A 108,745-nucleotide genomic window follows, 5' to 3' on the forward strand; every position below is an offset into this window, starting at 1 on the left:
ACGAGATCGATCACCTCCTTTCGACGACTGATCCGGACGAGATTCGCTGCGTTACCATCGAGGGCACCGGAGAGCGCGCGTTCTCGGCGGGCGCGGACGTCACCGGGTTCGCCGACACCGAGCCCGCCGACGTGCTCCGCGCGACGCCGACCTACGAGACCGTCGCGGAGTTTCCCCGACCCGTGGTCGCGAAGATCGAGGGGTACTGCCTCGGCGGCGGCCACGAACTCGCCTTGGCATGTGACATGCGGATCGCGACCGAAGGTTCGACGTTCGGCCAGCCCGAGATCGGGCTCGGCCTGATCCCCGGCGGCGGCGCGACCCAGCGACTCACCCGCCTCGTGGGGGCCGCGCGCGCAAAGGAACTCGTCTTCCGCGGCCACCAGATCGACGCCGCGACCGCAGCCGACTGGGGGATGATCAATCGTGCGGTGCCAGGCGACGAACTCGACGACGCCGTAGAAGAAGTCGTCTCGGACATCGTGAACGGCCCGCCCGTGGGCCTCGAAGTCGCGAAGAAAGTGATGAACGAGGGCGCGGACGCCGATCTCGACGCCGCCCTCACGCTCGAACGCCAGGGGTTCTCGATCCTGATGGGGACCGACGACGTGGCCGAGGGCACCGCCGCGTTCCGCGAGGACCGCGACCCCGAGTTCGAAGGACGCTGACCGTTCGAACCAGATCGAAATCCCTTTGATCGCTGTCTCAGGCCCGTTTCTGGATCTCTTCGCGCAGGAGTTCGCTCACGGTGTCGCCCTCCGCGCGGCCGCCGAGCGCACCCATGCACTCGCCCATCAGTCCGGAGAACGCGCCCATTCCCTCCGTTTCGACCTGGTCCGCGTTCCGCTCGACGACCTCGACGACGACCTCGCGGACCTCCTCGCTCCCCGCACTTCCGAGTCCCTCGCGTTCCGCCGCCTCGGTCGGCGAGAGTTCCGGATTCTCGGCGAGCGCCGTGAGGAGATCGGGCAGCCCCTCGGTCGTGACCTCGCCAGCGGTAAGTAGTGAGAAAGCATCGAGAAACCGCTCGTCGTCGAGTTGCTCGACCGGAACGCCGTCGCGCCGGAGTTCGGTGACGGTGCTCTCGACCGTTTGAGCCGCGAGCGTGGGGTCGACGCCCTGCCCGACCGCCGCCTCGAACAGACTCATCCGGCGGCCGTACGCGACCTGTTCGGCGAGACCGGCATCGAGACCGTGTTCGGATTCGTACCGCTCGACTTTCTCGGTCAGGAGTTCCGGGGGTTCGACGTTCTCGATGTCGAGTTCTACAGGGGGAACGTCGGTCTCGGGGTACATCCGCGCCGCGCCAGGCAGCGGGCGGAGATACTCCGAAGTGGTCTCCTGGACTCCGCGAGTCTCCTCCGGCACGCCCGTGATCGCCGCGCGGGCGCGCTCCGCGACCGCCTCGATCGCCGCCGCGGCCGGTTCGGGGGCGGCGGCGACCATCGCCACCGCGTCGTCCTCGTCCGCGTCGACCGCGTTCCGGAGCGCGTCGACCTCGCTTTCGGTCACGCCGTACGCCGGGAGCTCGTCGGTGTGGAAGATCCCGCCGACACCGTGGCGCTTGGCGTGATCGGCGAACTCGGTGCCGAGCCGGCGATCGGGCTGGATTTCGCGACCCACGAGCCCTGCGAACCCCTCCAGTCGAACGGCCATCGCGCGGCCGTCGCCAGAAAGCGCGCCACCGATCACGCCGCTCTCCGTCTCGGCGAAGACGTCGGTCACGTCCTCGGGATCACCGACGCTCGCATCCCGATCGGAGAGTGCGTCACGGATCGCGAGGAGTTCGACCTGTCTGTGGACCTCTTCGGCCACAATCTCGTCGATATCGTCAAGGCTCTGGACTCCCTTGAGTTCGACGCGCGCACCCGCCGCGATCGAGACGTTGACGTCCTGGCGGATGGTGCCGAGGCCGCGCTTCACGGTGCCAGTCGAGCGTAACAACATCCCGATTCGTTCGGCGGCCTCCTTCGCCTGTGCGGGCGAGGTGATGTCGGGTCGAGTGCCGATCTCGACGAGCGGGATTCCCAACCGATCGAGGGCATATCGAACGCCCGAGTCAGTCTCGTCGACGCGACCGGCGCTCTCCTCTTCGAGCATGAGATCCTCGATTTCAACTGTGCCCGCCGAGGTCTCGATCGCGCCGTCGTCCGCGACGAGCGCCGAGCGTTGAAAGCCCGCCGTGTTCGAGCCGTCGATCACGAGCTTGCGCATGACGTGGGCCTGGTCGATCGGCGTCATGTCGAGCAGGGCGGCGATTTCGAGCGCCACCTCGACCGCCTCGCCGTCGATTCGCCCCGGCGGCTCGTCGTCGGCCTCGACCAGACAGGTGGAGTCAAAGGCGAGGTACTCGAACTCGCGCTCGACGCTCGCCTCCTCCAGCGCGGCGACGTCGATCTCGCCGAGTTCGCTCCGTGTGGGGTGGAGGTATCGGCGGAACCGATGGGTCGAGTTGCCGGGCTCACGTCGATCGGTCGGACAGCCACAGAACAGTTTGGTCTCGGTGTCGAGCTGTTGGTGAATTTCGAGACCCGCGACGAGGCCCAGCTCCTCGTAGTCGTGGTCGTGACCCGGATCATCGTCGGGATCGTGGTCTGACTCCGCGCTCATTGAGGCGACCTGCGGCGCGGAGCGACAAAAACCCGTCCAGTCGTCGCGGCGCGATACCGGCCATCGGATGCGACGGCGTCTCGGCGTTCACGCGGGCCAGTCAATGACAGATGTGGGGTTGATCACACGGAACGTATGCGTTTTTATTCCACATATCGTGGGAATTGTCGCACAATATCCAAGTCACACATCCATCAGTAGCAGCGCTCGAAACAGTTGGAGCAACCACACCAACGATTGGCGACGTGTTGATGTCGGCGGAAAAGACGGGCAGTGATCGCCACCGCATCGATCACTCACCCGGAACAGTACGGTGGCTGGTGTGGTATGTGGAAGACCCACAACTTTAGTCGTGGGTCGCCTGACAATCGAATCAATGGACGCCGACGACGCGATCGATCCGCCACCCGCGTTCCGCAAACGGGCCACCCTGACGAGTGACCCACGTGAGCACTTCAGCGATGAGTGGCCCGAAGCGTGGGATGCCGCCGGCGACCTCCTCGATTGGTTCGAATCGTACGACGCGGTTCTCGACGACGAAACACCGCCGTTCGAATGGTTCGGTGGTGGGACGCTCAACGCCAGCCACGAGTGTCTCGACCGCCATCTCGACGAGCGGAAAAATCGCCTCGCGATCCGGTGGGAGGGACAGCTCGGCGAGACACGCACCTACACCTACCTCGATCTCCATCGCGAGGTCAACGAGTTCGCGGCGGCCCTCCGCGAACGCGGTGTCGGGGAAGACGACGTCGTCACGCTCTATCTGCCGGTGGTCCCCGAACTGGTGGTGGGAATGCTCGCCTGTGCGCGCCTCGGTGCACCGCACAACGTCGTTTCCGCGGGCTTTTCGGCTGACGCGCTGGCGGCACGGATGGAGCGTGCCGATTCGTGCTTTCTCGTGACCTGTGATGGGTACTACCGACGCGGTGACGCGGTCAACCAGAAGCGCCGTGCGGACAACGCTCGATTGGCCATCGACCACGATCTCGAAGCCACCGTCGTCGTCGAACGACTCGGCGACACCCAACTCGGGGCCAACCAGTACGAGTACAGTCAGTTGCTCGCTGCCAACGCTGGGCGCGAAATCGAACCGGTCGCCCGCGACTCGACGGAGACGCTGTTTTTGATCTACACATCCGGGACAACCGGAGAGCCGAAGTCCGTCACGCACACCACCGGTGGCTATCTCGCTCACGTCGCGTGGACCGCACGCAACGTGCTCGATATCACGTCCACGGACACCTACTGGTGTTCGGCCGATATCGGTTGGATCACCGGCCACTCCTACATCGTCTACGGTCCGCTGAGTTTAGGAACGACGACCATGCTCTACGAGGGGACCGCCGATCATCTTCGAAAGGATCGACTCTTCTCGATCATCGAACGCAACGCTGTCGACATCCTTTATACGGCACCGACAGCGATTCGATCGTTCATGAAGTGGGGCGAGGAGTACCCCGCCCGCCACGATTTATCGAGCCTCCGGCTACTCGGCACCGTCGGCAAACCCATCGACCCGCGAGCGTGGAAGTGGTACTACACCCACGTTGGGGGCGAGTCGTGTCCTGTCGTCGACACGTGGTGGCAGACCGAAACAGGGGCCATCCTCGTCTCGACGCTGCCCGGTATCGATACGATGAAACCCGGCTCCGCCGGGCCGCCGTTACCGGGTATCGACGCCGCCATCGTCGGCCCGGACGGCAGCGAGCAGCCAGTCGGCGAGAGAGGTATGCTCGCGGTCAGGACGCCGTGGCCGGGAATGCCCCGAGAACTCGCAGAGGCGACCGACTGGGGGGCGAGTGCCGTTGCGGGCGATGAGTGGCGGTACATCGCGGGCGACGAGGCGATCGCCGACGATGACGGATACATTCGTGTTCTCGGTCGGCGGGACGACGCCATCACCGTCGCCAACCAGCGAATCGGGATCGCGGAAATAGAGAGCGCCGTCGTCAGCGTTGAGGGTATCGCCGAGGCCGCAGTCGTCGGCGTCGATCACTCGACGCGGGAAACGGCGGTGTACGCCTACGTCAACCCGGCGACACAGCAGGCTGCCGACGATGCACTCCACGAGGCGGTTATCGCTGCCGTCGAGGAGGCGATCGGACCAATGGCCAGTCCCGAACGAGTCATCTTCACGCCAGAACTCCCGAAGACCCGTTCGGGAAAGATCATGCGCCGGCTGTTGGAATCCGTCGCCAACGATGAAGACTACGGCGACCTCAGCGCGCTACGCAACCCCGAAGTCGTCGGCGAACTCCGCTCGAATGACGATGAGATTTCGAATGAATAGATTGTTCCGAAACTTCACTACCGTTTTGGAGAACCATGCGGGAGCCAACAGCGGCGAGCGGGCGTAGCGACCGTAGCACCTATTTCGCTTCTCAAAATAGAATCGAAACAGAATGGATGGGCTAGCCCAGTTCCTCTGTACGGGTGGCTACGAGCGTCTTCGTCGGGCGACCCGGACCCACCGTGGCGATCTCGTTGTCCGACTGTGTGGAGAGGTCGGACTTCAGCCGAGTGAAGTGGTTGCCATCAGCCCCGCCGACGTTCGCCAAACAGGCACAACACGGCTGCTCGACGTTGGAGACCGCGAAGCATTCGTTCCAGCAGCGGTGGCCCATTCGATACAGAAGTACGCCCAGTCGGTCGACGATACCGACCCACTCGTGGACGTCTCGGAGCGTCGTATCCAGATGTTGGTCAGCGAGAGCGGCACGCGAGCCGCTGACGCGACCGGCGACAACCGATTCCGGGACGTCTCGACACGGAACCTCCGGGCCGCCCACGCCCGTCAACTGTTACACGACGGTGTTGATGCACGAATCGTCCTCGCAGTGACTGCCTACGAACGGGTGGCCGCGCTGGAACCCTACCTCCCGACTCCGGATCGTGAGACGGTCGCGGCGGCTCTCTCGGGGAAAAGTGCACTGACAGCTGACGGCCTACCCGCCTGGCTCCGGCGAGCAGTGCGTGTCGTGGCCGATGTGGGGGAGGAGCTCATGGTCGCCACTAGCGCATCGGACATCCACGAGACGGTCTGTGGCCGACTGGCTGATACGGACGGCTATCGCTTCGCATGGATCGCGGAGACGACTGGCGATGGTCTCACGGTTCGGGCACACGCCGGCGTCGCAGCCAACAGTGTCGACCAAATGCTTGCCGACCGGAGCGACCTCGTCACCGACGTGGTCGAGGAGCAGACAATCCGAACCGTAGATGTCGGGGACACCACGCTACTTGCTGTTCCACTCGCCGGGGAGATGACCCGTGGCCTGCTCGGAATTGGAACGCTTCGGGAAGACGTCGACGCTATCGAGCGTGACTTACTCGGTGCGCTCGGTGCACAGGTCGGTCACGCACTCGCCGTGATCGAGCATCGACGGCTGTTGCTCGCCGATACAGTGACCGAACTGACGTTCGATATCGGGCGCGAGGCAGCGTTCCTGCCCGAAACCGCGGCTACACTCGACTGTGAGTTCGAACTCGTCGGCATCGTCCCCGCCGACGAGGGGGTGCTCTGTTATGTCACCACCCGAGCGGTCACACCGGATGCGGTCTTCGAACGCGCGAGCACTACCGATGAGGTGAGTGACGTTCGGTTCGTCAGCGACGACGAGACGGGCATGCTGCTCGAGCTCATGCTTCGGCGTTCCCCGATTCGGACGTTCGCGAAGCTCGGTGGCCAGATTCGATCCTACGAGGTTGGGTCGCAGGGTGGGCAGTTGGTCGGAGAAACACCGACCGACGCAAACGTTCGGAGTATCGTCGAGACCATGACAGATACGTTTCCCACGGCCCATCTGACGGCGAAACGGGAAACCGAACCCGAGACCGCAACCGACGGCCGGTTTCGAGAGACACTAACCGATGACCTTACCGAACGACAGACTGCAGCGCTCCGATCAGCCTACTTTGGCGGGTACTTCGAGTGGCCACGTGACTCCACGGCCGAGGAACTGGCCGACTCCCTCAGCGTCTCGTCGCCGACTCTCCACCACCACCTTCGGATTGCGCAAAAGAAACTCCTCCAGTCGTTCTTCCACGACAGCGGATAGTGCAAGACCACGAAGCAGCTATGGACATCTCACTCTAACTGTCTAGCCATACCCAGTGCTACGAGTACGATACTCATGTGAGACGATAGCGAATGCTTTGACAGCCACAGACCCAGTAGAGGTTTCGTAGCCGACGAACCACCGGAGTTTGGGGTCCTAACGAGGTCATTGGAATAATTAGCAGGTTTCTTTATGATAGACGCATCGGGAGAGCTACTCGCCTATGCCGAAACAAAACGTCGAACTGGAAGCCCTGGTGGCTGACCAGGATGAGTTCGAGCCATCGGGATCGTTCGTCGAACAGGCAACCGTGTCCGCTCCGTCGATCTGCGACGAGTTCGGTGGCTGGATACGCGGACAATCACGGCAACAATGGTAACACAATGACCGACAGCCGCCCACAGACGACGAACGAATCGAGAACGACGGAAGCTGACGGTGGGGTGACGACGAACCACCGTTCCACCGACTATCTCGACGCAGAAGTGAACATCTTCAATCCGGATACCGCGTTCATGCGCGATCACCTGAAACTGATCTGGACGACGTTTCTGGCTTGGTCGGTTGCGGTCTTCGGGCCGGTAACGGCTGCACTCGTCTTTCCCGAACTGATGACCGGGACCATCGTCCTCGGCTTCCAGTTGCACGTTCTTCTGACGGGTATCGGCGCGCCGTTCGGCGCGCTCGTTCTGTCGGCGGTGTACGCCTACCGACCCGACCGAACCCGAGACGCTCGCCGATCTNGCGCCATCAGAGATGTGTATAAGAGACAGAGATGGCGGTGAGAACGCATGAGCATGGATGTTCTGTTGCAAGTCGTGCCCGAGGGACTCAATATCGGCTTCAAGCTCATCCCGGCGCTCACGACTATCGGGATGTTGGTCGCGTTCCTCGCAGTCGGCTTTTTCTTCCGCGTGGCCGATACGGACAATCTCTGGGTCGCCGGTCGGTCGATCGGAAACATCGAGAACGGGATGGCGATCGGTGCCAACTGGATGTCGGCGGCGTCGTATCTCGGCGTCGCAGCGACCATCGCCACGCTCGGGTACTTCGGCCTGGCGTATCTCGTCGGCTGGACGGCGGGCTATTTCATCCTCCTCATCTTCCTTGCCTCGCAGTTCCGTCGGTTCGGTAAGTACACGGCACCGGATTTCGTCGCGGACCGGTTTTACTCCGACACTGGCCGTGCCATCGCGGCGGTGACGACGTTGTTCATCGCGTACGTGTACGCCGTCAGTCAGGGACGCGGCATGGGGCTGATGTCAATGTATCTCTTCGGGACGAGCTACACCCAGGGAGTGATCCTCCTCATGGGCGTCACCATCGGTTACGTTGCCCTCTCGGGAATGTTAGGAACGACCAAGAACATGGCGCTGCAGTACGTGATCCTCATCATCGCCTTCCTCGGTGGACTGTACGCTGTCGGCTGGACGCAGGGCTACTCGACGGTGCTGCCGTATCTCGAGTTCGGTGACGAAGCGACACTCGTCGCCGAAGAGATCGCGCGCGAATTCACGGCTCCCTTCGCCAACGCCGGCTACTACGAATGGGTGGCGCTGTGTTTCACCCTGATCGTCGGTACCTGTGGGCTACCACACGTGCTGGTGCGTTTCTACACGGTCGACAACGAGCGGACGGCTCGGTGGTCCTGCGTCTGGGGGCTGTTTTTCATCTGCCTGCTGTACTGGGGTACCGCTGCATACGCCGCATTCGGCACGCTGCTGTTCGACCAGAGCCAAGCGCTGTCGTTCCCCTTCACGTCGGACCAGGGTGATGTCGTGGTCGTTCTCACGGCACAGCTCGCCAACCTCCCCGAATGGCTCGTCGGTCTCGTCGCCGCCGGGGCGGTCTCAGCGGCGTTGGCGACGGTTGCAGGGCTGTTCATCTCCGGCTCGTCGGCTGCCGCACACGACATCTACACGAACCTCTACAAACCCGAGGCATCCCAGCGCGAGCAGCTCATCGTGGGCCGGTTGACGATACTCGGACTCGGGATTTTGGTAGCGGCGACAGCGATTGCCGACATCGGGGTCATTGCCTCTCTCGTCGCTGTGGCGTTCGCGATCGCTGGTGTCGTGATGTTTCCCGTGTTCTTCCTCGGTCTTTGGTGGGAGCGCACCACTCGAGAGGGCGCTCTCGCCGGGATGCTCGTCGGACTGACGATCTCCATCGTGACCATCATCAACGACTACGCTGCACAGGTGATCGGCGGTGAGGGCCCGCTTGTACCAGCGCTCAATGCGGTGCTGCCGGCGACATCGACGGCGCTCATCGGTGTCCCGGTCGTGATGGCCGTCATCATCGCGATCTCACTGGTCACTGACGATCCACCAGAAGAGGTCAAACGTCTGGTTCGGCAGTGTCACAGCCCCGAACCAATGAGTCGGATGGAAAGTGCCGAAGAGGTTGCCACCGACGGTGGTGAGCCATCCACGGAATCGCGAGCCACGTCAGCACGAGGCGCTCCAGATGAGGGGGACGATGGCCGTTCTCGTTGAAAACGGTCGAAGCGTCGGGGCGCTTCGGTTCCCTGCAAGCAGCGATGTCGGCACGAGCGGCCGTCACCGGTGGCACACTCCGTCGGCCTCGACGGGAGCGATTGCCGCGCTTGGAGGCCGATGAGATGAGTTTCCGTGAAGCCGTCGGAGACCACATCAGCGAACACCGCTCCGGCATGCTCGTCGACCTGGTGTTCGCGTGCAGTTGGGTGACGATGGTCACCGTTCTGTTCAGGGTGCTCGATGGTCCAGAGTGGGCCTACTACCTGTGTATGCTCGCGGGTGTGATTGCCTACTACGGGTTTTTCGCGTCCGTTGCGATCGCACGAGAGAACGAGACGATCTCGTAAGTGTCGGAATCCTTCGTCGATACGGCCGAGAAGATCTTTGCTACAGTTGATTAGATCTGGTGGCGAGGTGATTTTTCGACAAATCATCGATCCATGATGTGAGAGTTCTGGAAGGGTTCCGCTGTCCATACACGAGAGTCACGATTGGAACAAGACTTATTTGCTAACGAGTGACAGTCACGGGGCGTGAACCGTTCGCAGGCCCTCCTCATCGCTGTCGCCGTGGTGGTCGTGCTCTCGGGCTGTAACGCTCTCACCGGCAGCGACACCGAAACGGACACACCAACCGTTACCCCGGCCGCCGTACCGACCGACGAGCCGACACCCACGCCGGTGCCAATGCTCGCGCCGGGACTCACACGGGCAGGCGTCGTGAGTGCGAGCGATCTGGCGGACGCTCACGACACGAATCTCGCCGATGGATCGTTCAGATTGTATACGAACCAAAGTGTAAGATACGACAACGGAACGCTCCGGGTCCGGCTAAATCAAACAGCGCGAATAGCGAACGGTTCTGGCTCGTTTTACTCCGTCGGTGAGTACAAAGGGTTAATCACACAGCCGCCAGTGAACTTCCCAGAGCGGTTCAAAACGTGGTCGGACGGCGAACAGGTATTCACCGCGTCTATTCAGGAAAACAACACAAGCTACCGGCGAACCAGACAGAGTCGCGCCGACTACGACTTCCGAAGAAGTAGTCGATTTTTCACTCTGTTCAACGCACTCGAAACGCGTGTCGTCGGCCAGGAGACGCGAAACGACACGAAACTCTACATAGTCCGGGCGACGAACCTCACAAACCCCGAATACCTCCCAGGCATCTATCCAGTAGGCGCTACCGAAAATCCACGAAACATCTCATTCCGGGCGCTCATCGACTCACAGGGCATCGTTCGGTCGCACTATCTCGCCTACACTACGACCGACATCCAGCGGGGCGTCAACACCACGAACCGCATCACTCAGTCGGTTCGCTACACCGATATCGGATCGACGACCGTCGATCGACCTGATTGGTACGAGGCAGCGAACCGAACGATCACGGTGGCAGAATGATCGGTGGGGATTTCGAGCGAGTGAATCGGTGACTATCCGCTGTCGTCACGGTCCTCGTTCGTCGAGACTCGTCCGAGCGGTGCGTTGCCGGAGGGGTTGCTCGTCGGGTGCGGATTTCGGCGCGCGGTGAGGCTCGCTTGCAGCCCGCGTCGGACCCGTTCGCGGAGTTCGGTGGCCTCGCTCGCGTCGAAATCCACCGCGCGTGCGCCCCGGTCGGTGACCGAGAGCGACCCGGCGGTATCGATCGCGACCGTGGCGAGCGACCGCCACCGCTGGAACGGCGTCGCGGTCTGGATCACGGTTTGCACGCGGTAGGCGGGCACGACCGCGATCGAGCGCCGCCAGAACCCGTTGCGCGTCTGGACGTGTCTGCTACCCACGTCGTACCCGCGATGGAGCCATTTGTAGTGGCCGGCGACCGGCATGAGGACGATCGCCGCGAGCGGGGCGTACCAGTAGCGGAGGAGCGATACGTCGAGGAAGGTGTTCGCGATCCAGAGCACACCCGCGAGCAGGCCAAACGCGAGCGCGTACCGGACCGCGTAGCGCCGCCTGGCACGGCGTGGCGGACGAGTGAAGTCCGGCTCCTCGAAATCGAACCCCTCGATCGAGCGTGCGAGTTCGAGTACGCGAGCGCGACCCGCGAGCGGGATCGCTGCCTCCGAACCGCCGGATGGCCCCTCGCCCGGCGTGTAGCCCGCAGTCTCGATCGCGAGCGACGCGTAGCCGACCTGGCGCATCAGAACGTTCTCGCGCACGTCGATCTGCTGGATCTTCTCGATCGGGATCGAGCCGTCGTATCGGCTGAGCAGTCCGCGCTCGTACCGGAGTTCGTCACCGATGCGGGTGAGACGGAAGTCGTAGTACCGTGCGGCGGTCACCGCGGCGGTGCCGACCCACGAGACGATCGCCAGCGCCGCCCCACGCGGCCCGACGGTGAACGCGCCGGTCTCGGCGAGGAGATCGGGAATCGAGATCCCGACCGTGGGAACGGCGAAGAAGAGTACGGGCAGGAGCGCCCGGAGGTCGGGAGCCACCAACCCCAACACCACGAGGTTCCGTGGTGAGAGTGCGAACAGCAACTCCTCCGGCTCGTCGTGGTGTCGAGGTTCGGCTGCGTTCTCGCCGGCTGGGGTCTTGGTAGTCCCGTCCTCGGTGCTTGCCTCCCCGCCGGTCTCGCCCCGTTCCTCGCGTGCGCCGCGCCGCAGGTCGCGCTGGAGGCGTTTCGCCTCGTCGTACCCCACGTACCGAAGGCTCGCTTCGGTCTCGCCACCACCGGCGGTCTCGACATCGACGACTGCGATCGAGAGGGCGCGCTGGACGATTCCTCGAGAGATATCGACGTTCTGGATCCGGCGGAGTGGGATCTCGCGCTCACGACGTGAGATTACACCCGAACCGATGTCGAACGTGTCCGCCGTCACCTCGTAGTCGAACCGACGGTAGTAGACGAACTCGTACGCCACACCGACGAGCGCACCGAGGAGAACCGAACCGAAGATGAGGACTGGGCCCGTGAGCGGCGTGACCGATCCGACGACGAGACTCCCACCGAATAACATCGAGCCAGTCTGTATGGCGCGTGAGACCGCCCGGAGCGGGAGCGAGAGCGGGTGGAGTTTCACACCGCGTCCTCCGGCTCGCCGGGTTCGCTCTCGGTGGCGAGCCGACGGAGCTCGGCCTGGATCGTCTCGGCGCGTTCGGGCCGGAGCCCGGGAATCGTGACGTCAGCTCCCCGCGAGCCCGCGGTGTAGACGACCACGCTCGACAGGCCGGCGAGCCGTTCGATCGGTCCCCGTTGTGAATCTACGTGCTGGACCCGAACGAACGGGACGACCGAGTTCACACGGGTGAGAACCCCGCGTTCGAGCGTGACCGCGTCCGTCTCGATGTCGAATCCCCAGACCCGGTATCGCTGTAGCGTGTAGGCAACACCGACGATGGCGAGGACGACAAAGACGACGGGACCGACCCAGACGCCGATCTCGAACCATCGTCGGTCGGCGAGCGCGACCGCCACAGCCACTACCAGCGCCGTGAAGAGCGAACCCCCGAGCCAGATGATCCGCACACGAGGATCGAGCCGTTCCATACCGCGGGCTACCGTCCCACCCCACATAAACCCATCCGCGTCAGGCGGTTAGGAGGATGGGTTGTGCCCGTTTGACAGTGGCGGACCGGTCGAGCGCACTCGATCAGACGACGACGTACACGAGCGCGCCACCGAGCACCGCGAGGCTCCCGAGTCCGACACAGATGCCCCAGAACGCGACCCGTTCGACGACCCGCATCAGCGCATCGATCGTCAGATAGCCCACGATCGCACTCGTGGCGAGCGCGATCGCCGCCATCGCCGGCGGGATTGCGGGGATGCCACTGTCGAGCAGCGGGAGCAGGCCGCCACCGATCGACGCCGGGATCGAGAGGAGGAAGGAAAGTTGGAACGACGACGGGCCGTCGTGGCCCCGGAGGAGCAGCGCGCTCGCGGTCGTTCCCGATCGTGAGATGCCGGGGAGGATCGCAAGTCCCTGAAGTCCGCCAACCAGCACTGCGTCCACGAGATCGGGTGTGTCCCGCCGGCCGCCCCGCCCCTCGACCCCCCGCTGGACGAGTCCAGTGACGATCAACAGCGCGCCGATCAGTGCGACGAACACGCCGCCGGCGAGTTCGCTCACGAACTGCTCCAGCAGCACCAACGACGGGATGCCGACGATCCCGGTCATGAACGTGGCAACCACGAGAAAGGTGAGCTCCGAGCGTTCGCGGTCGAACGCGCGCTCGGGTCGCCACGATGGAAGCGTACGAACGAGCGAGGCGACCTCGTCGCGATAGTACGCGAGCGCCGACAGCGCGGTCCCCGCGTGCAGGAACAGCGAGAGCTGGATCGCGACGCTCGGCTCGATGTTCGCAACGAGATTCAAAAAGAGCGTGATGTTTCCCTCGCTAGAGATGGGGAGCCACTCGAAGACCCCCTGGAGGATACCGATGACAACCGCCAGAACGACCGACTCCTGCATGCGAGAGGAGGGTCGCGCACCGGATAAAGGCAGTTCGGTTGCGCGCTCGTTGGACGCCGCCTCGGCCCCAGCCTCGTTCGTCGTCGGCCGGGACGGCTGACACCACGAAAACCGACACATGTATGTCGGGCTGTGTTGTAGCTTGTCAGAGAACGGACGTGAGCGAGATCACCACCGAGCGCTTCGGCACGCTCGACGACACCGTTCTCGCCGACGACAGCGACGCATTGACGTACGCGTGGACGGCCGCGTTGTTGACCGCCCTCCTTGCGGTCGTGGTGCCGGTGGTCGGACTCGCGAGCGATGCCCCGACACCCGTCCTCGTCGGGGCCGCCGCTGTCCTCTACGTCGCGACCATCCTCGCGGCCGGCGTGACGTTCGAGGGGGTTGCCGCATCGGTGTTCGTCCTCGGACTGTTCGACATCGCAGTGACGGTGATCGACGGCCCGGGGATCGCCACTCTCGACCTCGTGGCGGTCGATGTGGTCGCGATCCCGCTGGGGTTCGTGCTCGTCTACGACTGGCTTACCGAGCGTCCCCAGCTCCGACCGACCGTTCGTGGCGTCGCAGTGGCGGCGTTCGCGGGCTTCGTGGGTTGGTCGTTTCTCGCCACGTTCTTCGGCAGCGGCCCTTCGGAGCTGGCCGCTGGATTGTTCGCGATCGAACAGCTCCGGTATTTCGTGGTGTTCGTCGTGGCCGCCCTGATCGTCCGCCGGACGAACCCGTGGTGTGCGATCTACCCGTTCGTGATCGCCGCGCTCGGCAACCTTCTCGTCTCGCTCGCCCAGATCGCGAACGGTGGTCGGCTCGGCTTCCCATTGCTCGGCGAGCCACCCGACCGATATCTCGGTGCGTTCACGCTCGGCGCGGTCGAGATCCCGACCGGCTTCTACGCCGGAGGATTTGTCGGCCACGGTCGGGAGTTGGCGATGGTGCTCTTTCTGTTCGTTCCGCTGGTGATCGCGGTCGCGCTGCGGCGGTCGTGGGGCGAACTCGGGCTGGCGGGCGTCGCGGTCGCCGCGTCAGTGTTTTCGATCCGGGTGGCCGACACCGACGCCGGCTGGGCGACGCTGCTGCTGCTCGGTGCGGTGTTCGGCACCTACCTGCTCGGGGTGGCGTTCGTCCGGATTCGACGACGCTACTCGGCGCTCGCGCTAGTGCCGGCGGCGGCCACCGTCGTTGGGTTCGTGTACGTCCTCGTTCGCGGTGTTCTGGCCATTCTCGCGTCGAGTGCGGGCGACGGTAACATACTGGTGTTCGAGACAGACACGCTCGCCGTGCGGATCGACCAGTACGTCGCGGCGGTCGGGATCGCACTCGACCAGCCGCTGTTCGGACTCGGCGGAGAGAACTTTGTACTCGTCTCGGAGCGCTACGTCGGTCAGGCGGACCTCGGCATCCACAACACCCTCCTCGCGAACCTCGCTGCAACCGGGTTCGTTGGGTTCGGGCTCTACCTACTCGCCATCGCAGCAGTGTTCTGGGTCGCGCTTCGCCTCATGCTCGACACAAGCGGTGACGAACGCGTTCTCTGGGTCGCAGTGGCTTGTGCAATGTGTGCCTATCACGCCTACTCGTCGTGGATGTGGTCGTACCCCTGGACCGTCGGCAACAGTGCGTTCTGGCTGCTCGCCGGGATCGTAGTCGGCGGTGCGGCGTCGCGGTGGAACGATACGGTACGGCCGATCAGCGGTCGCATCGTTTAGGAGCTACGATGTCGTGATCGCGGTATATGCGACGTCTATCTCGTCGGCGCGGGCCAGTCGCCGTTCGAGTCGTTTCCCGACGAAACGTACCGCTCGCTGTTCGCGACCGCCGACGACCGTGCGCCCGACAGCGTCGACGGCGAGTTCGAGCCGAATCGGATCGACAAGGCGTTCCTCGGCACGCTCGGCGTCGGTGACCGCCAGATCGGTCTCAGCGCGCCAGCCGTGACCGAACACGTCGGTCTCCACGGTATCCCGACCACCCACGTCGAGAACGCGTACGCGGCGGGTGGGTACGCCGACCGGTCGGCCGTCACCGCAGTCAGGTCCGGACGGGACGACGCCGACCCCGAAGCGGTGGCGGTCGGCGACGAAGTTCGAGCTGCCGTGCGCCGGATCTACGAGCAGGAGGGTGTGGTACGCTACGGGTCGAAGTCCGTTCCCATCGAGTGAAGATCGGGGACGGAAACCGGATCGTGGGTGGCTCTGACACTCAGTCAGAACGATTTTATAACCATCGAAGCAACGGTTGAACGTCATGGTCGAAGCAACGACGGGTACCGACTCACGGCACGAACTCACCGCCCTCCAAGACGAACGACTCGTCGAGACCGTTCGCCACGCCTACGAGAACGTCCCGTTCTATCGTGAAGCGATGGACGACGCGGGTGTCGCTCCCGACGACATCGAGGGGATCGCAGATATCCAAAAGCTCCCGATGACGACGAAGGAGGACTTCCGCACGGAGTACCCCGACGGGCTGTTCGCGGTCGACGACAGCGAGGTCCGCCGGATCCACGCCTCCTCTGGCACGACCGGCAAGCCGAAGATCGTCGCGTACACCGAGAGCGACCTCGGTCGATGGGCGGACGTAATGGCACGCTCGCTCGCCACCGCCGGCGTCGAGCCGGGTGACACGGTTCAGAACGCCTACGGCTACGGCCTCTTTACTGGGGGGCTCGGCTTTCACGACGGGATCGAGGAGTTGGGGGCGACCGTGATTCCGATGGGTGGCGGTGACTCCGCCCGTCAGCTTTCGATGCTCGAAGACCTCGAAAGCGACGCGCTCGCCTGCACCCCATCGTACTGCCTCTATCTCGCTGATTTCGCCGCCGACCGCGGTGTCGACCCGCACGAGCTGCCGGTTTCGACGGTCGTGATCGGTGCGGAGCCGTTCACCGACCCGATGCGCGAGGAGATCGAGACGGCGCTGGACGTCACCGCGATCGATATCTACGGGCTTTCGGAGATCATCGGTCCCGGCGTCGCGGTCGAGTGCGCCGAGGTCCAGGAGGGCCTCCACGTCTGGGAGGATCACTTCTATCCCGAGATCGTCGATCCCGCGACCGGCGAACCGCTCCCGCCGGACGAGGAGGGCGAGCTGGTGTTGACCTCGCTCACGAAGGAAGCCCTCCCCGTCTTCCGCTACCGAACCGGCGACATCACCACACTCTACGAGGACGAGTGTGATTGCGGGCGGACCGCGGTCCGGATGGGGAACGTCACGGGTCGGACCGACGACCTCCTAATCGTCCGAGGTGTCAACGTCTACGCCAGCCAGATCGAGGAAGTAATGCTCGACATCGACGGGATCGCACCCCACTACCGGCTCGATCTCCGCCGCGACGGATCGCTCGACACGATGGACGTGACTGCCGAGCGCCACGCCGAAGCCGACGCGAGCGCGGACGAGCTTCGGGCCGAGATCGAAGGCCGACTCGGCGAGCAGTTGGACGTCTCACCCGACGAAATCGACGTGGTCGAACCCGGCGAGATCGAGCGGACCGAAGTCGGGAAAGTCAAGCGCGTCTTCGATCACCGCTGACTGGCCGTCGAGATCGACCCGCGACACGGCTACGGACGGCTGATCTACTCTCCGGCACGTTACGATCGGTGCTGATCTCCAATTTTCACTTTCGGATCGTAAGTTTGTGCGGGCCTCGATGCAGACGGTCGAAAGAACAACCGCATTGAACGAGGATCCCGTAGATACAGACAATGAGTCAACGAAGAACCCAGCTCGATATTCTAGGGATGAGCTGTGCGAACTGTTCGCAGACGATAACAGAGGCGCTGCAGGACCTCGACGGGGTGGGAACGGCGACCATCAACTACGCAACCGACGAGGGCACCGTCGAATACGATCCAGAAACGACCTCGCTCGCGGACATCTACGCTGCGATCGACGCCGCCGGCTACGAGGCGGTCAGCACTGCGACCTCGATCGCAATCACCGACATGACGTGTTCGAACTGCGCCGAAACCAATCAGGAGGCGCTCGAAGGCGTTCCCGGCGTGCTCTCGGCAGAAGTCAACTACGCGACCGACGAAGCGACCGTCGAGTACAACCCTGCCGCAACCGACCGTGAGCAGCTCTACGCCGCGATCGAGGACGCGGGGTACTCGCCCGTCCGCGACGACAGAAGTGAAGAATCCGAACAGGACCAGCGCGACGCCGCGCGCAGCGAGGAGATCCGCCGGCAGCTTCGACTCACGCTGTTCGGCGCAGTGCTCTCGCTCCCGCTGATCGCGTTCATGGTTGAGAAGCTCGTGCTCGGCGGCGGGGCGCTCCCCGAGACGATCTTCGGTGTGGAGTTCGGCTGGGTCGAGTTCCTGCTCGCGACCCCGGTCCAAATCGTGCTCGGTCGACCGTTCTACAGGAACGCCTACACGGCGCTCGTCAAGAACCGGACGGCGAACATGGACGTGCTGATCGCGCTCGGTTCTTCGACCGCATATCTCTACTCGGTCGTCGTCCTCCTGGGGCTCCTCGCGGGAAGTCTGTACTTTGACACCGCCGCGTTGATCCTCGTGTTCATCACGCTCGGGAACTACCTCGAAGCCCGCTCGAAGGGACAGGCCGGCGAGGCACTCCAGCAGCTCCTCGAAATGGAGGCCGACACCGCGACTGTCGTGGACGAGGATGGCAACGAAGAGGAGGTTCCGCTGGAAGAGGTCGACGTCGGTGATCGGATGAAGGTCCGTCCCGGCGAACAGATCCCGACCGACGGCGTCGTAGTCGACGGCCAGTCGGCGGTCGACGAGTCGATGGTCACCGGCGAGTCGGTGCCCGTCGAGAAGGAGGCGGGCGACGAGGTCGTCGGATCGACGATCAACGAGAACGGCGTCCTGGTGGTCGAAGCCACCAAGGTCGGTGCCGACACGGCGCTCCAGCAGATCGTTCAAACTGTCAAGGAGGCCCAATCGCGCCAGCCCGACATCCAGAACCTCGCCGATCGTATCTCGGCGTACTTCGTGCCGATCGTGATCGCGAACGCGCTCCTCTGGGGACTCGTCTGGTATCTGTTCCCCGCAGCGCTCGCGGGATTCGTCGACACGCTGCCGCTGTTGGGGCTCGTCGCGGGCGGTCCGGCAGCCGCCGGCGGCACGGTCTCGGCGTTCGAGTTCGCGGTGGTCGTGTTCGCCTCCGCCGTCCTGATCGCGTGTCCGTGCGCGCTCGGGCTCGCAACTCCGGCGGCGACGATGGTGGGGACCTCGATCGGTGCGAAAAACGGCGTCCTGTTCAAGGGTGGTGATGTCCTCGAACGCGCGAAGGACGTCGATACGGTCGTGTTTGACAAGACGGGGACGCTCACGACGGGCGAGATGGAACTTACCGACGTGGTTCCGCTCGATGGTACTCGGACCGCCACCGACGGCGGGAGTGGAACGGTCGCCGACGGTGGGATGCAGGCGTTCGAAGGTCGATCCGAAAGCGACGACGAGATCGGCGAGGAAACCGTCCTCCGGACCGCAGCGAGCGCCGAATCCGGTAGCGAGCACCCGCTCGCGCAGGCTATCGTCGCCGGGGCCGAGGAGCACGGCATCGACCTCGCCGACCCGACCGAGTTCGAGAACGTGCCGGGACAGGGCGTGCGCGCGACAATTGACGGCGAGGAGGTGCTCGTCGGCAACCGCAAACTCATACGGGACAGCGACATCGATCCCGCACCCGCCGAGGACGAACTCGAACGGCTGGAGGCCGAGGGCAAGACCGCGATGCTGGTCGCACGCGGGGGGGCGCTGCTCGGGCTCGTGGCCGACGCGGATACGGTGAAAGAGAGCGCGAAGGAGGCCGTTGGGGCGCTCCACGACCGCGACCTCGCGATCCACATGATCACCGGCGATAACGAGCGGACGGCCGAAGCGGTCGCCGAGGAAGTCGACATCGACCCCGCGAACGTGCGTGCGGAGGTGCTCCCCGAGGACAAGGCCGCCGCAGTCGAGGAGATCCAGTCGGCGGGCAGTCGTGCGATGATGGTCGGTGACGGTGTGAACGACGCCCCCGCGCTCGCGACCGCCTACGTGGGAACCGCGATCGGCTCGGGGACCGACGTCGCGATCGAGGCCGCCGACGTCACCCTGATGCGCGACGATCCGCTTGACGTGGTGAAAGCGATCCGCATCAGCGACGGCACGCTCCAGAAGATCAAGCAGAATCTCTTCTGGGCGCTCGGGTACAACACCGCGATGATCCCGCTCGCGTCGCTCGGTCTGCTCCAGCCCGCGCTCGCCGCCGCGGCGATGGCGTTCTCGTCGGTCTCGGTGCTGTCGAACAGCCTCTTGTTCCGGCGGTACACGCCGGACGAGGACTATCGCCTGCTGTACCGCTGGCGATAGTTCGAGGAGGCGTGTACCTCGAAGTGCCAGCGGCACTTCGGCGGTACGTGCCGGACCACGACTACGAGCTACTCGGCTTCCTCCGATAGCTGCATCGGCGACTTCCGTCGCTTCTGTGACGGACGAACAGGTGGTTTCTTGTATCTCTCATGCGATCGATGCGGTAGAATGCCCTACAGCTACGAACCGCACTACTTCGAGGACTTGGACGTGGGCCAGACCTTCGAGAGCGCCGGGCGAACAGTAACAGAGACCGATTTTGCGATGCACTCGATGTTCACCGGCGACTGGACCGAACTCCACACCAACAAGGAGTACTCCGAGGATGGCCCGTTCGGCGCGCGGATCGCCCAGGGACCGATGACGTTCATCCTCTCGACAGGATTATTCCAGCGGACGGGAATCGTCGAGCGCACAGTCGTGGCCTTCCTTGGGATGAACTACATGGATATTCCAAATCCAGTGTTTATCGGCGACACCGTGAGTGCCGACTTCGAAGTGACCGAGAAACGCGACCTCGACAGCCGGGACGACGCCGGCCTAGTCGTGATCGATAGCGAGATGACCAATCAGGACGGCGAATCGGTGTTCGCTGGCGATATGAAGTTCCTCTTTAAACTGAAATCCGACGCCGAATAGCGACGACAATCGAACATCAGGGCGTCGAACCTGACTTTCCACTGCGGTGAATCCGAACCGTGAAAGATCCCTCGACGGTTTGCACCAGTAGTGGCAGTTCTGGCTCGATTGCTGGCGATGCTCGCCGTGGTGTTGGCCGGGACCGGGCTGCGCGCGGTCGGGGTTCTCGATGATGGTCGAACCGGCCGATTGAACGCGCTCGCGTACTACGTCGCGCTCCCGGCGCTGATCTTCACCGCGACGTACGGATCAGTCGGTCGGCGACCTCCTCTCACCGGCGCTGCTCGCGGGGCTGTTGGTCGTGCTCTTCGCCACGGCGGCGCTCGCGTGGGTCGTCTTCTCGACGCTCGCCGTCGATCCCGCGGCGCTGACAGCGGGCGTCGTGATGTTCGGGACGCCGACCTCGGTCTCGACGTTCGTCTACACCACCGAACTCGGTGGCGACGAGGGGTTCGCATCGCTCAACGTCTTCGTCACGACGGTCGCCTCGATCGGGAGTCTGTTCGTTCTCATCCACCTGATCGGGTAGCCCGGGACCCCAACCCTTAGTATTCGATCGCGCCACCTCCCGATCGAATGTCCGCAACCGACTCCCGCCGGGAGTTCTTCGTCCGGGTATCGGTCGTCGTGGCCGTCGCAACCCTGTTCCTCACTGCGAGCTTCGTCGGTTTGCTCGCCCTTCTCAACGGTGATCTGCGGGGGAGTTCCTCCCGGATCGCGTGGTATCTGACGATCGCTGCCGTCGCGTTCGTCGGCGTCATCATCCTCCTCGAAACGCAGGATGCTGCGGGAACGTCGATCATCACGACGGCTGCGATCGTGGCCGCGATCGTCTTCGTGCTCGTCTCGCTCGGTGTCGAAGGACTCCTCTACACTCTCCGAAACCCGGCTGCAGTGTTCGTCTCACAGACCATCCTCTACTTCTTCGCGGCGGCGCTCATCGGTAGTGGGCTCGGCTACTGGGCGCTGCGCCACTGGCGGGAAGTCGTCGGCTAACGGCGCGACGCTATCGATAGTCCGGACGGCGAGTGAGACGTTCACCGCGGCAGCAAATCACGTCCTCAACGATCGTCGCCGGCGAGTCGCCGGCGGAGCAGGTACGAACCCAGCCGAAGACGATAGCCGAGCGAACGAAGCAGGAACAACGAGAGATCGCCGACTTCGGCGACGACTCCGCCGACACCGGTGCGGTCCTCGGCGGTGGCCGGTGGGGTCGGCGGCGTCGGGCGCTGGCGCGGCGACGACACGATGTCGTTCGGGATGTCGATCACGCGCCTGGCCCGCGATCCCGCGTCCGTGCTGGTGGAATCGGTACTGGTGTCGCCGGCCGCGGGGTGCTCATTCTGGCTGGCCCGAAGCTCGGCGACCTCGTTTTCGAGCGCGCGATTTCGCTGTTGCTCGCGCTCGACCGCGGCTTCGAGTTCTGTCGAGTCCATGCTGTCGAGTGCTCGTCCGCCGTCGGAATCGGGTGCTGTGGCGTCGGCCACCGCCTCGTCAAGATCGGGGTTCGACGTCACCGTCATCTGCTCGTCTGCCGTCGATCCAGTGCCCCAGTCCGAGTCGGCACAGCTCGGGGCATCGTGATCCGAATCGACGTGTGCCGTCTCGGAGCCAGTGTCGAGCGGCGACTCCTCGGTGAGGAGCGCGTCGGCTGCGCCGTTGCCAGCCGACGAGTCGTACGAGTCGAGACCCGGAGTCGCACCGGCATCGTGTGTGGCTTTTCGTCGGAACTGGACACGATCCACCGAATCGTCCCAGTCCGTCAGCAAGAACCCCTCGCCCGCGTCGAAGTCCTGGATCAAGTCGGCGCGTTCCGAGCCGAGCACGTCGCCCGCGATCGAGACGTCGTTCTTCCACGTCAGCCGGTGCCAGACCAGCCAATCGCACTGGGTAATGAAGTCCTTGTCGACCGACGATGGGCGCTGTGACATCCCGCAGATCCCGAACCCGCGCTTCCGGCCGCGCTTGCCGATCCGTTTCAGGAGCTTCGCGAGATCGGTCCCGCCGCCGGACTGAGGGAGATACTCCTGCATCTCCTCGATCAGGAGCAAGAACGGCTTGCGCTCGCGCTTTTCCTTTCTGAACAGGTGGGCGACGACGTCGTGGATCAGCGTCTCGGCCTCCTCACCGTCGAAGTAGCCCGACACGTCGAGGATCACGGGCACGTTCTCGACGAGGGCGGCCTCGGCGATCGACTCCGCGTCGTCGGGGGCGACTTCGACGTCACAGAACTCGTCGGCACCGACGTGCAGCACCTCGAATCGTTCTTTCAGGCCGTAGTACTCGCCCTCGGTGTCGACGATCAGGAGATTGAACCCGTCGGTGAGCAGTTGTTCGGTGATCACGCTTGCGGTGTTCGACTTCCCGCTTCCTGATTTCCCAGTGATAAATCCACGCCCTGTGAGAATTTCGACGGTCGGGAGCGCCCTGCCGTCCTCGGTCACGACGATGTGCTGTTCGCGCTCCTCTTGGGCCATTCGTGAGGACTGGTTCACGCCACCACGATAAAGATCCTGTGTCGACGGCGCGCCACCACGCCGATTGTCGGGTCGACCCCCGTAGCGGCGCGGGACGTGGGGTTCCGTAGCGTTCATACTGACTGGACAGTTAGCCACGCCGAGGAGTCATCCTATCGAAATGCTCGGAGCGCTACGGGATCGGCTGTACGCTGCCGTGCTCCGCTTCCCCGCGTTGCTGGCGCGGCTCGGCCTCGTCGACCGCGATAAGGGGACCGAAGCGTTCGATCTCGCTGTCCCGGTGATGGTCTCGGGGGGCTTTCGGACGCTGCTCCGGGTCACGGACTTCTTCATGGTGAGTCTCGCACTCGGAAGCGCGGCGGTCGCCGGACTCGAACTCGGCTTTCAGTACTACTTCATCGGCTTCGGGCTCGCGCTCGGACTGTCGAGCGGAACGATCAGTATCGTCTCGCGGTTCGTCGGAGCCGGCGAGGACGCGCAAGCGGACCTCGCGATCAAACAGTCGCTCTGGCTCGCGCTTTCGATCACGATTCCGCTCACGCTCGTGACGTGGTTCGAGGCCGAGGCGATGATCGGACTGCTCACCGACGCCCCTCAGACGATCGCGCTCGGTGGCACGTACCTCCGGATCGTGATGCTCTCGGTTTCGTTCCGGTTCTGGAGCATGATCGCCGCGCGGGCGCTCCAGGGCGCGGGCGACACGCGGACCCCGATGTACGTCCGCCTACTCACGATCCCGGTCAACATCGTCCTGAACGCCGTCCTCATCTTCGGAATCGGTGTGTTCCCCGCGCTTGGCGTCGCTGGCGCGGCGTGGGGTACGACGATCGCGAACACCCTCGCGGGTGTGATCTTCTTCGTGCTGCTCACCTCCGGCCGGTACTCCGTTCGACTCCGGCTCGGTGGCACGCAGTGGTCGACCGACATCGCTCGGGAACTGATCCGGGTCGGCTACCCGCTCGCGGGCCTCCAGCTGATCCGGACGTTCGGTCGCTTCCCGTTCCTGTTTGTCCTCGCGAGCCTCGGCACAGGGGTAGTCGCCGCGTACGCGATCGCGCGGCGGGTCATGCTGCTCGCGATGATGCCGGCCTGGGGGTACTCCACCGCGTCGAGCACGCTCGTGGGTCAGCACGTCGGCGCGGGCGACGCGGACGAAGCCGACGACTACGCCTGGCAGACCCTCCGGATCGCCCTGCCGACACAGCTCCTGATCGCAGGCGTGCTCGTGCTGTTTGCGCGCCCGATCGCGCTGCTGTTCGCGACCGATACGCCCGGGTTGACGGTCGCGTTCATCCGGGTGTTCGGGCTCGGCGTGATCGCGTTCAGCGTCTCGCGGACGATGCGGGGCGGGCTGCGTGGCGCGGGCGACACCCGCTGGCCACTCTACGGGACGCTGCTCGGTACCTTAGTGCGGCTGCCGATCGCGGCGCTCGCGCTCCCGACGACGCTCACGCTCACGGTCGCTGGTGTGTCGTTCGCGCCCGGTCTCGGCCTCGGCCTCGGTGCTGTCTACGTCGCGATGCTCGCGGACCTCTACCTCCGTGCGGGCGTCAACCTGTTCCGGTTTTGGACCGGGAAGTGGAAGGCGATCGCGGCGCGCTCCGGCGTCGGTGCCGGCGGTGACTGACGACTGAGCTCTCGTGACAGTGCTCGCATTCCGTACTCAGTGATCGAAAGCTCACGGCGTGTGGCCGCAGTCACCGACGATCAGTCGGCCGTGTGATCGGTCACCTCGTATCCGAGGTCGGCGACGACCTGCTCGATGTAGCTCCCGGTCGTCGGGCGCGGCGTGGCGAACGCGACCACGCCCGCCTCGTGATCGGCCGTCACGTCCGTGACGTCGCCGACCGCACCGACCTTGTCTTCGATGATCGCTTCACATCCCGTACACGTCATTCCGTCGACGTCGATTCGGTGACGCATAGTCTATGATACCCGCGGAGACGGCTTAAGATACCAAGAATCTGAGGAAAAATGGATCGTGACGATCACACGTCGGCGGTGGTCGATCGACGGTTCAATCGTGCGTTTCGACCGATGCTTCACCGGCGTTCCGTTTGACGCTCCGAATGCCGTTCCGTGCCGCCCGTTTCGAGCTGTAGCCCTCGCCGCCGTCGGCGATGATCTCGGTGTTCAGGTGGCGGAGCCGCCATCGCCACTCGCCCGCGCTGTCCACGTAGAGTTCGAATGTCGCCTGGCTCATGATGCACGCGGGTTTGGCGACCCCGGGTAATCAGTTCGGGACACCCTGCGATTCGACGGTTCGTTCGACCACAGCGATCCTCAATCCGCATCCGATCGCCGGACGCGCGGAGGTCGAGTTCGAACGTCCAGCCGCACCGAACCTGCTCGACGAGGTGGCAGTAGGCGTCCGCCATCGCGGTCGGCGAGATGAGTTCGTCGTCCTGGATGACTCTAAGTGAACTCAATCGAGTTCGCGACCGCAGTGGGGACACCGATCAGGATCGGCGTCGTCCGCGATGAATCCCGAGGCGAGGATGCTGGCGGGGAGCGCGACCAGACCAGTGCCGAGCACTGCGACCGTCGCGCCGAGGAGTTTTCCGAGCGGTGTCACCGGATAGACGTCGCCGTAGCCGACCGTCGTGAGGGTCACGACGCCCCACCACAGCGCCGCCGGAATGCTCGAAAACGCCTCGGGCTGGGCGTCGTGCTCGACGAAGTACATCAGGCTCGACGCCAGCGTGAGGAGGAGACTCGTTCCGGCGATCGCGACGGTCAGATCGCCGGTTTTCCGCTTCGCCACCCGCTTGAACCGTGCAACCGACTGAGAGTACCGCGCGAGCTTGAACAGCCGGAGGAACCGAAAGAGCCTGAGCGCGCGGAGCACCCGGAGATCCGAGGCGAACACGACCGTGCCGAGATAGAACGGCGCAACGGCGAGCAGGTCGATCACGACCGCTGGCCGCGTCATGAATCGCAGGCGGCCGAAAACCGGATGATCGTACTCCTCGGCCGCCGTCGCTGACCAGACTCGGAGGACGTACTCGGCGGTGAACACCGCGACCGAGAGGAGTTCGAAGGTATAGAAAACAGCCTGGTAGCGGGTGAACAGCGGATCGACCGTGCCGAAAACGACGGCAACGACGTTACAGACGATGAGCCCCGCGATCAGCCAATCGACGGCCCGCGCAGCCGATCCCCCCTTACCGACCGTCAACAAGAGATGTGTCGAGCGCTTCGCGTCTCGATACCGCGCTCGAAGAGGACGTAGCATCGATGGTACTGAAAACTCGGCGGGCGGTGGCGTCACCGTGTGTTTCCGGGTGTTCCTGGCGCGTTCTCGTTGCCGGCGAGGCGGATGCTACGGACCGAACTCTTCCTTGTGCTCCTGGTAGAGGATCCCCGTGAACAGGGCGAAAGGGACCAGTCCGAGCACGGCCAACCCCAGTCCAGCCCCGAGAAGCGACGGGACGTTCGCATACCGGATGAAGTACACCAACACGCTGATCCCGGCCCCGATGAACGCGACGACGCTCGTGATCGCCAGCCCGAAGCTCCACTTCCGCATCCGCCATCCGAGGTTCTCCGAGCGTCGGAGCATCTGGATCAGGACCGCGATCGGCGGGATCGTCAGCGCCACCAGCTGGAGGAGGTTCAGCGCGACGTCCTCACTCATCGGTTGCCTCCGAAACTGGTGGTCGGCCGCCGTTCGATCGTGCATCGTCGTTCTCGGACCGTCTGGGAGTGGTTCGTTCGTGCATATGTCGTGTTTCGTGTTCGAGTATCGTTCCGTCCTCGCCGACCGCGACATCGGTGGCTCCGAGCGCGATCCCCCAGAGATCGGCATCAGTCGGGGAGTCGACGCCGTGCCAGCCTCGGTCGGGCGTTCGTTCGATGATCGCTCCACTCTCGCCGACCGCGACCGCGCGCACTCCGTCATCGTCACCTGCAGCGTGTTCGTCGGTGGCGATCGCGTAAACCGCCGCCTCGCCGACCGAGAGTGGCGTCCAGTTCCCGCACGCACGGTCGTAGCGGTAGAGCATACCGTCACCACCGCCGACGAGCAGCGACCCGTCCGTGGCGCACACGCCGTGGAAGTTGACCTGCGCACAGTCGACCCCGATCTGGACCCACTCCTCGTCAGCAGTTGCGAAAACGCCGCCGCTGGTATCGGCGGCATAGCAGGCGCTCGCGTCGGCGGCGAGCGCCGTGATCGTCGACCCACCACCGGGTTCGGTGACCGCACCGTACTGCGGACAGCCGCGGTCGTCGAACCCGATCGGGAGGAGCTCGCCCGACCCGTTCGCGACGCAGAGACGCTCGTCGTCCGGCGTGCCGGCGACCGCGATCGCCTCCCAGGTGCTCGTTTTCTCCATCGGGGCGGTGTAGTCGTACTTCCGCCCCGACGTGGTGTCGTACATCCCGAGCGCGCCGCTGTCGCCAGCGAACCAACACCGTTCGCGGTCTGGCGTGACCGCGACGCAGGTGAGCCGGTTGCGATCGGTCGCCGGCCCGGCCCCGATCACCGTCGTCCATCCCGTCTCGTCGCGCGCGAGAACCACCCCGTCCTCGCCGACCGCGTACGGGCCGCGGACGGTTTCGACGACGCCGAGAAGCGTCTTGTCGGTCGGTGAATCGATCGCTCGCCACTCGGCTCGGTCCCGGTGATTCGTCGTTTCGGTCATACTGTGCAGTGGTCGGTGTAACTCTGACGAGCGGTACCGCCGGCGTCACTGGTACCCACCGAGAAGGAGGACGGAGAGTCCGTTCGTCATCACGAGTGCGATCGCCCACGCGACGATGCCGACACCGACTGCCGTCGGGGGCCGTGCGTCGGTCCGATGACCGACGACGCCGACCCACGCCGCGGCCGGCAGGACCGCCCCGAGAAGGGGGACCCAGCCGAGCAGTAGCGCGACGACGACGGCGAGCACCGCGCCGACCGCCGCGGTGGCGAACGACGCTTCCACAGTGGGCGTCGCCCCGCCTGCCCCCAGCGGGACGCCGACGTAGATCGTGAGCCCGCCAACGATGATGCCGACGACGAGGTTCACCACCGCTCCGAGCAGTCCGGCGATCATCGGTCGAGGAGCTGCGCGTGGGCCGTAGTCGTTTCGAGGTCGTCGACGTCGAACGTCGCGGCGTGAAACAGTTCGCCCTCGGTCGAGAGCAGCATGACGAGGTGGACCTGGCTCTCGGGGTCGGGATCGGGAAGGACGTACAACTCGTAGAAGTTCTCCGTGTCGCGCTCGCCGACGGTGGCTTCGAGGTTGCCGGCAAGCAGGTCGTTCAGGTCGGCCAGTAGACCGTCGTCGCACGTGATGTCGGGCGATTCGCTCGACTCCACACCCACATCCGTTCCCTCTTCCGTACTCGAGTCGGTGTGATTACTGCTCATGGTTCGTTCACCAGTCAGGCTGCCTCGCCGGGACCGTCGAGGAGACACCACTCGCTCCACGCGGCGTGGGCTTCGAGGTACTCCCGCGCCGCCGCGCTCGCACGGTAGGCGTTCGTCCGGCCGTCGACCGGACGCTTCTCGACCAGGCCCTCCTCGACGAGTTCACGGAGGTTCTGGTAGAGCCGACCGTGGTTGATCTCCTCGTCGTACGCCTCACGGAGCTCACGCTTGATCTCCACGCCATTCGGATTCGTCCCATCGAGGCTGACGACGACGAACAGCACGTCGCGCTGGAACCCCGTCAGGTCCGCGAGTGGCTGTGGTTCGTCCGGGAGGTCGGGAGTCGGTTCGCCGGTGTCGTTAGTGGTGTCGTACACGGACATGGCAATCACGACGGCGCGAGCCGTCGACGCCGCGGCCGGGACTCGAACCCGGTGGTCGGCCTGGCTACCGAACGCGGTGAATCACCGCTACGCACGCTCGTCGTCCGCCGATGTCGCCGCTGAACCGTCGTGAGAACCGGCCCGCTCCAGACGTCGCTCGAACCGCTGCCACTCCCGGGTGAACGCCCCGCTTTCCTTCAGATCCCAGACGTCAGCAGTCTCGACGATCTGTCCAGAGTGCCACGAGACCAGCACGTTCCAGAGCCAGAGCAGTTGGGCGAGCCCGATCAGGTAGGCCCCGAGGGTGGCGAGCTGTTGGACGGTGGCGAACTGCGCGGGGTAGGTCGCCATCCGGCGCGGCAGCCCCCCCATCCCGACGACCAGCATGGCGAGGAAGGCGATCACGACCCCGATCGCCGTCAGCCAGAAATGTGCGCGAGCGAGTCCGGGATCGAACAGCCGCCCAGTGAAGAGCGGGAACCAGTAGTACGACGCCGCGAACAGCGCGAACACCACCGTCCCGACGAGCACGAAGTGAAAGTGACCGACGACGTAGTACGTGCCGTGATACAGCAGGTCCACCGGGATGGAAGCGAGGAACACGCCGGTGACGCCGCCGACGACGAAGTTCCCGATCGCGCCGACGCAGAACAACATCGGTGCGGTCAGCCGAACCCTGCCGCCCCACATCGTGGCGATCCAGTTGAACGTCTTGACCGCGCTCGGCAGCGCGATCGCGAGCGAGACCGCCATGAAGCTCGCCCGAATCCGGGGATCGATCCCGGTCGTGAACATATGGTGAGCCCAGACGCCGAAGGCGAGCACCCCGATCGCCAGCGTCGAGTAGACCACGAACTGGAAACCGAACAGCTCGCGGCCCGCGAACTTCGGGATGATATGGCTGAGTAATCCCATCGGCGGCAGCACGAGGATATAGACTTCGGGATGGCCGAAGAACCAGAACAGGTGCTGCCAGAGCAGCGGGCCGCCCGCTTCGACCGCGAAGAAGGTCGTCCCGAGATTGCGATCGAGGAGGAGCATGACGACCGCGCTCCCGAGCACCGGAAACGCGAACAGCACGAGTCCGCTCGTGGCGAGTACCGTCCACGAGAAAACGTCCAACCGATGCCACCCGACCGCTTCGGCGCGCTCGGCGACGATCGTCACGACGAAGTTACCAGCACTCAGGAGCGTGCTGACGCCGCTCAGATGGAGTCCGAGCAACACGAGGTCGAGATCGACGTTCGGAGCGCGCCTCGACAGCGGCGGATAGAGTGTCCAGCCGGTCGCCGGAGGGTTCATCCCGGGAACGCCGAGCAAGTCCGCAAAGATACCGGCACGCATGAGGACGAACGCCGCCGGGAGCAGCCAGAACGCGGTCGCGTTCACCCGCGGGAACGCCATGTCATCCGCGCCGATCAGCGACGGCACCACGTAGTTCGCGAGCCCAAACGCAACCGGCGTCGCGAAGAGAAAGAGCATCGTCAGGCCGTGGGTCGTGAACAGCTCGTTGTAGGTCTCGGGGCTCCAGACGTCGGCTGGGGGAGTGAGGAGCCCAGTTCTGAGCAACATTGCGTCGAGTCCACCGAGCAGACCGGCTCCGGTTCCGAAAACGAGGTACAGCAGGCCGATGTCCTCGTGATCGACGGTGGTGACCCACCTGAGCGCACCGCGGAGTTTCTCGCGGTCGTCGACTGCTCGTCCGGTGGGTGGTCCTGCCATGCTGAACGCTCGTTATCCGGCGTCGAGGGGATCGCCGCCGAGACGTGTCGTGCCCACGAGGAACTCGCGGACGCCAACCGCACCGACGACTGCTGCGAGTCCGAACGCGAGGGTCGGGCTCACGGCGTACAGCACGCCGCCGACGAGAGCGCTCGGAACGCGCAACGCGGCCCGTGCCGTTCGATACCCGCGACGATCGTCCGAGATGTCGTTCGCGTCGTCAGTCTCCGTCGTAGTGTCATCTCCCGTCATGATCCCATCGACGAACGCATGGCGGGTCGGGAGGCCTGCGCGATACAGCCCGAACGCCGCGAACAGGCCGGCGACGATGGCCGCGTTCGCGGGCGCGCTGACCAGCGTGATCGGGAACAGCGCCGCGACGAGAAGGGTGCCGGCGACGACGCGCTCGCGGCCGATTCGGTTGGCGAGCCGCGTCAGCGGTTCGGTTGCGATGAGCGCGACGCCCATCTCGGCGACCAGACACACCCCGAAGAACGCGTCGGGCCGGAGCCGCTGGCCGAGCAGCGTGACGTCGATCCGGAGCACGCTCGTCACGGTGATGACGAGGAACACCGAGACCATCCCGACCGCGAACTCCACGAGCGCGTCGCCGAAGAGGGGCTGTCTCACCGATCGCGGCAACGAGCGCAGCGAATCGAGCGTGGATCGGATCGGCTCGTCGGGGGTGGTGATCCAGCCGTCAGCCGCCGTCTCGTCGTCGGTCGCATCGTTGGAGCGAGCGCTCCCTGTTACCAAGTCTGCACTCGCAGCCGGTATCTCGTCCTCGTCGAGCACCGCGAGGAGAACGGTCGTCGTCACCCCGATCGCGGCTGCGAGCCCGAGCACGACCTGGAGCGCCGTGATCGCTGGCGAGATCAGGGTCAGAAGGCCGACCACGACCGGCAGGCCGGCGAGCAGCGCGACGTACCGTGGCGTCCGTGCGTGGCGAATCACCTGCGGGACGCGGTCGCGGATCCGCTGTGGAACCACGCCGATCGCGGCGGCGGTCTCCGGCCCGACGGCCTGCCACGACTCGATCAACGCGAGGCCAACGAACACCAGCGCCACAGTGCGCACACCGTCGGTCGGGCCGAGCTGCGGCGCGGCCAACCAGCAGACCATCCCGAGCGAGGCGAGCGCCCCGACGACGGGGGCCGCACTCGATCTCAGCCGATCGGCCACGAAGCCGAGACGGGGGACGGCCACCGCGAGCAGGGTCGCGATGCTCCCAAACAGACCGATGACGACCGGTCCGTTGCCGAGCAGCCGAAGATATTCGGGAGCGTACCGGACCGCAGTGTAGAGCGCGACGTTGAATGCGACGACCGTCACCGACGCCGCAGCGTCGCTGGCCACGCTTCCCTCGAAAACGCCGGCGGCGTTCCGGGGTGCGGTGGTACTGTCGCTCGTCATCGGTGGTTCGGACGGGAGTGAGAGAGCATGCTGTGAGAATCGGTCGGGATGATTGGAGTACCGTTCGAGGCCGTGAGGTCGTCGGGGATGTCCGGCTGATCAGTCGGTCTGTTCGAACGCGGTTTTGAGGCGCTCGATCGCGTCGTGGACGGTTTCGCGGAGCTGTGCAAGCGATGGATAGTCGGTGTCGTTCGTCATCGTCGTGTGTCGAGAAGTGGGTGATCGATGTTCGATACATCCGGTTCAGGTCGGTCGGCAGGGTCGTCTTATCGAAGGTTTCGACCCTCCGTGTAGAGTTTCGAGCAGGCGGCGCGCACGGCCCCGAGGACCATCCGGAACGCGCCGCCGATGGTTACGATCCCCGCGCCGACCGATCGTACGCCCGTTCCGAGCGTTCGGCCCGCGTCGCCGAGGTCGGCGAGAAACGCGGCGGCCGTCTGCACGAGAAGGTCGGTCGCGTCGAGGACTGTTTCGCACCCGCGCCACGCCGCCTGAGGCAGTTCCCGAATCGCTGCCTCCATCCGTTCGGGACCGTAGGTGACGTACACCTGAGCGAGGAACACCGGCGTGAGCACGAGGTTCAACGTCGTGGTGTACCCACCCGAGAGCGTGCCGCCGACTTCTGTCCGTGGCGGCACAATGCCAAGCCCACCGAGGAGGTAGTGGGCGGCTACGCCCGCGACGACCGCCGCGACGAACAGCGAGCCGAACAGCACGGCCGCCATCCGGATGCCGTAGTATCGCCGGTAGGTCCGCACCAGCGGCGGGATGATGAGATCGGCGTAGATGAACGCCAGCACGCTGCCGAACGGGAGGCCGTTGGTCCAGAGCACGAGCGCGAACGGCACGTTGCCGACCGAGCACATGAACGTCACCACGCCGATGACGACCGCGATCACCGTGTCGAACACGACGGACTGAAGGCCAGTCTCGACGCCGAACAGCGCCGCCCACCACGCCTCGGGGACGAACGCACCGATCAACCCCGCGAGGACGAACCCGAGCGCGATGTCCTCCCAAAGCATCTCCCAGTCTTTCACCGTCTTCTTGCAGGCGGCGTCCCAGCCGTCGACGGTGAGCAGTTTGTCGGCCCACGCGACCTCCCCTGTACTACTCGTCTCACCGTGCTGGCTCTCGTAGGCGCGCCGACACCCGCCACAGCAGAAGTACTTCGTTCCGCCGGTGGTTTCGGCGGCGATCGTCTCCTCGTCGGTCGGGTCGGCCTCCATCCCACAGGCATCACAGTTCGTCTCCTCGACGTCGTGGAGGTGCTCGCGCGCGGCGTCGAACCAACTCTGGGGGACGACGTTGCGGAAAATGAGGGCGAGCACGCAAATCGCGATCACGCCGCCGAGATACTCGCCGACCACGAACTCCCAGCCGAGCAGCACCCACATCACGAGCCCGAGCTCGATCACGAGGTCGGTGCTCGCGAACAGGAAGGCTCCGAGGCTCGCGACGCCCGACGCGCCCTTCTTGAACAACGATTTGCTCGTCCCGACCGCGGAGTACGAACAGCTCGACGAGGCCGCCCCGAACGCCGAGCCGAGCGCGACCTCGCGCCAGCCGTCATCGCCGAGCACCTCGGTCATCCGCTGTTCGCTCACGAACACCTCGACCACCCCCGAGAGGGTGAACCCGAGCACGAGCGCCCACCACGTCTCCCACGTCATGCTGGCGACGAGGCGGATCGCGTCGGCAAACGAAGCAGTGACTGACATGATCGAGTCTATGATTCGATGAGTCGCAAGTCGCCGCAGTGTCGGATCGGTGTTCGCAGCGGTTGGACCGAGGCTGCGAGAGGCTGGACCGAGACACGCCCGTGGCTCGGCGAAATCGGTCGACAAAAACGAGCCGAAGCCGCTCGAAGCGGCTCCGGATCGCCGTAGGAACTGCTGGCCGTCACCCCGGAGCTCATCCGCATCCGGTTCCCGGACGCGTCACCCCAGGTGGGCGTGCATGCTTCCGTATATTCTTCGATGTAATAAATCATTCCCTTTGTGAGATTATCTGTTCTATCGCGTCGATTCGCGATCGGACCGCGGCGACCGCGCGGTTCAATCGGTTCGGCCGTCGCCATCACTGGAAGTTCTCGAGGATCGTCCCGTCGGCACCCACGGCGACGTCCGAATACTCGACCGTGCCGAGCGCGACGCCGTGGAGCGTCTTCGACACGGAGGTGTCGGCCACCGACCATTCGTTGCCGTCGACGGTGACGACCGTCCCGCCTGGACCGACGGCGGTTCCGCGGCCGTCCCGCCGGTCGACCGCGTGGAGCGCGTTCTCGACCGACGCGACCGAGATCCAGTTGAACCCGTTGTAGAGGAAGATCGAGCCGTCGTCGGCGACGACAGTAACGGTGTCGGGATCGAGGGTCGCGACGTCGTGGAGACTCGTGCTCACGTCGTCGATCCCGATCGAGCGCCACCCGCCGTCGGATCGCTTCCGGGAGACGTTGCCAGTGGTGTCACAGAGATAGCCAGCCGCTCCCCGCGTGGCGATGGCGTTGACGCTGTCGCCGTCGGTGGGTTTCGTGACCTCGCCCCACTGGATAGTCCCCTGCTGGTTGCGGCCGACGAGGAGTTCGCCGGAGCCATTTATAAGGGAGATGCGCTCGCCGCCGGCCTGGCCGACGACCGCGACGTCTTCCCACGAACTCGTTTTCTCCTTCGGGGCCGAGCGGTCGGTCAGTTCGTCGTCCGCGACGTCGTAAAATCCCGCCGCACCGCTGTCGCCGCACATCCATACGCGCTCGCTGTCGTTCGTGACGGCCGCGCCGGTGAGACCGTTGCTCGCTCCACCTGGTCCGCTCTCGACGACGATCTCCCAGTCGTCGTCGGTTCGGGCGAGCACACGGCCGCTCTCGCCGGCTGCGACCGGACCGTCCGCCGCAAGCACCACGTCGCGGAGTGCCTTTCCGGTCGGCGAGTCGACGCGCTGCCAGCCGTGGGTCGCGGTCGGGCTACTCGTCAGACAGCCCGCGAGACCGACTGTAACCACGCTTCCTGCGAGCGCGAGCACGTCCCGTCTGGAGCAGCGGCGCGTCCGTTCCGGTGTGGTCGAGTCGTCGTGCGTCATTGCTGCACCCCGAATCACCACTCCTCCTGGCGATAGTCCGGCGTCTCGCCGCGGGGCGTGAACGCACCGGGCGACGCCGTGCGTTTCGCGATGGTGGCGATCCGGAGAATGAAGGAGAACAACACGGCGAACGGGGCGAACGCGAGCGCGAGCGCGGCGCTCACGAACACCACCATCCCGGGACCGTGACCGCCTGGCGGCGCACCGTCGGCGAAGATCAGAATCAGGAACGCCGAGACGAGGAACGCACCGAGCCCGGAGTAGACGATGAGCCGCGAGAGCCGCGCGAGCTCCTGTTGGATGTACAGCGCCTTGTAGTACTGCCGGATGATCGACAGCCCGACGTACAGCTCGCGGAGATCGTCGAGCAGTTCGTCCGCGTGCGCGGTGAGGGCCTCGGCAGTCTCGGCCTGGATGCGCCGTGCGGCGTTGATGTTCTCGGCGTAGCCGTCGCCCATCATCGGCAGCAGGACCTCGATGAGCGGTCGGTTCTCGTCGCCGGTTTGCGCTTTGAGCCGCTCGGTCTGTTCGGTGACGTCGTCGGCGTACGTCTCGATACGATCGCGGAGTGCCGTATCGCCGCTTTCGGTGCTCGCTTCGCGAAGCGACGCTGCCCGACGCGACAGCACCCGGGCGGCGACCGCGAGGAAGGCACCCGGATCGGTCGGACTCACGGCCACGTCGGGGAGGCGTTCCTCGATCGTCCCCCGGAACGCCCGGACACTCTCGATGCGCTCGCGCAGCCGATTGGGCGTGCCGAACAGTTCGGAGATCGTGAGCTGGTTGACCGCGACCACTATCGGCACGAACGAGAACAGCCCCGAGATGATCCCACCGAACAGACTCGTGACGAACCCCGCCTTGGCGATCCCGACGACATCGGTGAGGCCGCCGATCAGCGCCACGACGAACACGCTCGCCACGAGACCGCCGACGATCGCCCAGCGGTTGCCTTCGAGCAGGAGCCACCGCCGTGCGCCGATCCGGCGTTCGCGGTCGGTGAGATACGCGGTCGCGATCCGGCCGCCGGCGACCAGCAGCCGGCCGACGATCCAGACGAACCGCACGACGAACGCCACCACCGGCCGGAGTGCCGGCACGATGGCTCCGAGGACGCCGTCGGTCTCGGCGGGCGGTTCGTCGGTCGGTTCGGTTTCAATGCCGATCGGTTCGTTGCCGTCGCTTGGTTCGGCGTCGGTCGATTCGTTGCCGTCGCTGTCGTCGGTCTCGTCAGATACAGTGTCGTCAGTCATGGTTGCAGGAGCATTCCGGCGAGGCCATCGAGCGTGCCGGTCGCGAGATGGGCGAGGAAGGTCGCGAGCACGATCACCAAGGTCGCGAGCACGATCACCCGCCGGAGCATCGTGCTCCGGGCTTTCCGGAGCTCAGACCAGCTCTGTGGGTGGTATCCGAGATACCACAGACAGATGATCGCGGCGAGGTTGATCGAGAGGATGTTGAGGAGCACGACCGCGCCGGAGCCGAGAACGGCGGTCGGTCGCCCCCACGCGATCCCGACGCCAACGACGCCGAGCGGCGGGATCACGGCGGCGGCGATCATCACCCCCACGAGTCCGATGGTCGCGCTGGTCGAGAGGCTGATCGCGCCCGCAAAGCCCGCGCTCAGCGCGATCACCACCAGCAGGAAGCTCGGTGCGGTGTGGTTGCTGAGCTGGAGCACCTGATCGACGTTCAATCCCGTCGGAATGAACTGGGTCGAACGGATCAGCAGGGCAAAGCCGACCGCGCTGGTGATCGCCACCAGCCCGCCGATCGCCTGGAACTTCAGGCTCCGGGCGAAGAGCTTCTGATCGTCGATGACCGTCGCCACGCTGGTCGCCATCGGCGGGCCGATCAGCGGCGCGATCACCATCGACCCCACCAACACGGCGGTCGATTCGAGCATCACCCCCGCGGTGGCGACCACCGCGCTGATCGCGGTCATCAGCGAATAGATCACGAGATCGGGGATGAGATCCGCCGCCTTCGAGTGGAGTTCGCTCCGAGAGATCCCCTGGTGGCCGAGCCCCTCGACCTGCTCGTAGAGGTCGTCGGACTCGCCGAGCCGGTCCGAGGTGATCGTTTCGGGCTCGACCACGACCGTGTACATGTCCGCACCAAGATCGAGCTCCGCGAGCTCGTTTTGGATGGGTTCGACGGTGTGAGACGGCAGCGGGAACGAGATCGTCGCCGACGTGTCGGGATCGTCGGTGTGATCGGAGACCGTGTAGTCGAGATCGTTCGCATCGAGCACGTCGAGCACCGTCTCGCGGGTGCTCTCGGACATCGTGATGATCTCGACCAGCCGCATGTCTTTGCGAGCCATCTCAGCCCACACACCGCGATCGGTGCTTCGAGACGAGTTCGATAGCGATCCAACCTGTCAGGGACGTCGGTTGACGATCGACGTCCGTTCGAGCGTATCGGTGGGTCGTTTCCATTTCAGCGAGAGCTATCGGTGATGAGTCGAGGAGTCGAGAACGTCGAAACGATGGCCGCTATCGAACGGCGGGCGGCCCATCGCTCTCGTGGTCGTCGCGGTCACAGGCAGTTCGTCGTCGATACCACCAGAGTAGCAGAAGTAGCGTCGTGATCATCGGTAGCGAGACGGGACGCCGGCCGGGCCATGCCCGCGAGTGGCGGTCGCGCTCGGACCGGACCGTCGGTCGATCGACGGTTTGCCGTGAGCGAAACCGGCGGCTGCGAGGCTTTTGACCACCGAGGTCATCCACGCCCGCCGCGGGCGTGTCGTCCGGCGTCGCTCCGTGACCGACGATCGATCGCCGGCGGACAAAAGGACACCAGATCGTACAGCACGGTACTCTGTGCTATCGGAGAGAGCTGTCGTCGCTCCCGAGGCGAGCGTGCCCCGTCACCGACCACTACACCGGTGTACGATCGCTGCGCTCAGTTGACCTCGGGTTCGTGTCGCGGCGCTGGTTCGGATTCGGGTCCGACGCCGCCGATGAGCGATTTCGCGGCTTCGAGCGCCTCCAGCCGGTCGCCGATCTCCGCGAGGAGATCCGCGCGTCGGGCGCGGAGCCGAGCTTCACTGTATCCCGCCCCCGACTCGGCCGACTCGTCGAGGAGTTCGACGAATTCGGCGAACAGTTCGCGCTCGGCGAGATCTTCCGGTGGTGTTTCGCGGATTCCCATCGGTAGCTATCACCGCGTCCGCCGACAACTTCGGTTTTTCTAGTCATAGACTAGAAAAATAGCGTGTTATGACACGTGATCGCCGAGGCGATGGGAGCGCTTCAAACGATCGATAGCGTCACGAGGGCGGGTCAACGGCAGGGATGGCGCTGTGAGCGGGCCGGGAAGTAAGCGAGGACGAACGTCAAAACAGGAGGAACTCGGCGGGCGCAACGGTCTCGTCGAACGCACGGGTGTACAGATCGGCGATCGTTTGCCTGATCGCGGACAGCTGATCGATACCGTTGGCGCAGTCGGTCACACAGCGAGCGGTCACGTCGTCGCCGTACTCCTCGTAGCGAAGCCGGCCGTGGCAGTGTGGACACCGCGGTTCGACGTGAGCGTGCATCCATTCGACGTCGTAGCCGGCCGCAGCCAGCCGTTTACGGAGGGCGTACCAGACGTGAACGTCCCACGATTCGGTGCCCTCGGCGGTTCGTTTGAGTCGGGCGAGTGCGAGCGCCGCCTTCCGGTAGAGCGCGTCGTCGGTCGGGTGATGGTTGGCGTGACACCGACGGAACCGGTTGAACAGCGCAGCTTTCGACGACCGAGTCGCACCAGTGGTGAGCTCGCCGGCCGTCGCGGACGCCAGCGACTGCTCGTCGGCGGTGACGACACGCCGTGGCCGTCCCTGGTCGTCGTACTGTTGCTCGTCGGAAAGCGATGCCCCGGTCTTCGGACAGAACGCGTCTTCCCCAATCATGGTTGTACTCACTACCGGTCGAAAGAGACCGCTGCAGCCCGGCGGGACGCAGCATCCCAGCCGTGTTCACAGCGAAAAGTCGAGGCCTGAGCTTGTATCGAGCCGCGGCGATCGTCCGCCCCCGATGGCTCGTCTGACGTCCCTCGCAACGCCGTGTTGCGCCCGACGAATCCACGCACGACCCCGTGCTGGTCGGCGGGACGTCATCCGCGCCCCAGCGGGAGCGCGTCGTCCGGTTCGGGCATGCGATAAATCCGTACAATACTCCAGGCAAAAAACGTTTCGTCGGTGGCGTCTACTGGAGTATTGCACCAAACAGCCGGTTCGTACGGGTCGAAACCAGTCCGTTGATGAGTGATAGCGGGAGACCCACGGACGAAAATCTTTGACGTCCCATCGGTAGATGTCTTCGATCATACCCACGAACGGGGGTGGAGCCAGCGGTACGTCGGAACCGTCCGCCGATACGTCGGAGCCATCGGTGTCAAGATTTGATCGTCTATCTCAGGATTCGATGGTCTATCGAACGATGGCCGGAATCCGCGATCACTACTGTAGAACGATGGACAATCTTCCCGGAATGTGTCGACTCGTTAAGTCGTTGGTGGACATCTCGCCGAGTGCGCATGGTGGAATACACCTTCGAAGTGTCCGACATGAACTGCCGAAGCTGTGAAAACATGCTCCGAGAAGGGGTTACCAGTCTTCAAGGGATCGCGACCGTCGAGACCGACTCGCCCACGAACACGCTCGTCGCACGCGGCGAGTCGGGGATGGAAGACCGGGTTCGGCAGGCGATTTCGGAGACCGGCTACAGCGTTCGAGAGTAGTCAGCGTCCCGCTATCCAAACAGAGCGTAGCAGCTTCTTTGACACACAAAATGAGTTTCAGCACCGAAATCGCGGACAGGATGCGACACGGCGTCGGTAGCTTCGGGATCGATTTCGACCGCACGACCACCGCCGTAGTCGCCATGATCGGCCTCGACGTGCTCTGGTGGGTCATGCTGTACAACGGGAACGTCCCGATGCCGGGGATGATGTGGCTGATGGATCAGGGGGTTCCGATGGCCGCGCCGGGAGCGATGGAACTCGGCGTGTTCCACGTCGGAACGTTCGGTGCGGTCGTGGGGTACGTCTCGATGTGGGGCGTGATGATGTGGGCGATGATGCACCCCGCAATGATCCGGTTCACTCGGGAGTACGTCGCTGCATACGAGGGAACGGCCGTGGGAGCGACGACGGCGGTGACGGCGTTTCTCACGAGTTATCACCTCGTCTGGGCGCTCTCGGGCGTGATTCCGCTCGGATTCCACGCGATACTGCCGGGTGGCATCTACGGGTTCACGCAAGCACACACCCACCTCGTCATCGGTGGCGTCCTCGTGCTCACGGGCCTCTACCAGCTCTCGTCGTTCAAACGGTGCCGACTTCGCGCGTGCTGTGCCCGTATCGACCCGCACAGTCAGGACGTCGTAGCGGCGCTCAAGAAGGGGTTCGATCACGGGATCAGCTGCGTGCTGATCTGTTTCGGCCCCTTCTTCCTGCTCATGCCGTTTTTCGGCGAGATGAACTTCTTCTGGATGATCGCACTCACTGGTGTCGTCACCATCGAACGCCTACCCGACTGGGGGCGTGAACTGGCGATTGCGACGGGGATCGTTGCCCTAGTGGCCGGGTTGGGCGTGCTCGTCTTCCAACCCGACCTCCCGATCGCATTCACCATGTTGATGTGAGATGAGCGGGATTCACGAACGGCCGGTCGTGCGGATCGTCGTTGGTGGGATCGCCACGGGACTGTTCGTCCTGTTCGGGCTCGCTGCGGTCGGCTATCTGCTCTCGGACGGCGAAGCGTTCGGAACAGTGACGCTGAACGTCGGTCTCGCGATGGCCGCTGGCGCTCTTGCTTGCTACGAGTTTCACGCGTTCGATCGGTGTTGCAACCGGTAGCGCCAGTCGTCACTCCGTTTCGCTGTCGATCGATTTTGCGACCGCCGAAACGGCGCTACTGCGAGCAGCGGTCGCCGGCAGCGGTCCGATGTCGGGAGCGCCGAATCCATCGTGGCGAACCCGAAGGGACAAGGCGCTGGCTACCGTCCCGTCGGCCATGTTCGGAGGAGGCGGCGGGATGAACCCGCGCAAGCTGAACCAGATGATGGAACAGATGGGCATCGACATCGAGGAGCTCGATGCCGAAGAGATCGTGATCCGTACCGGTGACGAGGAGCTCGTCTTCGATCAACCCGACGTCCAGCGGATGGACGCCCAGGGCCAGGCGACTTACACCATCACCGGCGAACCCGAAACGCGCGAAGCGGGCGGCGGGGAGGAGGCAACCCCGCTCGGGGCCGGCGACGACGGTGCGGGCGACGCCGAGAGCGGTGGCGGCGACGGGATCCCGGAAGCGGACGTGGAGATCGTCGCCCAGCGCACCGGCGCGAGCGAGGACGACGCACGCGAGGCTCTCGAAGCGACCGACGGCGACCTCGCGGCCGCGGTCTCGCGGCTGGAGTGAGCGCCGTTCTGCTGGTCACCGACGACCGCGAGTACCTCCGCGAGCCGGGCGAGACTCTCGAAACCGATCTCGGCGTGCTCGACGTGCCGGACGACGTTGAGCCGGGCGACCGACTCGAAACCCATCTCGGGACTGAGTTTCGGGTTCGAGAGCTCCGCGGCCCCGACCTGTTCCATCACTTCGAGCGCACCGGCGCGCCAATGATGCCCCGAGACATCGGTCTCATCATCGGCCACACCGGCGTCGCGACCGGTGATCGCGTTCTCGACGCCGGGACCGGAACGGGCGTGCTCGCTGCGTATCTCGCGCGAGCCGGTGCGTCGGTGGTGACCTACGAACAGGACCCGGAGTTCGCCGACGTGGCACGCGAGAACATGGCGCTCGCCGGCGTCGCCGGAGCGCCACCGGGAGACGGAACCGAGTCGGCTCCCGAGCCCGGCAGCGCCGCGGTCCGGGCCGGCGACGCGCGCGACGCACTCGACGAGCTCTCGGGGTTCGATCTCGTGACCCTCGATACCGCCGACGCCCCCACGATCGTCGAACACGCACCGGACCTGCTCGTTCCGGGTGGGTTCCTCGCGGTCTACTCGCCGTTCGTCGAGGATTCCCGCGCAGTCGTCGAGAGTGCCCGTGAGGCTGGGCTCGCTGTCGAGACCTACGAAACCATCCAGCGCGAGATGGACTTCGACGAGCGCGGCACCCGCCCCTCGACCGCCGGCGTCGGCCACACCGGCTATCTCGTGTTCGGCCGGAGATAACGGCCAGTTCTTCGGTTATCTGGGGCTATAAGCCCGTCACGCCCCGAACAGGGAGTGGACCATGAGCGAATCAGAACCCGAAGAACGACTCGACGAGACGACGACGTGGCCCGAACTCGCGATCGGGCTGTACGACCGGCTGACCGGCCGTGGCGCGGAGATCACCTACGAGTTCGAGGAGATGGAGGTCGCGGTCCCGTCGAAGGCCGGTGAGGACGCCGATCACGCCCACTGGCACGTCGACGGAACGCTCCGAATCACGACGCGCGAGCCGTAGCCGTGGACGCCTCGCGCGCGCTCGCGACGATCGCCGACGAAGACCTCGCGCCGCTCGACGTGAGCGCCGACCTCGCAGTGTCGATCGACGGCCACGAGGTCACGATCGAATCCGCCACCGACCGACTCCACGTCGCGGTGCCGACGGTTGGGGTTGCGGCGGCGCTGGTGCGGCGGGCGCGCGACGTGCTTCCGGGCGCGGCGCGGGTGCTCGCAACGGCCGATCTGACCGCAGTGGTACGGGTACGTGGTACGGTCGTGGCCGTTCTCGGTGCGGAAGCGCGTCCCAGTCGGCTCGGTGAGCGACTCGACGCCCCCCTCCAGGTCAGCGCCGACGGCGCGTTCACAGCGACGATCCGTGAGGCGCTGTCGACGCTGTGATCGGCTGTGGAGGCAGCCGACCGCACGGACCACTTACTCGACGGCACGTAGCAGTCCGAGCAGTTCCTCACGATCGGCAGCCGGATCGAACGTGTACTCGACTCCGAGCGCCGCGAGCAGCGAGTCGAACCCCTGTGTCGGGTAGGCTCCGCCAGCGATCCGGAACGACCCTTCGTGAATCCAGACGGCCAGCCACGCTTCGATCGCGATTTCGCCGTCGTGGTCGTTCGACGCGATGGCGTGGCGTGCGGTGTACTTCGTGAGACGAGCGCGGTTACCGCCCTCGGTACGCATTCGTTCGGTTCGGCCGCGGTCGATGGTATGGAACCCGCGATCTTCGAGTCTGTCGACGAACGTGCGGCGCGCTTCGGCGACCACGGCGGGACGGATCATCGTGGGGCCGACACCCGGCGCGAGCGGTGGTCGGAAGGTGAGTCGTGTGGCGAAGAAAAACCGCCACGGGCCGTCGAGATCGCCGTCGGACGCTGACTCGATCGCTTCGCGCCGATCGGCATCCTCGTAGACGAGCGTGTGGCCCTCAACTTGGACGGCGGAGAGTTGGAACACCGTCTCCGTGGTGTCCTCGGTGAGTTCCCATCCGCTCTCGGCAAGGGATTCGTCGGGGACCGACGGCATCAGTGGAGGCTACGCACCGGGTGCTCTTGAAGACTGGCGGTAGCGGTGCGGTTGCGGTCCTGGCGGATGAAGGGCGAACGAACGGAGTGAGGGCTTCTGTGGTGCTGCGTGGGGCGGTTGCGGAGCGGTCGCGGCAAGCGCCAACAGCCGCACCGCGAGCGAGGCCGACGGCCGAGTGAGCGGCCGAGGAACCCCCGGAGTTCTCGTGAGCGAAGCGAACGAGGGCTCGGAAGAGGTTGCTCTTCCGGTGGGGGTGACGACGGCTTTTGATCCACATTTTGCCAGCGAACGAGCGTCAAGCGGCGCTACGCGCCGCTGACCATTCGAGGGGGCCTTCGGCCCACGAGAAGAAAGCGAGTGAGCGCAGCAAAAGGTGGTGGCCTAGTGATCGTCCTCGCGCCAGCTGTGTTCGCACTCGGTGCAGACGAAAAACCGGGTTTCGGACTCGTCAGCCGACCGGATCTGCTGCATGTACCAGTACGCCCGGTCGTTGTCACACTCGGGACAGTCGACTTCGGTCGTCGGCAGGCCGCGCTCCTCGGCGTCGCTGACGTCGATGATCTCGGACTGTTCTTGGGACTGCGTCGTGCCCGTCTCGCCGGTGATCTCCTCGAAGAGATCGGCGTATTTGTCGTCTGCCATGATGTGGTCCCGTTTCGGGTGCGGTCGGTTCGTGGTCCAACGGGTTAAGTCGACTGGGTTCCGTGCCGCGAAGGAAACCGTGATAGGTGCGCGGGGCGTGGCGTCGGTAGATGGTTTTCCGACGTTTGCGGGAGTGGTTTCGCGCCACGTTTCTCGGCACCGACCGCCGGGTGCTCGTGCTCGCGCTCGCTCGGATGGCCGACTCGATCGCGAACTCCTTTCTCATCGTCGTGCTACCGCTCTATATCGCCAGCGGGCAGATCCCGATAGAGGGCCTGGTCGGCGTCGAGGTGGGCGGGCTCGCGGTGTCGGAGGAACTCCTCATCGGGATCGTGCTCTCGCTGTTCGGCTTTCTCAACAGTCTCGGCCAGCCGTTCACCGGCCGGCTGTCGGATCGAACCGGTCAACGTCGGCCGTTCATCCTCGGCGGGCTCGCGCTGCTTGGGGTCGCGAGCGCCGCCTACGCGTTCGTCGATAACTACTACGCGGTCGTTGCCTTTCGGATGCTCCAAGGACTCGGCGCGGCGCTCACCATTCCGGCGACGGTCGCGCTGGTGAACGAACTCGCGACATCTGTCGACCGTGGCGAGAACTTCGGCGTGTTCAACACCTTCCGGCTGCTGGGCTTCGGCCTCGGGCCGATCGTCGCCGGTGTCCTCATCACCGGCGGACTGTCCGGGACGAGCGTCGTTACGTATCGGCTGTTCGGCACGACGGTTTCGGGCTTCGAGGCCGCGTTCGCCGTCGCCGTTCTCGGCGCGGCGGCGAGTTTCGCGCTGGTGACGCTGCTGGTTTCGGACCCGCCGGAGACCGAGGCCGCCGCCGGCGAGGATCTCTCGGTAGCGATCCGCGATCCGACCGGCGAGCACCTCCTGGATCCGGTTTTCACGCTCGGTCTCGCTACGCTCTTCATGGCTATCGGCATCGGCCTCTTCGCGACGCTCCAGGAGTTGATCAACAGTCGACTCGATCAGGGGCCGTTCCTGTTCAGCGTCGAGTTCGCCGCCGTGGTCATTGCGAACGTCATTCTTCAAGTCCCGATCGGTCAGGCGAGCGACCGCTACGGCCGTCGTCCGTTCATCGTTGCCGGGTTCGTCCTGCTCGTCCCCACGACGTTCGTCCAGGGTCTCGTGACCGAACCCCTCCTGATGATCGCCGTCCGGCTCGGCCAGGGCGTGGCGGTGGCGATGGTGTTCGCGCCGGCGCTCGCGCTCGCAGGCGACCTCGCCGGCAAGGGCCAGTCGGGCACGCAGCTCTCGATCCTCACGATGGCGTTCGGACTGGGGGTCGCCATCGGCCCACTCGCCTCCGGCTTTCTCGTCGGATTCGGGTTCGTCTATCCCTTCGCGTTCGGGGCCGCGCTCGCGGCGATCGGGTTCGTGTTCGTCTACACGCAAGTCGAGGAGACGGTCTCCGATACCGTCGCGCCAGGTGGCGACATCGTTCCGCAGGACGACTAGCCACTTTTTTACTTCGTCGAGTGCGCTCGCTTTGCTCGCGCACCACTCCTCGTAAAACCTGGACTAAAAACACCCGCTCACTCGCGCCGACGGCGCTCGTTCGCGGTGAACCGTGCTCGCTTCGCTCGCACGGATAGTTTTCACGTCTGCCCCGCACAGCACCGCCGAAGCCCTCGGCCGTTCGCTCCCGGCCTCGCCCTTCATCCACCAGGCCCGCACCGCTACCGCCAGCGTCGAAAGCGCTCGAACGAAGTCGAAACGCCGTTCGGTCGCCGTTACTCGAACTCCGGCTCGCGGTCCTCGACGAACGCACGCATCCCCTCGCGCTGGTCGTCGGTGCCGAAGAGCCCGCTCCACGCCCGGCGCTCGTAGGTCAGCCCGGCCGACTGGTGCGTCTCGTGGACCTGGTTCATCGCCTCCTTCGCGGCCTGAAGCGCGTGTTTGGGTTTCGCGGCGAGTTCGGCGGCCATCCCGGCGACGTGATCGTCGAGTTCGTCGTGGGCGACGACCTCGCCGACCAGCCCGTGTTGGTGGGCGTCCTGGGCGTCGACACGCTCGCCGAAGAATACCAACCGGCGCGCGAGTTCGTCGCCGACCAGCCGCGAGAGCCGCTGCGTTCCGCCCCAGCCAGGAACGATCCCGAGATCGATCTCGGTCTGGCCGAGGACGGCGCGCTCGGACGCCACCCGGAGGTCGGCGGCGAGCGCGAGTTCACAGCCGCCGCCGAAGGCGTACCCGTTGACTGCGGCGATCACCGGGGCTGGGAACGTCTCGATGGCGTCGGTCACTCGGTGGCCGAGCTCGGCGTAGGCCTGCGCCTCCGCGACCGAAAGCTCCGCCATGTACGCGATGTCCGCACCCGCGACGAACGCATCGTCGCCTGCTCCCGTGAGGACGAGCGCGCGGGCGTCCCGAGCCTCCGCCAGCGCCTCCTCCAGAGCTTCGAGGGTGTCGGTGTTGAGTGCGTTCAGCCGATCGGGGCGGTCGACGGTGATCGTCGCGACGCCCTCATCGCGGTCGAGATCGATCGTATCCCACGACATGCTCCGGTCGAGGATCGGCAGCCACAAATCGTTTCGCAGTCACACGCCGCGCCATCAAGCGGCGATCAGTTCCTCGTCAGCCGCAGGACCGACAAGGTCTCGAACGGAAACGAGTCCTCGGTGACGGTCTCGCTTGCGAACCCCACGTGGGCGGCGTGTTCGACGATCGTCTCGACGCCGGCGAGGCTACTCACGAGTAAGAGAACTCGGCCCTCGGGCGCGAGTACGCGTCCGACGTCCGCGAGAAACGGTTCGATGACCGCTCGCCCGGTCTCGCCACCCGACAGCGCCACCCCCATCCAGTCGTCGGCCGCCTCGTCGGGCTCGGTCGGGAGGTACGGCGGATTGAACGTCACGAGATCGAACGCCTCGGCCGCAAACGCGGCCGTGAGATCGGCCCGAACGGCGTCGATCCCCGCCTCGCGGGCCTGCCGGCAAGCGTGAGGATTCCGGTCGACACCCACGACTCGCGCTCCGGCCGCTTGCAGTTGCGCTGCGACGTACCCTGATCCCGTGCCGACGTCGAGCACACGGTCGGTCGGCGTGACGTCGGCCATCGCTGCGGTCGCGAGGAGATCTGAGTCCTCGGCGGGCTGGTACACGTCGTCGCGTTCGCGGCGGTCGTCGAGCCCCATCAGTTCTCGCCGCCGTCGGTCGCCGTGGTCGATCCCCGCGCTCGTGTACCGGAGTCAGTGCGTTCGGGCGCACCGCGATCGGTGACGTCGAAGCCGGATTCCGCCCGTGCGTTGAGCGTCCGCTGGGGGAACGGGATGGTGATCCCTTCGCGATCGAAGGCAGTCTTCACCGACTGGATCACGCCAGTCTTCGACGCCCAGACGCGACGAGCGCTCGGCTTGTCGACCCAAAAACGGAGTTCGAGGACGATCCCGGAGTCGGCGAACCGTTTCAGCACCGTCCGTGGCGAGGGGACCTCCCGAATCCGGTCGTCGTGGTCCTCCATCGACTCCGTGGCCACCGCCATCGCACGATCGAGGTCAGTATCGTAGTCGACACTCATCTCGATGTCGACCCGGTATCGGTCGTTCTCCGATCGGTTGATCAGCGGATTACTGGTGACCTCGTTGTTCGGGATCAGCACGTGCTCGTCGTCGAACGTCCTGATCTTCGTGTTGACGATGGTCACGTCCCGAACCACACCCTCGTGCCCATCGACCTCGATCCAGTCACCAACCCGGAACGGCCGTGAAAAGAGGAGCACGAACCCGGCGGTGATCGCACCGAGGGTGTCGCGTGCCGCGTAGCCGAGCACTGCCCCGAGTACGCCCGCGCCGACGAACAGCTGTCCCGGATCGATACCCCAGATGACGAGCAGCCCCATAAACGCGAATACGGATACCCCGACGTCGGCGACGTGATACGCCACTTCGCTCTGGTGGTCAGTAATCGCGTCGTACTCCTCGGAGAGTCGATCGATCGAGCGGTTGATGAGTCGGATGAGGAGGTACGCGATCACGAGGACCGCGATCGTGATCAGTACGCGAGCAGCCTCGAAACGCGTCACAGACGCCGACTTGACGAGATACTCGACGAACCCGGTGACGTGCCAGACCACAGCTAAAGCGAGGACGACACCGACGGTGAGCAGCGCCACCGCACCGGCCTGGGTCGCCTCGGTCAATCGCGAACTGTAGCGCCGTTTGAGCGGGCGACCAGCTCGCCTGATGGCTTCGCCAGCCACCGCCAGCAACCCGAACAGCACGACGGTCCCGAGCAGTTGCTCTCCGAGCGTGTGGAAGTACGCCCGCTGCAACTCCTTTGCGTACTCGAAGACGTTCATCGTCGCGTCCCATCGTGGCCGTCTACGATGGCCGGCCGTCTCGCTATCGAGCCGGACGGTCGACCGGCCGATCGAGCACTCGGAACGACAGCCGATCGCCGACACACGGAACGGTCACGCGCCCGACTCAGACGGCGTCGAATCGCTCGCCACCACATTCGGGACAGAGCTGCTGGCGCTCGTCGAACTCCACGAGACAGTCGGTACAGCGATACGTCGTCGGCTCGTCGTCGCCGTCGGGAACGATCGAGTCCCGTACCTCGTCTACGACGCCCATACCCATCCGTGCACCGCCATCCGCTTTTCCTCGCTGCATGAAATCGCCGGGAACCCGCGAACGCGGCGGTCACGTCGATCGACTCCTCGATCTCGATCGTCGACCGCCGGTCGCTGGTCATTCGATCTCGCTCCCCGACGTCGGTTCTTCGCTTGGCGCACCACCGACTTCCACACCGAGACGGGCCAGTGCGGCGAACTCCTCCGGTGTGAGATCGCCCGCCCGCTTTCTCAGTAACTCCTCGTCGGCAGCCTCGACCACCGCCGCCGGTTGCTCGATCTCCGAGATGTGGGTCGTGTTCCGGATCGCGTTGCGAACGGTCTTGCGCCGCTGGGTGAACACCGCCCTGACGAACGCGAGAAACGCCATCTCGTCGATCGCGTAGTCCGGATCGCACGGCGAAGTTCGCACGATTGCACTCTCGACGGCCGGCGGCGGCGAGAACGCCTCCGGCGGCACGGTTTCGACGATCTCGCACTCCGCGTAGTGGCCCACAGTCACCGATAGACGACCGTAGTCGTCGGTTCCGGGGGCGGCGACCATCCGCTCGGCGAACTCCCGTTGTACCATGATCACGAGCGGTCGCTTCGCGGGCAGCAACCGAAAGAGCACCTCGCTCGAAACGCCGTACGGGAGGTTCGACACCGACACAGAGAACTCGGGAATCTCGAGCGAGAGCGCGTTACCCTCGACGACATCGAGCCGTCCGTCCGCGCAGGCGTCGGCGAACTCCTCGCGAAGGAAGTCAGCGAGTCGCGCGTCGCGCTCGATCGCCGTGACGCGGTCGGCCGTATCGAGTAGGCGGTCGGTCAGCGCGCCCGTTCCGGCTCCGATCTCGAGGACGTGACTGGTGTCGAACGCCTCGGCGTACGTCGGAAGACGGTCGAGCACGCGGTCGTCGACGAGGAAGTGTTGATCCTGGTTCCGGTCGGGCTGGATCCCCGCCCGGGCCAGCAGCGCGTCGGGATCACGACCCTCCGTCGACGAGCGGTTCCGACCGGTCATGACTTGGTGTATCCGTTCGTCGCGTATTAAACGCCCTGTTTACTCCGCACCCGACGCCGGTTGGTACGCAGCCAGCGTCTCCCGAACGATGCGTGCGAACTCGCGGCCGGTCGCCGGATCGTCGAACTCGAAAGCGTCGGGCGGACTCACGACACGGTCGTAGAGGCTTGTCAGAAGCCGTTTGGCGAATCCAGCACTATCGTTTCGGTCCGGCTCTCGGAAGCTGACTCGCCGGCCGTTCTCCTCGACGGTCACCCCAGCAACGGAGTGGAATCCATAGCAGGTCGTACTGCTTCCATCAATCGTCGAGACACAGATCGAATCGGTTTCGACACGGTACTGCCGGCCGTCTTTCGTCCACTCGATGCGTATCTCGTCCGGAACTAGACAGGCCCACAGCGGAGCAAGCGCATCCGATACGTTGCTACGGAACTCCTCGCCGCCCACCCAGTTCACGCCGATGTGCGTCCAGTCGTGATGCGGAACAGCGAAGTAAATCGACTCTCCCCCTCGTTGGAGCGCGAGCCTGAACAGAAAGTGGTTTCCAAAGATACCATCCACGAGCGACGCGAGCCGTTCGACCGTTCCGCTCGCGTCGGGCAACGGCGCTCGAAACTGCGGACTATCGCGGTCCCAGCGGTCCTCACCAAGCGGCTCGAACTCCTCGCGCACGTCCGTCCACACCGCTTCGCAGTCGGCAGTGTCCGGTAGGTCTTCGTCCAACCACTCGATGTCGAAACAGACGAACACGGTATCCGCGTACGGAAGTGCTGCCTCGACGACGGTTCGATTCGCGATTGGGTAATCGTCGGCTGCGAGAGCGTGCGTACTCTCGTCGGACCACAGCGACATCGCCGACGCGCTCACGACTCAGCCCTCGTCCGGATCGCGCCCGACGAAGATGCGGTACTTGAGGTCGTCGTCGCGGAGTTCCTCGATCAGCCGCTCGACGAGAATCTCCTTCGGGCGGTGGAGCCCCGCGACCCGCTCTTCGAGGTCGTCGAACCCGTCGAACGGCTCGCGCTTTCGCTCGTCGAGGATCGAGTTTCGGAGTTTCTTGCCGATACCAGGGAGCAGGTTGAGCTGGTGGAGCCGGAGCGTGATCGGCTGGGCGTCGTTGTAGAAGCCGACGAACCGCGCCTCGTCGCGATCGATGATCTCCTCGACCGCGTACTCGAGCTCCGATCGCGCGGCGTTCGAGAGGTCACCGTGAGTTACCTCACGAACGGATTCGATCCCTTCGCCGTCGAACTGGATCCGATCGCCGAAACTGATGTCGGCGTCCTCGGTCAGCGTCAGCTCTCGGAGCTGAAACTGTGACTCGCCGAGGACGTAGGCGATCGGCGGTTTCTGATGTGCTGGCCGGTCGTCGTCGGGACGGCCGTTGGGCAGCAGATCGAGCACGACGGCTCGTGTCCGCTCGGTCGACGCCCCGTCGTCGCTCTCGGCGTCACTCATGCCCCCATTACACCGAGGACGTACTTAAATTCGCGGCGATCAGACGTGTTTCGCCACGATCGCGAGAACGTCGTCGAGCTCGTCGCCCGACAGCGAGAACCGCTCCTGAGCGTAGATCGCGCGGAGCTCGTCACGATTGGCGGGTTTGAGGTCCGCGATCTTGTACGCGGTCGGTTCGTCGACCTTCTCGTGGTCGCGGAGTTCGGCCACGAACTCTCGGGCCTCCTCGGGCGTGAGATCCGCGAATCGGTTGACGTGATCGATGGCGCGCGCGAGCTCGTAGGGCATCTCACGGTCCTCGTCGGCCGCGTGCTCGGCTTCGACATCGGCGAGCAGTTCCTTGGTTTCGGCGAGCGTGAGATACTCCTCGTCGAGCTGCTCCTTGAAGATCGTCATTCCTGACGGCTGAGATGCTCCGGCGTGACGATCAGGGTCTTCTCGGTGTCGCCGTCGACGATCGCCACCTGATAGGCACGACCCTGACTGCCGAGCACCTCGCCAGTGTGACCGTTGAACCGGGGATGGAACCGTCCATCGGTGACGCTCGGGTCGAGGCTGAGGTGGACGTGGTCGCCCTCGTCGAAGTTCTCGATCGCGCGCTGGGGCGGGGACGTCCCGCGCTCGCGCGGGTCGTTCGAGAGCTTGTTCCGGGTCTTCTTCAGCGGTCCTTTCGAGTTAGGCATACGGCTCGGTTGTTTTCCGGCCGTGATAAAACGTGCGTTCCGGGCCGACACGTCGCGACGGTCCCGACGCCTCGTGTCTCCCGCTTAGATCCGACCGACGTTCTCGACGGCGACGCTTTCGACCGTGCCGACGTCGGCGAACGCCTCCTCGACCGCCTCGGTCCCGCCGGCGTCGTCGGGAACGATCACCGTCGGCAGGAGGGCAACGAGACCGAACGCGACGTCGTCACGCTCGAACCCGTTGATCTTCGCGCCCTCGGGCAGCGAGTCCTCGAGTTCGTGCTGGAGTTCGTCGAGGTCGACCTCGGGGCTCTCCGGCATCACCTTGAGCTTCGCGGCGACCTTCCCCATCGTTACGGCCCCGTGAACCCGCAGTCGGGACACTCGTAGAGGTTACTCTGCTTGCGACAGGTCGCACACCGGTAGATCTGGGTTCCACACTCGGGACAGTCGAAGGCGGCGGCGTTGGTGCCCGAGATGTTGATCCCACACGAGACACACGAGCGGGTCTGGCTCCCCTGTTGTTCGCTTTCGCTCATGATGGATCGGATGCGACCGGCAGGTTAAGTCTTGTCGAAACCTGCTCGCGACCAAGCGAAAAATCGGCACGTTCGATCGGCGCAGTCGGTCGCGGAGCGCCAGCGGACTACTCGACGGTGATCTCTGCGTCGTCGACGACGGCGCTGCCGTCCTGAGTGTAGGCACCGTCCTGCTCGCCACCGGAGGTGAGGAAGTCGTAGGTGCCGTTGCCGTTGGTGTCCTTGTGCGGCATGGCGATCAGCGTCTGATCCTCTTCGAGCCGCGACTGATCGTAGTCCCCGCCGGGGACGCCCGAGTACAGCGGCACGTTCACGTCCATCTGCGTGCCGGCGTCGAACTTCTCGGAGACGCCGATGACGCTCCCGGCGACGTTGCCATCGAGCAGGCTGCTATCGTGCATCGCGACGAAGCCGCCGTCGGGCAGCGCGGCCGACGCGACAGTGACGTTCGACCCGTCCGTAGTCTGGTTCTCGAACGTCGCCGACGCCATCTCGGGCACGTCGTTCTCGCCGACGATGAACTGTTTGGCGATCGGGAGCACCTGCTCCATCGAGCGCGCCTCGTTGAACGCCTCCGGCGCGGGCCGCTGGAGGTTGAGCAGCTGGAAGTACGTCTGATGTTCGGCCTCAACCGAGTGGATCGAGAGCGCGGCCTTCAAGACTTCCTCGTTGTCGATCATCGGTGCCGCGCCCGCGTAGGCGGAGACACCGACCGCCTCGATCCGGTCCGACAGCGCGACGAACTCCTCCATCGAGGAGTACGGGAACTCGTACTCAGCCGGCTCGACCGGCGTCCCACCGAGATCCTCGATCGTCTGACTGAGCGCCTCGACGTGAGCCTGTTCGTGATCCCGGACGTCCTGGATCTGTTGGTACGTCGAGTACTGGAGCGTCGGTCGTGCGAAGTACTGGGCCACCGCCGAACGCTCGACCTCCTCCTCGGAGTGTTCGGCGAGGAACTGGTCGTAGTAGTTCGCTTCGAGGTGTTCGAGCGTGAGCGCGTAGTTTAGGATGTCGACGTCGCTCGGGCTCGATCCACCGTTTCCGCTGTCACCGCCGTCGTTTGCGGCCGCGGTGCCGGCTCCCAGCGCCGACAGCGCGGTCGCACTCGCACCGACCTTCGCCGCATCGCCCATGAACGCCCGCCGCGAGCGCAGTTGATCGCTGACCTGTCCGATAAAATCGAGAACCCCGTCAGACTCCTCGCGGATCGTGTTTTCATCAGTCATCGTAGTTCCGTGCGTCGCCGCACGGACCATCGTACGTCCATCGCCCGTATGAAAGTAGGCCGAACTCGGGCCCAAATTCGCCCCACGGAAACGGGACGGCAGTGAACGGAGACGACTCTCGGCGGCACGCGGCATCCGAAAAAAGCGAGAGTGTGGTGTCGGCGTAACTACTCGGAGACGATCAGCGGGGAGACGATGCCGACGACCTGGTCCATGCTGCGGGCCGGGTCGAACGCGTTCGGCATCGAGCTCTTCGGCAGGAGTGCGCCGAAGTAGCTGGTGTGGCGTGCCTCGACCGAATGGATCGAAAGCCCTGCCTCTACGACGGCCTCGTTGTCGAGGAACGGTGCCGCACCGGCGTACGCCGACGTGCCGACCGCCTCGACACGGTTCGAGAACTTGACGAACTCCTCCATCGTGGAGTACGGGAACTCGTACTCGGCGGCCTCGACAGGCGTGCCACCGAGGTCCTTGATTGTCTTCGTGAGTGCGTCCACGTGGGCTTCCTCGTGGTCGCGGATCGCTACGATCTCCTGCCAGGTCGAGTACTGGAGCTGGGGATCGGCGAACTTCGCCCCGATTGCGTCGGAGCGCTCGACCTCACCTTCGGAGTGTTCGTCGAGGAACTCGTTGTAGTACGCGGCCTCGAGGTGTTCGAGGGTCAGCGCGAAGTTCAGGATGTCGACGTCGCTGGCCTCGTGATAGGCGGCCGCAGAGCCCGACGCGAGGGTCCCGAGCGCGACCGCTCCGGCTCCGGCTTTCGCGGCGTTACCCATGAACGAACGACGGTTCAGCGCGCCGCTGACGCGGCCGAGCAGGTCGCGCGTGCTCTCGTTCTCGCGGTCGATGTCGTCGTCGGCGTTGTCGAACTCGAAGTCATCGGGATCGACGAAGCTCTCCCCCGCCTCGATGCGTTCCGCAATAGTATCGTTTGACATAGTTGGGTGCTCACCCACTCCATAATCACAATGACGCCATATAAAAACATACCCCGAACTCGGACCCAAATTCGTCCCTGTTCACGCTGTCGCCAGTCGTATCGATCCACGCACCCCGAACCGTGCTACGGTACACTGGCTGGGGTATCGGTAACGAGATCGACTACCGCCGAGCTCACTCGACGATGTCACCGAGCGTGCGACGAACCAGCCCGACCCGAACGCTTTAACTGACTGTCCGCGAACCATCGCATGATACACGAAAACAGTGATCGACCACTGGGCTGACGACGACTGGCGATCGACCGCGTTCGAACCATCGGTTCGTCCCTCGGCCTCGGCGTCCTGTCACGGTCGAGGTTCGTTCGGCGTGGATCCCATCGTTCGGGCTGTCACGCAGTCGCTGGTGGCACATCGAACGGCGACGCAGCGAGGCACCCCACGAGGTGCTCCGACGTGAACCTGATCGCCGTCGTCGACATTGCTCATTCGGATCTCTCGCTGGCACCCACGATCCGCGAGTGTTCCGACGTGACGATCCGAGTCGTGCCACAGTCCGGCACCGATCCCGAGACGGGGATCTTCTTCTTCCTCGTCGAGAACCCCGGTGAGGAGTTCGAAACGCAGCTCGACGAGGATCACACGGTTGCGGAGTGGGAGTTGGTGGCGGGCTCGGCGGCGACCCGCGTCTATCGGATCCGCCACCCACCCGAGACGAAGCTGATCTCGCCGAAAACGAGCGAGCTCAGCGGGCTGATGCGCGAGGCGATCACCAACACCCGTGGCTGGACGGTCCGGCTCCAGTTCCCTGGCCGGGAAGCACTCGCCGCACTCGCGGACTACTGTGACGAGGAGGACATCTCCTTTACTCTCCAACAGATGTTCCAGCAGGACGAGTGGAACGGTGGGGAGCCGACGGGGCTGACCGAGGCCCAGCGTGTCGCACTGGTAACGGCCTACGAGAACGGCTACTTCGAGGAACCACGCGAGGCGCGCCTCGACGACATCGCGGACGAGCTCGACCTCTCGCCGACCGCCATCGGCGGCCGAATCCGCCGTGGGACGGCGAAACTCGTCGAGACGACGCTCCTAGAGGACTAATTCGATCGCGTTCGGCGTATCGATCGGCGGAAAAACGACGGCCGGCTGGCGCGACAGGACTTACTCTGATTCGGCGTCCTTTCGCGCGTTCAGTTTGGCCTGTTCGCGGGCGCTCGGGTTCACCGACTCCTTGAACGGCACCTCCGCGACCGTGGCGTACACCGACTCACCGGGCTCCTCAGCGTACTCGTCCGGGAGATGCACCTGAAACTCGATGTCGAGATCCTCCTCGTAGATCTCGTCGTTGAGCGCCGCGTCGGTCTCGGCCTGCAGTTTCTCCGCCGGCACGAATCCAAGTCCGATGTTGGTCTCCAGCTCGGGGTTGTGCCACGGCGACGTCATGTACCCACACTCCTCGCCCGTATCGGGGTCGGAGACGAGCCAGAAGTCGGGGGCGTAATCCCGAATCGGCTCGCCCGCCATCTTCAGGCCGACCATCTTGAGATTGAATGGGTATTCGCCGTTCTCGATCTGCTCCTGCTGGCGTTCGAGCGCCTCCTTGCCGACGTAGTCGCCCTCCTTGTCGTCGGGGACCTGGTAGCCGAGATTGACCTGGAACGGCGAGGTTTCGTGGTCCATGTCCTGGCCCCACGAGAGGATGCCAGCCGCGATCCGACGGTGGTGGCCGGGCGCGATCTGCATCCCGCCGTGATCCTTCACGGTTTCGAGAACCGGGTCCCAGACCCGCTCGGCGTTCTCCATCGCGTCCTTCACGTAGATCTCGAACCCCTTCTCGCCCGAGAACCCGGTCTGGCTCACGAGGACGGGACAGCCGTCGATCTCGGCTTCCATCAGGCCGTAGTAGGGAATCTCGGAGACCTCCTCGCCGACGACCTCAACCATTACGTCCTCCGAGCGCGGGCCCTGAATCTGCATCGGCGCGACGTCGATCTCGTCGATCTCGACGTCGAAGTCCTTCCCGACGTTGACGCCCTGTAGCCACTGCATGAGCGTGGAGTCCGAGATCGAGAACCAGAACTCGTCCTCCTCGACGCGCAGCAAGATCGGATCGTTCAGCACGCCGCCGTCCTCGTTGCAGAGGATGACGTACTTGCCGTGCATCGGCTCGATCTCGGTCGCGTCCCGGGTGATAACGTAGTCGGTGAGCGCCTCCGCGTCGGGACCCTTCACGCGGATCTGGCGCTCGACGGCGACGTCCCACAGCGTCACGGCCTCGGTCAGGGCTTCGTACTCCGCCATCGCGCCGCCGTCCTCGGGTTCGACCAACCCGCGGGGGTGGTAGATCCGGTTGTAGACCGTGCAGCGCCACGCGCCCTCCTCGTTGAACGACTTGTGGAAGAACGGGGATTTGCGGACCCGAGTCGAGACCAACATCTCGATCCCTGGGTCGCCCGACTGACGCAGGTTTCGCGGGAGAACGCGGTCCGATTGGTCGACGTTCGGGTGGTTCGGATGCGAATCGCGTTCGGTGGACGGTGGTTCGGATTCTGCCATCGCCCTCGATTAGTGTTCCTCCGGAACATAAATGAAAGAGTTAACAGCACCAGCCATTTATACCGGGGGTCGTCGTCGGCCGTCGTTTCGTCGCCGTTTCGACCCCTTCCGAGTCGGTGGGTCGCCTGATCCCCGGGCTGTCAGGCTGCGCTGCCCGCCGCCACAGACAGGTTCAAGCGAGGGCCGTTCCACGTCGATCGTATGCCGTCCGCCGAACGGCTGCGCGGCGAGCCGGTCGCAGCCGAGATCCGGGCTGACGTGCGCGATCGCGTCCACGAGCTCGGCGAACGCGGCGTTACGCCGACGCTCGCCACAGTGGTGATGAGCGACGACCCGGCCGACGAGCGGTTCGTAGAACTGAAACACGCGGCCTGTCGCGATCTCGATATTGCGAGTCGAGACGTCCGGATCGATCCTGACGCACCCGCGGAGCGACTCCATCAAGCGATCGACCGGCTCTGTGCCGACCCCGCGGTCGACGGCGTGTTCGTCCAGGTCCCGCTGCCGGACCACGTTGCGCTTGCCGAGGTGCGACAACGGCTCGACCCAGCGACGGACATCGATTGTCTCAGTTTCACGAACCTCGGCCGGCTCGTCCGGGGCGATCCCCGCTACCTCCCGGCGACGCCCGCCGCGGTCCGTCGTCTACTCACGACGTACGAGGTACCGATCGAAGGCGAGGACGTCGCCATCGTGGGTCGTTCGGAGATCGTCGGCAAACCCCTCACGAATCTGCTCCTTCGCGACGCGCCGGACGGCAACGCGACCGTGACCGTCTGTCACTCCCGAACATCGAACCTCGGTGCCGTGACCCGCCAAGCGGATATCGTGGTGACTGCCGCCGGCGTGCCGGGGCTCGTCGACGGCTCGATGCTCTCACGAGGCGTCACGGTCGTCGACGTGAGCGCGAACCGGATCGAGTCGGGAAGCGAGGGGAAAACCCAGGTCGTCGGCGACGTCGACTTCGAGAGCGCGGCGGCGGTCGCTGAGGCGATCACGCCGGTCCCCGGCGGCGTCGGCCCGGTCACGCTCGCCATGCTCGTTTCGAACGTCGTTCTCGCGGCCGAGCGCCGGGCGGACGCGGGATGAGCGACTGGCGCTACCGATCGTTCGGGCGACACCGCCGCTCGAAGTTCTCCAGCATCGCCATGCCGACGTCGGTCAGGATGCTCTCGGGATGGAACTGGACACCCTCGTGGGGCAATTCGCGGTGGCGCACACCCATCACGACGCCGTCGGTTCCGATCGCGGCCGACGAGCCTCCGTCCGCCGTGCTTGTGGCAGTGTCCTCTGACTGCGCCGTCTCGACGAGAGGGCCGGGGAGATCGTCGCGCTCGATCGCGAGGGAGTGATACCGGCCGGCCGCGAACGTCTCGGGCAGTCCCTCGAAGACCCCTTCCCCATCGTGGCGGACCGTCGAGGGTTTGCCGTGGACCACGCTGGGCGCGTGGCCGACGGGCGCGCCGTGGGCCGCACACAGCGCCTGGTGGCCGAGACACACCCCGAGAGTCGGATAGTCGAGTTCGCGAAACACCGGGATCGACACACCTGCGTCGGCGGGCGTGCCTGGCCCTGGCGAGACGACGATGCCGTCGGGGTCCAGCTCCCGAATCCCTGCGACGTCGATCGCGTCGTTACGTCGCACCACGATCTCGCCATCTTCGGGCGCGTCGACCGCCGCGCCGGCGTACTGGACGAGGTTGTAGGCGAACGAGTCGTAGTTGTCGATCACGAGGATTCGGGTCATCGGTCCTCGTCCTCTCGGTCGTCGGGTGTGGACGAACCGCCGTCCGCCGCGGTCGCGCGCTCGATTCCGAGGTCGGCGCGATCGCCGAGCGCGTCGTCGATCGCTGCGATCAGCGCGCGGCCCTTGTCGAGCGTCTCGGCGTACTCACTCTCGGGTTCGGAGTCGTGGACGATCCCCGCACCAACTCTGAGGAAGTACTCCTCGCCGCGACGCACCAGCGTCCGGATCGTCATGTTGAGCGTGGCGCGATCGTCGAACCCGAAGACGCCGATCGAACCGGTGTAGGGACCGCGCCTGGTCGTCTCGACCTCGTCGATGATCTCCATCGTTCGGGGTTTGGGCGCGCCGGTGATCGTCCCGCCAGGAAAGGTCGCGGCGACGGCATCCACGAGCTCCCGATCCGTGCGGAGGCGACCCTCGACCAGCGAGACGAGATGCATCACCTCGGAGTAGCGGTCGACCCGGCGGTACTCCGAGACCTCGACGCTGCCGTACTCGCTGACCTTTCCGAGATCGTTGCGTTCGAGATCGACCAACATTGCGTGTTCAGCGCGTTCCTTCTCGTCCGTGAGGAGATCACGCTCAAGCTCGGTGTCGGCCTCGGGGGTGTCCCCGCGTGGCCTGGTTCCCGCGATGGGTTCGGTCAGGAGTTCGTTCCCGTTTACATCGAGGAGGAGTTCCGGCGAGGCGCTCACGAGGTCGACACCGGGGAACTCCAGCAGCGCCGAGTAGGGGGCCGGGTTCACTCGGCGGAGGGCCCCGAACGCTGCCACCGGATGGACGGCGGCCGGCGCGCGCAGTCGCTGTGAGACGTTCGCCTGGAACGTATCGCCGTCGCGGACGTACCGCTTGACTCGGCGCACGCGCTCGGCGAACTCTTCGGGCGTGCAGTCGCTCTCGAAGGTGGCATCGTCGGCGTCGATCGGTGCGCCGCCGATCGCCGGATCGCCTGCGACGGCGGCACAAGCGAGGTCGAGCGCGCGCTCGCGACCCCGCTCGTAGGCTGCGGCGGGGTCGTCGCCGACCTGGGGACAGGCCGTCATCCGGAGCGTGGTTTCGCCCTCCGACCCTGCCTCCCACGCCGCCACCCGATCGAAGACGCCGAGCTGGAGCCGTGGGAGGCCACGATCGTCGATGGTGGTGTCGGGAAGCGATTCCAGCTCGCGGGCGATGTCGTAGGAGAGCCAGCCGAACGCTCCACAGGGATAGGGAACGTCGCAGTCACCCCGGACGAGCGTCTCGCGGTCGAGCAGCCCTGCGAGCTCCGCGAGCGTGGGTGATGGGTCGGCGTCGCCAACGGGTTCGAAGGTGTCGCCGACCTGCAGTCGGAAGATCGGGTCGATAGCGAAGTAGCCCCAGCCCGCCTGGCCGCCGGTCGTTTCGAGGTACACGCCGTCAGTTCGTTCCGTCTGCTCGCGACCACGTGCGCACCGATAGGCGAGAAACGGGTCGTCGACGGACACTCGGACCTCGACCGGGACGCGCGCCGTTCGTGGGGCGTCGCGTGCAGTCTCGGCGAACGCCGAGTCGGTGGTGACGACGTGAGGTTCGTTCATTCTGGCTGTCGTTCGGCTTCCGGCGGCCGGTCAGTCGATAGTACCTCCGATGGAGGACGCCTAAAGGATTTCGCGGCAGTCGTTCGTTCGATCGGAGCCGCTGCCTCTGGCTGATCTACGCTCGCCGGCGATTCGCCACGCTGCACGTCGGTTTTCACGCTCGGTCGGGGTCGCTGCCAGCGACCTTCGCGTAAAAAGGTTGGACGTTCTTCACACGAACGTTGAAAAGGGACTCCGGAGAACCCTGTCACATGGCATCCTCGAACGAAGACGACGGGTTCCCGACGGATTACGAGATCGCCCAGAGCGTGGACACCGACCCGATCACCGAGGTCGTCGAACCGCTCGGCCTCGCGGCCGACGACCTCGACCTGTACGGCGACGACACCGCGAAGCTCACCTTCGACGCGATCGAGCGGGTACGAGAGTCGGATCGCGACAACGGCGAGATGATCCTCGTGACCGGGATGACACCGACGCCGATGGGCGAGGGTAAGACCGTCACGACAGTCGGATTGAGCCAGGCGTTCAACCACATCGGCGAGGACGCGCTCGCCGCCATCCGTGAACCCTCGCTCGGGCCGGTCTTCGGGGTGAAGGGCGGTGCGGCTGGCGGCGGCTACTCCCAGGTACTGCCAATGGAGGACATCAACCTCCACTTCACGGGCGATCTCCACGCGCTGACCTCGGCACACAACCTCATCTCGACGATGCTCGACAACCACATCAAGCAAGGCAACGAGCTCGATATTGCTGTGAACTGGGTCGAGTGGCCCCGTGCGATCGACATGAATGACCGGGTGCTCCGCGAGACGGTGATCGGGCTCGGCGGCGACGTCACCGGCGTCCCCCGCGAGGACGGGTTCATCCTGACGGCGGCCTCCGAACTGATGGCCGTCCTCTGTCTCGCCGACGACCTCGCCGATCTCAAGGAGCGTGTCGCGCGCATCGTCGTCGCCTACGACGAGGACGGCGACCCCGTGACCGCCGACGACATCGAGGCGACGGGTGCGGTCACGATCCTGCTGAAGGACGCTCTCAAACCGAACATCGTCCAGACCATCGAGGGCACGCCGGCGTTCGTTCACGGAGGGCCGTTCGCCAACATCGCCCACGGAACGAACTCGCTGATCGCCGACGACGCCGCGCGAAAGCTCTCCGATTACCTGATCACCGAGGCGGGCTTCGGTTCGGACCTCGGGGCCGAGAAGTTCATGAACGTGGTCTGTCGGTTCGGCGAGATGGAACCCGCTGCAGTGACGCTCGTCGCTTCGATCCGCGCGCTGAAGTACCACGGCAAGGACATGTGGCCTGCGGACCTCGACGAGCTCGAAGCGACCGACGTCGAGGCGGTTCGAGGGGGATTCGAGAACCTCGACACCCACGTCGAGAACCTCCGGAAGTTCGGGGTGCCGGTTGTGGTGGCACTCAATCGGTTCCCCGGTGACGCCGACGAGGAGGTCCAAGCGGTCCTCGATCACTGCCGCGACGATCTCGGGATCGAGGCCGCTGAATCGACGGTGTTCGGCGAGGGCGGCGAGGGCGGGGCGGACCTCGCCCGGAAACTCATCACCGCGATCGACGAGGACGACGAGGAGTTCGAGTACCTCTACGACGTCGACGACTCGATCGAGAACAAGATCGAGACGATCGCAACCGAGATCTACGGTGCGGAGTCGGTGACGTTCCAGAGCAGCGCCCAGGACGACATCGAGCGGATGGAGTCGCTGGGATTCGACGACGTGCCGGTGGTGATGTCGAAAACCTTCCACTCGCTGAGCGACACCGCCGAGTGGAAAGGCGCGCCGACCGGCTGGGAGCTCGAAATCCAGGAGATCTACCCCTCGGCAGGGGCGGGCTTTCTGGTCGCACTCACCAGCGACGTCCTGACGCTGCCCGGTCTGCCGGCCGATCCCGCGGCCGCCGAGATGGACATCGACTCGGATGGGACGGTCTCCGGACTGTTCTAAGTCCGACTCACTCCCATGAGCGACGACTTCGCCATCGTGGACTACACGGATGTCGAGGCCGAGCCGTTCACCGAGTCCGCAGTCGAACACCGAAAGCTGACCGACCACCTCGGTGCGACCGAGATGCGGATCAACGCCGTCGAACTCGCTCCCAGTGAGGTGCTCGACCCTCATGCCCACAAGCGCCAAGAGGAGATCTACGTCGCGGTGACTGAGGGACAGGTCGATATCGAGGACGAGATCCACGACGTTCCCGAGGGCGGTGTCGTCCGACTCGGTCCCGACCCGATCCGGGGGCTCTGCAATCACACCGACGACACCCATGTCTGGGTCCTGTTCGGCGCGCCGCCGGTGGGGACTGTCGAGGATTTCGGCGAGTACGTCATGCCTGACGAGTGATCGGAACTACTCCTCCAACCGGCCGTACCGCCACGATTCGGTGTCCGAAGTCTGATTGAACGTGTAGAGGTGGAGCCCCCGGATGTCGTAGTGGGAGTCACCGGCGTACGGTGCGAGTCCGTCGATGAGGTCGTCGGGGGTGTACTTCCCGCGCGATCCGACGAGTTGGCGCACGAACCCCACGATCCCTGTGGTCTTCTTCAAGAAGCGCACCGAGTCGCCGACGCCGACTTTCTGAGAGATATTGAGGAGTCGCTGGTATTTCATCACACCGGGGATCCCGACCTCCACCGGGAGGTCGATCCCCTGTTCACGGATCTCCTCGATCCACGCAACGACGGCGTCGGGATCGTAGCAGAGCTGAGTCACGATGTAGGTCGCGTAGGGCGCTTTCTTTTCCATCGCTTCCGCGAGCGTCGCCTCGTCGAGAAACTCGTGGCCCTCGGGATAGCCGGTGATTCCCACCTCCTCGAACGCGTAGTCGAGCTCGTCGAGCGTGGTGAGGAGGTCGTAGGCCGACTCGAATTCGCCGATCGGATCCTCACGGTCGCCGCCAGGCACGAAGATATCCGTGATCCCGGCGTCGGTAAGTCGGCGCGCGATCTCTGCCAGATGCTCCTCGTCGCGGACGTAGCGCGCGGCGATATGAGGGCTGACCTCGAATCCCTGCTCTGCGGCTTTCTCGGCCCACTCGATCGTCGCGTCAAGTCCCAGTTGTGGGGAGGTCGTGATAGCGATCGTCGCCCCATCCGGGAGGTGGTCCATCTGGCCTTCGAAGCTGTCGAACGGCATCAGCTCGAACCGGAGGTCGGTGAGCAGATCGGTGGCTCCGTCCGAGGCGGCGGCCGAACGCGCTACCGACATGGTCCGTTCGGCTCCCCACCAGTTTCGGCGGTGCTCGTTCCGCACGGCTGTCGTCCCGGCTCGAACGCGAACATTGCACACAGTTGTCGACACTGCGGACTTAGGCCTTGGCCGGCACAGCCTAACACGTATATATCGCCAGGGGAGCGCCGTAAGGATCGGGCGTCACGTATCCGGGGACGGCAGTGGGATCACCGAGACTCGTTCGGGAGGGTCCGTGGACGAACGACTCCAGGTGGTGACAGTCTCGACATCGATTTCTGTGATAAACGTAGCCGATACTGGGGGCGAAAAGTGAATACCGAAGCGCAACATTGGCGTAGCGTTCATGGGCAATGCGAACACGATGCCGAGCGAGGCAGGAACCGTCGTCATCGGTGCGGGTATCGTCGGCTGCAACACGGCGTATCACCTCGCCGATCTCGGTCGGGAGGACGTGCTCGTGGTCGACCGGGGACCGCTCCCCACCACGGGTGGCTCGTCGACCCACGCACCGGGAATCATGTTCCAGACCGACGAGCCGAAGGTGCTCTCGAAGTTCGCGACGTACAGCCGTCGGCTCTACTCCTCGCTCGAACGTGACGAGAGCGAGCCGGTCTACAACGAGACGGGTGGGATCGAGGTCGCGAGGAGCGACGAGCGGATGGACTACCTCCAGCGGCGGGTCGAGTGGGCCACGGCGTGGGGCGTGCCGGACCCACAGCTCCTGAGCCCCGACGAAGTCGCGGAGAAGCTCCCGCTGGTCGATCCCGACGTCATCGAGGGCGGGTATTACTCGCCGACCGACGGCCAGGCCTCGGGCGTCCGCGCGTGTGCAGCGCTCGCCGAGGAAGCCGAGGCGATGGGCGCGGAGTTCGTCGGCCACACCGCAGTCGAGGATATCGAAACCGACGGCGACGGCGTTCGGGCGATCGTGACCGAGAACGGTCGGGTCGAATGCGACGAGGTCGTGGTGGCGACCAACATCTGGGCGCGACAGTTGAGCGAGAAGCTCGACATCCATCTCCCGATCGCGCCGGTCGAACACCAGTACACCATCACGGAGCCGCTCGCCGAACTCGATGGCCGGGCGCAGGACGTCACCGGCGATCCCGTATACGAGAACTACAAGTCGGTCTCCGGCGACAAGAGCGAGGTTCTCCTCCAGGACCCCGACCGACCGATCCTCCGGGATCAGGACAACGCGATGTACTTCCGGACGCACGGTGATCGGTACGGGATCGGATCGTACAACCACGAATCCATCGTCCCCGATCCCGCAGAGCTGGGCGGCAACGAGGAGGATGGCAACCAGGCGTCGGTCCACGACTTCACCGAGTACCACCTCAACAACGCGACCCACCCCGACCGCCAGGAGAAAGCGCCGCGAACGGCGAGCGACGAGCTCATCCCCGCCACGGAGGGTGCGAACCTCGATCACAAGTACAACGGGATGTACTCCGCGTCGCCGAACGGACTCCCGGTTCTCGGCCCGGTTCAGGAGTGCGAGGGACTCTGGACGGCCGCAGCGATCTGGATCACTCACGCCGGCGGCGCGGGCAAGGCGCTCGCCGAGTGGATGGAGACCGGGGTTCCCCGCCTCCCCGACGGTCCAATCGACCTCCGGAACTGCAACGTCAACCGGTTCGCGCCCCACGAGGGGAGCTGGGACTTCGCCCGCGATCTCGGTGCCGAGGAGTACCAGAACATCTACAGCATCGTTCATCCGAAGTGGGTCTGGACGGAACACCAGCGCGACATCCGGCGAACGCCGATGTACCACAGCCACAGGGAACGCGACGCCGAACTGTGGGCCGAGGCCGGCTGGGAGGAGCCACACTGGTTCGACTCGAACGCGGATCTCCTCGCGGAGTACGGCGATCGCATCCCGAACCGGGAGGGATGGGAAGGGAAATACTGGTCACCGATCGAGGGAGCAGAGGCGCTGAACGTCCGCAACGGCGTCGGGCTCCACGATATGACGTCGTTCAACAAGATGGAGATCGTCGGGAGCAACGCCGGCGAGTTCCTCCAGTATCTGTGTACGAACGATATGGATCTCGACGTGGGACAGATCCGCTATACCCTCATGTGCAACGAGGGCGGCGGCGTTCGCGCCGACATCACCGTCACTCGGGTTGGTGAGGATCGCTACCTCCTGCTGACGACCGGTCGGGAGGTCGGGAGCAACCACCTCGCGTGGGTCCGAAGCCAGGCTCCCGACGACGTGGTGGTCAACGATGTGACCTCCAACCTCGCGGCGATGGTCTGCACCGGCCCCGACGCCCGAAAGACCCTCTCGAAGGTGATCGACGCCGATCTCTCGGACGAGGCGTTCCCGTTCTATTCGAGCCAGCGCACGTTCGTGGAGAACATCCCCGTGACCGCGCTCCGACTGTCCTACGCCGGCGAACTCGGCTGGGAACTCTACACCCCCTCGGAGTACGGCGAACGCCTCTGGGAGCACGTCATGGACGCGGGCGCGGAGTTCGACATTCGGCCGTACGGCAACGGCGCGCTCGACTCGCTCCGGATCGAGAAGGGCTTTCGACTCTGGGGCGAGGACCTCCACACCGAGCACGACCCCTACGAGGCGGGACTCGGGTTTGCGGTCGATCTCGACACCGACTTCCTCGGGAAAGAGGCGGTCGAAGCTGCCGCGAACGGCGATCTCGATCAGAAGGTGGCCTGTCTCACGCTCGACGATCCCGAGCAGATGGTGCTCGCCGACCGGCCGGTGCTGGAACGGGACGGGGACGAGGTTCTGGGATACGTCCACGCCGCCGAGTACGGCTACAGTGTGGGTTCCTGCGTAGTCTACACCTACCTCCCACCTGCGTACGCCGAACCGGGTACCGAGGTCGACGTGCACTACGAAGGCGACCGCTACGCGGCGACGGTGCAGGAGGAGCCGCTGCTGTGATCCAGAAATCGAGCGCCTGTTGAGCGAACGGTCGGGAAACCTGTTTCAACCACCCCGATAAGCTATATCGTGGCGGGCGTATCGGGGTCCATGCGTTTAGTCCAGGTCCTCGTTCCGGAGGGGACACGCGAGGTGATCCTCGGGGAACTCGACGAGGAATGAATCGATTACGCGGTGTGGGAGGAGACGGGTCGCGGCGAGTTCGAGGCGGTCGTCTCCTTTCCGATTCCGCCGAGTGGCGTCGAGCCCGACCTCGCCCGTCGTGGGATCGTTCTCCAGGTTGGCTGCCTCGTGCTGGCTATCGTCTGTGCCGCCGTCCTGGACTTGAACCTCAAAACGACTGTGCTCGTTCCACCGGGACTCGATATCACCGAAGTGCCCCAGATCGCGGAGCGGACACAGCCGAACTTTCTCGCGCTCGGCTCCGGGATCGCGGCCTCAATCAGCAGCTGCCGTCCCACCGAACCTCGCCACGGTGATCGACAGACGTCTGAGCCGGACAACCGGGAGACCGGTGAACGTGCAGGTCGTGTTCACTCGGACCCAAAATCCGACGGGTGACGCGACGCGCTCGGAAAGGCGTTCCAGTCGTTCGACGATCACTGACCGTCGCTCCACGCTTCGTCCGGCCTCGCTGTCGGCGCGCGGTGCGTGATTGGAGCGAAGCCTCAGGGATCGACACAGCGAACAGTCCGTACCATATAATTAACTCCTCTCGTCACCTGTCGAAATCCGAACGAACGATGAGAGTTGGATTCGAGGGCGAAATCGAGCGCGTGCGAGTCGCGGTGTGGCTCGCTACGGCCGTTCTTGCCGCCGCGATCGCGTACGTCGCGTGGCGGTACGTGGGAACGGTTGTGCTCGGTGTGTTCGTCTACTACGTGACGCGACCGGTGTTCCAGCGCCTCGATGCGCGCCTCGGATCGCGGACGCTCGCTGTCGTGACCGCGCTCGTCACCGTCTCGTTGCCGGCCCTCGGCCTTGTAGCGTGGACGCTCGTGATCGCTGTCGGACAGTTTTCGCGGGCTTTCGGTGCGGACGTGCCCGTCGAGCTCGACGGACTACTGGGGCCGTACGCCAGCGCAACGACCATCACGAGCGGGCTCGAAGCGACGCTGCGCCGCGTGCTGAACGACCCGCGTCAACTGCTCGCGCTCGATCTGGAGCGGTTTCTCGCGCCCGTGATCGACGCCGTGGCTGCGTCGTTCGGCACGCTGGTCAACGTGGGTCTCCACCTGTTCATCACGCTCGTCATCGCCTTCTACCTGCTTCGTGACGACTACCGTATCGCCCAGTGGGGCCGGAGCACGTTCGTGAGCGAGGGCGGCGTCACCGAGGCGTATCTCTCGGCGATGGATCGCGACCTCAAGAACGTCTACTTCGGGAACGTCCTGAACGCGCTCGCGACCGGTATCCTCGGCGTCGTGGTGTACGTCACGCTCAACCTCTTCGCTCCCGAAACCGTTCGGGTCCCTGAACCGGTGCTCGTCGGGCTGTTGGTCGGGGTGGGAAGCCTCGTGCCTCTCATCGGAATGAAGATCGTCTGGGTGCCGCTTGCGGTGGTGCTGTTCGTCGACGCGCTCGTCACCGACCCGGAGACGCTCTGGTTCCCGACCGCGTTCGCGCTGGTGTCGGTGGCGATCGTCGACTACATCCCGGATCAACTGCTTCGTCCGTACGTCAGCGGCCGATCGCTCCACGTCGGCCTCGTGATGTTGGCCTACACGTTCGGCCCGCTGCTCTTCGGCTGGTACGGCATCTTCCTCGGCCCGCTGATCCTCGTCGTCGTGTTCGAGTTCGCCCGCACGCTGTTCCCGTGGGTCACCGCTGGCGACCGCTCGGCGAGTACTGAGTCGGTTCCTTCGGCCGTGGACGACCAGTCGGCGGAGGAAGAGTCGAACGCGCCAGAGTCCGGATCGACAGCTCCGGCTGGTGAGTCTGACGACATCGGTGGAACGGATGGAACCGTCGGAAACGGGGGCGCAGCGCGGGACGAGTAGCGCCCACCGAACGGAATCGAACCGCGTTCAGGCGACGACGTCGTCGGCGGCGAACGCTTCGCGGAGTTTGTCCTCGTCCTCGGGCGAGAGGTTCGTCCGGAGCACAGTTGGATTGTACGACTGGATCTCGTCGATGACACGATCCGTCTGGGCGTCGGTCACGAGGAGGAACAGCGCGGAGTGGCCTGGCTCGATCGTGTCGCCGACCTCCTTGATGAAGTCATCGTCTACCCCGATGTCCGCGAACCGGCCCGAGAGCGCGCCGGTGACGGCACCGACCGCCATCCCGAGGATCGGTGCGAAGAAGATGAGCCCGATCAGGAGGCCCCAGAAACTCCCGCCGAGCGCGCCAGCGCCGACGAGGCTCTGAGCCTGCTTGACCTTCGGCTTGCCGTCGCCCTCCCGGACGACGACCGCCGCGTCACCCAGCGTGATGAGCTCCTGTTTCTGGAGCTCGTTCAGCTTGTCTCTGACGTTCAGTGCGCCGTCTTCGTTGTCGAACGCGAGGACGATTAGTTCCTGCATTGGCGTCCGGCAGTTCGTTCGATTAAGACACACTTAATGATAGTTACCACATTGATGCTTCGAATCTGTCTAGTCATTAACACCCACATTGATGTACCTCTCGCAACTATTGTCTACCGATGATTACAGTGAATACGAGCAGCTCTCCGTGGCCATGACGATCGCAACACAGCGACCGTCACGATCGCCGCCGTGGACGGCGAGCCACGAGCAGCCGTTCCGCGACTCCACGGAGCGTCTCGAATGAGTCAGCGACTGCCCGAGGAGTGGTTCATCGCGGACGCACGCACGAACGCCGCCATCGCGTGGCTGTTCGGGGCGGTCATCGCGGTGGCTGCCGTCGGGAACCTCCTCGCCGGGGAGCTGGTGACGGCGGTCGGCGCGGGCGTCGCGGTCGCGGTCGCCGCCGTTCCTGCGTGGGTCGGACGGTCGTGGCAGCGCACGATCCCGTGGCCGCTACTTGCGCTCACCGTACTTCCGTTCGCGCTGAGCGCCTTCGAGTTGACGTTCGTGGCCGATCTCGTCCGGGGAGTCGCGGTCGCCACGCTCGCGCTGCTCGTGGTTGTTTGCCTTCAGTTGACCACGACGGTGCGGATGACGCCAGGCTTCGCGATCTGGTTCGCGGTGATCGCGACCCTCGGCATCGCCGGGATCTGGGCCTTCGGCTCGTGGGTCTCGGCGGAGTACCTCGGGACGGCCTTCTTCGAGACGAACACGGAGCTCATGCTCTTTTTCCTCACGACGTTCGTCGCCGGGTTGGTTGCGGCCGGCGTGTTCGTGTGGTACTTCCGACGGCGGCTGCGTGAGAACGCTCGGACACGGTCGACTACCGGGGGTGTGGCGTGAACATCCGTCGTCGGCTCGGGATCTCGCCCGCACGCCAGGCCCAACTGGTGCGAGTGATGCAGCTGATCCTGGCGGCGACCGTCGCGCTCGCCGTGCTCTACGGCGAGGTCGGAATTATCACGAACGCCGGGATCGCGCTCTTGGTCACGTTCCTCCCGGCGCTGCTCGAACGTCGGTACACGCTCACGATGGATGTCGGGATCGTGCTCTGGATCACGACAGCGATGTTTCTGCACGCAATCGGCACGGTCCCGCTGCCGTTTTTCGACTTCTCCAGCGCGTACAGCTCGCTCTGGTGGTACGATCACGTCACCCACGCGCTGTCGTCCTCGCTGGTCGCCGGGGTAGCCTACGCGACGACGAGGGCGCTCGAAGAACACACCGAATACATCTCCATGCCGCCGGCGTTCACGTTCGTCTATCTCCTCCTCTTCATCGTCGCGTTCGGCGTGGTCTGGGAACTGCTGGAGTTCCTGATCGCCGAGTCCGCAGCCGCCTTCGGCACCGCGCAGGTCCTCACCCAGTACGGGTTGGAGGACACCGTACTCGATCTGTTCTATGACGTGCTCGGCGGCGTCCTCGTCGCGATCTTCGCGACGGCCCATCTCACGGATATCTCCGATCAGATCGCCGCACGGCTCGACGCGCGCCAGGCACGATAGGACGACGGCATATTCGTGGGATATGCAATGACAGAGTTCGTACTCGGAACGGGCGACGCGCATTTTCTGCCCTCGCGCGACTGGGTACTGAGAGGGGCAGGTCGCCACCTACCGTTGGTCTTGATGGGTCCCGACTGCGGTCCGGTGGTAGCCCAAAGAACCGTGAACGACGAACGCGACACTATCGCGCATGACTCTCGTCCTCGTCATCGCCGCCGTCGTCGCGGGTGGCTCGCTCACCGCAGGAGCCGCCCTCGGACTGGTCTGGACGCCACCCAAGCGCGTCCTGGCGATCGTGCTCGCGTTCGCCAGCGGGGCGTTCATCACTGCGCTCGCGACGGACCTGTTCGTCGAGTCCGTGGAGACCGCGGGGTTCGTCCTCCCAGCGGCGAGCCTACTGGCTGGCGCGATCACCTACGTCGTCGCCATCCTGCTCGTCGAGCGCTCGGGCCGCGGTGGGGAGGGAACCACGCTGTTTCTCGGCTCGCTGTTCGACGGCGTTCCCGAGAGCGTCGCCCTCGGGATCACGTTCGTCGGCGACGCCGGCACGCTCCCGCTGTTCGCGGCCATCGTGATCAACAACGTTCCCGAGGGGATCGGCGGGGCCTCGGACATGCACTCGGGTGGCTTCTCGACCACCGCGATCCTCGTTCTTTGGACCGCAACCGGGATCGTACTCTCGCTCACCGTCGTCGCCGGCAGCGTCCTCCTCCGCGGAGCGTCGCCGGCAGCGCTCGCGGTGATCCGGTCGTTCGCCGGCGGTGCCGTCCTCGCCACGCTCGCCGATGCCACGATGCCCGAGGCGTTCGACGAGGGCGGCCCAGCAGTCGCGATCGCTACCGCGGTCGGATTCCTCCTGACGTTCGCCCTGGCGCTGGTGTAGACGCCGCTACGGCGCGCCACCGCGGGAGCGCCGTCCCGTCCTCACCGTGGCCGTACTGCAGGGAGAAGACTCGCCGTGACGAGGGTGAGGAGGACGAAAACCACGATGAGCAACAGCACGCCCTGTTGAGCGGTCTCCATCGCCATCTGGACGACGTCGAGGAGTTGCCCGCGCGTCGCTGGTGGAAGCTGGTTGACGAACGCCTCCTGCTGGGCCTGAGTCGTCGTATCGAGCTGGTCCTCAAGGGTGACGATCAGTTGTCGCCGCTCGGCACCCGAGATCGGTGATCGCGCCACGAACTGTGTCACACCATCGACGACGTTCCCGTAGAACCCGGCGAGCAGAAAGGATCCGGCGACGGCGGTCCCGAACGCGTACCCGAGCTGGCTCAGCGAGTTGATGACGCCCGACGCCACCGAGGCCTCCGACGACGGGACCGCCGACATGGTGAGGTCGACGAGCTGGCCCGTGAACAGTCCCAATCCGATTCCGATCACTGCCATCGGCAGCACCATTTCGAGAAGCGTCAGATCGAGGTCAGTCAGCGCGACGAGGAGCAGCAATCCAGCGGCCATCAACACGAGCCCGCCCTGGACGATGTGCTTCGGTGCGACGTACGCGCGCCACCCCGTCGAGATCGTCGCCACGAGCAGCGTCGCGACCGAGAACGGGAGGAGCGCGAGCCCGGTCTGAAACGCCGAGTAGCCGAGCGCCGACTGGAGAAAGACCGGCATCGAGAACATGAACCCCGAGAGGAACAGCGACTCGGCGGCGAACGTGGCGATCCCGGCGGCGAACGTCCGATTCCGGAGCACGTCCGTCGGGATCAACAGCGAACGACCGGCGCGTGCCTGGCGAGTCTCCCACTGGACGAACAGCACGAGCAACGCCACCCCGAGCGCGATCGACCAGATCGCGGGCGAGAATCCCAACGGTTCGATCCGTACTCCACTCACGACGAACGGGCGCAACGGGCGCACCCAGCCGTACCGACCGGCGAGCAGAGTCCCACCGACGATCGTGACCACACCGAGGATCGACAGCACTGTGCCGCCGACGTCGATCGCCACGCGCCGATCGACCGGCTGGGAGTCGAGGTAGCGTGTCAGCGCGAGCACTACGAGCACGATGCCGAACTCGCCGAACATCCCCCATCGCCACGTGGCGAACGTCGTGAGAACCCCGCCGATCATCGGTCCGATGGCGATACCGACCGCCGTCACGCCGCCGATCGCCCCGAAGGCTTTGGTCCGGGCACTGCCCGCGTAGTTTTCGACGATGATGGAGTAGGTGATCGGGAGGAGGAGTGCTGCGGCGATTCCCTCAATGATCGACCAGCCGACGAAGAGCGTGAGCATGTTCGGGCTGGCCCCCGCGAGCAGCGTCCCGACGCTGTAGATCACGAGCGTGATCACGAGCAGTCGTTTCGTATCGACGACCGATCTGAGCGCCCCGCCCGGGATGATGAGAGCGGCCATCACCATCGAGTACACCGCGATCGCGCCGTGCATCGCACTCACCGTGGTGTTCAGGTCCTGTACGATCGACGGGACGGCGACGTTCATCATCGACATATCGAGGACGCCGAGGAACAGCGCCGTGCCGGCGACGACCGCCGGAGCCCAAAATTCGAACCCGGAGCCGGACTCCGATTTCGTCGAGCCGGTTTCGATCATCTATCGACAATATTTGGCGAATGATAAAAATCCGCGTGTCATTTCACGTCCTTCACAGCACGGGGCGTCTCGATACCGGATTCATCCGGACGAGGACGAACGAAGCGACTGACGACAGTAATGTCGACCGCACAGAGGTTCTCGAAAACAGTCGCGCTGTCGGCACATTGAGCGGTGCTCACCTACGATCGCCGGTCGTTCCGGTACACCGGCCGCAGATCCGTCGCGTCCGTGTTGTACCCGAGCCACACGCTGAGCACCACCGCCGCAGCCACGAGATACAGCGGGAACAGCAGCACCAACGAGTACCCCGCCAACAGCAGCGCGATCGTCCCCGTCCAGTAGAGCACGCCGATCGCGGCGAGCCCGACCAGCGCTGCGGCTATGATGCCCGTTCTGAAGGCGTGCTCGGCGGCTGGTCCTGGGGAGTGTTTCGACGCGACCATCTACGTACTGCTACGCCGCCGAGCGGTATAAACAGTCGCTGATCGCCCGTCGTCATTGACATGGCTTCACGAGCGATATTGCCTGTTAACCGCGTCTTTGCCGGCGTTTTCGGCGAACTTCAGGGAAGGTCGATCTCGACGCCGTGTTGCTGGCTCGCTGCCTTCACCGTGTTGTACAAGAGCATTGCGCGGGTCATCGGGCCAACGCCACCCGGGACGGGCGTGATCGCTCCCGCGACCTCTCGCGCGCTCTCGAAGTCGACGTCGCCGACGAGTTCAGAATCGCCTTCGTCCGTCTCCACGCGGTTGACACCGACGTCAATCACGGTCGCACCCTGCTTCAACATCGAGCCATCGACGAGCTCCGGCACGCCCACAGCGGCGACGACGATGTCGGCGTTGCCGACTTTCGCGGCGAGGTCCTCAGTCCGGGAGTGGCAGACGGTCGTGGTGGCGTTCCCGAAGGGCGCTTTCTGGATCAGGAGGTTCGCCATCGGCTTGCCGACGATGTCGGAGCGACCGACTACCACGGCGTCGGCCCCCTCGGTTTCGACGTCGTAGGCTTCGAGGAGCTTCTGGATGCCGTGAGGCGTGCAGGGTTTGAATCGGGCGTCACCGGCGACCAGCCGGCCGACGTTCTCGGGGTGGAACCCGTCGACGTCCTTCGCGGGGCGGGTTCGACGGAGGACCTCACGGTCGTCGACGTGGTCGGGCACCGGCATCTGGACGAGGATGCCGTCGATCGCGTCGTCCGCGTTCAGCTCGTCGACGGTATCGTACAGCTCCGCGGCCGGCGCGTCGGGATCGATCTCGATGTCGTGGGCTTCGATCCCGACCTCCTCGCAGTCTTGCTGTTTCATCGAGACGTACGTCTCGCTCGCGTCGTCGTCGCTCATCAGGACTGTCGCGAGGCCCGGCGTGACACCAGCCTCGTCGAGGGTGTCCACGCACTCGGCGACACCGTCCCGGATGTCGCTCGCGACCGCCTCGCCGTCGATGATCTCGGTCATGGATCGAGGTCGACGGGTCGCAGCAAAAGGGTTCGGGATCGGTAGTTGCGCCCACTAAGTGCGACCGTCGTCTCGAATCGAGATTCCGACCGATCCACGTGACGCTCCGTCGGCGAAATGTCTCTGTGGCTGGATGATCAAAACCCACGGACGGAACACGAATTCGACGACCGGTCTCGCGATCACGGCTTCGGCAGTATAAACGGGTGTGGTAGTCCACCCCGTCGTTTAATCCGGCGGGAACGGCGAATAGCACTATGAGCACAGAGGATACATTGCCGGAGAGCGCCGGGACCGTCGTCGTGGGTGCGGGCTGTGTCGGCTGTTCGGCGGCGTACCATCTCGCCGAACGGGGTCGCGAGGACGTCGTCGTTCTCGATCGCGGACCGCTGTTCGAGACCGGCGGCTCGACCTCGCACGCACCTGGTCTCGTCTTCCAGACCGCTGGCGGGAAGCTGATGACCCACATGGCGGCGTACACCCGCGACCTCTACACCGATCTCGACAGCTACCGGATGTCGGGTGGGATCGAGGTCGCGTACACCGAAGACCGATGGGAGTTCCTGAAACGAAAGCGCGAGTGGGGCCAGTCCTACGGCCTCGAAGGCGGCGACCTCCTCTCTCCTGAAGGAGTCGCCGAGCACGTCCCGCAGATCGACGAATCCGTGATCCACGGTGGGTACTACCTCCCGACCGATGGAAAGGCCCACGCGGTCGACGCCTCGGCGGCGATGGCCGAACGCGCGCGCGAACTCGCCGGCCACGAGTTCCACGGCAACACCACCGTCACCGACATCGAAACGGCCGACGGCGCGGTACAAGCAGTCGTCACTGATCAGGGGCGGATCGAGTGTGACGACCTCCTCGTCGCGACCAACATCTGGGGACCGCTCTTTGGGGAGATGGTCGACACCGACGTGCCGCTAGTGCCGTGTTCGCATCAGTATCTCGTGAGCGATCCGATCGACGACCTCGCCGGCGCGCAGGAGGAGATCGAACAGCCGATCCTCCGTCACCAGGATTATTCACTCTACTTCCGCCAGCACGGCGACTCCTACGGCGTGGGGTCGTACAACCACGAGCCGCTGCTCGTCGATCCGGAGGACATCTACGGCTCCGAGAAACTCGACGACCTCGGACTGGAGTACCCCTCGCTCCGCGAGTTCGCCGCCACCCACTTCTACGAGAATACCCACCCCGACCACGACGAGAGCGCGTACGACGCCGCTCGCGAACTCGTCCCGGCCTTCGACGAGGATTCATGGGAGACCGAGATGAACGGGATGTTCTGTTTCACGCCCGACGGGATGCCGATTCTCGGCCCCGACGAGGACACCGACGGCCTCTGGTGGTCGCTCGCGATCTGGGTCACTCAGTCGGGCGGTGCCGGCGACATCGTCGCCGCCTGGATGGAAGACGGAACCCCGCGACTCGACGGCGAGCGCGTGAACGCCGATCCCGCCCACGTCAGTCGGTTCCAGTCCCACGCCGGCAGCCGGGAGTACACCTACGGCCGCGGAGCCCAGCAGTACCAGGAGGTCTACCAGCTCATCCACCCGCGCGAGCAGCCGAAGGACCAGCGCGCGCTCCGGCGGAGCCCCTTTTACGATCGTCAGGCGGACCTCGGCGCGGAGTTCTACGACACCGACGGCTGGGAGGTCCCTCAGTGGTACGAGGCGAACGAATCCCTCCTCTCGGAGTACGACGTTCCCGACCGTCCCGACTGGCTCGCGCGCAACTGGTCGAAGGCCCAAGGTGTCGAACACCAGGCCGTCCGCGATCGGGTCGCGATGTTCGACATGACCACGTTCACCGGGATCGAGGTCGAAGGCGAGGGAACCCAGGAATTCCTCCAGGGGCTGCTGACGAACGACATGGACTGCTCGGTAGGACGGATGCGCTACGCCACGATGCTGAATGAGGACGGCGGTATTCTCGCGGATCTGACCGTCGCGCGGCTCGGGGATGAACGCTACCTGCTGACGACCGGCGGTGGCAACTCCGCGACGCTGCACTCCCGATGGATCAGAGAGCATGCGCCCGACTCGGTGTCGATCACCGTCCACGATTCGAGCCGGTCGGGGATCGGCGTATTCGGCCCGGAATCCCGAAATCTGCTCGGACCGCTGGTCGAGGCCGACCTCTCGAACGACGCCTTCCCCTTCTACTCTGTCGAAGAGACCTACCTTGGGAGCCTGCCGGTGACGATGCTCCGGCTTTCCTACGCCGGCGAACTCGGTTGGGAGCTCTACACGCCCACCGAGTACGGCGCGCAGCTCTGGGACACGATCTGGGAGGCAGGCCAAGACTACGGCGTCGTCCCGATGGGATGGGAGGCGCTCGACTCCACGAGCCTGGAGAAGGGCTACCGGCTGTGGGGGACCGACGTCACGCCGGAATACAACCCCTACGAGGCGGGGATCGGGTTCGCGGTCGACCTCGACACCGAGTTCGTGGGAAAGGACGCGATCGTGACGGCCCGCGAGGACGGCATCGACGAGAAGCTCGTTCCGATCACGTTCGACGAACCTGGGACGGTCGTCGACGCTGGCCATCCAGTGTTCGACGGCGACGACGTGATCGGCTACGGCTGCCGCGCTGACTACGGCTACACGATCGACGCCGGGATCGTCTACGCGTACCTCCCCGCGGCCTACGCCGAGCCGGGGACCGACGTGACTATCAGCTACGAGGGGAAACGTCACGCAGCAACCGTGCGCGAGGAACCGCTGTTCGATCCCGACATGGACCGAATGCTCCGTTGACATGAGTCAAAACGCCGACCCTACCGTCACGTTCGCCGAGATCGAAGCGGCTCGCGATCGGCTCGACGACGAATCGGTCGTGAAACCGACGCCGGTCGAGCGGAGCACCTCGCTCGACGCCGTCACTGACGGCGAGATCCATCTCAAGATGGAACACCTCCAGTGGACGGGGTCGTTCAAACCTCGCGGCGCGTACAACAAGATCGCACAGCTCGTCGCCGAAGGTGGGACGGAGCGTGTCGTCGCCGCGAGCGCCGGCAACCACGCCCAGGGCGTGGCACTCGCCGCGACGAAACTCGGCATGGATTCGACGATCGTGATGCCGAAGGCCGCCCCGCAGGCAAAGGTTGACGCGACCCGCGAGTACGGCGCGGCGGTCGAACTCGTCGGCCAGGACTTCCAAGCGGCGATGAATCACGCCGAGGGTCTCGTTGCGGACGACGAAACGGCGTTCGTCCACGCGTACGACGATCCCGCGATCGTCGCTGGCCAGGGCACCCTCGGTGTCGAGATGGTCGAGGATTGCTCCGACGTCGATACTGTGGTGGTTCCCATCGGCGGCGGCGGACTCATCTCGGGAATCGCGACGGCGTACAGCGAACTCTCGCCCGAAACGCGCGTCGTGGGCGTCCAGGCGGAGGGAGCCGCGACCGTCCCGAACAGCCTCGATAAGGGGATTCCGCAGACCCTCGACTCCGTCGACACCATCGCCGACGGGATCGCCACCGGCGGGATCGCCGAGTTGACGCTCTCGCTCATCGAGGAACACGTCGACGAGATCGTCACCGTCACCGACGGGGAAATCGCGCGGGCGATCCTGCTCCTCCTGGAGCGGGCGAAACAGGTCGTCGAAGGTGCGGGTGCAGCGTCGGTCGCTGCCGTCCTCAGCGACGATCTCGATGTCGAGGGCGAGCGCGTCCTCGCGCTGTTGTGTGGCGGGAACCTCGATATGACGATGCTCCAGACGGTCCTCGTCCACGCGCTCACCGATCGCGAACAGCTGCTCCGACTGCGCGTGCGGATCGACGACCAGCCGGGAAAGATGCGCGAGGTGTCCGGGGTGATCGCCGACCACGACGCCAACATTCAAACTGTCCGCCACGACCGCTCGGCCCCCGAACTCGACGTCGGTGAGGCCTACCTCGTCTTCGAGGTCGAAACCAGCGGCGCGAGCCATGCTCGCACCATCATCCGGACGATCCGCGACCACGGGTACGAGGTCAGACACGTCAATGCCTGAGCCAGGCCAGCTTCAGCGTGCACGATCCACGTGCGAGAGCGACCTATCGGTTAAAAACATCCCCATAGTTCATTGCGAAGCCTTAAGACAGTCTCTGTGATAGGTTGACATGGACTTTCGTGGTATGATGGCTCACGGCGTGGTCGACGGTGTGAACGTAGGCGGGCACGAAAGTAGCTGACTCGACCACGCCCAACAAACGTACCAATACATCGATACCAATCATGAGTGAACTGCACGAGATAGGCGACGCGTTCAGCGAGGTACGGCATCATGAGTAAGTCAGACGACACTACCGGCGAGATGTCGGACGGGTTGCAAGTAGAACTGTTTCACCCGGACTCCGACCGGGAGGTAGGAGACACCAACAAAGAGCTACTCGGCGGACGGTTCGATATCCATCCCATCGTTTTCCCCGGCGCGCTACTGTTGATCGGGCTGTTCATCGCGATCACCCTGATTTTGGGTCAAGAGCAGGCCACAGCGGTCTTCGACGGCACCAAATCGTTCATCGAGTCGACGTTCGGCTGGTTCTACTTGCTGGCGGTGAATATCTTCCTGATCACGATCGTGTACTTCGCGGTCAGCAAGTACGGGTCGATCAGGATCGGTGGCGTGGAGGCCGAAAAGGAGTTCAGCACGTTCGCGTGGATGGCGATGCTGTTCAGCGCCGGCATGGGGATTGGCCTCATGTTCTTCAGCGTGACCGAACCGGTGGTTTACTTCAATAGTCCACCGGCCTTCTTCGGTGCCGAAGCCGGGACGGCGGCGGCGGGCACGGCAGCGCTGGCACAGACGTTCTTCCACTGGGGACTCTCCCCGTGGGCTATTTATGGGTTAGTCGGCCTCGGGCTGGCCTTTTTCTCGTTCAATCGCGGGCTACCGCTGACGTTCCGTTCGATCTTCTGGCCGCTGCTCGGCGACCGCATCTACGGCTGGCCGGGCCACATCATCGACCTCGTGTCGGTGTTCGCCACGCTGTTCGGTTTGTGTACCTCGCTCGGTCTCGGGGTCGCGCAGGTGAACTCCGGCATCTCCTACGTGGGCGGCGACATGCTCGGAGTCATCGACCTCCCGATCACCACGTCCATACAAGTCGTGCTTATCGCAGGCATCACCTTCATCGCGGTGCTATCGGTTGCAGCCGGTCTCGACGGCGGCGTCAAGCGACTGAGTACGGTCAACCTCTACCTGATGCTCCTCCTGCTCGGGTTCCTGTTCATCGTCGGCCCGACGCTGTTCATCGTCGGTTCGATGGCGGAGGGGCTCGGGGCGTACATCGGTAACTTCCTCTCGCTGAGTCTCTTCACCGGCACCCTCGGTGCGGAGGCTGGAAACACGCTCGATTCGACCGTCTCGGCGTGGACCGTCTTCTACTGGGGCTGGTGGATCGCGTGGTCGCCCTTCGTCGGGATGTTCATCGCGCGCATCTCGAAGGGCCGCACGGTGCGGGAGTTCGTGCTCGGCGTGCTGGTCCTGCCGACGCTGTTCTCGGTCGTCTGGCTGTCGACGTTCGGCGGGAGCGCCCTGGCGACGGCGCTGCAAGGGAGCGGAGGCGGGGCAATCATGAGCGCGTACAGCTCGATGGAATACGCCACGTTCGAGACGCTCGGGATGTTCATCATGCTCGAGCAGTATCCGCTCGGTGCTATCTCGGGCATTCTCGCGACGCTGCTCGTGGTCACCTTCTTCGTCACGTCGTCGGACTCGGGTTCGTTGGTCATCGACCACCTGACCTCGGGCGGCAAACACGACGTGCCGCGTGCCCAGCGGGTCTTCTGGGCGACCACTGAGGGGGTCGTTGCGGCAGTGTTGCTCTGGGGCGGCGGACTCACTGGCCTCCAGGCGGCGGCCATCTCGACCGGCCTGCCCTTCGCCGTCATCCTCCTCGTGATGTGCTATACGGTGTACCTGGGACTCGATAACGAGTACCAGATTCTGGAATCCGAGGCGTTCCGCGAACAGATCGACCAGATCAGCGAGGGCGATGATATGGTCGTGGACCGCACGGGCGGGGACGTGGTGACCGGCGTCTCGGAAGGGGGTGACACCACGTCGGACGACTGATTCTCGACCCGCTCCGTCTGTTTTCCCTCGGTTCCGTTCGTTCCGCTGTCCCGCTACGTTTCGGCTGTGAGACTCCACGACTCACGAGATGGTCCGCCGAACGGCTGGCGCAGCGATCGCTCAATAGTAGTCCCACTCGTCGTCGCCACGGCCCCGCTCGACCTCCTCGTCGTCGGTATCGTCGTTCGTCTCGTCCGGCCACGATATCCCATCGCCGGTCACGCTCTGGTAGACGAACCCCCCGAATGCGACCAACAGAAGAATCAGCACGAGCGTTGCGGCGGCCGTCACAACCCACGTGGCTTGCCCGACGACCGCAACCGCGACAGGGAACGCCTGAAGCACGATGTGTACCATGTGAAAACGAGTGCAGCCATCGACATGAATATTAGTGCATGTCGACTCATCACATGAATTCTTGTGACGTGAACACGGCCGACCACATCCGCTCGCCGTCCACTCGGTGACTGCTCAGGTGTCGGCCTCGGTAGCGGGCGCTCGCGAAGCGTGGATCCACTCCCGTGTCGGCCCACCGATCCCGACCGAGACGAGGAGGACCCAAACGACCAAGCTCGCGGCAGCCGCCGGCAGGAGCCACGCGCTCGCGCCGAGCACTGCCCCCACGACGAGCCCGTACCACGGTCGGCGTTCGCCGACGAGTTCGGTGAGGCGCGCGCCGACGACCGTCAGTCCGAGCCCCGCAAGACCAACCACCGCGACGGCGACCGCTGCGCCCGCTCCGGCGACGACGAGCCTGTTGGCGCTGAGCCGAGTCACCTGACCGAAGAAATACACGCCGAAGAACAACACGCACGCGTGTGCCGTCACGCCGTAGACCGTCGACACCGTGAGGCGTTCCATCGAGGAATCGACGGACTGGTCGACGAATCCGTCGAACCGCCACAACAGGACACCGCCGAACAGCATCACGAACACGAACGCGCCGATCGCTCGGGCGGGTGGTGCGTCGACCACCGTGGTCGGATCGATGGCCTGGACACTGCTTGCACCGGAACCGACCGCGTCCACCACACTCGCCCGGCGATCGGAGACCATGGTGGTTCGTTACCCGCTCCGGCCGGAAGATCCTATCGGCAGTCCAGCGCGTGGTCGACGCTCTCCACTGTTCCTCCCGTCGACGCAGGTGCGAGCCGTGAGCCGGCGGGCACGCTCCGGATCGGTGATGGTCTCGCCATCCGATCGGTCGTCCACGCTCGGCGCATGGGCGTGCGTCTTATTACCAGGGTTCGCGTAGCAGTCGTTGAGAAACGATCGTTCAAGAGACACCATGCTCGGACGCCTCAAGTGGCTCGCAGGCCAGTTGATAGAACCCCTCCGAGTCGACGATGACCTCGAAAATTTTCGGCTGTCGATACCGGAGGCACAGACCACGACGGTCGAGGGGGCCGTTGGGTGGAACAAGCGCCCGCCAGCCACCCTCCAATGTCCGCGGTGTGAGAACGAGATTTACCAAGCGGGAGGAATGGACCCGATCGACTGCCCCCGGTGTGTCGCCGAGTTCACCCGCCACGAGTTCCCCGAGTTGGAACTGCTCTCGCTTCACTGTCCCGTCTGCAACGACCATCTGCGACACGGACGGCGGCATCCGAACGCGTACGATGTCCCCGAATGGGCTACGTGTCGAAACTGCCATTACCACTGGGAGTTCGAGGATTTCTAACGATGATCGGTACTCGACCGGCGATCCACCCTCCGTCGACCCGATCGCCGACACGCACGCTCGTGGAGTGGTGGTCGTGAACACCGTCGCGCTGGCCCTGGCGGTCGTGGCGTCCGTGCTAATGCTGGGTGGCGCACTGGTGATGACGTCAGGGAATTTCGGCGTCGCCGGGGCGCTGTTCCTGGCCGCAAGTATCGTCATCTACCTCCGGGAGCGGCGGGTGTAGCTCACGTCGTCGTTTCCGGACGACCACACCACGACACCGACTGCGTTCTCGAAGAACCACGACAGATATCGCGAAACTCATCACGACCGCTGCCGTAGTGCCGGACAATGGCCGCCATTCGTCACTCCCCCGGTCCCGCCGCGGCGGAAGCGTTCACGCTTGGCATCACAACGGCAGCGACGCTCGGTCTCGCCGGTCTCTGGCTGCTCGTCTGGACCGACGTACTGACGCTGCTCGGTGCGATTTTTGTTGCCTTCTTCGGGCTGCCCGTGCTGCTCGTCGTCGTGTCGTGTCTCCTCAGCGTGTGGCTCGGGTACGACAAGGACGCGGTCGACACGGCGCTGTCCTGAATCGATCGTCGGCTCCGACCCTCGCCTGCCGCTCCGCCGTCAGGAGTCGGCGAATCGACTGCGGGCCTCGCTCTCGCTCAGCTTGGTCGAGATCACCGGAACGGTCGACAGTCGGACGACCTTCTCGGCGATAGTGCCGAGCAGCGCGCCGAACCGGCCCTGATAGCCGGTTCCCATCACGATCGCATCGACGCCTTCGTCGTCGGCGTATTTGACGATCTCCTCGTGGATCGTGCCGCTTTTGATCGCGGTAACACACTCGACGCCGGCGTCGCTCGCCATCTCGTCCACCTCCTCGGTGACACGCTCGCCGTACTCCCGGTATTCCCTGCGGACCTGCTCTTCATCGTCCCTGATCGAGAGCGCCCGAGGCACGCCCGGAAGATCCATCACGTACAGCGTGTGGACGGTCGTGCCGAGCGTCGCCGCGAGTTCGATCCCGTGCTGGGCTGCCTTCCGCGCCTCGTCGCTCCCGTCGGTCGGAATGAGAATCGTATCGTACATTGTTTATCCACAAAGAACACGTCCATGCAGCAGTATAAATCCGTGGTCGTGCTGGTACACCCCTTTATTCGTTCGCGTGGTGGACACAGCCGACCGTGTGGTGAGTAGCGATAGCTCGCTACCGATCGCGGGATTTACGTCGCGTTTCCGTCCCCACCGTTTTCGGTGCCACTCGTCTCGGTCGCGTCCGTCTCGGCGTCCGACGCATCGGTATCGCCGAGGACGGAGCGGCCGAGACGACGGCCGACGATGACCGATGGGCTGATGACCTCGTCGGCACCCACGCGTTCGAGCTTGCCGACGTGGCCGTGGTCGGTCGCCGCCGCGACGATCCGGACGTCGGAGTTCACCTCCCGCGCGGCGAGCACCGCGAGGGTGTCTTGGGCGTCGTCGCTGGTCGCGGCCACGACCCCGCTCGCGACGTCGATCCGCGCGTCGAGGAGCGCGTCCTCGTCGGTCGGGTCCGCTGTGAGGACATTCACGTCTTCCTCGTCGAGCGCCGACGCCGTGTCGGCGTCGGCAGTCACGACGACCACGTCGGTCGTGGCCACCAGCTCGTCGACCAAGGGTTCGGTGAGGTCGCCGTAGCCGAGAACCACGACGTGGTCCTCCATGAGTGCGAGTTCCGAGGCTGTCATGGTTCCGAACGCGGCCGACACCCGGGACTCGATCGCCGGGATGATGAGCGAGCCCGAGGCGACGGCGAACGTGCCGGTGCTGATGACTATCGCCGAGAGGGTAAACAGTTTCGCCCCCTGACTCGTCGGCGTCGCGTCACCGTAGCCGACGGTGGTTCCAGTAACGACGATGTAGTAGAACGCGTCGGTCCACGTCTCGATACCGGTGTAGAAGTTGCGGAGTCTGTACGCCCCGATGGTGCCGTACGCCTGGCCGGCGACGAACGCCACGATGGCGGCGGTCTGGAACGGCGAGAGGTCGAGCGACTGGTCGAACGCGGTCCGGTTGCGAACCACCAGCGGGAACGTGCCGAGCGACAGCACGAACAGCAGGACGTCGGTCGGCTCCGCTGTCACGAGCGGTAACACCACCACCAGCGGGAGCACGAGGACCGTACCGTACCAGGCGATCCGGAGGCGGCGGCGAAGCCCCACCGCGAGCCCCCCGAGCACGAACGCGAGGAGCACGGCCCCGAACGGCACGACGGTCACCCACTCGGCCGGGAGAAGGGGCGCGAGCGGGCCATCGAACGCGAGGTCGCGCTGGCTGAAATGCGAGAGGCCGGTGACGAACGCGAGGACCGCGACCGCCGCGGTCAGCAGTACCGTAGTATCCGTTCCCGTGTACTCCCGCCAGTAGACGAACGGCACTCTGTCGTCGTGGTGGAACAGCTCCCGAAGGGCGGCGTCCATCGTCGTCTCGGGGGGATCGTTCGCCACCCCGTGACATACCAGGCGTACGATCATAAAGGCTGGTCGCCGATAGCACCGCCGTTGATCCCGACGGTCGCGATCACGAGTTCACGGCGACGGGCCATCTGCTGTCGACGGCTGCCGTGGTTAGCGGAGTGATACGCGAACGGGGCAGCGTTCGAGCCGCAGAGTGTGCCAACGACAGGACTATGGGGGTAAGTACCGTACCGCGTGCTATGAGTACCCAGGGGGCCGGCCCCGTGGAGACGGTCCTCCGGAGCGTCCTCGTGCCGATTTGTGTGATCGCGGGCGCGGTCGTCGTCTCGGTCTTTTTCTTTCCGGGGGTCGTCGGCTCGCTACTGACCGGGGGGGCCATTCTCATCGTTTCGCTGTTGTTCTTCGGTTCCGGACTGGCGTACGTCGCGCTGTTGCCGATCACGGTCGACGTGGACGCCGAAAAGGCCCGACGCGACGCCCCGTATCTACTGCGAATCCGGCGGCTTGGGTGGGTTGGGACCATCAAGGGCGCTGCGGCACGGTTCAGGAATTTTCTCGCCCGCCAGGACCCACTCACGTTCGGTGTCCCGGTAGCAGCCTTCGTCCTGTTTTTCGCAGCGTACTACCTCGCACCGTCGGGCACTCAGTCGGTCGTCGGCACCGTCGAAAGCGTCCTGCTCCACGAGTTCGGATGGCTATTCTTGGGCGCGATGTTCCTCGCGGTGTGTTACTGTCTGGTCTTGCTGGTCGGGCCGTGGGGAGACATCAAACTCGGCGGGCCCGACGCCGAACCCACCTACACCTACCCGACGTACTTCGCGATGTTCTTCACCGCGGGTATCGCCGCCGGTATCGTCTTCTGGGGCCCTGCCGAGGCACTCTTTCACTACGACACGCCGCCACCGTTTCTCGACGCCCAGCCACGATCGGGCGGTGTCGTCGCCGGCGCGCTCACCTACGCGATCTTTCACTACGGCTTCTCGGCGTGGAGCGCCTACGTCGTCATCGGCGTGCCGATCGCCTACTTCACCTACCAGCGAGGCGCGCCGCTGCGGGTCTCGTCGATCCTGACGCCGTTTCTGGGGGTCGACGGTCTCGACAGCCGCTGGGCCACGCTCGTCGACGTGCTCGCCGTGTTCGCGACCATTGGGGGGATCGCCACCTCGGTCGCGCTCGTCGGCCAGCAGTTCCTCGCCGGCGTCAGCTACCAGTGGGGAGTGACCTACGGCGGCGTGGCCCCCGTCCTCGTCGTCGCCGGACTGACGCTCATTTACGTCGTCTCCGCCCAGAGCGGCGTCCACCGCGGTATCCGTCGGATCGCCGGGGTCGCCATCGTCCTGTTCGTCCTGTTCGCGGCACTGCTGATCGCCGTCGGTCCGCAATCGGCCATTCTCGACATCGGTTCCGCCGCCGTCGGCGGCTACGTCGTGGATTTCGTACCGATGAGCCTCTATCTCGGCGGTGGACTGGTCGCCGAGGAGTGGGTGGCGAACTGGACGGTCTGGAACTGGTCGTGGTGGTTCTCGTGGGCCCCCTTCGCCGGACTCTTTCTCGCGGCGCTCTCGAAGGGCCGGCGGGTTCGGACCGTGGTTCTCACGGGTGCGGTCGCCACGTCGGCCGCGACCGCTGTGTGGTTCGTTCTGCTCGGCGGGACGTCACTATCCCTCCAGCGCTCCGGGACGGCCGACATCCTCGCCGCCATCGAGGCCTACGCCACGCCCGAGGCGGTCGCCGGCTTCCCGATCTTCGCGGCGCTCCCGCTCGGCCAGCTTCTGATGTTCCTGTTTCTCGCGCTCATCATCGTGTTCATCGTCACCTCCGCGGACACCTCGACGCTGGTGGTTGCGATCCTCGCGACCAAGCAGGATCGCGCGCCGACGACCGGGAGTATCGTCTTCTGGGGGCTGTTTCAGGGCGTGGTCGCGGTTGCGGTGCTGCTCGGCGGCGGCGGCGAGGCGTTACAGGCGCTCGCGGTGTTGACGGGCGGGCCGTTCGCGGTGCTGGTAGTGGTCGCGCTAGTTGGGCTGACGCTGACGTTCCGCCGCCACGAACGCGGTCATCGCTCACCGCTCGGCAAGTTGCGCGCCACCGTCCGCGATCACGGTATCGCGGGCCCGAGCGAGGTGCTTCGGGACGACGACTGAGCCCGACCCATTGGACGGAGCGCGTCGCTGCGGGATTTCCGCCAACGACGAGCGCTCAACCCACCGTGAGCGTTTTGCCGGTTCGCACAGTTCGGAGCGTATGCAGACGCTCGCTCCGGCCGAACCGTACACGACCGAGTTCGAGGCGATCGTCGAATCACAGGATGACGACGAACTGGTGCTCGACGAGACGTACTTTTATGCCGAGAGCGGGGGCCAGCCGCCCGATCGCGGCACTCTCGCTGGCGAGCGGATCGCGGATGTTCAGGAGCGCGACGGCGAGATCGTCCACACGCTCGCGGACGCACCGGCAGTTGAAGTCGGAGATACGGTCGCCGGCCGGATCGATCCGGCCTTCCGAACGTACTGCATGCGCGCCCATACCGCCAGTCACGTCCTCTACGGGGCCGGTCGCCGACTGTTCGACGACCTCGGCTACGGCGGGTTCGACATCGACGAGCACAAGGTCAGGGTCGACTTCGCGACCCCGACGGCGATCGACGACGCGGCGCTCGTGACGCTCGAACGGCTGGTCAACCGCGCGGTCTGGGACTCCAAGGACGTGACGTGGGAGAACGCCCCCCGGGAGGCGGCGCTCGCCCGCGACGACGTGGCGTTCAACACCAAGACCGAGGAAGGAATCGGCGGTGAGGAGGTTCGCCTGGTCGACGTCGACAGTTGGGACGTCGCTGCCTGCGGCGGAACCCACGTCCGAAACACCCGCGAGATCGGCCCGGTTGCAGTGCTCGATCGATCGAACCCTGGCGAAGGCGTGACGAGAGTCGAGTTCGCGGTCGGGCCGGCCGCGATCCAGCGGCGGAGCGCCGAGAAGACCGCGGCGCTCGACGCGGCCACCGCGCTCGAAACCCGCGTGACCGATCTTCCCGAGGCAGTCGCACGGCTCCGGGACGAACGCGACGCGCTCGCGGCCGAGCGGACAGGATTGCAGGAACACCTCGTCGATTCGCGGCTGGACGAACTGCGCGAAACGGCCGTCGAACGCGATGACCGGACGTGGCTCGTCGGGACGGTCGATCACCTCGACACCAACGAACTCGCGGAGCGAGCGAACGATCTCACCGATTCGGCCGCCGACGTGGTCGGCCTCGTCGGTGGCGACGGTGAGAGCGTCGCCGTTGCCACGGACGGAGAAATCGACGCCAACAGGGTCGTCGACGACCTCACCGCCGAATTCGGCGGCGGTGGCGGCGGAAACGAGACGATGGCCCAGGCTGGCGGCTTCGACACCGATCCCGAGGAGCTCGTCGCGTTCTTGCGTACCGGCAGCGTCGAAACCACGAACTGATTTGTCGGCTCGGCCACGATCCGAGTCATGAGCGAGGGAACGCCGGCAGGGACAGGGTGGTTCGAGGGGGTGGAGCAGGGCGATCTCGACGGTGCCCGCGACGCGATCGAGACCGGGAGCGCCGAATCCCCGGCTGACTGGCCCGCGCGAGCAGTCGAGACTGGCTTCGTCGACACCGACGAGGAGTACTACGCGGCGCTCCGCGAGGCGACGATCGCGACCGCCCGGGACGCGGCCGCCGAGCGCGAGCGTGCCGACGACCGTCAGGTGATCCACGCGGTCCGGGCGATGGACGACACGGAACGAATGGCGAACGAACTCGCCGAACGGGTCGCGGAGTGGGCCGCGAGTCGGACAGAAGACGCCGGAACCGGTATCGAACACTGTCGTGAACTCGTCGATCGGCGGGGCGAGAACGCCGAACCGGCCGACGACCGCGTGGCGGCGATCGCAGAACGCGTCGTCGATCTCGACGAGGAGGCGGCGGAACTCGAAGCGTACGTCGAGCGCACGGTTCGTTCGGTAGCTCCCAACCTCGCTGCGCTCGCAGGGCCGACGCTCGCGGCGCGCCTGCTCGCACTCGCCGGCGGTCTGGAGTCGCTGGCGCGAACGTCGAGTTCCACGATGCAGGTTCTCGGGGCCGAGGACGCGCTGTTCGCCCACCTCCGAGGGTCGGCTCCGTCGCCGAAACACGGCGTGATCTACACCCACGAGTACGTCCGCCACACCCATCCCGATGAGCGGGGCTCGGCAGCCCGCGCGCTCGCGGGCAAACTCACCATCGCCGCCCGGGTCGATCACTACGCCGGCGATCGCCGGCCCGATCTCGATCGCGAGTTGGACGAACGGATCGCGCGAATTCGAGCGCGGCGCGACGACGAAGATGCCGACGATCGGGGTGACGATGACGCTTCCTGAGGGCGTCGTCTATCGCGAGATCGACGGTGAGGAGCGTCTCGCGACCCAAGGGGCGACGGTCTACGGCGAACCCATGGAGGACGGGTGGCGTGCGTGGGACGTTCGGCGATCGAAACTCGGCGCGATGATCGACGCCGGAATGGACACCGGCCTCACGGGCGACGATGGAGTGTTGTATCTGGGTGCGGCGAACGGTACCACCGCAAGCCACGTCGCGGACTTCGCGCGTGTCGTCTACGCGGTCGAGTTCGCGTCGCGGCCGATGGGCGATCTCGTCGGCGTTGCGGAATCGCGGACCGGGCTTTTTCCACTGCTCAAGGACGCCCACCAGCCCGAGACGTACGCCCACATCGTCGAGGACGATCTCGATGCGATCGTTCAGGACGTCGCCACCCGAGGTCAGGCACGGGTGGCGTGTGCGAACCGGCAGTTCCTCGCCGCGGACGGCCGACTCCTGGCAGCGATCAAGGCCCGAAGCGAGGACGCGACCGCCGATCCCGAGAGCGTGTTCGACGCGGCGCTCGACGAACTCCGGACGACCTACGAGATCCTCGATACCCACCGGCTCGACCCGCACCACGCCGACCACCTCGCGGTTGTCGCCCGGCCGCGCTAACTCCCCGCCAGCGACGGGGTCCACCACAAAACCTTTATTAATGAAGGAGTTCCCTCAATGCGTATTCGACCGATGATGCCAGGATCGAACGCCCTCCCCGAGTCCTCGTGTTCGCCCTCCACGGACGCGGTGGCGGTCGGAGCGGTGATCTGCCGACGAGTCGATGCCGAACCGTGACGAACGACCACCGCGAGCGGGCCGCCGGCTGCTGGCTGGCGGTGCTCGTGATCCTTGCGGCGTTCGGTGGGGTGGCCTTCCTCGGACCGGCGAGCGCACAGGGGACCGATGTGGCGGCCAACGGGACGGCCGCACCCACGAACGACAGCCAATCGTCGATCAACGAAACCCAATCTCAGCGCAACGGAGTCGATGGGACTAACGAAACCAACGCGAGCAGCGCGACGTTCAACCGCTCGACCGTGGCCGAGGACCGTGGCGACATCGCCGCCATCGGAATCAATCTCTCCGGGGTGACCGAGACCACCGTCACGGTTGGCAGCCCCGCAGTCAACTACGAGACAAACGTCACCGTCGCGGACGGCGGCAACGGACAGGTCACGCTCCTGATGAACTCGTATCTCGCGGGCACCACCGAAAACGAAAGCCAGGCGTACGACACGCTGGCCGCTGAGGATTCGATCGTCCGGACGAACCGGACGACCGAACGACTCGAGGCCCCGCTCGACACCAGCACGTACAACCTCTCGGCCACGGTCGACGGGCGCGAAACCGACACCGCGGCGCTCAGACTGACCGAGCGGACGTCCGACGAGCTCGTGACGTGGACCGCCCCCGCCGAGAGCTTCGACAACGTGACGAACGCGAGCGAGGTCGCCGCCGCCATCGAGAACGACCGGATCACCACCACCGATAACGTCGCCGTCGGCGACGTGCTGGTGCTCCAATCCAAGCTCTCCGGCGTCTACGGCGCGTTCGAGGCCGCGAACTTCACCGAACTGGTCGAGCGCGGGATGTTCAACCTGACGGTCCGCCAGACCAATCCCGGCACGAACCGCCAGCCGAAGCAGCTCGATCTCGATCGGAGCCTCGCGAACGACTCGATACGAGTGATCCCCGATCCGGAAACGGACATCCTCTACGTCAACATCGACACCGAGGCGGCGGTCTTCGAGCGCGGCCCACCGCGTCCCGGTGACGAGTTCGAAGCCGAACTCACCGTGCGCGAGGAAAGCAGCCTCGCCGCGAGCAACCAGTCGATCGGCGCAAACGTCACGGCCGTCGGGGCCGAGCTCGGGCTCGGTGACGTCTCGCTCGCTGCCGACGACGGCCAGACCGTCACCGGAACGACGAGTATCGCGCCAGCCAGCGAGGTGACGATCAGTCTCACGGCCAACGGCACCGGGTCGTTCGTCAAGACCAACACCACCACAGTCTCGCCGAACGGCACCTTCGCCACCACGTTCAACCTCTCTGAGACCTCGCCGAACACCACGGTCGACGTGCGCGCGGTCGGACCACTCAACACCAGCGACGACATCACGGTGCCCGTCCGCCAGAGTCAGGAGCCCGCGCCGATGGCTGGCGGTGCCCGGCTCGCCGTCGACGACCAGACGACGACCGGCGAGACCGTTCGGATCCGAAACGTCACGCTCGCCGATGGTGGCTACGTCGTGATCCACGCGCCGAACGCCTCCGAAGCCCCCGTCGAGAGCGTTCTCGGCACGTCGAGCTATCTCGAGAACGGCACCGCCGAGAACGTCACCGTAACGCTCGGCCAACCGCTCACCGAGAGCACCGACGTGGTGGTGATGGCTCACCGCGACACCAACGACAACGGTGTGTTCGACTTCGTGAGTTCGAACGGTAGCGAGGACGGCCCCTACACGTCCTCGTCGGGGTCGACTGCCGCCGGAGCCGAAACCAGCGCGGAAGCGGCGACCGCCACCGGTGCTGCGGCGAGCGATAGCGAACCGGTCGCCACGACCGTCAGTGTGACCGTCAGCAACGCCACCACGACAGGTGAAGTGAGCGACACCACAGCGGTTGGGAGTGCGAACGGCACCAACGCGTCGGGGCAACCGACGAGCGAGAACGGTCCAGGGTTCGGGATCGTCGTCGCAACCGCCGCGATCGTCGTGGCTGTCGTCGCTCTCGGGAGACGACGAGAATGATACCACCGGCGGAGTGGGAACGGGAGCGGTTCCGATTCACACGCCGACGACCCAGCTCGCGACGGCAAGACCTATCACCGCCATCGTCGTAACGCCGATGAATGCTCGACGGAGTGCTCGCCGCGCTCGCGTGGTTCGGTCGGTTCTCCGACCCGCTCGCGTGGCTCGTGGTCGCCACCTTCACCGCCGGGGCGGCACTTACGTGGCGTGAGAGCCGGTTTGCACGCCCGATCACGGTCACAGCGTGGGTCCTCTTCGGGGTGTTCTGGCTCTCGGTGTTCCATCACTTCGCGTTCGTCCAGAAGAGCTTCATCGAAGGGATCGGGACGCTGGTGGCGGTGCCAGCGAGTCTCTATGCGGGATTATTGCTCGCCCGCGGTCGCGACTCGCTATTTGTACTCTCGCGGGCGATCGCCGCGATGGGACTGATCTTTTTCCCGTTTGAGACGATCCCCATCCTCCGGGAGTTCCTAATCGAGACCGTCACCCGTCAGACCGCGTTCTTGATCCAACTACTCGGGATCGATCCGACGGTGGTTTCGGGAACCCAGGTCCCGACTGGCACCCACCCCGACTACCAGAGCACGTTCTGGTTCGTCGATGGTGACCACACGATCACGTACACCATCCTGATCGCCTGTACCGGGGTGGGGAGCATGGCGATCTTCGGCGGGCTCATCGCCGCGACCGACGCGCCGCTCTCCCGGAAACTCCGTGCACTCGCGGTCTCGATCCCGGTGATCTACGGGCTAAATCTCGTTCGGAACGTGTTCATCGCGATCGGCTTCGGCACCCAGCGGTTCCACTTCTTCCCCGATACGATCATGTCGCTGTTCGGTTCCTCCGACCCGTACAAAGTCTCGTACTTCATCGCCGACCGCGTGCTCGCCCAGAGCCTCTCGGTGGTGGCGATGGTCGCGATCACGTGGGTTGTGATCCACGAACTTCCAGAAGTAATGGTCGTGATCGAGGATGTGCTCTACATGGCGACCGGGACCGAGTACGACCTCCAGCGCGCGCTCGGCGTCGGGATGCGTGCCGACGGCAGCGGTTCCGGCGGCGAGTAGGCGGTGCGGGCCTGGAGGATGAAGGGCGAGGCGCACGAAGTGCGCCGAGGGCTTCGGCGGTGCTGTGCGGTGGCGGTCGCAGTGCGGTCCTCGGCGGATCGAGGGCGAGCGCGACCGGAGGGAGCGCGAGGGCTCGGCGGTGCGGAAGGCGGTTGCGGTGCGGTCGCGGGGAGCGCCAGCAGTCCTACCGCGAGCGAACGAGCGGAGCGAGTGAGCGGGTGTTTTTAGTCCAGGTTTTTGGAGGGGGTTCGAGGGAGCGAGCGACCGAGGACCCCCTGTAAAAAAGTGGGTTTAGATGAGGTCTTCGGGTGCGCCTGCAAGACCGATCAGTGCGTCGCGCTCGACGTGATGGAGATCGCCGGGAATCACGAGCAGGTGAAGTGGGTCGCCGAAGTCCGTCTCGGCGAGCGCCGAGAGTCGATCCGCGGCCACGATTGGATCTGGACTTCCCGCGCGGGCGACGACGACGCCGAGCGGATCGTCGAGACCCGGTTCGAGTCGCTCGGCGGCGGTGCTCGCGGCCATATAACGATCCTCGGCGGCCTTGATGTCGAGAAAGCAGAGCGTATGGAGGCCGCGCTCGCGGTTCGTGTCGATGGTGTCGAGGACACTTTGGGGAATATCGCCGTCGCCGTAGGCGAACGGGATCGTGGTCGCTTTTCCAAAGCGGTAGTTCTGGAGTCCAGTAAGGGAGCTCGCGGCGGCCTGGGCAGTCGTCCCGTGGATCACACGGGTTTCGATGTCGCGTTCGTGCGCGCGGAGTCGGAGATCGGTGTGAGTCGTCGAGATCATGGGGTCGCCAGCGACCACGAACGCCACCTCGCCCCCCTCGGCCGCGTCGAGGATCGGTTCGGAGTCCTGTTCGACACTCGCTCGGTCGCGGACCTCGATTTCGCTGTCGTGGTAGGTTTCGAGATCCGCGACGGTCGCACCGACGAGTTTGCTGGTGTAGAACTCGGCGAAGACGCGGTCGGCGTCGCGGAGCGCATCCCGTCCCTCGACCGTGATCGAACGCTCGTCGTAGAGCCCGAGACCGACGAAAGTGAGCATGGCGTAGCTCGGGTGGGAGTCAGATTAAACACCGTGCTCCGCGAACGTCCACCGGGTCGCGTCCGTGGGGTACTCGTTCCACGCCAGAACGCGTTCGGGACGGACGGCGAAGAAGGGCGTTCCGTGTTCGATGCCGTACTTCCGCTCGTAGGCCGCGTCTACCCGTTCGATCCGTTCCTGGGTTGCGGTTCCTTCGTCGACGTGCTCCACTCGGCCTTCGAGAATGACCACCTCGTCGCCGCTCTCGGAATGGACGACGACGCGCGGATCCGCCGCGAGGTTTCGCACCCACCGCGTTCGCTCGCCGCCCCCACAGTAGAACGTTTCCTCGGTGTAGACGCCCCAGACGGGCCTGGCGTGCGGGCCACCGTCCGGGAGCGTCGTCGAGACCCAGAAGTTGCGGTTTTCGCGGAGACGATCGGCGACGAACGTCCACGACAACAACCCCTTCTCGTCGTCGGGGATCCCGTAACTCGATTCCGTGTGGGGTCGTTCGCGGGTCGCGTTCGCCGGTTCGGCTGATGGTATCATGGGCAACGGACGCGACGGCCGGAGATAGCCGTTGTGCCGGTGGCCGCGATCGTGGTGTAGCTGGGTCCGCTGCGGACAAGTCGCTCCGCGAAGCGTCAGCCTTAGGCCCGACTGCCGGCGAGATAGGGTATGAAGGTGCCGTGCGTCCGTGTCGCGCGCAAGGATGGCGAGCGGACGCGCGAGGCGCTTGCCGACCGGGGCGTGCTCGATCACGACCACGAGATCACCGTCGATGACGGCTGGCTCTACGCCCCGATCGTCGATCCGAATGCGGTGCCCGACGGGTACACGATCGAGGAGCGCGACGTACCCGCCCGTGAGACACAAACGATGCCCGCCGACCTGCTCGGCTTCGATCCGAGTTACGAGCGCCTCGGCGACATCGTGTTGCTCCGCGAAGATGACACGGAACGCGCACAGCGGATCGCCGACGCGGTGATGGACTCCTCGATCCCGGCGAAGACGGTGCTGAATCGCGCCTCGAAGATCGAGGGGGAGTTTCGAACCCGCGAGTGGGACGTGCTCGCTGGCGAGAGTACCCAAACCGTCCATCGCGAATACAACTACGCGTTCGCGCTCGACGTTGCCGAGGTGTACTTCTCGCCTCGACTCGCGACCGAACGCCACCGCGTAGTCCAGCAAGCGGCGACCGACGAGCGGATCGTCGACATGTTCGCTGGCGTCGGTCCCTTCGCGATCCCGTTCGCGGGGCGCGGCGCGCAGGTGATCGCGGTCGACCGCAACCCGGTGGCGATCGAGTACCTCCGGGAGAACGTCAGGCGGAACGACGTCGACGAGCGGATCGAGGCGATCGAGGGCGACGTCCGTGAGATCGCCGCCGGGATCGAGCACGAAGCCGATCGCATCGTGATGAACCTGCCTCACAGCGCCGACGCGTTTCTCGACACGGCGATCGAACTCGCCGGCGAGGAGTGTGTCCTCCACTACTACGACATCCAGCACGAGGACGATCCCTACGGGCCGGGCGAGCGCGCGATCCGGGCGGCGGCCGAGGGGTACGACATGACTGTCGAAACACAGCACACGGTCCGATCGTATGCACCTCACGAGTTGAACGTCTGTCTCGACGTGCGACTTCGGGCGTGAGACGGATCGTGGACGACCCTCCGAAATGGCTTGCCGCCAGCGATTCGCAACGATTATACCCGTCGTGATCGGTGTTCTATCTGCGCCGGTGTAGCTCAGACTGGCTAGAGCGAATCCTTCGTAAGGATTAGGCCGGGGGTTCAAATCCCCCCACCGGCTTGGGACAAATGGTTCAGAGCCGTGAATAGGGTTTTATCACGAGCCTGGCCGACGCCCCCACCATGCCCACCGATCCAGCCACCGAGATCGTGAATCTGCGGGAACGTATCGAAACCGGCGACGAAATTTCTGATTCGGACAGCGAAGTCCTGCTTCGATTCTCCGACGAACTCCGTCTCCGCGGGGCTGAGTATTCCGATCATCGACATGAGAAACTCCTCCGTCATTGCACGATCATGGCCGAGGAGGTCGGCGGGCTCGCCGACACGCTCGACGATCGTGAGACGACCAAACGCATCGTCCGCTGGATCAATCGCACCTACGACAACGAGGAGACCAATCGAGACTATCGCATCGCCATCCGTGTCTTCGGCAAGCGCGTCACTGAGAGCGACGAACCGCCCGACAGTATCGACTGGGTGAGTGGCCAGACCTCGCGCAACTACGACCCCGCGCCCGAACCGCGCGACATGCTCCACTGGGATGACCACATCCTCCCGATGATCGAGGGATCGCGCAACCCGCGGGATGCGGCCCTCATCGCCGTCGCGTGGGACTCCGGCGCGCGGAGTGGCGAGATCCGTGGCCTCACCGTCGGTGACATCACCGACCACGATAACGGCCTCCAGATCACCGTCGAGGGCAAGACCGGCAAGCGGACTGTCACGCTCATCCCGAGCGTCCCACACCTCCAGAAGTGGATTGACGACCATCCCGCGCCCGACGATCGCAACGCACCCCTCTGGTGCAAGCTCAGTAGTGCCGACGAGCTCTCCTTCCGAATGTTCAAGAAGGCGCTCGAAAGCGCCGCTGAGCGTGCCGGCGTCGACAGACCCGTGACCCTCACCAACTTCCGGAAGTCGTGTGCCGCGCACCTCGCTTCCCGTGGAATGAATCAGGCCCATATCGAGGAACACCACGGGTGGACGCGGGGGTCGCGTGTCGCCAGTCGCTACATTAGCGTCTTTAGCGACGACTCCGACCGCGAGCTGGCGCGCATCCGTGGCCTCGACGTCTCCGACGAGGAACCCGACCCGATCGGCCCTGTCGAGTGTCCGCGGTGCGATCGGGAGACGCCGCGCGAACAGCCGACGTGCGTCTGGTGCAACCAACCCCTCTCCCAAGAGGGGAAGCAGCAACTCGACATGGAAGAGCGGCGCGTCCGCCGACAATTCATGAAGCGTGCTGCCGACAACCCCGAGTTCCTTGACATCCTCGAAGACGAAGTCGGTATGGACGAGTTCTTTGAGGACAGACAAGAACTCCGGAGCGAGATCGAACGATTCGCCCGTGAGCGAGCCGAGGACTGAGTTCTTTTCTGTTGTATCGTATGCCGCGATACCGTTCGGTGGCGCGACACTCGGCGATTCGATACCATTATAGGATGCGCCACCGTAGGAACAGGTGCGCATCACTGTGGTCTCCTTTGTGGGATCATGGGCGTGCTTTCCAGCGAGAACGCGATCGGGTGGCACCCCGGTCGTGTTACTTTTCCACGACGGAACCGCGCTCTCGTTAGCTACATCTACAGTGGCCCATGCACTAAAAACTACCGATAGCGGGTTGTAGGACGGTGTTACAGAGGATTTAGCGACTGATCGATTCATCCAAGCGCCTCCATAATCTCGGATTTGACACGCTCTTGATCGGGCGCATCCAACCCTTTCCGAAGCATGATGCGCGCCATCGCGCGTGTGCGCGGAGTGGACCCGAGCCGGGCTACGCGCTTGAGCATCTCCTCGTTCTCCTCGGCGAACGTCTCGATGTCCTGTAGTTCGTCGCTCATGGCCACCCTCCCTGAAGCACCGCGTCGAGCGTTCCGAGGTCGAGAGCGTCGATCGCCTCGTCACCCCAAATCTCGCGGGCTTCGGCTTCAGTCATCAGTGACCACCAATTCCTCCACCATGTGAGGTGGGATGTATCGAAGCATACGCCCCTTCTCAGCCTGCACCCAGCCACTCGGGAGGACGAAGGCATCGTCGGCTACGAGGCTGTCTCGTTCATCATCCACGAATCGGACCTCGTGACGGCCCTCGTTAGGGGAGTTATCAGCCATTATCCCGACGCCCTCGTGCTGTTATTGCCGGCGGGTTGGATCGACACCGACTCGTTATCGTAGACCTGGAGTGTCGAGACCACCGTGCCGTTGGCGTTGCGCTTCTCGACGATCACCGACACGTCGCCGGATGCGTTGGTGTTGTTGCCACCAGCGGCCACCTCCCCCGCGCTCTTCTGGCCGTCGAGGAACGCCTCAACAGCCGGCGTATCGGACACCTCTCGGACGTTGGATGATTCTGCGTTCACGAACGCGACGTAGGAGACCCCGGTGCCGTCGTTCGGAATCACGCGAACCATCCAGTAGAGTTGTCCGTCAACCACCGTAGGCAACGGTTCGGCCGGCGTGAATCGGTCCCAGTCCGTCGTGCGAGCTGCCTGCCGGACGTAGTTCGCCGCCTTCCGTGGCCCGAACAGTGACTCGCCGTCAGGACTCTCGTAGACGACAGGGTTGCCGGTGCGACCGTCGACCTCCCACACTTCTTTGAGTCCCTGCGCGTTGCCGTAGGGTTCCGCCGCGACGACGTACTTCGTGCCGTTCTGCGTCGGCATCATGTACGGCTGGTCGTTGCCCTTGCCCGGCGTCGGCGCGACCTCGATCTCTTCGGAGTGAGCGCCCACGACCGGGAGCGTGTTCACGATCCCGTTGCGGAACTTCGTCGACTTGACCTTCTTTTTCGTGAGGTCGAACGGCACGAGTTTCTGACCCTTCAACACCGGGTGGTTCCGTGCCTCTTGCGGCGAGAGGTCAGTCACCTCACCGTCCGGCCCGACGAGTGCGACACCGCCCCATTCCGGGGTCGTGTACGGCGTCGGAATCGGCGCGAAACGAACGTTGAAGTTGGGCTTCGTGTACGGCACCGCGATGTACGACTCGCCGTTGTGCGGCACCATGAACGGATCTTCGTAGTTGGCGAGGTACTGTCCGTTCTTCAGCACTTCCCACTTGTAGTGGTTGTAGAACGCGGTGCCGATGCCTGCATCCATCTTGTCGTTGATGGTCCGGACATCCGCGTTCTGCTGGGTCATGTCGACGAGCACCGTCCCGCGCTGCTGGAGCGCGAAGTGGTTGCGCGTGCCGTCCGGGGCGAGCGCGTAACTCCAGTGCGGCGTGTCGTTGACGAACGTGATGTCACGCTTCGTGGTCTGGTACTGCGGGAGGTCGAGCGTGTTCGCGGCGTAGTTACTCGCGACGTTGCCGGGGACGATCCGCGGCTGTTGGGCGTCCACGTCGCTCAGGTTGTTCGTGGGTTCCGCCGACCCCATCATCCGGTCGGACAGGTCTTCCGAGGCGTAGAACCCCGCCGAGATCGACGCCACGATGAAGCCGATGATAATCACCGCTGCGAGCGCCTGGACTGCTGTCGACGGCCCGCTGTCGTCCATCGACATGAGCGCGTAGCCTCCGAGTGCCACGGTAGCAGCAGTAAGCACCCACAACGTCGGCGTCGTGTAGATCCCGAACACGATCCACTGGAGCCACGGGCGGAAGTACCAGGCGAGGCCGAGTGCCAGTAGCGATACGACTGCGCCGATTGCTGCGTATTTCTTGCTCATGAATTTCTCTCGCAAGCTCGCTATCGAAGAGTTTGCACTGTCGTTCTCAGACATAGGTATCAAGCCCCGCTTGTTCCGCCACGATGCCTTGACACAACGCTGAACAGGCGTCTACTTGACACACATACCGCGCAGTCATGATGTCCCCGTGATCCTCGATGAACTCGCGTTCCCACTCGTGACCCTGGGGATGCAACGGCGAGTCCTCGGGCAACTCCAGCCCCTCGGGAGTCTCAATCATTTGACCGAGACCCCCGGACACGCCCGCCGCGCTTCCTCGTGGGCGATCTGGTTTTCCTCTCGATCGACGGGCCACACTTCGGATCGATCGTACCCGTTCAACCGCCGTTGAATCCGTGAAACATGTCGCATGTATGGCTCGTGCGTCCACTCGTTTTGGATCGCCTCTGCGGCCTGATCCGAGTCGGTGTAAAGCACCACCCGCGAGGCTTCGTGGGGCGCGGCCGCGTCGAGTGCGTACAGCGCCGCGAGGTACTCGCCTTCGGCGTGTGAGAGGAGGCCGACCTCCGTGCCGTCGCGTTCGAGGAGTGCGCCCGCTTTGGGGTCGGTCCCGAGTACACACCACCCGACAGCGGCGTTGCCGTCTTTACACGAAACATCGCCGTAGACGCGCAGCGTGTGATACCGTCCCGGCCGCGTTCGCGTGCCGGATCGGTGCATGTTACTCGACATCTCCATCACCCCACCGCCCGCGCGTGCGGTCGAGAATCTCGTCTAAGTCCGAGATGTCATCCTCCACCCACCCGCGTTCCTGATCGCTCAACTCGTCGCCAGCCAGCTCGTCGCGGTGGCGTTCGATAGCGATCATGAGCGGGATCTCCGCCGACAGCGCGTCACTCATAGACATCACCACCGAGTTCTTCGCGCAGCCGGCGAGCACGCGGGACGTTCGGACTGGTGCGCCCCGTCTCCCAATGCGAGATCGTGGTTGTCGTGACGCCGACTTCGACAGCGAGTTCGGATTGATTAAGCCCCGCCGCGTTCCGTCGCTCGCGAATCCACTCACCGCTCGGGATGATGGGCAACAGCGGTTCGCCCAACTCGTCGTGCTTACAATCGCGGTTGATGTGGTCGCCGAGACTATCGCTGGAGCGCCCAAACGCGAGTGCTAACTCGTCGTAGGTCCACCCGTCTTCGCTCAGGAAACGGAGCGCCTGACACTCGTTGGGCGTGATTTCATCCTTCGCCGAGACGCCCTCAGCCATCGATCGCCACCTCCACGCCCGAGCCATCGGCCACAACCCCACCGTCGGCTTCGAGACGTTCGACCGCCCGTTCAAGCGCCTCGACGCGCCGTTCGAGGCGGGCGAGGTCTTGCTCGCGTTCGCGAGACTCACGCCGCAGCGCGTTGTTCTCGGCTTTCAACTCACAGTTCGGACAGTCCGAGTAGTGGTCGCGGCCGTGGTCGTGATCGAGACACCGCGCTGAATCACCCATCGTCCGCCACCTCCGCGCGTTCGAGGACGCCCTGCCAGTCTGTATCGAACTTACGCTCGACAGTCCGAGCGCGCCACTTGCCGTCCACGTCGTACTGCTGGCGGCTCTTCTCGCCACTAGTCTGGATGACTCGCCGAACGTCGTCGAGCGCCGCCTCGTTGGACTCCTCTCGTGCCCGCGCCCTGCGGGTTTCGTAGAGGTCTCGCGGGTCGGCGTCCGTCCACCGTCTTACCTCGCGTTTCACGTACTCTTCGCTGAGGTCATACACCGTGGCAACCTCCGACGGCGAATGGCGCTTGAGTAACACCGCCGCGGTGTTTGCCCGGCGCTGGCGCGCACGCTCTTTCTCCCTCTCGATGTCGATGCTGCGCGGGGTGAGGAAGTTGCCGTGAAATCCGTCCGGCGCAAGCCCGAATCGCGGCGCGATCTCCCGTGGGGTGTGGCAAAGCCGAACCAGGTCGTCAACGGCGTCAACGCGTGCTTCGACCAACGCCTCACGCGCGGCGGTGCGCCACTCACGACAGCAGTCATCCGTGTGCTCGTGCTCGCCCTGCACCCTGACAGTCCCTTTCGACCGCTCCTCTCGAACAACGAGCGCGCCGCACTCACAGCGGACGTAGACCGCGGCGAACCGACTCTTGTCGTGGTAGTTGGGGTTGACCCACTTCATCGCGCGATCGCTGGTTTGCGTGTAATAATCGGGAACTCGCCAACTCCCGAGAAGGTCCAAAATGCGCTTGTTGAGCGTCCGGGCGACCTGCCGCTCGAAATAATGCCCGAGCAAGAACGTTGCCTTGGTTTTCGGCATCCCATCGATAGCGTTCTTCAGCGTGAGCGCACTCTCAAACGGATCGTTGACGGCGTTCTCTCCCTGTATGAGAAACTCGTGACGGCCCACCTCGTCCGGCAGATCGGCCGTCTCGCTGTCGGTACTCTCGACACTCATGCGCCACCCTCCCGCGAGGTCGGCACGTCGTCATGGCACACCGAACAGGGATAGCATCGCCTCGCCTGGGCTTCGGCGCGCGTCGTCTCGGTCCACTCGCGGCCGGCCACGTTGGCTCGCTTCGCACACTGCGCGGCAGGACCATCGCCGTCGCCGTCCGCGTTGTGGTAGGCTTTGGGGCCGCCGCCGGGATTCATGACGAACACCGTCGCGTCGGGATCGCCACCGTCCTGCGAGCGCCGCCACTCGCGGTGGTCGCGCGTGCGCGGTCCGCCACGGTGGGTGTTCCCACCGGAGCATTCGTGCGCCCGTCCAGCGACGTAGAACGCACCACAGTCGGGGCACTCGTCGAACGCATCGGACTCGGCCGCCGTGACCCTGGATTCACTCATCGCGAATCACTCCGACTGGATACGCGGGGCGAGCATCGCCGTCGCCTCGCCCGCACCCTCGGCGAACTCACTGTCGATCATGACGGGGAACTCCTCGCCGAGTCGCATCACCAGCTCGTCGCCCGCCGCCCACGGCTTGTGCATGTCCTTCATGTAATCCAACGAATACAGCGAGTGCGCCGCGCCGACCTCCAGATCGATCAGGTCGTCACGGCCCAACGCCACATGCACGTCGTCGGTATCACCGTCGGCATCGACGTAGAACACCTCGTCGTCGGCGTCCACGCCGAGTGCGATATGATCCGAGACCATATCGGCGGCCGTGATACCACGCTTCAGGTCGCGCGCTTCGAGCGCGATCTCGGCGGGCAAATCGAGGTCGGGAATGTCGGGCTCGCTCCGAATCGAATCGGGATCGATCAGCGCCAGCGTATAGGAGACTGCGCCGACCTCGATCTCCAGTTTCCGCGTCTCTTCGTTGAGTTCGAGATGCACGAGGTCGCCCGCATCGGCCATGCCAACGATGTCCGCCAGCCGTTCGGTGTTGACACCGAGCACCTCGCCGTCGCCCGTGTAGGACTCGAACGCCTCCGCGTCCAACGATAGCGAGACCATTGCGACGTTCGCCGGCCCTACTGCCTTTGTTTGAAAGCCGTCTTTTACGCAGTGAATCTTGCCCTCGTTGACGACGGTATTCAGACGGTCGAGATACTGTCCGATACTTTCTGCCTGGGTGATGGCTTTGAAACTCATGCGGAACCCCCTCCGAGTTTACCGGCCTCCCGCAGTTCCTCCATTAACTCGCGCTGCTCGTCTGCATTCTCCAACCCGTGCTTTCGGCGGTGTTCTGACGGGTCTAGGACGGAGATGTTCCCAGGACGGTTATCGAACCGGCGTCCGTTCTTGTGGTGAACATCGTTGCCGGCGACTTCCTCGAACCCGAACTCAGCGACCGCTAGCAAACGATGGACGGGAACTCGGTGGTGCGTCCCGTCGACATACGTCTTCCAAACCGGGTAGCCGTTGGAGTTGATCTTGTACGGAGCATATCCGTAGCCACTCCGAGAGGGTCGCCTCTCTATTCCGGCCTTCTCCAACTGTGTGCAAACATAACCCCGCGAACACCCAAACTCTTGGCTTATTTTAATAGTACTCAGACCCTCCTCAACGTACAACTCGCGGAGTTCGTCTTCCCCATCCCAAGGCACCTCCTTTGCACGGCCACTAGATTTCCGTTCAAGATCGAACCTATCGAACGCCTTTTTAACATAGTATACGGTACTGCCGATCTCGCCAGCAATTCCTTTGTATGAGAGATCGTCTTCCCAGTACATCTCTCGGAGCTTGTCGGGGTCGTTGAGGATTTCTTCGGTGTTCATGAGTCGTTGGTCTCCGCAGTAGTTGGCTGGCGATCCTCCGGCCGCTCGCCGAACACCCAGAACTGGATGAGTGCGACCGCACCGATCGAACACAGCGTGAACCCGACGCCAGCGAGTACGGTCTCAATGGGCGTCATGGCACACGCCTCCACAGGTCGATGCCATCCCCGTCACGCCGCGTCACATACCGCCCCCACTCGTCGGCCGCGATCTCGACCGCGTGCTCGCCGAGGAGGTGGGCTTTGACCTCCTGCGCCGTGCCGGCGTCGTAGGCACAGAAATGGCAGTGGTAGTCGTCGCTGTCGCGTTTGGCGCTACTCGCCATCGTCACCACCCACCTTGACGCGGACCTCGCCATCGGCGAAGTCAGAACGCGTCCACTCCACGCCAAGCCCGTGCTCGCGCGCTTTCTCAAACACGTCCTCGGTGTCGATAATATCGGAGTCGTTGTACTCCTCGCAGGTGACGATATAGCCCTCGTCGTCGGCGTTGCCGAGCTTGACGCCGTTCAGATCGAGGACGGCCATGACGAACGATTCGCTCATAGTATCACCGTCAGAACCACGCCGAGTTCGTGGAGCGTCCACGCCGCCGTGGCGGCGGCGATCCCGACGAGCGCCCCCACCGCAACAGCAGCCAGGGCGGTGATAAGCGCCATTATCACACCCGCGAGCACCGCGGCCGCGAGGTCAATCGCCCAGTGGTCTTCACTCATGACTGAATCCCTCCGTAAAACGCGGCGAAACACGTCTCGCACCGCTCGGTTTCGAGCGCCAGTTCGCTATTAGCCACGATCACCTGGATACTGGCGGCCGGGTACTCGTCACAGTCCGGGTCGCAGGCCGGCGGGCGGACATACCCACCCTCTCCATCCACATCGACGGTGGTCGGCGCGACGGCGTGCCTGATGCGCCCCCGCTCGCCCTGCGTGAGTGCGACGATGCCACTCTTGCCGATGGGATCGCGGTGGGGGTCGATGACCACCTGCGATTCGGCGGCCATTATCTCGCCCTCCCGATGCGCTCGACGGCACTCTCGATCGGGCCGTCGGTGCTCTCCGTCTCACTCTCCTCGTCCTCGTCGGCCAGTCTAGCGAGCAACTCAGCGGCGTCAGCCAGCCGCTCGATCGCCGCCGCGTCGTTCCGGAGGTCGATGTCCGTCTGCGCTTTGCTGACAGTCTCGCGGGCGTGCAGGCGGTCTTTGGCGACCATCACCCACCACCCCCCCGCCCAATGTCGAAGTCAATCAGTCCGAACGATTGCCGGACCTCGTCGATGTCGTCGCCGAAGGCGTCGGCCAGTTTCTCACAGATTGCGTTGTACGCCTGCGCGTGGATCGTCCCGCGTTCGTCATCCCACGCGCCCGGAATGTCGATCACCGTGAACGCGATCGACCTATGCCCGAGGAACAACGCCCCCGACCACGGATCGAAACACACGCGCTCACAATCATAGGCGTCCAGACCGGGCCGCCCCGAGAGTTCGATACCGCGCTCCCACCCGTGTTCGGGACACACGGTGTCGGGTGCCGTCCGCCCGTTCCACCGCCGCGCAGCGTGCGGGTGGATATACGGCGACCAATACGGCCGGCGCGGGAGTTCGTCGGTTTCCGGTTCGGCCACGTCGCCGCTCGGCAACTGGACAGTTCCTGGTGACTGGCTCTCGGTGCTCATTCTGCCTCGCCCCCCGAGCCGGTCTTGATCCCCTCTGGCGGGACGGCCCACCCGGAGAGCCACTGGCCTTTGCCACCATCACTGACTGGCTGGCCGGGTTCGCCCGCGGTGGCGAGCGTGATGCGCTGGCCATTATGCCCGCCCGGACGCGCTTCGACAGTCTCGTCCAGTGGCCCGACGCGCTCGCGTTCGGTGCGCTCGGAGACGGGGCCGCGCTCGAATACGGACTGGAGCGAGCGACGGAGCGTCTTGTCGCTCATGATTTCACCACTTCACTGTCAAGTTGTGTAACCGAGGAGTACGCACCACTCGCAACAGCGATGTGGAAATGAGCACTCAGCAGTTTGTCAATGAGCTCGTCTTTTGATTTTTCACGGAGTTGTGACCTCTCCCCTTCGACGACCTCCTCAGCGTGCAGTAGGTGCTGTTCGTCGTTCATAGCCAGACCTCCCACACGGCACCGCACGAGCGACACTTGTTCCGGCCGTCGAGCGTCTCGGTTGGTGGGCTATCCCCGCAGGTCGGACACGTCGCAGGTCCAACGACCGTCGTAGACGTGTGGTCGGCGCTCATCGCGTCCGCACCCACCCTTCAGTCTCGCCCCACTTCCACCGTTTCTCGTCAGTCGTACCGGCGGTGAATTGGCGCTGCCACTTGTTGATGACAAGCGGCGAGTTGATGGCTCCATAGATCCGGCGCTCGGTTTCGACGTTGTTGAACGCGAGTTCCTCGATCTCGCGCATCGTAATCCCGAGCGGCTTGTTCCCTGAGCGTGTGTACGCGCGGTGAGACCACAGCGCCACGAGGTCAAGCGTCTGCGTCGGCCACCCCATCCCGCGCTTGTCGCTCTCTGTTGGTTTCTTGAAGTAAGCGCGTGGGAGTGGGCTGTGGTGGTCTCGTACCTGTTGGAAAAGCGCATCGCCAGGCGACTTCGATCGCATGACAGCGTAGAATGGCGTCTCGAACTCGCCAGGGTCGTTGAACCCGAGCGAGTCTTCAAGCACCGCGAGGAGTTGGTCGCGGAGCGCCTGGTTATCGACACGGAGGACGAGTTCGCGCACCGGGAGGTCGTATACGTCGTCGTACCGATCGAACCAATTCATCAGGTGGCCGTGGTATTTATCGTATGGCGTGCCACCGACGTTCGACCGATCGTATTTGAGTTCCACCGAGACACCTTCCGGCGTCTTCGCTTTCAGACAGTCCGAAAGGCCGCCCGTGAGTGGAATTTCATTCGTGTGGCTGACGATCTTCCGATCGGCCACGATGCGCTGTACGTCGGATGGATCGACGAAACGCATGATCTCCCGGTAGGACTGACTCAAGAAGCACCCACGCGAGCGTCGGTCTTGGTCCGAAAAGCGATCGGTAAGGGCGTCGTACACCAACTCGGGGATGTCTTCTTTGTGGATGACATCCTCTGACGGCTGCGCGGCTTGGGAACTCATAGGAACCCCTCCGCTTCGAGATACCGCACGATCTCTTGGCGTGCGACTTGGTTCTCGGTCGCGCCGCGTTGCTTTGCGGCGGTCGTGAGGGCTTCGGATTCGTCACCTGAAAAGGTAAGTTCGATCCGAGTGCGCTCCTCTGCTTTTGTTTCTTGTATCTCCTGTTTTTCACGAGTGACAGATTCGACCGCCCCGTGAGGGTCTTGACCTCTGTCGACCCGTTTTTTCGCCTCGTTTAGATCGTGTTGATTAAGCCCATCCTGAACGGCTTTGGTGGCGATTTCTTCCCCTTCACTGCCGCCACCAGTCATTTTCCGTATTTCCCTAACCGAATTATCGTCTAAATTGTCAACGGTCTTCTCCGTCTGCCCTTTGGTGGGCGAAGTTGATGTGCTGTTGTCGTGTTCTGGATGGAGGGCTGTTCCCTCCCACTCCTCGCGGCCCCGTTCGATCATTCGAGTCACCACCTTTCTCCCAACACCAAGCGCCTCGGCTGCCTGCCGCTGGTTGTAATTTTGCTTGTCCATCAAACGGAGAATTGCGGTGGCCCGGTCCTCTGGCAACACGTCTTCTCTAAACACATCGATATTCTCGGTGATCGACGCCTCTAGTGCTTCGGCGTCGTCCCACCCGACCACCACAACGGGGATGGTCTCGACACCGCCCGCGGCCTGCGCACCGAGCACACGCCGCTGGCCGACCACGGCCTCATAGGGCACTTCAGCGTCGTCCATCCCGTCGCGCTCGCGCACGAGCGGGGGCTGGATCACGCCCTGTTTCTCGATCGACTCTTGGATCGAGCTGGTAACGGGCGAGGACCGCCGCTCGTTCATGTCGCTCACCGCGACCTCGTAGGGATCGACCTCGCGGTACTGGTTCTCTGTCATTCGGAACCACCACCGAGGAGTTCGAGCGCGATCTGCTGCCACGCGAGTTCTTTGATCTGCCAGTCGTTGCCTTCGATGCTGACGTTCACGACCGAGACGTCTTCTGCCTCACCGCTCAGACCGTTCGCGTTCTCACGAAGGTGCGCGAGTGCTTCGTCGCGTGTGTCGTGAATCGATTCGCCGCTCGGCAATTGGACCATGAAGAACTCGGAATTGCTAACGTTCATGCTGACACCTCGCCGGCCGCGCCGCTGTGTTCGGGTTCGCTACGATCGGTAGCCTTTCGGCTTCGGAGTTCGTGGTTGAACATGGGACTGGGTTCAGCAGTCTCCGCGGGCTTTGACCCCTCTCGTGGCACGACCTGGCCGGCCACGGAGGGCGATACGCCCCGCGTGCGTGCGTTCATCGCTCTCCACCATCAGCGAAAAGCGTCTGCTGATCCGGGTCATCCGAAACGTAGCGATCGATCGCGTCCACTTCCCACCCATCGGAGAGATCGCGGCCCGCCTCCTCTTTCTGCTCGTGTGCGTGCACGTACAGTTCGATTGCGTCACGCGCCACCTGCGAAAATGACGTGTCGATGCCACCACACTCGTCAAGCCGATCTAGGAGGTCTTGCTCGATGGTCATCGACTTCCGTTTCATGGACCTGACTTATGCGGGTGTGACCTTAATACTTATGTTGTTAATCCGTTATGCGGTTATGAAGTAGGAAGTAAGAACTACTGCCGTCTCATCGTATGTCTGACGTAAGTATTATAATCATACGTCTAGTAGACCCACGTACAGCGATGACCGACAACACCGTTCGCGTGACGATCAGCATGGACGAAGATCTCGATAAGGAGATCGAGGACCAGCTCGACTATGGCGACAACAAAAGCGAGTTCATCCGCAACGCGCTACGGAAGGAACTCGATGGTGAGTGTGGTTCAGAGGGAAATCCGAAGGCGGCGACGGGGATGGCGGCTGACTAAGGCCGTGTCAAACCGCCGCCGTTCTGGTTACTCTCCAATTGACGCTCACAACAGTCGCTGACAAGCTCAGTCACCGACTTGTCGGTCTTTCGTAGCTCGTCACCCATCGCAATCAGTAGTTCCTCGCCGATCTCGACCTCGTTTTCAACAGTAGATTCGGTGTCTGTCTCGTGCATTGGAT

116 protein-coding genes, 1 tRNA gene and 5 pseudogenes are annotated in these 108,745 nt (G+C 64.6%); 49 read left to right on the top strand and 73 right to left on the bottom strand.

The features are described from left to right. The coding region (locus C449_RS00100) for an enoyl-CoA hydratase/isomerase family protein (RefSeq protein WP_006075809.1) at positions 1-668 on the top strand (668 nt) is incomplete at its 5' end. Positions 669-705: 37 nt separating this feature from the next. Here C449_RS00100 and gatE read toward each other — a convergent pair. Continuing rightward, positions 706-2,610: a Glu-tRNA(Gln) amidotransferase subunit GatE gene (gatE, locus tag C449_RS00105; RefSeq protein WP_006075810.1), complete on the bottom strand. Its 1,905-nt coding sequence runs from the start codon at positions 2,608-2,610 to the stop codon at positions 706-708. Positions 2,611-2,986: 376 nt separating this feature from the next. On the opposite strand from gatE, the gene C449_RS00110 reads away from it, so the two are divergent. The 6 genes from C449_RS00110 (at position 2,987) to C449_RS00135 (ending at position 10,572) form a co-directional block, all read left to right on the top strand. Then, positions 2,987-4,900 (top strand): acetate--CoA ligase, encoded by a 1,914-nt coding sequence (locus tag C449_RS00110; RefSeq protein ID WP_006075811.1) that lies wholly within the window; start codon positions 2,987-2,989, stop codon positions 4,898-4,900. 112 nt (positions 4,901-5,012) lie between these two features. Then, positions 5,013-6,668 carry a bacterio-opsin activator domain-containing protein gene (locus tag C449_RS00115; RefSeq protein WP_006075812.1) on the top strand — a complete coding sequence of 552 codons (1,656 nt, stop codon included), beginning with the start codon at positions 5,013-5,015 and terminating at the stop codon, positions 6,666-6,668. A gap of 515 nt (positions 6,669-7,183) precedes the next feature. After that, a complete protein-coding gene (locus C449_RS00120) occupies positions 7,184-7,453 on the top strand; it encodes a DUF4212 domain-containing protein (protein ID WP_449271581.1) in 270 nt (89 codons plus the stop codon). A 6-nt stretch (positions 7,454-7,459) separates the two neighbouring features. After that, positions 7,460-9,166: a sodium:solute symporter family transporter gene (locus C449_RS00125; protein ID WP_394295345.1), complete on the top strand. Its 1,707-nt coding sequence runs from the start codon at positions 7,460-7,462 to the stop codon at positions 9,164-9,166. A 125-nt stretch (positions 9,167-9,291) separates the two neighbouring features. Further along, positions 9,292-9,516 carry a hypothetical protein gene (locus C449_RS00130; RefSeq protein ID WP_006075816.1) on the top strand — a complete coding sequence of 75 codons (225 nt, stop codon included), beginning with the start codon at positions 9,292-9,294 and terminating at the stop codon, positions 9,514-9,516. A 186-nt stretch (positions 9,517-9,702) separates the two neighbouring features. Then, entirely contained in the window at positions 9,703-10,572 is an 870-nt protein-coding gene (locus tag C449_RS00135) for a DUF7537 family lipoprotein (RefSeq protein WP_006075817.1), read from the top strand. A gap of 32 nt (positions 10,573-10,604) precedes the next feature. Here the strand turns inward: C449_RS00135 and C449_RS00140 are convergent, their stop codons facing one another. From C449_RS00140 to C449_RS00150, 3 genes are all read right to left on the bottom strand, one after another. Continuing rightward, on the bottom strand, positions 10,605-12,197 hold the full coding sequence (locus C449_RS00140; RefSeq protein ID WP_006075818.1) for a PH domain-containing protein: 1,593 nt from the start codon (positions 12,195-12,197) through the stop codon (positions 10,605-10,607). Then, on the bottom strand, positions 12,194-12,664 hold the full coding sequence (locus C449_RS00145; protein ID WP_006075819.1) for a PH domain-containing protein: 471 nt from the start codon (positions 12,662-12,664) through the stop codon (positions 12,194-12,196). Before C449_RS00145 ends, C449_RS00140 begins: the two co-directional genes overlap by 4 nt. Before the next feature lie 103 nt (positions 12,665-12,767). Further along, complete coding sequence (locus C449_RS00150) at positions 12,768-13,589, bottom strand: undecaprenyl-diphosphate phosphatase (RefSeq protein ID WP_006075820.1); 822 nt, start codon at positions 13,587-13,589, stop codon at positions 12,768-12,770. Positions 13,590-13,747: 158 nt separating this feature from the next. On the opposite strand from C449_RS00150, the gene C449_RS00155 reads away from it, so the two are divergent. The 7 genes and pseudogenes from C449_RS00155 (at position 13,748) to C449_RS00190 (ending at position 21,550) form a co-directional block, all read left to right on the top strand. Then, positions 13,748-15,295, top strand: coding sequence for an O-antigen ligase family protein (locus tag C449_RS00155; RefSeq protein WP_006075822.1), 1,548 nt, complete (start codon positions 13,748-13,750; stop codon positions 15,293-15,295). Positions 15,296-15,319: 24 nt separating this feature from the next. Then, positions 15,320-15,673 (top strand): annotated as a pseudogene (locus C449_RS17310) (3-ketoacyl-CoA thiolase); the annotation flags it as partial. 160 nt (positions 15,674-15,833) lie between these two features. Further along, positions 15,834-17,120: a phenylacetate--CoA ligase PaaK gene (gene paaK / locus C449_RS00170; RefSeq protein WP_006075825.1), complete on the top strand. Its 1,287-nt coding sequence runs from the start codon at positions 15,834-15,836 to the stop codon at positions 17,118-17,120. A gap of 173 nt (positions 17,121-17,293) precedes the next feature. After that, a complete protein-coding gene (locus tag C449_RS00175) occupies positions 17,294-19,915 on the top strand; it encodes a heavy metal translocating P-type ATPase (protein WP_006075827.1) in 2,622 nt (873 codons plus the stop codon). Positions 19,916-20,083: 168 nt separating this feature from the next. Next, positions 20,084-20,554 (top strand): MaoC/PaaZ C-terminal domain-containing protein, encoded by a 471-nt coding sequence (locus C449_RS00180; RefSeq protein ID WP_006075828.1) that lies wholly within the window; start codon positions 20,084-20,086, stop codon positions 20,552-20,554. A gap of 90 nt (positions 20,555-20,644) precedes the next feature. Continuing rightward, a pseudogene (locus C449_RS18945) lies at positions 20,645-21,083 on the top strand (AEC family transporter). Positions 21,084-21,130: 47 nt separating this feature from the next. Continuing rightward, positions 21,131-21,550 (top strand): hypothetical protein, encoded by a 420-nt coding sequence (locus C449_RS00190; RefSeq protein ID WP_006075830.1) that lies wholly within the window; start codon positions 21,131-21,133, stop codon positions 21,548-21,550. Between the two features lie 65 nt (positions 21,551-21,615). On the opposite strand, the pseudogene C449_RS00195 reads toward C449_RS00190, so the two are convergent. Beyond that, a pseudogene (locus C449_RS00195) lies at positions 21,616-22,941 on the bottom strand (helicase HerA domain-containing protein); the annotation flags it as partial. A 250-nt stretch (positions 22,942-23,191) separates the two neighbouring features. Here C449_RS00195 and C449_RS00200 point away from each other — a divergent pair. Continuing rightward, complete coding sequence (locus C449_RS00200; RefSeq protein WP_006075833.1) at positions 23,192-24,658, top strand: MATE family efflux transporter; 1,467 nt, start codon at positions 23,192-23,194, stop codon at positions 24,656-24,658. An 80-nt stretch (positions 24,659-24,738) separates the two neighbouring features. On the opposite strand, the gene C449_RS00205 is transcribed toward C449_RS00200, so the two are convergent. From C449_RS00205 to C449_RS00285, 16 genes and pseudogenes are all read right to left on the bottom strand, one after another. Then, positions 24,739-24,954, bottom strand: a complete 216-nt coding sequence (locus tag C449_RS00205) for a heavy-metal-associated domain-containing protein (protein ID WP_006075834.1) — start codon at positions 24,952-24,954, stop codon at positions 24,739-24,741. A gap of 94 nt (positions 24,955-25,048) precedes the next feature. Continuing rightward, positions 25,049-25,231, bottom strand: a pseudogene (locus C449_RS00210) (HVO_2922 family protein); the annotation flags it as partial. A gap of 225 nt (positions 25,232-25,456) precedes the next feature. Beyond that, complete coding sequence (locus tag C449_RS00220) at positions 25,457-26,209, bottom strand: ion transporter (protein WP_006075839.1); 753 nt, start codon at positions 26,207-26,209, stop codon at positions 25,457-25,459. Between the two features lie 144 nt (positions 26,210-26,353). Next, a complete protein-coding gene (locus tag C449_RS00225) occupies positions 26,354-26,668 on the bottom strand; it encodes a hypothetical protein (RefSeq protein WP_006075840.1) in 315 nt (104 codons plus the stop codon). After that, a complete protein-coding gene (locus C449_RS00230; protein ID WP_006075841.1) occupies positions 26,661-27,677 on the bottom strand; it encodes a hypothetical protein in 1,017 nt (338 codons plus the stop codon). The genes C449_RS00225 and C449_RS00230 overlap by 8 nt, the downstream gene beginning before the upstream one ends. Positions 27,678-27,722: 45 nt before the next feature. Beyond that, the gene (locus C449_RS00235) at positions 27,723-28,073 is read right to left on the bottom strand and encodes a hypothetical protein (RefSeq protein ID WP_006075842.1); all 351 of its coding nucleotides are present in this window, start codon (positions 28,071-28,073) and stop codon (positions 27,723-27,725) included. Beyond that, on the bottom strand, positions 28,070-28,390 hold the full coding sequence (locus tag C449_RS00240; protein ID WP_006075843.1) for a hypothetical protein: 321 nt from the start codon (positions 28,388-28,390) through the stop codon (positions 28,070-28,072). The genes C449_RS00235 and C449_RS00240 overlap by 4 nt, the downstream gene beginning before the upstream one ends. Positions 28,391-28,404: 14 nt before the next feature. After that, the gene (locus tag C449_RS00245) at positions 28,405-28,773 is read right to left on the bottom strand and encodes a PadR family transcriptional regulator (RefSeq protein WP_006075844.1); all 369 of its coding nucleotides are present in this window, start codon (positions 28,771-28,773) and stop codon (positions 28,405-28,407) included. An 87-nt stretch (positions 28,774-28,860) separates the two neighbouring features. Next, positions 28,861-30,495 (bottom strand): cbb3-type cytochrome c oxidase subunit I, encoded by a 1,635-nt coding sequence (locus C449_RS00250; RefSeq protein WP_006075845.1) that lies wholly within the window; start codon positions 30,493-30,495, stop codon positions 28,861-28,863. A 12-nt stretch (positions 30,496-30,507) separates the two neighbouring features. Continuing rightward, on the bottom strand, positions 30,508-31,908 hold the full coding sequence (locus tag C449_RS00255) for a hypothetical protein (protein WP_006075846.1): 1,401 nt from the start codon (positions 31,906-31,908) through the stop codon (positions 30,508-30,510). Positions 31,909-32,174: 266 nt separating this feature from the next. Then, positions 32,175-33,629 (bottom strand): permease, encoded by a 1,455-nt coding sequence (locus tag C449_RS00260; RefSeq protein ID WP_006075847.1) that lies wholly within the window; start codon positions 33,627-33,629, stop codon positions 32,175-32,177. A 358-nt stretch (positions 33,630-33,987) separates the two neighbouring features. Then, positions 33,988-34,986 carry a hypothetical protein gene (locus C449_RS00265; protein ID WP_006075848.1) on the bottom strand — a complete coding sequence of 333 codons (999 nt, stop codon included), beginning with the start codon at positions 34,984-34,986 and terminating at the stop codon, positions 33,988-33,990. Between the two features lie 14 nt (positions 34,987-35,000). Beyond that, entirely contained in the window at positions 35,001-36,239 is a 1,239-nt protein-coding gene (locus C449_RS00270; RefSeq protein ID WP_006075849.1) for a hypothetical protein, read from the bottom strand. Continuing rightward, on the bottom strand, positions 36,236-37,312 hold the full coding sequence (locus C449_RS00275) for a TIGR00341 family protein (protein WP_006075850.1): 1,077 nt from the start codon (positions 37,310-37,312) through the stop codon (positions 36,236-36,238). Before C449_RS00275 ends, C449_RS00270 begins: the two co-directional genes overlap by 4 nt. A gap of 581 nt (positions 37,313-37,893) precedes the next feature. Then, positions 37,894-38,142: a hypothetical protein gene (locus C449_RS00280; protein ID WP_006075851.1), complete on the bottom strand. Its 249-nt coding sequence runs from the start codon at positions 38,140-38,142 to the stop codon at positions 37,894-37,896. 184 nt (positions 38,143-38,326) lie between these two features. Beyond that, positions 38,327-38,884 (bottom strand): hypothetical protein, encoded by a 558-nt coding sequence (locus C449_RS00285; protein ID WP_006075853.1) that lies wholly within the window; start codon positions 38,882-38,884, stop codon positions 38,327-38,329. Positions 38,885-39,510: 626 nt separating this feature from the next. Between C449_RS00285 and C449_RS00290 the strand changes: the two genes are divergently transcribed. The 7 genes from C449_RS00290 to C449_RS00320 all read left to right on the top strand — a co-directional run bounded on the left by C449_RS00290 (position 39,511) and on the right by C449_RS00320 (position 42,813). Next, on the top strand, positions 39,511-39,714 hold the full coding sequence (locus tag C449_RS00290; RefSeq protein ID WP_006075854.1) for a heavy-metal-associated domain-containing protein: 204 nt from the start codon (positions 39,511-39,513) through the stop codon (positions 39,712-39,714). Between the two features lie 50 nt (positions 39,715-39,764). Further along, the gene (locus C449_RS00295; protein WP_152415611.1) at positions 39,765-40,619 is read left to right on the top strand and encodes a DUF2182 domain-containing protein; all 855 of its coding nucleotides are present in this window, start codon (positions 39,765-39,767) and stop codon (positions 40,617-40,619) included. 1 nt (position 40,620) lies between these two features. Continuing rightward, the gene (locus C449_RS00300; protein WP_006075856.1) at positions 40,621-40,833 is read left to right on the top strand and encodes a hypothetical protein; all 213 of its coding nucleotides are present in this window, start codon (positions 40,621-40,623) and stop codon (positions 40,831-40,833) included. A gap of 157 nt (positions 40,834-40,990) precedes the next feature. Continuing rightward, positions 40,991-41,398 (top strand): nascent polypeptide-associated complex protein, encoded by a 408-nt coding sequence (locus C449_RS00305; RefSeq protein ID WP_049913778.1) that lies wholly within the window; start codon positions 40,991-40,993, stop codon positions 41,396-41,398. Next, the gene (locus C449_RS00310; RefSeq protein WP_006075859.1) at positions 41,395-42,156 is read left to right on the top strand and encodes a tRNA (adenine-N1)-methyltransferase; all 762 of its coding nucleotides are present in this window, start codon (positions 41,395-41,397) and stop codon (positions 42,154-42,156) included. Before C449_RS00305 ends, C449_RS00310 begins: the two co-directional genes overlap by 4 nt. A 61-nt stretch (positions 42,157-42,217) precedes the next feature. Next, positions 42,218-42,433, top strand: a complete 216-nt coding sequence (locus C449_RS00315) for a hypothetical protein (RefSeq protein WP_005046005.1) — start codon at positions 42,218-42,220, stop codon at positions 42,431-42,433. Positions 42,434-42,435: 2 nt separating this feature from the next. Next, positions 42,436-42,813: a hypothetical protein gene (locus tag C449_RS00320; protein ID WP_006075860.1), complete on the top strand. Its 378-nt coding sequence runs from the start codon at positions 42,436-42,438 to the stop codon at positions 42,811-42,813. A gap of 33 nt (positions 42,814-42,846) precedes the next feature. On the opposite strand, the gene C449_RS00325 is transcribed toward C449_RS00320, so the two are convergent. Both C449_RS00325 and C449_RS00330 read right to left on the bottom strand, forming a co-directional pair. Then, positions 42,847-43,449: a hypothetical protein gene (locus C449_RS00325; RefSeq protein ID WP_006075861.1), complete on the bottom strand. Its 603-nt coding sequence runs from the start codon at positions 43,447-43,449 to the stop codon at positions 42,847-42,849. Between the two features lie 381 nt (positions 43,450-43,830). Next, positions 43,831-44,091, bottom strand: a complete 261-nt coding sequence (locus C449_RS00330; protein WP_006075862.1) for an RPA12/RPB9/RPC11 RNA polymerase family protein — start codon at positions 44,089-44,091, stop codon at positions 43,831-43,833. A 110-nt stretch (positions 44,092-44,201) separates the two neighbouring features. Here C449_RS00330 and C449_RS00335 point away from each other — a divergent pair, with 110 nt between their 5' ends. Then, positions 44,202-45,551, top strand: coding sequence for an MFS transporter (locus C449_RS00335; RefSeq protein WP_006075863.1), 1,350 nt, complete (start codon positions 44,202-44,204; stop codon positions 45,549-45,551). A gap of 275 nt (positions 45,552-45,826) precedes the next feature. Here the strand turns inward: C449_RS00335 and C449_RS00340 are convergent, their stop codons facing one another. The 13 genes from C449_RS00340 to C449_RS00395 all read right to left on the bottom strand — a co-directional run bounded on the left by C449_RS00340 (position 45,827) and on the right by C449_RS00395 (position 54,521). After that, positions 45,827-46,594: an enoyl-CoA hydratase/isomerase family protein gene (locus C449_RS00340; RefSeq protein WP_006075864.1), complete on the bottom strand. Its 768-nt coding sequence runs from the start codon at positions 46,592-46,594 to the stop codon at positions 45,827-45,829. Between the two features lie 65 nt (positions 46,595-46,659). Further along, entirely contained in the window at positions 46,660-47,229 is a 570-nt protein-coding gene (locus C449_RS00345) for a HemK2/MTQ2 family protein methyltransferase (RefSeq protein ID WP_006075865.1), read from the bottom strand. Then, on the bottom strand, positions 47,229-48,392 hold the full coding sequence (locus tag C449_RS00350) for a mechanosensitive ion channel family protein (RefSeq protein ID WP_152415612.1): 1,164 nt from the start codon (positions 48,390-48,392) through the stop codon (positions 47,229-47,231). The genes C449_RS00345 and C449_RS00350 overlap by 1 nt, the downstream gene beginning before the upstream one ends. 127 nt (positions 48,393-48,519) lie before the next feature. Beyond that, positions 48,520-48,669 (bottom strand): hypothetical protein, encoded by a 150-nt coding sequence (locus C449_RS18180; protein ID WP_006075867.1) that lies wholly within the window; start codon positions 48,667-48,669, stop codon positions 48,520-48,522. A 117-nt stretch (positions 48,670-48,786) separates the two neighbouring features. Beyond that, positions 48,787-49,674: a 16S ribosomal RNA methyltransferase A gene (locus C449_RS00355; protein WP_006075868.1), complete on the bottom strand. Its 888-nt coding sequence runs from the start codon at positions 49,672-49,674 to the stop codon at positions 48,787-48,789. Positions 49,675-49,713: 39 nt separating this feature from the next. Then, on the bottom strand, positions 49,714-50,541 hold the full coding sequence (locus C449_RS00360; RefSeq protein ID WP_006075869.1) for a hypothetical protein: 828 nt from the start codon (positions 50,539-50,541) through the stop codon (positions 49,714-49,716). Between the two features lie 3 nt (positions 50,542-50,544). Further along, positions 50,545-51,132 (bottom strand): DUF655 domain-containing protein, encoded by a 588-nt coding sequence (locus tag C449_RS00365; RefSeq protein WP_006075870.1) that lies wholly within the window; start codon positions 51,130-51,132, stop codon positions 50,545-50,547. A 39-nt stretch (positions 51,133-51,171) separates the two neighbouring features. After that, the gene (locus C449_RS00370; RefSeq protein WP_005046026.1) at positions 51,172-51,528 is read right to left on the bottom strand and encodes an RNA polymerase Rpb4 family protein; all 357 of its coding nucleotides are present in this window, start codon (positions 51,526-51,528) and stop codon (positions 51,172-51,174) included. Then, positions 51,525-51,815, bottom strand: coding sequence for a 50S ribosomal protein L21e (locus C449_RS00375; RefSeq protein WP_006075871.1), 291 nt, complete (start codon positions 51,813-51,815; stop codon positions 51,525-51,527). Before C449_RS00375 ends, C449_RS00370 begins: the two co-directional genes overlap by 4 nt. A gap of 84 nt (positions 51,816-51,899) precedes the next feature. Continuing rightward, the gene (locus tag C449_RS00380; RefSeq protein ID WP_006075872.1) at positions 51,900-52,166 is read right to left on the bottom strand and encodes an elongation factor 1-beta; all 267 of its coding nucleotides are present in this window, start codon (positions 52,164-52,166) and stop codon (positions 51,900-51,902) included. 2 nt (positions 52,167-52,168) lie between these two features. Next, positions 52,169-52,354 (bottom strand): HVO_2753 family zinc finger protein, encoded by a 186-nt coding sequence (locus tag C449_RS00385; protein WP_005046031.1) that lies wholly within the window; start codon positions 52,352-52,354, stop codon positions 52,169-52,171. 107 nt (positions 52,355-52,461) lie between these two features. Beyond that, positions 52,462-53,583 (bottom strand): ferritin-like domain-containing protein, encoded by a 1,122-nt coding sequence (locus C449_RS00390; RefSeq protein ID WP_049913794.1) that lies wholly within the window; start codon positions 53,581-53,583, stop codon positions 52,462-52,464. A gap of 167 nt (positions 53,584-53,750) precedes the next feature. Continuing rightward, the gene (locus tag C449_RS00395) at positions 53,751-54,521 is read right to left on the bottom strand and encodes a ferritin-like domain-containing protein (protein WP_006075874.1); all 771 of its coding nucleotides are present in this window, start codon (positions 54,519-54,521) and stop codon (positions 53,751-53,753) included. Positions 54,522-54,977: 456 nt separating this feature from the next. Here C449_RS00395 and C449_RS00405 point away from each other — a divergent pair, with 456 nt between their 5' ends. After that, the gene (locus C449_RS00405) at positions 54,978-55,622 is read left to right on the top strand and encodes a helix-turn-helix domain-containing protein (RefSeq protein ID WP_006075876.1); all 645 of its coding nucleotides are present in this window, start codon (positions 54,978-54,980) and stop codon (positions 55,620-55,622) included. Positions 55,623-55,682: 60 nt separating this feature from the next. On the opposite strand, the gene C449_RS00410 is transcribed toward C449_RS00405, so the two are convergent. Next, a complete protein-coding gene (locus tag C449_RS00410; protein ID WP_006075877.1) occupies positions 55,683-57,077 on the bottom strand; it encodes an aminomethyltransferase family protein in 1,395 nt (464 codons plus the stop codon). Between the two features lie 201 nt (positions 57,078-57,278). Between C449_RS00410 and C449_RS00415 the strand changes: the two genes are divergently transcribed. Continuing rightward, complete coding sequence (locus tag C449_RS00415; RefSeq protein ID WP_006075878.1) at positions 57,279-58,166, top strand: bifunctional 5,10-methylenetetrahydrofolate dehydrogenase/5,10-methenyltetrahydrofolate cyclohydrolase; 888 nt, start codon at positions 57,279-57,281, stop codon at positions 58,164-58,166. A 10-nt stretch (positions 58,167-58,176) separates the two neighbouring features. Here C449_RS00415 and C449_RS00420 read toward each other — a convergent pair whose 3' ends face one another. Continuing rightward, a complete protein-coding gene (locus tag C449_RS00420) occupies positions 58,177-58,824 on the bottom strand; it encodes an anthranilate synthase component II (protein WP_006075879.1) in 648 nt (215 codons plus the stop codon). Next, positions 58,821-60,380, bottom strand: a complete 1,560-nt coding sequence (pabB, locus tag C449_RS00425; protein ID WP_006075881.1) for an aminodeoxychorismate synthase, component I — start codon at positions 60,378-60,380, stop codon at positions 58,821-58,823. The genes C449_RS00420 and pabB overlap by 4 nt, the downstream gene beginning before the upstream one ends. Before the next feature lie 251 nt (positions 60,381-60,631). Between pabB and C449_RS00430 the strand changes: the two genes are divergently transcribed. After that, complete coding sequence (locus C449_RS00430) at positions 60,632-62,350, top strand: formate--tetrahydrofolate ligase (protein ID WP_006075883.1); 1,719 nt, start codon at positions 60,632-60,634, stop codon at positions 62,348-62,350. Between the two features lie 15 nt (positions 62,351-62,365). Further along, entirely contained in the window at positions 62,366-62,749 is a 384-nt protein-coding gene (locus C449_RS00435; protein WP_006075884.1) for a hypothetical protein, read from the top strand. A gap of 6 nt (positions 62,750-62,755) precedes the next feature. Here C449_RS00435 and C449_RS00440 read toward each other — a convergent pair whose 3' ends face one another. After that, the gene (locus tag C449_RS00440) at positions 62,756-63,613 is read right to left on the bottom strand and encodes a methylenetetrahydrofolate reductase (RefSeq protein WP_006075885.1); all 858 of its coding nucleotides are present in this window, start codon (positions 63,611-63,613) and stop codon (positions 62,756-62,758) included. Positions 63,614-63,941: 328 nt separating this feature from the next. Here C449_RS00440 and C449_RS00445 point away from each other — a divergent pair, with 328 nt between their 5' ends. The 3 genes and pseudogenes from C449_RS00445 (at position 63,942) to C449_RS00455 (ending at position 68,515) form a co-directional block, all read left to right on the top strand. Beyond that, positions 63,942-66,515, top strand: a complete 2,574-nt coding sequence (locus tag C449_RS00445) for a GcvT family protein (protein WP_006075886.1) — start codon at positions 63,942-63,944, stop codon at positions 66,513-66,515. Positions 66,516-66,677: 162 nt separating this feature from the next. Continuing rightward, positions 66,678-66,971: pseudogene (locus C449_RS00450) on the top strand (hypothetical protein); the annotation flags it as partial. A gap of 287 nt (positions 66,972-67,258) precedes the next feature. Continuing rightward, positions 67,259-68,515: an AI-2E family transporter gene (locus C449_RS00455; protein WP_006075888.1), complete on the top strand. Its 1,257-nt coding sequence runs from the start codon at positions 67,259-67,261 to the stop codon at positions 68,513-68,515. Positions 68,516-68,542: 27 nt separating this feature from the next. Here C449_RS00455 and C449_RS00460 read toward each other — a convergent pair whose 3' ends face one another. Next, the gene (locus C449_RS00460; RefSeq protein WP_006075889.1) at positions 68,543-69,040 is read right to left on the bottom strand and encodes a DUF1269 domain-containing protein; all 498 of its coding nucleotides are present in this window, start codon (positions 69,038-69,040) and stop codon (positions 68,543-68,545) included. Between the two features lie 243 nt (positions 69,041-69,283). Here C449_RS00460 and C449_RS00465 point away from each other — a divergent pair, with 243 nt between their 5' ends. The 3 genes from C449_RS00465 (at position 69,284) to C449_RS00475 (ending at position 71,431) form a co-directional block, all read left to right on the top strand. Then, positions 69,284-69,886: a hypothetical protein gene (locus C449_RS00465; RefSeq protein WP_006075890.1), complete on the top strand. Its 603-nt coding sequence runs from the start codon at positions 69,284-69,286 to the stop codon at positions 69,884-69,886. After that, positions 69,883-70,548: a hypothetical protein gene (locus C449_RS00470; RefSeq protein ID WP_006075892.1), complete on the top strand. Its 666-nt coding sequence runs from the start codon at positions 69,883-69,885 to the stop codon at positions 70,546-70,548. The genes C449_RS00465 and C449_RS00470 overlap by 4 nt, the downstream gene beginning before the upstream one ends. 190 nt (positions 70,549-70,738) lie before the next feature. Further along, positions 70,739-71,431: a ZIP family metal transporter gene (locus C449_RS00475; RefSeq protein WP_006075893.1), complete on the top strand. Its 693-nt coding sequence runs from the start codon at positions 70,739-70,741 to the stop codon at positions 71,429-71,431. A 41-nt stretch (positions 71,432-71,472) separates the two neighbouring features. Here C449_RS00475 and C449_RS00480 read toward each other — a convergent pair whose 3' ends face one another. The 3 genes from C449_RS00480 to C449_RS00490 form a co-directional block, all read right to left on the bottom strand. Then, positions 71,473-73,107 carry an MFS transporter gene (locus C449_RS00480; RefSeq protein WP_006075894.1) on the bottom strand — a complete coding sequence of 545 codons (1,635 nt, stop codon included), beginning with the start codon at positions 73,105-73,107 and terminating at the stop codon, positions 71,473-71,475. A gap of 182 nt (positions 73,108-73,289) precedes the next feature. Continuing rightward, a complete protein-coding gene (locus C449_RS00485) occupies positions 73,290-73,553 on the bottom strand; it encodes a hypothetical protein (protein ID WP_006075895.1) in 264 nt (87 codons plus the stop codon). Between the two features lie 119 nt (positions 73,554-73,672). Beyond that, positions 73,673-74,563, bottom strand: coding sequence for a bifunctional 5,10-methylene-tetrahydrofolate dehydrogenase/5,10-methylene-tetrahydrofolate cyclohydrolase (locus tag C449_RS00490; RefSeq protein WP_006075896.1), 891 nt, complete (start codon positions 74,561-74,563; stop codon positions 73,673-73,675). A 257-nt stretch (positions 74,564-74,820) separates the two neighbouring features. Here C449_RS00490 and C449_RS00495 point away from each other — a divergent pair, with 257 nt between their 5' ends. From C449_RS00495 to C449_RS00505, 3 genes are all read left to right on the top strand, one after another. Then, positions 74,821-77,328 (top strand): GcvT family protein, encoded by a 2,508-nt coding sequence (locus C449_RS00495; RefSeq protein ID WP_006075897.1) that lies wholly within the window; start codon positions 74,821-74,823, stop codon positions 77,326-77,328. Position 77,329: 1 nt separating this feature from the next. Beyond that, positions 77,330-78,568 carry a threonine ammonia-lyase gene (gene ilvA / locus C449_RS00500; RefSeq protein WP_006075898.1) on the top strand — a complete coding sequence of 413 codons (1,239 nt, stop codon included), beginning with the start codon at positions 77,330-77,332 and terminating at the stop codon, positions 78,566-78,568. 273 nt (positions 78,569-78,841) lie between these two features. Continuing rightward, complete coding sequence (locus C449_RS00505; protein ID WP_049913780.1) at positions 78,842-80,635, top strand: BCCT family transporter; 1,794 nt, start codon at positions 78,842-78,844, stop codon at positions 80,633-80,635. A gap of 120 nt (positions 80,636-80,755) precedes the next feature. Here C449_RS00505 and C449_RS00510 read toward each other — a convergent pair whose 3' ends face one another. Together C449_RS00510 and C449_RS00515 are read right to left on the bottom strand one after the other, a co-directional pair. Further along, positions 80,756-80,992: a hypothetical protein gene (locus C449_RS00510; protein ID WP_006075900.1), complete on the bottom strand. Its 237-nt coding sequence runs from the start codon at positions 80,990-80,992 to the stop codon at positions 80,756-80,758. A 114-nt stretch (positions 80,993-81,106) separates the two neighbouring features. Continuing rightward, on the bottom strand, positions 81,107-81,691 hold the full coding sequence (locus C449_RS00515) for a hypothetical protein (RefSeq protein ID WP_006075901.1): 585 nt from the start codon (positions 81,689-81,691) through the stop codon (positions 81,107-81,109). 232 nt (positions 81,692-81,923) lie between these two features. Between C449_RS00515 and C449_RS00520 the strand changes: the two genes are divergently transcribed. The 3 genes from C449_RS00520 (at position 81,924) to C449_RS00525 (ending at position 82,892) form a co-directional block, all read left to right on the top strand. Next, positions 81,924-82,316 (top strand): hypothetical protein, encoded by a 393-nt coding sequence (locus tag C449_RS00520; RefSeq protein ID WP_006075902.1) that lies wholly within the window; start codon positions 81,924-81,926, stop codon positions 82,314-82,316. A gap of 76 nt (positions 82,317-82,392) precedes the next feature. After that, positions 82,393-82,542 (top strand): hypothetical protein, encoded by a 150-nt coding sequence (locus tag C449_RS17975; protein WP_161606413.1) that lies wholly within the window; start codon positions 82,393-82,395, stop codon positions 82,540-82,542. A gap of 107 nt (positions 82,543-82,649) precedes the next feature. After that, positions 82,650-82,892 carry a hypothetical protein gene (locus C449_RS00525; RefSeq protein ID WP_006075903.1) on the top strand — a complete coding sequence of 81 codons (243 nt, stop codon included), beginning with the start codon at positions 82,650-82,652 and terminating at the stop codon, positions 82,890-82,892. Positions 82,893-82,931: 39 nt separating this feature from the next. Here C449_RS00525 and C449_RS00530 read toward each other — a convergent pair whose 3' ends face one another. After that, positions 82,932-83,396 (bottom strand): universal stress protein, encoded by a 465-nt coding sequence (locus C449_RS00530; protein ID WP_006075905.1) that lies wholly within the window; start codon positions 83,394-83,396, stop codon positions 82,932-82,934. 134 nt (positions 83,397-83,530) lie between these two features. Beyond that, a complete protein-coding gene (locus C449_RS00535) occupies positions 83,531-84,793 on the bottom strand; it encodes an NAD-binding protein (protein WP_006075906.1) in 1,263 nt (420 codons plus the stop codon). A gap of 209 nt (positions 84,794-85,002) precedes the next feature. On the opposite strand from C449_RS00535, the gene C449_RS00540 reads away from it, so the two are divergent. From C449_RS00540 to artA, 6 genes are all read left to right on the top strand, one after another. After that, entirely contained in the window at positions 85,003-86,907 is a 1,905-nt protein-coding gene (locus C449_RS00540; protein ID WP_006075907.1) for a BCCT family transporter, read from the top strand. A gap of 100 nt (positions 86,908-87,007) precedes the next feature. Further along, on the top strand, positions 87,008-88,213 hold the full coding sequence (locus C449_RS00545) for an alanyl-tRNA editing protein (RefSeq protein WP_006075908.1): 1,206 nt from the start codon (positions 87,008-87,010) through the stop codon (positions 88,211-88,213). Positions 88,214-88,240: 27 nt separating this feature from the next. Further along, positions 88,241-89,131 carry an NOP5/NOP56 family protein gene (locus tag C449_RS00550; protein ID WP_006075909.1) on the top strand — a complete coding sequence of 297 codons (891 nt, stop codon included), beginning with the start codon at positions 88,241-88,243 and terminating at the stop codon, positions 89,129-89,131. Further along, positions 89,118-89,747: a fibrillarin-like rRNA/tRNA 2'-O-methyltransferase gene (locus C449_RS00555; RefSeq protein ID WP_006075910.1), complete on the top strand. Its 630-nt coding sequence runs from the start codon at positions 89,118-89,120 to the stop codon at positions 89,745-89,747. Before C449_RS00550 ends, C449_RS00555 begins: the two co-directional genes overlap by 14 nt. A 173-nt stretch (positions 89,748-89,920) precedes the next feature. Next, on the top strand, positions 89,921-91,879 hold the full coding sequence (locus tag C449_RS00560) for a DUF7282 domain-containing protein (RefSeq protein ID WP_241430047.1): 1,959 nt from the start codon (positions 89,921-89,923) through the stop codon (positions 91,877-91,879). Positions 91,880-91,980: 101 nt separating this feature from the next. Beyond that, the gene (gene artA / locus C449_RS00565) at positions 91,981-92,946 is read left to right on the top strand and encodes an archaeosortase A (RefSeq protein WP_006075912.1); all 966 of its coding nucleotides are present in this window, start codon (positions 91,981-91,983) and stop codon (positions 92,944-92,946) included. A gap of 291 nt (positions 92,947-93,237) precedes the next feature. On the opposite strand, the gene dph5 is transcribed toward artA, so the two are convergent. Together dph5 and C449_RS00575 are read right to left on the bottom strand one after the other, a co-directional pair. Beyond that, on the bottom strand, positions 93,238-93,996 hold the full coding sequence (dph5, locus tag C449_RS00570; RefSeq protein ID WP_006075913.1) for a diphthine synthase: 759 nt from the start codon (positions 93,994-93,996) through the stop codon (positions 93,238-93,240). 24 nt (positions 93,997-94,020) lie between these two features. Then, positions 94,021-94,527, bottom strand: coding sequence for a pyridoxamine 5'-phosphate oxidase family protein (locus C449_RS00575; protein ID WP_006075914.1), 507 nt, complete (start codon positions 94,525-94,527; stop codon positions 94,021-94,023). Positions 94,528-94,656: 129 nt separating this feature from the next. Between C449_RS00575 and C449_RS00580 the strand changes: the two genes are divergently transcribed. The 3 genes from C449_RS00580 to C449_RS00590 all read left to right on the top strand — a co-directional run bounded on the left by C449_RS00580 (position 94,657) and on the right by C449_RS00590 (position 97,103). Beyond that, positions 94,657-95,634: a class I SAM-dependent methyltransferase gene (locus tag C449_RS00580; protein WP_006075915.1), complete on the top strand. Its 978-nt coding sequence runs from the start codon at positions 94,657-94,659 to the stop codon at positions 95,632-95,634. A gap of 84 nt (positions 95,635-95,718) precedes the next feature. Next, a tRNA-Thr gene (locus tag C449_RS00585) sits at positions 95,719-95,793 on the top strand. A gap of 62 nt (positions 95,794-95,855) precedes the next feature. After that, positions 95,856-97,103, top strand: a complete 1,248-nt coding sequence (locus C449_RS00590; RefSeq protein ID WP_006075916.1) for a tyrosine-type recombinase/integrase — start codon at positions 95,856-95,858, stop codon at positions 97,101-97,103. A gap of 293 nt (positions 97,104-97,396) precedes the next feature. On the opposite strand, the gene C449_RS00595 is transcribed toward C449_RS00590, so the two are convergent. The 23 genes from C449_RS00595 to C449_RS00710 all read right to left on the bottom strand — a co-directional run bounded on the left by C449_RS00595 (position 97,397) and on the right by C449_RS00710 (position 108,232). Then, positions 97,397-97,579 carry a hypothetical protein gene (locus C449_RS00595; RefSeq protein WP_049913781.1) on the bottom strand — a complete coding sequence of 61 codons (183 nt, stop codon included), beginning with the start codon at positions 97,577-97,579 and terminating at the stop codon, positions 97,397-97,399. Positions 97,580-97,848: 269 nt separating this feature from the next. After that, positions 97,849-99,405 carry an ABC transporter permease gene (locus C449_RS00605; RefSeq protein ID WP_006075919.1) on the bottom strand — a complete coding sequence of 519 codons (1,557 nt, stop codon included), beginning with the start codon at positions 99,403-99,405 and terminating at the stop codon, positions 97,849-97,851. 237 nt (positions 99,406-99,642) lie between these two features. Continuing rightward, the gene (locus C449_RS00615) at positions 99,643-100,098 is read right to left on the bottom strand and encodes a reverse transcriptase-like protein (RefSeq protein ID WP_206536521.1); all 456 of its coding nucleotides are present in this window, start codon (positions 100,096-100,098) and stop codon (positions 99,643-99,645) included. After that, positions 100,088-100,267, bottom strand: coding sequence for a hypothetical protein (locus C449_RS00620; protein WP_049913782.1), 180 nt, complete (start codon positions 100,265-100,267; stop codon positions 100,088-100,090). Before C449_RS00620 ends, C449_RS00615 begins: the two co-directional genes overlap by 11 nt. After that, complete coding sequence (locus C449_RS00625) at positions 100,260-100,631, bottom strand: helix-turn-helix transcriptional regulator (RefSeq protein ID WP_006075922.1); 372 nt, start codon at positions 100,629-100,631, stop codon at positions 100,260-100,262. The genes C449_RS00620 and C449_RS00625 overlap by 8 nt, the downstream gene beginning before the upstream one ends. Then, positions 100,624-100,863: a hypothetical protein gene (locus C449_RS00630; RefSeq protein WP_006075923.1), complete on the bottom strand. Its 240-nt coding sequence runs from the start codon at positions 100,861-100,863 to the stop codon at positions 100,624-100,626. Before C449_RS00630 ends, C449_RS00625 begins: the two co-directional genes overlap by 8 nt. Beyond that, positions 100,856-101,809 (bottom strand): hypothetical protein, encoded by a 954-nt coding sequence (locus C449_RS00635; protein ID WP_006075925.1) that lies wholly within the window; start codon positions 101,807-101,809, stop codon positions 100,856-100,858. The genes C449_RS00630 and C449_RS00635 overlap by 8 nt, the downstream gene beginning before the upstream one ends. Then, entirely contained in the window at positions 101,806-102,201 is a 396-nt protein-coding gene (locus tag C449_RS00640; RefSeq protein ID WP_006075926.1) for a hypothetical protein, read from the bottom strand. The genes C449_RS00635 and C449_RS00640 overlap by 4 nt, the downstream gene beginning before the upstream one ends. A 6-nt stretch (positions 102,202-102,207) precedes the next feature. Then, positions 102,208-102,954 (bottom strand): DNA polymerase sliding clamp, encoded by a 747-nt coding sequence (locus C449_RS00645; RefSeq protein ID WP_006075927.1) that lies wholly within the window; start codon positions 102,952-102,954, stop codon positions 102,208-102,210. Then, positions 102,951-103,580, bottom strand: a complete 630-nt coding sequence (locus C449_RS00650) for an HNH endonuclease (RefSeq protein ID WP_006075929.1) — start codon at positions 103,578-103,580, stop codon at positions 102,951-102,953. The genes C449_RS00645 and C449_RS00650 overlap by 4 nt, the downstream gene beginning before the upstream one ends. After that, positions 103,577-103,717 carry a hypothetical protein gene (locus C449_RS17980; protein WP_161606414.1) on the bottom strand — a complete coding sequence of 47 codons (141 nt, stop codon included), beginning with the start codon at positions 103,715-103,717 and terminating at the stop codon, positions 103,577-103,579. Before C449_RS17980 ends, C449_RS00650 begins: the two co-directional genes overlap by 4 nt. Further along, a complete protein-coding gene (locus C449_RS00655; RefSeq protein WP_049913783.1) occupies positions 103,714-103,905 on the bottom strand; it encodes a hypothetical protein in 192 nt (63 codons plus the stop codon). The genes C449_RS17980 and C449_RS00655 overlap by 4 nt, the downstream gene beginning before the upstream one ends. Beyond that, complete coding sequence (locus tag C449_RS00660; protein WP_006075931.1) at positions 103,895-104,125, bottom strand: hypothetical protein; 231 nt, start codon at positions 104,123-104,125, stop codon at positions 103,895-103,897. The genes C449_RS00655 and C449_RS00660 overlap by 11 nt, the downstream gene beginning before the upstream one ends. Beyond that, positions 104,122-104,295, bottom strand: a complete 174-nt coding sequence (locus C449_RS17985) for a hypothetical protein (RefSeq protein ID WP_006075933.1) — start codon at positions 104,293-104,295, stop codon at positions 104,122-104,124. Before C449_RS17985 ends, C449_RS00660 begins: the two co-directional genes overlap by 4 nt. Continuing rightward, positions 104,292-104,582 carry a hypothetical protein gene (locus tag C449_RS00665; RefSeq protein WP_006075934.1) on the bottom strand — a complete coding sequence of 97 codons (291 nt, stop codon included), beginning with the start codon at positions 104,580-104,582 and terminating at the stop codon, positions 104,292-104,294. The genes C449_RS17985 and C449_RS00665 overlap by 4 nt, the downstream gene beginning before the upstream one ends. Beyond that, on the bottom strand, positions 104,582-104,791 hold the full coding sequence (locus C449_RS00670) for a hypothetical protein (RefSeq protein WP_049913784.1): 210 nt from the start codon (positions 104,789-104,791) through the stop codon (positions 104,582-104,584). The genes C449_RS00665 and C449_RS00670 overlap by 1 nt, the downstream gene beginning before the upstream one ends. Then, on the bottom strand, positions 104,791-105,252 hold the full coding sequence (locus C449_RS00675) for a hypothetical protein (protein WP_006075936.1): 462 nt from the start codon (positions 105,250-105,252) through the stop codon (positions 104,791-104,793). Before C449_RS00675 ends, C449_RS00670 begins: the two co-directional genes overlap by 1 nt. Beyond that, positions 105,249-105,512 carry a hypothetical protein gene (locus C449_RS00680; RefSeq protein ID WP_006075937.1) on the bottom strand — a complete coding sequence of 88 codons (264 nt, stop codon included), beginning with the start codon at positions 105,510-105,512 and terminating at the stop codon, positions 105,249-105,251. The genes C449_RS00675 and C449_RS00680 overlap by 4 nt, the downstream gene beginning before the upstream one ends. Further along, positions 105,509-105,691 carry a hypothetical protein gene (locus C449_RS00685; RefSeq protein WP_006075938.1) on the bottom strand — a complete coding sequence of 61 codons (183 nt, stop codon included), beginning with the start codon at positions 105,689-105,691 and terminating at the stop codon, positions 105,509-105,511. Before C449_RS00685 ends, C449_RS00680 begins: the two co-directional genes overlap by 4 nt. A 130-nt stretch (positions 105,692-105,821) precedes the next feature. Next, the gene (locus tag C449_RS00690; RefSeq protein ID WP_006075939.1) at positions 105,822-106,700 is read right to left on the bottom strand and encodes a hypothetical protein; all 879 of its coding nucleotides are present in this window, start codon (positions 106,698-106,700) and stop codon (positions 105,822-105,824) included. Next, a complete protein-coding gene (locus tag C449_RS00695; protein ID WP_006075941.1) occupies positions 106,697-107,587 on the bottom strand; it encodes a ParB/RepB/Spo0J family partition protein in 891 nt (296 codons plus the stop codon). Before C449_RS00695 ends, C449_RS00690 begins: the two co-directional genes overlap by 4 nt. Further along, a complete protein-coding gene (locus C449_RS00700; protein WP_006075943.1) occupies positions 107,584-107,814 on the bottom strand; it encodes a hypothetical protein in 231 nt (76 codons plus the stop codon). The genes C449_RS00695 and C449_RS00700 overlap by 4 nt, the downstream gene beginning before the upstream one ends. Before the next feature lie 175 nt (positions 107,815-107,989). Beyond that, positions 107,990-108,232 (bottom strand): hypothetical protein, encoded by a 243-nt coding sequence (locus C449_RS00710; RefSeq protein ID WP_006075944.1) that lies wholly within the window; start codon positions 108,230-108,232, stop codon positions 107,990-107,992. Positions 108,233-108,378: 146 nt separating this feature from the next. Here C449_RS00710 and C449_RS00715 point away from each other — a divergent pair, with 146 nt between their 5' ends. Continuing rightward, positions 108,379-108,564, top strand: a complete 186-nt coding sequence (locus C449_RS00715) for a ribbon-helix-helix domain-containing protein (protein WP_006075945.1) — start codon at positions 108,379-108,381, stop codon at positions 108,562-108,564. Positions 108,565-108,745: the final 181 nt, after the last annotated feature.

This window comes from Halococcus saccharolyticus DSM 5350 (genome assembly GCF_000336915.1).
Classification (GTDB): domain Archaea; phylum Halobacteriota; class Halobacteria; order Halobacteriales; family Halococcaceae; genus Halococcus; species Halococcus saccharolyticus.

Excerpts from the sequence above, each read along its gene's own strand:
- C449_RS00305 (WP_049913778.1), top strand. The coding sequence starts at position 40,991 with ATGTTCGGAGGAGGCGGCGGGATGAACCCGCGCAAGCTGAACCAGATG.
- C449_RS00465 (WP_006075890.1), top strand. The coding sequence starts at position 69,284 with ATGAGTCAGCGACTGCCCGAGGAGTGGTTCATCGCGGACGCACGCACG.
- C449_RS00260 (WP_006075847.1), bottom strand. The coding sequence starts at position 33,629 with ATGTCAGTCACTGCTTCGTTTGCCGACGCGATCCGCCTCGTCGCCAGC.
- C449_RS00295 (WP_152415611.1), top strand. The coding sequence starts at position 39,765 with ATGAGTTTCAGCACCGAAATCGCGGACAGGATGCGACACGGCGTCGGT.
- C449_RS00435 (WP_006075884.1), top strand. The coding sequence starts at position 62,366 with ATGAGCGACGACTTCGCCATCGTGGACTACACGGATGTCGAGGCCGAG.
- C449_RS00330 (WP_006075862.1), bottom strand. The coding sequence starts at position 44,091 with ATGGCAGACGACAAATACGCCGATCTCTTCGAGGAGATCACCGGCGAG.
- C449_RS00180 (WP_006075828.1), top strand. The coding sequence starts at position 20,084 with ATGCCCTACAGCTACGAACCGCACTACTTCGAGGACTTGGACGTGGGC.
- paaK (WP_006075825.1), top strand. The coding sequence starts at position 15,834 with ATGGTCGAAGCAACGACGGGTACCGACTCACGGCACGAACTCACCGCC.
- C449_RS00350 (WP_152415612.1), bottom strand. The coding sequence starts at position 48,392 with ATGAACGTCTTCGAGTACGCAAAGGAGTTGCAGCGGGCGTACTTCCAC.
- C449_RS00395 (WP_006075874.1), bottom strand. The coding sequence starts at position 54,521 with ATGTCAAACGATACTATTGCGGAACGCATCGAGGCGGGGGAGAGCTTC.
- C449_RS00655 (WP_049913783.1), bottom strand. The coding sequence starts at position 103,905 with ATGGCGAGTAGCGCCAAACGCGACAGCGACGACTACCACTGCCATTTC.
- C449_RS00520 (WP_006075902.1), top strand. The coding sequence starts at position 81,924 with ATGCTCGGACGCCTCAAGTGGCTCGCAGGCCAGTTGATAGAACCCCTC.
- C449_RS00275 (WP_006075850.1), bottom strand. The coding sequence starts at position 37,312 with ATGGCTCGCAAAGACATGCGGCTGGTCGAGATCATCACGATGTCCGAG.
- artA (WP_006075912.1), top strand. The coding sequence starts at position 91,981 with ATGCTCGACGGAGTGCTCGCCGCGCTCGCGTGGTTCGGTCGGTTCTCC.
- C449_RS00175 (WP_006075827.1), top strand. The coding sequence starts at position 17,294 with ATGAGTCAACGAAGAACCCAGCTCGATATTCTAGGGATGAGCTGTGCG.
- C449_RS00685 (WP_006075938.1), bottom strand. The coding sequence starts at position 105,691 with ATGAACGACGAACAGCACCTACTGCACGCTGAGGAGGTCGTCGAAGGG.
- C449_RS00670 (WP_049913784.1), bottom strand. The coding sequence starts at position 104,791 with ATGGTCGCCAAAGACCGCCTGCACGCCCGCGAGACTGTCAGCAAAGCG.
- C449_RS00340 (WP_006075864.1), bottom strand. The coding sequence starts at position 46,594 with ATGTCGTGGGATACGATCGATCTCGACCGCGATGAGGGCGTCGCGACG.
- C449_RS00335 (WP_006075863.1), top strand. The coding sequence starts at position 44,202 with ATGGTTTTCCGACGTTTGCGGGAGTGGTTTCGCGCCACGTTTCTCGGC.
- C449_RS00110 (WP_006075811.1), top strand. The coding sequence starts at position 2,987 with ATGGACGCCGACGACGCGATCGATCCGCCACCCGCGTTCCGCAAACGG.
- C449_RS00485 (WP_006075895.1), bottom strand. The coding sequence starts at position 73,553 with ATGGTCGCGTCGAAACACTCCCCAGGACCAGCCGCCGAGCACGCCTTC.
- C449_RS00675 (WP_006075936.1), bottom strand. The coding sequence starts at position 105,252 with ATGAGCACCGAGAGCCAGTCACCAGGAACTGTCCAGTTGCCGAGCGGC.
- C449_RS00430 (WP_006075883.1), top strand. The coding sequence starts at position 60,632 with ATGGCATCCTCGAACGAAGACGACGGGTTCCCGACGGATTACGAGATC.
- C449_RS00225 (WP_006075840.1), bottom strand. The coding sequence starts at position 26,668 with ATGAGTGAGGACGTCGCGCTGAACCTCCTCCAGCTGGTGGCGCTGACG.
- C449_RS00380 (WP_006075872.1), bottom strand. The coding sequence starts at position 52,166 with ATGGGGAAGGTCGCCGCGAAGCTCAAGGTGATGCCGGAGAGCCCCGAG.
- C449_RS00695 (WP_006075941.1), bottom strand. The coding sequence starts at position 107,587 with ATGACAGAGAACCAGTACCGCGAGGTCGATCCCTACGAGGTCGCGGTG.
- C449_RS00625 (WP_006075922.1), bottom strand. The coding sequence starts at position 100,631 with ATGGCTGAGGGCGTCTCGGCGAAGGATGAAATCACGCCCAACGAGTGT.
- C449_RS00265 (WP_006075848.1), bottom strand. The coding sequence starts at position 34,986 with ATGACGCACGACGACTCGACCACACCGGAACGGACGCGCCGCTGCTCC.
- C449_RS00245 (WP_006075844.1), bottom strand. The coding sequence starts at position 28,773 with ATGTCCGTGTACGACACCACTAACGACACCGGCGAACCGACTCCCGAC.
- ilvA (WP_006075898.1), top strand. The coding sequence starts at position 77,330 with ATGAGTCAAAACGCCGACCCTACCGTCACGTTCGCCGAGATCGAAGCG.
- C449_RS00660 (WP_006075931.1), bottom strand. The coding sequence starts at position 104,125 with ATGAGCGAATCGTTCGTCATGGCCGTCCTCGATCTGAACGGCGTCAAG.
- C449_RS00125 (WP_394295345.1), top strand. The coding sequence starts at position 7,460 with ATGAGCATGGATGTTCTGTTGCAAGTCGTGCCCGAGGGACTCAATATC.
- dph5 (WP_006075913.1), bottom strand. The coding sequence starts at position 93,996 with ATGCTCACTTTCGTCGGTCTCGGGCTCTACGACGAGCGTTCGATCACG.
- C449_RS00325 (WP_006075861.1), bottom strand. The coding sequence starts at position 43,449 with ATGCCGTCGGTCCCCGACGAATCCCTTGCCGAGAGCGGATGGGAACTC.
- C449_RS00530 (WP_006075905.1), bottom strand. The coding sequence starts at position 83,396 with ATGTACGATACGATTCTCATTCCGACCGACGGGAGCGACGAGGCGCGG.
- C449_RS00230 (WP_006075841.1), bottom strand. The coding sequence starts at position 27,677 with ATGACCGAAACGACGAATCACCGGGACCGAGCCGAGTGGCGAGCGATC.
- C449_RS00515 (WP_006075901.1), bottom strand. The coding sequence starts at position 81,691 with ATGGTCTCCGATCGCCGGGCGAGTGTGGTGGACGCGGTCGGTTCCGGT.
- C449_RS00645 (WP_006075927.1), bottom strand. The coding sequence starts at position 102,954 with ATGAGTTTCAAAGCCATCACCCAGGCAGAAAGTATCGGACAGTATCTC.
- C449_RS00680 (WP_006075937.1), bottom strand. The coding sequence starts at position 105,512 with ATGAGCGACAAGACGCTCCGTCGCTCGCTCCAGTCCGTATTCGAGCGC.
- pabB (WP_006075881.1), bottom strand. The coding sequence starts at position 60,380 with ATGAACGAACCTCACGTCGTCACCACCGACTCGGCGTTCGCCGAGACT.
- C449_RS00445 (WP_006075886.1), top strand. The coding sequence starts at position 63,942 with ATGGGCAATGCGAACACGATGCCGAGCGAGGCAGGAACCGTCGTCATC.
- C449_RS00200 (WP_006075833.1), top strand. The coding sequence starts at position 23,192 with ATGCTCGGAGCGCTACGGGATCGGCTGTACGCTGCCGTGCTCCGCTTC.
- C449_RS00635 (WP_006075925.1), bottom strand. The coding sequence starts at position 101,809 with ATGAGTGTCGAGAGTACCGACAGCGAGACGGCCGATCTGCCGGACGAG.
- C449_RS00590 (WP_006075916.1), top strand. The coding sequence starts at position 95,856 with ATGCCCACCGATCCAGCCACCGAGATCGTGAATCTGCGGGAACGTATC.
- C449_RS00440 (WP_006075885.1), bottom strand. The coding sequence starts at position 63,613 with ATGTCGGTAGCGCGTTCGGCCGCCGCCTCGGACGGAGCCACCGATCTG.
- C449_RS00690 (WP_006075939.1), bottom strand. The coding sequence starts at position 106,700 with ATGAGTTCCCAAGCCGCGCAGCCGTCAGAGGATGTCATCCACAAAGAA.
- C449_RS00555 (WP_006075910.1), top strand. The coding sequence starts at position 89,118 with ATGACGCTTCCTGAGGGCGTCGTCTATCGCGAGATCGACGGTGAGGAG.
- C449_RS00235 (WP_006075842.1), bottom strand. The coding sequence starts at position 28,073 with ATGATCGCCGGACTGCTCGGAGCGGTGGTGAACCTCGTCGTCGGCATC.
- C449_RS00285 (WP_006075853.1), bottom strand. The coding sequence starts at position 38,884 with ATGATTGGGGAAGACGCGTTCTGTCCGAAGACCGGGGCATCGCTTTCC.
- C449_RS00385 (WP_005046031.1), bottom strand. The coding sequence starts at position 52,354 with ATGAGCGAAAGCGAACAACAGGGGAGCCAGACCCGCTCGTGTGTCTCG.
- C449_RS00615 (WP_206536521.1), bottom strand. The coding sequence starts at position 100,098 with ATGTCGAGTAACATGCACCGATCCGGCACGCGAACGCGGCCGGGACGG.
- C449_RS00315 (WP_005046005.1), top strand. The coding sequence starts at position 42,218 with ATGAGCGAATCAGAACCCGAAGAACGACTCGACGAGACGACGACGTGG.
- C449_RS00605 (WP_006075919.1), bottom strand. The coding sequence starts at position 99,405 with ATGAGCAAGAAATACGCAGCAATCGGCGCAGTCGTATCGCTACTGGCA.
- C449_RS00650 (WP_006075929.1), bottom strand. The coding sequence starts at position 103,580 with ATGAACACCGAAGAAATCCTCAACGACCCCGACAAGCTCCGAGAGATG.
- C449_RS00255 (WP_006075846.1), bottom strand. The coding sequence starts at position 31,908 with ATGACGAGCGACAGTACCACCGCACCCCGGAACGCCGCCGGCGTTTTC.
- gatE (WP_006075810.1), bottom strand. The coding sequence starts at position 2,610 with ATGAGCGCGGAGTCAGACCACGATCCCGACGATGATCCGGGTCACGAC.
- C449_RS00300 (WP_006075856.1), top strand. The coding sequence starts at position 40,621 with ATGAGCGGGATTCACGAACGGCCGGTCGTGCGGATCGTCGTTGGTGGG.
- C449_RS00375 (WP_006075871.1), bottom strand. The coding sequence starts at position 51,815 with ATGCCTAACTCGAAAGGACCGCTGAAGAAGACCCGGAACAAGCTCTCG.
- C449_RS00420 (WP_006075879.1), bottom strand. The coding sequence starts at position 58,824 with ATGACCCGAATCCTCGTGATCGACAACTACGACTCGTTCGCCTACAAC.
- C449_RS00510 (WP_006075900.1), bottom strand. The coding sequence starts at position 80,992 with ATGGTACACATCGTGCTTCAGGCGTTCCCTGTCGCGGTTGCGGTCGTC.
- C449_RS00620 (WP_049913782.1), bottom strand. The coding sequence starts at position 100,267 with ATGAGTGACGCGCTGTCGGCGGAGATCCCGCTCATGATCGCTATCGAA.
- C449_RS00715 (WP_006075945.1), top strand. The coding sequence starts at position 108,379 with ATGACCGACAACACCGTTCGCGTGACGATCAGCATGGACGAAGATCTC.
- C449_RS00710 (WP_006075944.1), bottom strand. The coding sequence starts at position 108,232 with ATGAAACGGAAGTCGATGACCATCGAGCAAGACCTCCTAGATCGGCTT.
- C449_RS00505 (WP_049913780.1), top strand. The coding sequence starts at position 78,842 with ATGAGTAAGTCAGACGACACTACCGGCGAGATGTCGGACGGGTTGCAA.
- C449_RS00205 (WP_006075834.1), bottom strand. The coding sequence starts at position 24,954 with ATGCGTCACCGAATCGACGTCGACGGAATGACGTGTACGGGATGTGAA.
- C449_RS00640 (WP_006075926.1), bottom strand. The coding sequence starts at position 102,201 with ATGAGTGAATCCAGGGTCACGGCGGCCGAGTCCGATGCGTTCGACGAG.
- C449_RS00355 (WP_006075868.1), bottom strand. The coding sequence starts at position 49,674 with ATGACCGGTCGGAACCGCTCGTCGACGGAGGGTCGTGATCCCGACGCG.
- C449_RS00545 (WP_006075908.1), top strand. The coding sequence starts at position 87,008 with ATGCAGACGCTCGCTCCGGCCGAACCGTACACGACCGAGTTCGAGGCG.
- C449_RS00115 (WP_006075812.1), top strand. The coding sequence starts at position 5,013 with ATGGATGGGCTAGCCCAGTTCCTCTGTACGGGTGGCTACGAGCGTCTT.
- C449_RS00365 (WP_006075870.1), bottom strand. The coding sequence starts at position 51,132 with ATGAGTGACGCCGAGAGCGACGACGGGGCGTCGACCGAGCGGACACGA.
- C449_RS00280 (WP_006075851.1), bottom strand. The coding sequence starts at position 38,142 with ATGGGAATCCGCGAAACACCACCGGAAGATCTCGCCGAGCGCGAACTG.
- C449_RS00630 (WP_006075923.1), bottom strand. The coding sequence starts at position 100,863 with ATGGGTGATTCAGCGCGGTGTCTCGATCACGACCACGGCCGCGACCAC.
- C449_RS17980 (WP_161606414.1), bottom strand. The coding sequence starts at position 103,717 with ATGACGCCCATTGAGACCGTACTCGCTGGCGTCGGGTTCACGCTGTGT.
- C449_RS00290 (WP_006075854.1), top strand. The coding sequence starts at position 39,511 with ATGGTGGAATACACCTTCGAAGTGTCCGACATGAACTGCCGAAGCTGT.
- C449_RS00525 (WP_006075903.1), top strand. The coding sequence starts at position 82,650 with ATGGCCGCCATTCGTCACTCCCCCGGTCCCGCCGCGGCGGAAGCGTTC.
- C449_RS00575 (WP_006075914.1), bottom strand. The coding sequence starts at position 94,527 with ATGATACCATCAGCCGAACCGGCGAACGCGACCCGCGAACGACCCCAC.
- C449_RS00475 (WP_006075893.1), top strand. The coding sequence starts at position 70,739 with ATGACTCTCGTCCTCGTCATCGCCGCCGTCGTCGCGGGTGGCTCGCTC.
- C449_RS00580 (WP_006075915.1), top strand. The coding sequence starts at position 94,657 with ATGAAGGTGCCGTGCGTCCGTGTCGCGCGCAAGGATGGCGAGCGGACG.
- C449_RS00490 (WP_006075896.1), bottom strand. The coding sequence starts at position 74,563 with ATGACCGAGATCATCGACGGCGAGGCGGTCGCGAGCGACATCCGGGAC.
- C449_RS00460 (WP_006075889.1), bottom strand. The coding sequence starts at position 69,040 with ATGCAGGAACTAATCGTCCTCGCGTTCGACAACGAAGACGGCGCACTG.
- C449_RS00665 (WP_006075934.1), bottom strand. The coding sequence starts at position 104,582 with ATGGCCGCCGAATCGCAGGTGGTCATCGACCCCCACCGCGATCCCATC.
- C449_RS00415 (WP_006075878.1), top strand. The coding sequence starts at position 57,279 with ATGCCGTCCGCCGAACGGCTGCGCGGCGAGCCGGTCGCAGCCGAGATC.
- C449_RS00480 (WP_006075894.1), bottom strand. The coding sequence starts at position 73,107 with ATGATCGAAACCGGCTCGACGAAATCGGAGTCCGGCTCCGGGTTCGAA.
- C449_RS00270 (WP_006075849.1), bottom strand. The coding sequence starts at position 36,239 with ATGACTGACGACACTGTATCTGACGAGACCGACGACAGCGACGGCAAC.
- C449_RS00240 (WP_006075843.1), bottom strand. The coding sequence starts at position 28,390 with ATGAGCAGTAATCACACCGACTCGAGTACGGAAGAGGGAACGGATGTG.
- C449_RS00550 (WP_006075909.1), top strand. The coding sequence starts at position 88,241 with ATGAGCGAGGGAACGCCGGCAGGGACAGGGTGGTTCGAGGGGGTGGAG.
- C449_RS00150 (WP_006075820.1), bottom strand. The coding sequence starts at position 13,589 with ATGCAGGAGTCGGTCGTTCTGGCGGTTGTCATCGGTATCCTCCAGGGG.
- C449_RS00455 (WP_006075888.1), top strand. The coding sequence starts at position 67,259 with ATGAGAGTTGGATTCGAGGGCGAAATCGAGCGCGTGCGAGTCGCGGTG.
- C449_RS00410 (WP_006075877.1), bottom strand. The coding sequence starts at position 57,077 with ATGGCAGAATCCGAACCACCGTCCACCGAACGCGATTCGCATCCGAAC.
- C449_RS00370 (WP_005046026.1), bottom strand. The coding sequence starts at position 51,528 with ATGACGATCTTCAAGGAGCAGCTCGACGAGGAGTATCTCACGCTCGCC.
- C449_RS00250 (WP_006075845.1), bottom strand. The coding sequence starts at position 30,495 with ATGGCAGGACCACCCACCGGACGAGCAGTCGACGACCGCGAGAAACTC.
- C449_RS00540 (WP_006075907.1), top strand. The coding sequence starts at position 85,003 with ATGAGTACCCAGGGGGCCGGCCCCGTGGAGACGGTCCTCCGGAGCGTC.
- C449_RS00595 (WP_049913781.1), bottom strand. The coding sequence starts at position 97,579 with ATGAGCGACGAACTACAGGACATCGAGACGTTCGCCGAGGAGAACGAG.
- C449_RS00145 (WP_006075819.1), bottom strand. The coding sequence starts at position 12,664 with ATGGAACGGCTCGATCCTCGTGTGCGGATCATCTGGCTCGGGGGTTCG.
- C449_RS18180 (WP_006075867.1), bottom strand. The coding sequence starts at position 48,669 with ATGGGCGTCGTAGACGAGGTACGGGACTCGATCGTTCCCGACGGCGAC.
- C449_RS00495 (WP_006075897.1), top strand. The coding sequence starts at position 74,821 with ATGAGCACAGAGGATACATTGCCGGAGAGCGCCGGGACCGTCGTCGTG.
- C449_RS00190 (WP_006075830.1), top strand. The coding sequence starts at position 21,131 with ATGTCCGCAACCGACTCCCGCCGGGAGTTCTTCGTCCGGGTATCGGTC.
- C449_RS00345 (WP_006075865.1), bottom strand. The coding sequence starts at position 47,229 with ATGGGGCTCGACGACCGCCGCGAACGCGACGACGTGTACCAGCCCGCC.
- C449_RS00390 (WP_049913794.1), bottom strand. The coding sequence starts at position 53,583 with ATGACTGATGAAAACACGATCCGCGAGGAGTCTGACGGGGTTCTCGAT.
- C449_RS00130 (WP_006075816.1), top strand. The coding sequence starts at position 9,292 with ATGAGTTTCCGTGAAGCCGTCGGAGACCACATCAGCGAACACCGCTCC.
- C449_RS17985 (WP_006075933.1), bottom strand. The coding sequence starts at position 104,295 with ATGAGTGAAGACCACTGGGCGATTGACCTCGCGGCCGCGGTGCTCGCG.
- C449_RS00700 (WP_006075943.1), bottom strand. The coding sequence starts at position 107,814 with ATGAACGTTAGCAATTCCGAGTTCTTCATGGTCCAATTGCCGAGCGGC.